Genomic DNA, 115343 nt, shown 5'->3' on the forward strand with positions numbered 1-115343 from the left:
GCCCCTGGTCGACATGCTCAACGAGGCCTGCGGGCATGTCAGCCGGCGCCTCGGGTTCAGGGGCGAGTGGCCGGTAGTCGCGTCCGCTCTCGCCCGCAAGAGCGCGTGAGGGGGAAGTGATGCGGCACGCGTGGGTGATGAAGCTCAAGCCCGGCAACGAGGCGATCTACAAGCAGAAGCATGACCAGATCTGGCCCGAGATGCTGGCGTTGATGAAGCGCAATGGCACACGCAACTTCTCGATCTATCGCTACGGGCTGCTTCTTTTCGCCTACCAGGAGGTCGACCATATGGTCGTGCCTGGCACGCCAATCGACCCGATTGTCTGGAAATGGTGGGAGATGATGGCGCCCTACATGGAAACCAACCCGGACTACTCGCCCGTGCAGGAGCCGCTCGAAGAGATGTTCCACGCCGATTGACTGCTGTTCTGACCAGAGAGTTTTTATGTCCCTCCCCTTGCTTCATGGCGTCGTTCCAATCCTCGTCACACCGTTCCATGAGGACGGCAGGATAGATGAGGAAAGCCTCGCCAACTTGATTGAGTTCAACATCACCGCTGGCGTCCATGGGCTGGGCGTGGCGCTGGGCAGTGAGATCTTCAAGTTCAACGAAGCCGAGCGCGAGCAGGTGACACACTGCGTCATAAAGGCGACACGCGGGCGCGTGCCGATCGTCATCAATTCGGGCGCGGCGGGCACCGACCTCGCCGTCTACTACTCGAAGGCGGCCGAAGCAGCGGGGGCCGACGCACTGATGGTGATCCCGCCCTCGTTCATGCCAGCAAGCCCCGACGAAATCTTCGACTACTACGTCGCCATCGACAAGGCTGTAGGCATCCCGATCATTCTTCAGGATGTGCCGCAGGGGCCGGTGCCACCTGGGCTGGCGTTGCGCATCGCGGACGCTTGCCGAAACGTCTCCTACATCAAAGTCGAGACGGTGCCGGTCACTGGCAAGGTTGCGGCGATGTCGGCCACGGCCGGCAACAAGCTCACGATCTTTGGCGGCGCCGGGGGTAGCTATTTTATTGAGGAGATGCGGCGCGGAGCACTGGGCACAATGCCGTTCTGCAGCCAGCCGGCCGACTTTGTGGCGGTGTGGAACGCATTCCGAGCAGGCGACGAGACGCAGGCCCGCGAACGGTTCGATGGCACGATCATGGCGATCAACCGGCTGGGCAACCAGGGTGGCGACATTTTCTACTTCATGCACAAGCAACTGCTGGTGAGGCGTGGCGTGATCCGCACCGCAGTGGTGCGCGGTCCGACCACGGCGATTGACGCGGTTACGGCGCGAGAGATCGATGACCTGCTGGCGCAGGTCGTCCCGAAGGCGATTCCCTTTACCAAGCTGACCTGAAGCTGATGGATCCATTTGAGCAGAGGCCGGTCGGCCGCACCCGGGTCATGCTGCCGCGACTCGGCTTCGGCGGGGCCCTGGGCAACCACTTCACGGTCGTGAGTAATGTAGATGCGGAAGCAACAATGGATGCCGCATGGGCCGGCGGCGTCCGCTGACACGTCACCGTGATACGGCCGAGGGCTCAGCGAGCGCCGCATGGGCAACTATTTGCTGAACCAACCGCGGGCGGAGGTTCGGCTCTCTACCAAGGTCGGCCGCATCTTCACCTCACCGGCCGATCCGGAAGCCTTTGCCAGAACGGACCGAAGCTGGCCCGAGGGGCTCCAATCGAGCACCATTACGACTATTCTTACGATGGAGTGATGCGGTCCTACGAAGACAGCCTGCAGGCGGCTGGCGATGAACCGCATCGACATACTCCGTAGCAGACCGCCCATGTGCGGGGCATCGAGGCGGTGTGCAAGCGACATGGCGTGCCGCTTGCTGCTGCCGCGCTGCAGTTCCCCGCTCCACCATCCGATGGTCGCTTCGGTGATCCCGGGTGCATTTCATCCCGCGCATCCGCTGTCCTGCAAGGCATGCGACATGAACTTCGCGGAGCGCTATGGCGCGATCGCCAGCGGTTTCATCGAAGTCCACCACACGGTGCCGGTTTCAAAGCTTGTAGCCGGGTATGTCATCGACCCCCGGACCGACCTGATCCCCCTGTGTTCCAACTGCCATTCAGTGGCACACCGGCAGGATCCTCCGATTTCCGCTGCTGACATCCGCAGACTGCTCCAGCCTCAAGGTTGAGTTCGGACCGCCATCAAACCAGCCGACCTTGCAGATCGCGTCCGCTTCGCGACCGGGCTCTAGTGAACGGAGCCACGTCAGTGGCTGCAAGGCCAGGAAATCCAGGGTTCGGGCGGGCCCGGAAAGCGCAGGAAACTGGCGGAGAGGAGCGATTCGAACCCCGACCCGTGAGCTATATTGTCCCGGACGAGTTCTCCGAGCGCGCATGCTTCGTCCCCCTAGTGGCGTTCTTCTGCCAAACCGCGTCTATCGCCCGGATATCGTAGGGCAGTGTCACGTGATCCACGAATTTCTTGAGCACCGGGATATGCACCGCGTCCGTGTAGCGTGCCTGCTGCCCGCCCCGCTTCTTCGGGCTGTGGCCGGTAATGCTGTCGATGATAGCCTCGTTTACGTTCAGATTGACGAGCATCGTGCGCACCCGATGGCGGAACGGGTGATAGACGCCATCGCTTTCGCTGCCGTCCTTGCGGACAACTTCCATTCCGACCTTGTCCATCATGCGCGCGACGCGCTTGCCGATCGCGTCACCAAACACATCGTTGGCCGCACTCCTGGTTAGTTCGGCGAAGAGCATTTCATCCAGATTTCGTCCCGTAACCATTTCATCAACGAAGCCGAGTTCCAGCAGGTCTCGATGCAGTGGGACATACCTCCGCGACCATGGAGTTTTGAGGTCGATGTCCGCTGCGTGAAGATCGAACACCCAGATCCCTTCGATCTGGCGCACGTGACGGACCCTGAGCTGGCTGAACTCCTCGCGTCGCATGCCGTGGAGTCCGGCAATGATTGGAGTCCAGTAAAGCCCGTCGCGGACGATCACCGTTCCAGCCTCGTTGTAGAAGTACTCTGACCTGCGCACGGTATAGACGGGATGCCGAAACAGTTTTGCGATCTGATCATCAGGCCAACCGGGACGCTCCTCGTTGACCTCCAAGCCGGTCACTGCCGCCCCTGTAGGAAGCATGAACCCGTTCCAGAACGGCTTATCGGGCTCCGGCATCTTCTCGTGCTTTATGGCCCATTCGAAGAATGGCGCGATGACGCATAGATGCTTATTGACGGTCGTGTTCTGAAGTCGGACGTAGTTTTTGTTGCGGCTCTCGGCCTCGGCAATCACCTGGAGGATAGGCTTCGTGCGCTCGCTGGCTGAACGCCAATAGTGCTTCGGAAGCCTAATCAAGGTTTCCTGAAAGCGGCTTACGTCGCTTCGACGATAGCCGGTCAAAGCACGATCGCCGACCACCTCGCACCAAATGCGAATGCTGGACTGGGCGTCCTGCAGGGCGCTTTTTGCAAGCTCCCTGGTGGCCATGCGCCGCTGCAGCGATTCAATGATCACCTCCGAGAACAGCGGCCCGGAAATCTCCGCTGGCGCCGCAGAAGAGGCGCGGGTATCGGCCATTTCTGGAGGCGGCACCGTGGGCGGCATTGCAGCCGGCCCTACCGCAGATGCGATGTGAGCGGGTCCGACCACGGTCAGCTCTAGCTGGCTTATCAGTCGTGAGAGGTGGACGCGCCAGCGTTCAACCGGCAACCCGCGAAGGCCGCGGCCAAGGTCATGACGGTCGGCCAGTTCTATTGCGGCGCCCAGGTAGTAGCTGGAAAGTGCCAAGGTGATTTCGCGGCCGGCGCGGTGCATGTCCGGCGCGTCGCTGGGCGGTTCAATCCCGGCCTCGACGAAGCGGTGCCCGATAAAGGAGACGTCATGCAGGCTTGCACCGGCCCCATGCGCGGCAAGCGCCATTTCGGCCATTTCGGCAAGGTGAAGCGCGTTGTCACGCGGGGTGCCCAGGGTGCGGCCATGAGCGAGGACGAAGCGGGCATCATGCCGCTCGTCGCCTTCGCGCCACGCATTAATTGTGGCCGCAACAACACGGGAAAGGTCGGCACTGTTCAGGTTCATGTCACGCACCGCACTCTCAAAGAACGCGTCAACAGCAACCGCGACCTGACGGGCGCCACGCTCGGCCGAATCCCTGCTGACGATTCCAAGGGTCGCACAGATTTCGGTTCGCGCAAGTCGGGCACGCAGGGCCCCGGGGACCTTGCGGCGAAACACGGAGGCACGGCCCTTGAGCCGCAAGTATGATCCAACGCCCATCGTGGACGCTCCAGCAATGCCGGCGTGCCGTCAGCGAAGCGGCAGAACCTTCCCCAGCGGTTCCGCACCGCTCCGGAATGACAGGAGTGACGCCGGTGGCCAATCCGGTGGCCAAATCGGTGGTAAAGCCCACGATCTGGCCGGTTAGGCTGGCTCTAACCTGCTGGAAAGATTGATGTTTTGCTGAGAGTTTGGCTGGGGAACCTGGATTCGAACCAAGATTGACGGAGTCGAGAGTCCGCTGTTCTACCGTTGAACTATTCCCCAAGCGCGCTGGCGCAAGGAAAGACGAGCGGCGCGGGGGCCGCGGGCGTCGTTTCGGGGTGCCTTGTAGCGGCAATGCGGGCGGGGATCAACTGGTTTTCCCCAAGATCGGCACCCGTGGCGAAAAGACGTAAAAACGTCGCAGTTTTGAAGGGGTTAGCGGGTCGAGGCGGTGGCCCGAAGGGCCGCCCTGCCCGCCCCTGGCCGTGTCCGCCCTGTGGGGAAAGCGTTTCCCCGCAAGGCGGACCGGACCGGGAGGTTCGGGATCAGGCGTCGAAGAAACCGGCGTCTTCTTCGCGCAGGTACTTTTTGGCGCCTTCAGGATCGATATCGAGGCCGAGGCCCGGAGCGGGCAGCAGCTCGACATGGCTGTCCTTGACGATCGGGCCATCGGGCAGGCCGATGACGATGTCATGCCACCACGGATCGGAGGCGGACGGATATTCGAAGGCGATGTAGTTGGCCGGCAGGGTGGCGCAGACGTTGATCAGCGCGCCGAGGCCGAGCAGGCCGTTGGCGGTGCCGTGCGGCGCCATCATGATGGAGTGCATGTAGGCGTGCTCGGCCACCCACTTGAGCTCGGCAATGCCGCCGATATCGGCGGGATCGGGACCGACGACGCGGATGGCCTGGGTCTCGATCAGTTCCTTGAAGTTGTGGCGCAGGTAGATCTGCTCGCCGGTATGGATGGGCGTGGTGGTGGAGGTGGTGAGCTCGCGATAGGCCTGCGGGTTGACCCACGGCACATAGTCGCCGGTCAGCATGTCCTCGAGCCACATCAGGTTGTGCTCTTGGACGTTGTTGGCAAAGCGGATGGCGTCGTTGAGGAACCAGCCAGGGCCGCAGTCGAGGGCAAGGCCGACCTTGTCGCCGAGCACTTCCTTCATGGCGACGACGCATTCGAGCATCTGGCCCATGGCATAGGTGCTGATCTGGCCCTGGTCCATGGCGCCGTGATATCCGGGCGGCTGGCTGGTGCCGTAGTGGAAATCGGGGATCGAGCGCTTCTGGTTGGAGTGGAAGCCGATGCCCTGCTTGACCATGAAGAAGTTTTCGGGCCGCTCCATCATCCACTTGACGTCGGCGGCGTAGTCCTCGGGCTTGTCGCCGGTGCGATGCTGGCGGATGGAACCGTTATAGACCCGCACCTTGTCGCGCACCTTGCCGCCGAGCAGCTTGTAGCTGGGGACGTTGAGGGCCTTGCCGGCGATGTCCCAGAGAGCATGCTCGATGACCGAGACGGCGGCGCCATGCGGCTTGAACGAGCCGCGCTGGCGGATCTTGAGCATGCAGCGCTCGACATCGGTGGGGTCCTCGCCGATGAGCGCATCGCGGAAATGCATGACCCACGGCTTGATGTAGGGCTTGGTGTATTCCACCTCGCCCAGACCATACAGACCCTCGTCGGTGACGATGCGGACAATCGGGTGCTTGCCGATAACGGCACAGCGCACGTCAGTGATTTTCATAAATCGTTCCCTCAAACCCGTTCAATGATGAACAGGTTACTCCCATATCTGGAATTCTTGAAACCGGTGTGCGCGCGCGTCAACGCGGGCGCCGGCATTTCGACATCAGACTTCCGTCGCCCTCGCTGGCTGCGCTCCCCCCGGGTCCGGTGGAGCGCTGCCCGCAGGCGATCAGCTCCAGGTGCGGTCCCAGGAGTCGCTCGTTGTCCCACTGGTCGGTGGGCAGCCAGATGCCTTTGACGCCATCCTGCAGGTGCTGGCTGATGACCTCGTCGACGACGTCGTCGATACCGAGGCCGGGCTTGTCCGGCACTTCGATGAAGCCGTCCTTGACCAGCGGCTTGGGCAGGCCGGTGACGATGTCGTCCCACCACGGCACTTCGACGCTGTGATATTCAAGCGCCATGAAGTTCTCGGTGGCGACCGCGACATGCGCGGCGGCCATGGCGGCGATGGGGCTTTCGGCCATGTGGATGGCCATGGCGACGCCATGCTGCTGGGCGGCATCACCGATCTTCTTGGTTTCGAGAATGCCGCCGGAGGTGAGGAGATCGGGGTGGATGACCGAGATGCCGGCCTTGAACAGCGGCTCGAAGTCTTCCTTGAGATAGATGTCCTCGCCGGTGCAGATCGGCACCGAGGTGGCTTCCTGCAGGCGACGATAGCCTTCGGTGTGCTGCCAGGGAATCACGTCCTCGAGCCAGGCCGGGGTGTACTGTTCGATGCGCTGCGCCAGCCGGATGCCGTCCTGCATGGAGATGTGACCGAGGTGGTCGATGGCCAGCGGGATCTCCGGGCCGATCTCGGCACGCACCTCGGCGATGTACTGCTCGAGCAGGTCGAGGCCCTTGTCGGAAAAATGCAGCCCGGTGAACGGATGCATGACGTTCTGGGCGTCGTAGACCAGGTTGCGCGCCTTGCGCTCCTCGAGCGTTCTGGCCTTCATGCCGCCGGCATGGTGGCGGAAGGCGTCGAGCACGCCGGAGGGGCCGACGACCGCGCCTGGCACATCGGCGATTTCCATCAGGCCAAGGTCCATCTTGAGGAAGGTGAAGCCCAGGTCCATGCGCTGCTTGAGGCGCTTGCCCATCTCGGTACCGCTCGGCCGGTCGGCATCGGTGTCGCAGTAGACGCGCACCTTGTCGCGGAACTTGCCGCCGAGCATCTGGTAGATCGGCACGCCGTAGGCCTTGCCGGCCAGGTCCCAGAGCGCGATCTCGATGGCCGAGACGCCGCCGCCCTGACGGCCGTGGCCGCCGAACTGCTTGATGCGCCGGAACAGCCGGTCGACATCGCAGGGGTTCTCGCCGAGCAGGCGGCTCTTGAGCATCAGTGCATAGGTGGCGCTGGCGCCATCGCGCACTTCGCCGAGGCCGACAATGCCCTGGTTGGTGTAGATCTTGAGCAGCGCCGAGGTGAACGGCGCGCCGACGATCTCGGCGACACGAATGTCGGTAATACGCAGATCGCTGGGCCGCGAACTGGTGCGAATGTTGTCCTCGATCGCTTCGGTGGCGCTGGCAGTCATGGTCGGTGGTCCTCCCGTTTTCCTCTTGCGGCATTTGTTATAGCTGAAATCGCGGCGTCTATTATCCCAAATATGAACTTCACGTGTGTCTCATATGGTGCTAAACGTGAGGTGGGGAGACTGACTGATGCTGAAGGACGACAGCGTCCGCAACGGCGTGCCGGTGCTGGAACGCACGATCGCAATGCTCGATCTGTTCGAACGCGAGCCGGATGGCGCGACCATCCGCAAGCTGACGCGCGAACTCGACCTGCCCCGGTCGACGGTCTACCGAATCCTCAACACCCTGCTGGCGCACCGGCTGGTCCGGCGCAACGCGGAGGGCGTGTTCTCGCTGGGACCGCGACTGACGGCGCTCGCGGCGCAGGTCAAGAGCACCGACACCAGCTACGATCTCGTCGAGATCGCAACACCGGTAGCGCAGCAGCTGCGCGACGAGCTGGGCGAACCGACCAAGCTCTCGGTGCGTGATGGCGACAAGGCCAGGGTGATCGTGGCCATCCTGGGCAAGCATGAATACAGCCCTGCCCCGTCGGTCGGCACCAGCTACCCGCTGCATGCCGGCGCGGCCAGCAAGATGATCATGGCGCATATGTCGGCCGAAGATCTCGAGCAGCACCTGGCCGGGCCGATGACGCAGTACACCACCAAGACCATTGTCGATCCCGACAAGCTGCGCGCCGACCTCGCCCGGATCCGCAAGCAGGGCTTCGCTGTCGAGATGGGCGAACACAGCGCAACGGTGCATGCGGTGGCGGCACCGGTCTACGATCCGGGCGGCCGTTTTCTCGGCGCACTGAGCATTCCATTCCTGGCCGACAAGGACGCCACTCTACGCGAGCGCCTGCGGCTGGGCGTCATACGTGCGGCGGCGACAATTACCGCCAGAATACCCAGGGGGGACAGTTGAGCACACAGACTAGCACTAAAGGATCGGGCAGCAGAGATCTGGACATGGCCGGCAAGGTTGCGCTGGTGACCGGCGGCGGTTCGGGGATCGGCGCTGCTGCGGCGCGGCTGCTGGCAGCACGCGGCGCCAGGGTCGGGCTGATCGATATCGTCGAAGCCGGGATGACGGCCGTCTGCGCGGAGATTGCGGCGGCAGGCGGCGAGGCGTTCTCCATCGTGGCCGATGTCAGCGACGAGGCGCAGATGCGCGCCGCATTCGAGCGGATTGCGACAGAGACGGAGCGGCTCGACACGCTGGTGCTGGCGGCGGGGATCAACGGCGTCTGGGCGCCGATCGACGACATCACGCCGGCCGAGTGGGACCGGACCATGAATAGCAACCTGCGCGGGACCTACCTGGCTCTGCACCTCGGCGTGCCGATGCTGAGGGCGGCCGGCGGCGGGGCGATCACCATCATCGCGTCGGTCAACGGGCAGCGGACGTTCAGCACCACCGGGGCCTCGTGCTACTCGGCGAGCAAGGCGGCGCAACTGGCGCTGGCGACGCAGCTGGCACTGGAACTGGCCAAGTCCCACATCCGGGTGAACACTATCTGCCCGGGCTCGACAGTGACCGGGATCGGCATCAACACGTTCCGCCGCAATACCGAGGAGACGCGCATTCCGGTGCAGTTCCCCGAGGGGGACGTGCCGATCACCGGCGGCAAGCCGGCCAGCGCCAGCGACATCGCCGACGGCATCGCGTTCCTCAGTTCGCCCGAGGCGCGCCACATCACCGGCGCGGTGCTCAACATCGACGGAGGGCAGAGCCTGATCCGCTAGCGCGCCAGTGGACGGGGCGCCGGGCCGTGGCCCAACGCCCCGTTGCAGATCAATCGATCACGTTGGCTTCCAGATAGTCCCGGTTCATCTCGACGCCAAGGCCGGGGGCACGCGGAAGCTTGAGACTGCCATTTGAATTATCGAGGGGGGTTTTGATGAAGTCGTTGTACTTGGACAGGTCCCACTCGGACGTCTCGAGGCGATAGAAGTTGGGCACAGTCATCATCACCTGGGCGCCGGCGACGACGTTGATCGGACCGGCCGCATCATGAGGCGAGATCGGCACATAGTAGGCCTCGGCCAGGGTGGCGATCTTCTTGAGCTCGCTGATGCCGCCCGTCCAGGTGACGTCGGGCATGATGTAGTCGGCCAGCTTGTTCTCGAGGATCGGCACGAAGTCCCATCTGGTGTGGGCCCGCTCGCCAATGGAAATGGCGGCGCTGACCTTGTCGCGCACCTGCTTGAGGGCGTTCAGGCTTTCGGGCGGCACAGGCTCCTCGAACCAGTCGATCTTGCCGGCCTCTTCCAGCGACCGGCAGAGCCGGATGGCGGTGGGGACATCGAAACGGCCGTGGGCATCGATCAGGACGTCGACGTCGGGGCCGGCGGTCTCGCGGATCAGTGCGGTGAGTTCGGCCGCCTCCCGTTCATCCTTGCGCGTCATGGATCCGTCGAGGTAGCCGTCTCGCTGTTCACGGGCCCCCTGCCCCTGGTACGGGAACGGATCGAACTTGAGCGCCGTGTGACCGGAATCGACGATGGCGCGGATCTCGGCGACGACACCTTCCCTGGTGGTGAACTTGCGCTGGTCGGGATGGGTGTAGAGAGAGATCTCGTCGCGGACGGGACCGCCCAGAAGCTCGTAGATCGGCTTGTCGAGGACCTTGCCCATGATGTCCCAGAGGGCGATGTCGATGGCGCTGACGCACTCGACCGCGGCACCCCGACTGCCCATATAGGTGAAGCTGCGGAACAGCTTGTGCCAGAGGCGCTCGATGTGGCTCGGATCCTCGCCTTCCAGCACCTCGCCAATCCGCCTGAGGATGGCGCAGAGCGCGCGATTGGCGAGCTTGGTGGTGGTGGTGATCTCGCCCCAGCCGCTGACGCCCTCGTCCGTCGTCACCTCGACGAACAGGAATTCTCCCCAATAGGACGCGCTGGACTTGACCAGCCACGGCGTTACGCCCGTGATCTTCATAGTGTCGTTGCCTTTCAATTCCGCACGTCCAGGATGGCGGCGGTTCGTGTGAGCAGTCGTCGCCGGCCGGGCCTAGCCGGCACGGGCCGTCGCATTGGCCCGCATCTGTTCGAGAATGTGCCGACCCGAGCCCTCGACATGTCGCGCAATCGTGGCTGCGGCCTTGTCGGCCTCCTGGGCCTTGACCAGGCCGATCAGTTCCCGGTGCTCGCGCAGCACCGCGGCGCGGCGCGCCAGAGTAAAGCCGAAGCGGCCGCTGACGGCGCGCAGGATCTCGCGATGCTTCCACCAGAGATCGGCGGCATGCTTGTTGTAGTGGCGCCGGTACATGACGGTATGGAAGGCCGTGTCGAGTTCGCCGTGCCGCACGGCATCGGCAAAGTTGTTTTCCTCGATCTGCTTCTGGATGCTGTCGAGTTCGGCGATATCGTCGGCGGTCGCCATGTTGACGAACCACCTGGTCAGCGCCGGTTCGATCAGCACGGCGATTTCGTAGATGTCGCGCACAAATTCGTCGTCGATGGGCCTGACGCGGGCGCCCTTGCTGGGGGCGATGATCACCAGCCCCTCGCCCCGCAATTGCTGAAGCGCTTCACGCACCGGGTTGGTGGAGGTGCCGTGCTGGCTGGCGAGATCGGCGACCACCAGCCGCTCGTTGGCGGCGAGGCGACCGGAGACGATGTCGCGGCGAATCAACTCGTAGACGGAGGATCGCTCCCGACTGCTGTCGAACAGGTCGATGCCGGGGGCCGGGGAGCCTTTGAGACTACGGTTTTTCACAACAAGGCCCTTTTCGAGACTACGCCTAAAGACTGGCTTCCGTGTGCGAACTTTGTCAAACAATGTACTATTGGCATCAATTGACACGCAATCCCCGGTCTGAAACGGTGGTGTGCATCAGGGACAGAACACTTCTTTGGCTGTAGCCCTGCAGCCGGACGCATATGCCCGAGGTGCCCGAGCATCCCGGTAAGAATGATCTTGGAGGAGGAATCCATGAAGAGTTTTCAACTCGGTCGCTCCGTTTCGCGCGGAGCGCTCGCAGCAGCCTTGGCTGTATCGATGGTCTCGACTTCGGCGATCGGCCAGAGCGTCGATCTGAGCCAGTGGTCGCCCGAATATGTGAAGGCCATTGCTGGTACCGAAGAGTTTGACACGGCGGGCAAGTGCGCTTCCGTCGTTCCCCTCGATTACAAGGGCAAGCTCAGCTACTGGTGGACGGGGCCGAACGAAGCCTCGCCGGACATCGAGCGCAAGATCAACGATGACTTCTGGGCAGCGTGGAAAGCCACCTACCCGAACATCGAGACCGACGCCCAGAACATCGACTACAACCAGCTGCTCGACAAGCTGCGCACCGCCCTTCTGGGCAATGCCGGCCCGATGGTGCTGCGTCTGCAGATCCTGGGTGGCGTCGAATTCGCGTCCAAGGGTTACCTGCAGCCGCTCAAGCCCGAAGACATCGGCTATTCGACCGCCGACTTCTGGCCGGGCGCGATGAAGTCCGTGACCTGGGAAGGCGTGACGTACGGCGTGCCGACCAACAACGAGACGATGGCCTTCATCTGGAACGCCGACATCTTCAAGCGCGCCGGGCTCGATCCCGAGAATCCGCCGGCAACGTGGGATGACGTCGTCACCTACTCCAAGCAGATCCATGACAAGCTGGGTATTGCCGGCTACGGCATGGTTGCCCGCCAGAACGCCGGCAACACACCGTTCCGCTTCATGCCGCAGATGTGGGCATACGGTGGCGGCGCGCTGGACGAAGCCGCCGACTCGCCGACCTACAAGGAAGTCTGGATCAACAATGATGGTGCCAAGGCTGCCCTGCAGGCTTCGTACGACATGTATGTGCGTGACAAGTCCGTGCCGGCCTCGGCGCTGACCAACACGCAGAACGAGAACCAGTCACCGTTCATCGCCGGCCAGCTGGCCATGGTGATCGCCCACCCGTCCGAGTACGCAAAGATGACCGACCTCGCCTCCAAGGCGACCGGTGCGGACAAGGAAGTGGCCGACAAGGTGGTCGAGAACATGCGTTACGGCCTGATCCCCAAGGGTGAGCGTCGTGCCGTGGTGTTCGGTGGTTCGAACATGCACTTCATCAAGGACGAGTACGTTGAAGGCGACTTCGACGAGATGGCTGCCAAGGCGTTTGCCTGCTTCTGGAACAGCCCGGAATGGTCAACCAAGCTGGCCTGGACCGGTTCCAACCCCGGCAACCTGGCAGGCTTCAAGACCAAGTGGATGAAGGAACGTCTGGACACCATCCGGTTCCTCGACGTCACCACCTCCATGCTGCCGAACGGCATTCCGTTCCCGGTGGTGCCGGAAGCAACTGAAATCATGAACATCATTGTTCCTGACATGCTGCAGAACGCCCTGACCGAGAAGATGACCGTCGATGAAGCGGTCAACGACGCCGCTGCAAAGGTCGAAGCCCTGATGGCAGGCGAAGGCGGCCTCTAGCCCCCTCTCCCACCCAACGGACCGGCGGCATGCGTGCCGCCGGTCTGCCAAGCCCGTAAATTCAGAAGGACGACACCGGTGACGATCGTGACTGGACAGGCCGCTGTGGCACGCGCCGCCCCGCCCGTGAAACGGCCCAACATATTCCGCCGTATGATCAATCACCGGAATGACTATCTGTACGTCCTGCCGGCGCTGATCGTCATGATGATCGTCATCGCCTACCCGATCTACTACACGATCGAGTTGAGCTTTTTCAAAACGCCGCCGAACCTGCAGATGCGGGACAAGGTCTGGACCGGTCTCGACAACTACGTGACCGTGCTCACCAGCCCGTCGTTCCACCAGGTGTCGATCAATACGGCGATCTGGACGTTCTTTTCGACGCTGTTTGCCTTCCTGCTGGGACTGGGCGCTGCCCTGTCGCTGCACCGCGAATTCCTCGGCCGCGGCGTGCTGCGCGCCGTCCTCCTCATTCCCTACGTGGTGAGCGCGGTTGCCGCCTCCTATGTGTGGAAGTGGCTCTACCATTCCGATTTCGGCGTGATCGGCGCCATCGCGGTCCAGCTCGGACTGTCGGACGAACCGATCAACTTCCTCGACAACGTGCACACCGTGCTGCCGTCGCTGATCGTGGTGAATATCTGGAAGGAATTCTCCTTCGCCATGATCATGCTGATGGCCGGTCTGCAGACCGTGCCGGAACAGTTGCTGCGGGCCGCGCAGGTCGACGGCGCAAGCGCCTGGCAGCGCTTCTGGCATGTGACCTTCCCACACCTCAAAGGTGTGTCGATGGTGACGCTGCTGCTGCTGCTGGTTGCCAACTTCAACGGCTTCATCATTCCGTTCGTGATGACGGGCGGCGGACCTGCCGGCGCCTCCGACATCTGGATCACCCAGATCTACACCACGGCCTTCGGCAAGACACGCTACGGCACGGCTGCGGCCTACGCGGTGATCCTGTTCATCGTCATGATGACGCTGGGTTACTTCTACGTGAAAGCGCTGACGCGCGGCGACGAAAACCGGGCGGGACACTGATCATGACCGACGCAACCATAAACCAGACCAGCGCGGCCAAGGCCGGACTGCCCAGCCGCACCGCGCACAAGAAGCCAATTGACTGGTGGCGCTGGGCCGGCCGGCTGACGCTGGTGCTGCTGCTGATCTTCACCGTGCTGCCGATGGCCTGGATGGTGCTGACCTCGGTCAAGAGCCAGTTCGCCGCCATGCAGTATCCGCCACAGTGGTGGCCAACCGAGCCGACGCTGCAGAATTACTGGAAACTGATCGACCCCAGCGGTTCGACCGGCCAGGAGTTCCTGCTTTACTTCTGGAACAGCCTTTACGTGTCGACGATCACCACGGTGCTCGGCGTCGCGGTGGCGGTGCCGGCGGCCTATGCCTTCTCGCGCTTCCGTTTTCCGGGCCGGACGTTCCTGTTCTTCTCGGTGCTGGTGCGCAACATGTTCCCGGCGGTGGTGTTCCTGATGCCGCTGTTCCTGCTGATGCGCTGGATGGGCCTGGTCAACACGCACGGCTCGCTGATCCTGACCTATTTGACGTTCGGGCTGCCGCTCTCGATCTGGCTGCTCAAGGGGTTCTTCGACAATATCCCGATCCAGCTCGAGCAGGCGGCGCGCATTGATGGCGCCACGCGCTTCCAGGCGTTCCTGCTGATCGTCATGCCGCTATCGACGCCGGGCATCATCGCGACCTCGATCTTCTCGTTCATCGGGGCTTGGAACGAGTATGTGTACGCCTACACGTTCCTCTCCAAGCAGGAGTCGATGACCTTGCCGGTGGGTATCCAGCGTTTCTTCACCGAATTTGCGACCGATTGGCCCGGCCTGATGTCGGCAACGTTCCTGATGAGCGTGCCGGTGGTTGTGCTGTTCCTGGTCCTGCAGAAGTATTTCGTTCGTGCCCTCACCGAAGGCGCCGTCAAGCATTAGTTCCGCGTCGCAAGGCGTCCGCGGTGGGTTTCAAGGGGAAGTATGAATGGCTCAGGTAGTCCTCCACGACGTGGTCAAGACCTATGGCAATGTGTTTGCCGTAAACCACGTCTCGCTGACCGTCGAGGACGGAGAGTTCGTCGCGCTGGTCGGACCTTCGGGGTGCGGCAAGACGACAACGCTCAATCTCGTGGCGGGGCTGATCCCGATGACGGGCGGCGACATCGTCATCGGTGATCGCAACGTTACCGATCTCGATCCGAAGGACCGGGACATCGCCATGGTGTTCCAGAACTACGCGCTCTATCCGCAGAAGTCGGTGTACAAGAACCTCGCCTTCCCGCTGCAGATGCGCAAGCTGTCCAAGGAAGAGATCGACTCCAAGGTGATGGCGGCGGCCAAGGTCCTCGACATCGTGCCGCTACTCGAACGCAAGCCGCGCGAACTGTCGGGTGGCCAGCAGCAGCGCGTGGCGCTGGGCCGGGCGCTGGTGCGCGACCCGCGCGTCTTCCTGATGGACGAGCCGCTGTCGAACCTCGACGCCAAGCTGCGCGTGCAGATGCGGACCGAGATCAAGCGCTTCCACCAGGACCTGAATGCCACGATCATCTACGTGACGCATGACCAGCTCGAAGCCGTGACCATGGCCGACAAGATGGCGGTCATGAACGGCGGCTTCCTGCAGCAATACGATACGCCGGCCAACGTCTTCGCCAATCCGGTGAACACGTTCGTGGCGAGCTTCATCGGCAGCCCGGCGATGAGTCTGGTGCCGCTCGAAACCTCGACGCGGGGCACCGACGTGGTGCTGACCAGCGCCGAAGGCTGGGAACTGCCGCTGTCGCCGATGAATGCCAGCAAGGCACGGAAGGCGACCAGCAACAAGGTCATCCTCGGCGCGCGTCACTCGACGGTGAAGCTGCACGCGGCAGCATCTCGGGGGGCCGTTCCGGCGCGGGTCTATACGGTCGAGCCGACCGGCGACATCACGTTTGTGCAGTTGTTCATTGGCGGAGCCGTAGTCAATGTCAGTGTCGAGCCGAGCGTGAATGTACGGCCGGACACGACGGTCTATGTCGAGTTCGACCAGGAGCGCATGCATCTGTTCGATGCCGAAACCACCAACGCGCTGAAGGCCGACTGAGACCCAAGCACTTTCTGAAGGCGCCCTACTCCAGGACCCACCCCAACGCCCACCCAGCAGCAGCCGACCGGCTGCGCGAAGACCTGCGGAATACTCAGCCATGAAGATCAAGGACATCAAGGTTATCGTTGCCTCGCCGGGGCGCAACTTCGTCACCGTCAAGGTGATCACCGACGAGGGCCTCTATGGCATCGGCGACGGCACGGTGAACGGCCGCGAACTGTCGGTCGCCAGCTATCTGAGCGACCACGTGATCCCGACGCTGATCGGCAAGGACCCGATGCGGATCGAGGACATCTGGCAGTATCTCTACAAGGGCGCCTACTGGCGCCGCGGGCCGATCACCATGGCCGCGATCGGGGCCATCGACATGGCGCTGTGGGACATCAAGGCCAAGGCGGCGAACATGCCGCTCTACCAGCTGCTGGGCGGCCGCAGCCGCGACAAGGTGATGGTCTACAAACATGTCGGCGGGCTCGACATCAACGAGGTCGTCGAAGGCGTGGTGCGCCTGCGCGAACAGGGGCTGGATGCGATCCGGGCACAGGTCTCGATCCCCGGCCTGCCGCCGATCTACGGCACGGGTCCCTCCACTGACCAGTCGGCTGGCGGCATGATCCAGCCGATGCCCAACGAAGAAGTGTGGGCGACGCACAAATACCTGCCGCTGGTGCCCAAGCTCTTCGAGAAGGTGCGCGACGCGGTGGGCTGGGACGTGCATCTGCTGCATGACGTGCACCACCGGCTGACCCCGATCGAGGCGGCACGGCTGGGCAAGGACCTGGAACCCTACCGGCTGTTCTGGCTGGAAGACGCGATCCCGGCCGAGCTGCAGGAAGGCTTCCGCATCATCCGGCAGCACACCACGCAGCCGCTGGCCGTGGGCGAGATCTTCAACTCGATCTTTGACACCACGACGCTGATCACCGAACAGCTGATCGATTTCATCCGTGTGACCTCGGTGCACGCGGGCGGCGTCACCGGGCTCAAGAAGATCTTCGACTTCGCCTCGATCTATCACGTGCGGTCGGCCTGCCACGGGCCGATGGACGTGTCGCCTATCGCCATGGGCTGCAATATCCATGTCGACGTGGCGATCAACAATTTCGGCATCCAGGAATTCTCCGGCTATACCGAGGCCACACACGATATGTTCCCCTGTGCCTGGACCTATGACCGTGGTTACCTGCAGCCCGGTGAAGTCCCGGGCCACGGCGTCGACATCGACGAGAAGGCCGCCGAGAAATATCCCTATGCCCCCGCCTACCTGCCGGTTGCCCGGCTCGAGGACGGTACGCTGACAAGCTGGTAAGAGCGTGAAAATGAAGATCAGAGACATCAAGAGCTACCCGACCTGGGTCGGCCACCGGAACCAGCTCATCGTCAAGGTCGAGACCGAAGAGGGCGTCTACGGCTGGGGCGAGAGCGGGCTGTCGGGCCGGGAGAAGGCCGTGGTCGGCGCCATCGAGCACTATCGCGAGTGGCTGATCGGCAAGGACGCCTTCAATATCGGCGCGCTCTGGCAGGAAATGTACCGCAGCCAGTATTTCGAAGGCGGCCGGGTGCTGCAGGCAGCGATCTCGGCCATCGACATCGCGCTGCACGATATCAAGGGCAAGGAGCTGGGCGTGCCCGTCTACGACCTCCTGGGCGGCAAGCAGCGCGATCGCATCCCGACGTTCGCCTCGACCTCGGCAGCGCCGGGCGAGGAGATGCTGGCGCAGGCGCAGCAGCTGATGGAACGCGGCTGGGACACCATCCGGTTCTTTCCGGCCCACGACAAGGACGGCATTTTCGAGCCGCGCCAGTCCATTGCCGACACCGCCAAATGGATGGTGAAGGCGCGCGAACTGCTGGGTGACCGGGCGGTCCTCGGAATCGACTACCATCACCGGCTGAGCGTCGCCGAGACGGCAAGCTTCTGCCAGAAGATGCCGTCGGGGACGCTGGATTTCCTCGAGGAGCCGATCCGTGACGAGACGCCGGAGGCCTATGAGTCGCTGCGCACACTGACCAATGTGCCGTTCGCCATCGGCGAGGAGTTCGCCAGCAAGTGGCAGTTCCTGCCCTACATCGAGCGCGGCATTCATCAGTTCAACCGCATCGACGTGTGCAATGTCGGCGGCATCACCGAGTCGATGAAAGTCGCCGGCTGGAGCGAGGCGCATTATGTCGACATGATGCCGCACAATCCGCTCGGTCCCATCTGCACCGCAGCAACGATCCACGTCTCGGCCGCGGTTGCCAACTTTGCCTGGCTGGAAACCCGCGCGTCGCCGGCCGAAAACTACATGGGAGCCGGCGAGTCGCCGCTGTTCCCGGTGCAGCCGCGACTTGAGGGGGCCACCTACCCCGTCTCGAATGCGCCCGGCCTCGGCATCGAGGTCGATGAGGCGGAAATCAAGAAACAACGCTTCAAGTTCTGGGAAGCCCCGCACTGGAAGCGCAAGGACGGTTCGGTCACCAACTGGTAGACCACAAGCTAGATTTTCAGGAGGACTACCAATGCAGACGGTTCACACCCCAATCCCCGCATTCAAGCGGCCGAGCAAGGACACCATCAACGCCCTCAAGGACATCGGCACAGCGACAGTCGCCGGCTCGCTTGGCCATGCCGGCTTCAGCAATCCGCATATGCTCGGCCCGGTGACGCAGAACCCCGGCAAGTCGATCGTGGGTATTGCACAGACGCTGCAGTTCCTGCCGCAGCGTCCGGACCTGTTCAGCGAGGGCGAGTATTCCGATCCGGAGACGCAACTGCACCGCCACGTTCTCTATGAGATCGAAGAAGGTGACGTTGTGGTGGTCGATGCCCGCGGCGACATGAGCTCGGGCGTCTTCGGCGACATGATGTCGACCTATTTCAAGGGCCGCGGCGGCGCCGGCATCGTCATCGACGGCTGCATGCGCGACCGGCCGAATGTCGAAAAGCTCGGCGTCGCCACCTGGCTGCGCGGCTGGACGCCGAACTACCATGTGCAGGTGTCGATCTTCCCGAACGCGGTGAACGTGCCGATCTCGTGCGGCGGGGTCACCGTGATCCCCGGCGACATCATCATGGCCGACGACGATGGCGTCGTGGTGCTGCCGCAGTCGATGGCCGAGAAGGTCATCGAGGACTCCAAGAAGCATGCCGAGTGGGAAGTGTTCAGCCGCGAGAAGCTGATGGCCGGCGCCGATCTGCGCCGCTACTACCCGCTGCACCCGGACGCCGAGGACGAGTACCAGGCTTGGCGCAAGGCAAACGGCATGCCGCCCAGCCCGAGCCGCTAAAGACAACCGGGGCCGACAGGTCCCGGAGTTCCGAATTGAGTACGGCGCGGTCCCGGAAGGGGCCGCGCCGTTGCTTTTTGACTCGTGACTGCCCGGGGCAAGCCATGGCCAGTGGCAAGGTTCAGTCCTGCGGCAGGGCCTTGGACTTCTTGCGCGGAGCGTCGCCGGTCGGCGCCGCGGCGTTGGGCCGGTTCTTGTATTTCGGCTTGCCCTTGTCCTTGGTGCTCGGCTTTTTGGGCTTGCGCGGCTTGTCGCCGGCGGCCGGCTGGGTGCCGAGGTCATCGCCACGGTCGGAGCGCACCTTGTAGTGTGGCTCACGCTCGGACGCAGTGGCGGGGGCGGGGTCGAGCGAAGGCTGCCACTTCTTGCCCGGTGCATCGGCACGCGGGGCATCCGTCGGACGCTTGGCTTCCCACTTCTTCCTGGGCCTTTCAGCGGATGCGCCATCGGTCTGCGGCGCAGGCTGCCACGGCTTTTTCGGCTTGTCGGCGTACTGGGCATCGAGTTCGGCGGCAGATGGCCACTTCTTCTTGCCGGGCCGCGGCGCATCCGGCCTTTCGTACGGGGCACCGCTGCGCGGCCGCGAGAACGGCTTGCCGGATCGGGTCAGCTTCTCGTCGACGCGGGAAATGCGCGCGCCCTTTTCCAGCGCGCCGGGCTGGCTGACACGTTCGGCAAAGGCGGCGGCCTTGTCGGCGGCGATCTCGAACTTGGTCTCGGTGTCGAAAATCTTGATCGAGCCGATGTCGCGTTTGACGACGTCGCCGGCCTTGCAGATCAGCGGCAGCAGCCATTTCGGATCGGCACGCTGCTGGCGGCCGAGCGACAGGGTGAACCAGACGCCATCGCTGAGGTCGGGGGCGCGCATGCCCTCGTCGGCGAAGCGCTTGTCGCGGCGGGCCGGACGGGAGTCGTCCTGCTGCGGGATGGACATTTCCGAGGTCTCCTCGGGCGATGGCCGGGCCGCAAGCTGCTGACGCAGATAGGCCACGGCCAGACGCTCGGGCGAGACGCTCTGCAGCAGTTCGGCGACCAGCGGCGCCTCGATCTCGTCGGGCTCGGGGGTGGTCTGGGCCAGCTCGATGATCTGGGCGCGCTGCTTGGCCTCGATCTCGGTCATGGTTGGGGCGCCGCGCGTGGTGGCCTTGAGATTGGCAAGGCTGAGGACGCGGTTGGCGGCATTGCGCCTGAAGATCGGCGCGACGATGACGCAGATGCCCTTGCGCCCGGCCCGACCGGTGCGGCCCGAACGGTGCAGCAGGGTATCGGGATTGCTCGGCATATCGGCGTGGATGACGAGGTCGAGGTTGGGCAGATCGATGCCCCGCGCAGCAACGTCGGTGGCGACGCAGACGCGGGCCCGGCCATCGCGCATGGCCTGCAGGGCGTTGGTCCGCTCCGACTGGGTCAGTTCGCCCGACAGCGCCACGACCGCGAAGCCCCGGTTGGCAAGGCGCGCCGACAGGTGTTTGACCGCGTCGCGGGTGTGGCAGAAGACGATGGTATTGGCCGCATCGTAATAGAGCAGTGCGTTGATGACGGCGTGCTCGCGCTCGTCCTTCTGCACCAGCATGAGCTGATAATCGATATCGGCATGGCGTTCGCCGGCCGAGGTGGCGGTGACGCGCACGGCGTCGCGCTGGAAGGTCTTGGCCAGCTTGGCAATCGCGGGCGGCACGGTGGCCGAGAACATCAGGGTACGGCGCTCATCGGGCGCAGCGGCAAGGATGAACTCGAGATCCTCGCGGAAGCCGAGATCGAGCATCTCGTCTGCTTCGTCCAGCACCACGGCCCTCAGGCCCGAGAGATCGAGGGCGTTGCGGGTGATGTGGTCGCGCAGACGACCGGGAGTGCCGACCACGATATGGGCGCCGCGCTCGAGCGCCCGGCGCTCGGTGCGCTGGTCCATGCCGCCGACGCAGGCCGCAGTGACCACCCCCGCATCGGCATAGAGCCAGTCGAGCTCGCGGCGAACCTGCATGGCCAGTTCGCGGGTCGGGGCAATGACAAGGCCCAGCGGCAGGCCTGCCGGACCGAACTTTTCGGCATCGGCGAGCAGGTTCGAGGAGATGGCCATGCCGAAGGCGACGGTCTTGCCCGAGCCGGTCTGCGCCGAGACCAGGAGGTCGCCGTCGGTGTGCTCGGGCTCCAGCATGAGCATCTGCACGGGGGTCAGATTGTCATAGCCCTTGGCCGTGAGGGCCGAGGCCAGCGCCGGATGCAGGGAGGCCAGCAGCGGATTCGGTGCGGCTTCGGGGGCGGCGTCGGCGGACTGGTCTGGCGTCTGGTCGGTCATTTGGGGGCTTTCATCAATGCCGAAAGCGGCGCGTCCCGGAGGCGCGGCGCACGAGCTTTGGCAAGTAGCGTGGCAAGCAAGGAATGGGGCTCAAAAGCACCCTGTTGCGCGCGGGTGTAGAGGAGAAGTGCCCGAAGGTAAAGGTGGGGATGAGTCTGGGCACATAGCGAGGTGGCGATCTCGACGTGCCGCGGGCTCCCCTGCCCGCCTCCCGCGCGGGAGGATATGAGGCGACGGCAGGGACACCGCCGCCTCCAGTCTGCCGCCGGACGAAAGCCGTCGGGTCGTCAGAACGGGGTGGGACGATTGCCCACCCCGACGATCGATCAGTCGATCTTGAAGGACCAGAAGAAGGTCTCGCCCGAGGAGTCGTCGATGCCGTCATTGTCGGTGATGGCGTAGGCGGTGCCGTCGGCAGCGATGGCGAGGCTTTCGATCTTGTCGACGACGTAGCCGTTGTTAGCGGCGAGGTCGGGGACGAGGTCGCGCACTTCCTGCTTGGTCACGACCTGCAGTTCGGTGCCGATCTCGGCGCCGACCAGTTCGGCGACCGGGACGCGATAGACCTTCTTGAGCCTGGCCTTGCCGGCGATCTGGTTGTCACGCTCGACGATGTAGACGAAATCGCCGTGCGCAGTGATTTCCGAGAGACCGACCCAGGCGCCCTTGTCAGCAGCCTCGAGCGGGTAGTGCACGGCGCTCCAGGTCTTGTCCTTGGTGTTGTAGCCGAGGAGCTTGACGAGGCCCCTGGGGTCGTCCTTCCACTCGCGCTGGATGGCCACCCAGAGGGTGTCGCCGACCATGGTGACGCCTTCCGCGCCGAAACGGATTTCGCTGGGCAGCAAGGCCTCGGGGAAGGCCACTTCCGCAACGATCTTGCCATTACCATCGACATGGTAGAGGGCATGCGGGATCAGGCGGTCGCTGCGGCCTTCGGACGCCAGCCAGAAGCCACCCTTGCCGTCGAGGGTGATGCCCTCGAGGTCGAGCTTCTGGGCAGTGTCGCCGCCGCGGGTGACAACGGTGCGCTTGACGATGCGGGCCGGTTTGGCGGTGGCGTCGATCTGGTAGATCGAGGGCTGGTTGCCAAGGAAGCTGTCGCTGACGGCATAGAGCATGCCGGGGGTTTCAGCATCGGCAACGGCGCCGGAGATGGCGGCCCAGCCGATCGGGTGTCCGTCGGCATCGTCGCCGGAGACGAGCTGCGGATAGGCCGTTTCGCCTTCGCCGCGCTGGTAGATCATGACGTGCGAACCGCCGAGGCCGTCTTCGCGCAGATCGACTTCATTGGCGGTGGCCAGCAGATTGCGCGACGGAATGGCGACCACGCCTTCGGGCGAAATGCCGGACGGCAGCGACTGCAGGTATTCCGGATCGGCCCCGGTGTCCTTGTAGACGGCGATCAGCGAGGAGCGCTCTTCGGCGATGAAAAACAGCTTGTCGTCGCCGTAGGTGGCAGCTTCCACGCCCTCGGGCTCGACGCCCTTCTTGTTGCGCAGGTCGGGATAGTGACCCATGCGGACCGCTTCCATCTCGAGGCTCGGACCGCTTTCGTAGAGTTCGGTGCCGTCCTTGCTGAAGATGGTGAAGCCGCGTGCGCCGCCATTCCAGTCGCCTTCGTTGGCAACGAACAGGCGGTCATTGTCGAGCCACTTGAGGCCATCGGGCTCGCGCGGGACGTCCTTGATGGTGCCGGTGAAGTTGAAGGCACCATCCTTTTTGGTGTCGACGCCTTCCAGGGTCACCGAGCCGGCGGAGAAATGATGGATCACCGTGCCGGTCTTGCCGTCGACGATGACGATCTCGTTGTTTTCCTGCATGGTGAAGGCGACTTCGTCGAGCTCGTTGATGCCGACGAATTCGGGCTCGGGATCATCACCGCCGACAGCGGCGAGGCCGGTGACGTCAACCTTCCTGAGGCTGGCAGCATCGAGCTTGCCATCGGCAATGCCGAGCAGCACGAGGTAACCGGCGGGAGCCTGCGGCAGGCCGCCGTCACCCAGGTCCTCGTCGCGCTCGTTCTCGATGGCGATGGCGAGCAGCGTCCCGGCCTTGTTGCGGGCGATGGAGTCGGGCTGGCCGCCCAGGTCAATGGTCTGCTCGATGGCCTTGCTGGCCAGATCGATGACGACGAGCTGGCCGCCGACGTCGACATAGTCCTTGCTGGTGTTGAGCGCCGCGTAGACCTTGTCGCTGACGATGATCACCGAAGTGGGTTCACCCTCGAGCGCGACGTAGCCGCCGGCCTTAGGGGCGGCAGGATCGGTGATGTCGACAAAGCCGATGCCGCCACCGGGGCTGTCGGAATAGACGAGCGTCATGCCGTCGTCGGAGGCGGCGATGATTTCGGAGGAGGACGACCCTTCTGCGCGGTTGAGCTCGACGGGGAAACTCGCGATGCGGTTGAAGACCGGCGCAGCGAGCGCGGTTGTGGCAGTCGCCATCATGAGGCCTGCCGCGAGGACAGCCAGTACACCCTGACGCTTCATCATATTCTCCCAATTCCCAAATGCAGTGATGCGCACCGCTTAGAAGAGGGAGAAAAAGGTCAGGTGACGGTTGGGTGACGAGTTTGTGACAGCGCCCGGTTTTGCAGCGTCAGGCGTAAGTCGCGCCGCTGGCCGGATTCTTGGGCGGGACGTCCTTGAGCTTGTCGAGCAGGAAGGCGTGCGTTGCCGCATTGGCGACCAGCAGGCAACCGGTGCGCTCGTAGAATTCGGGGCCGCGGCCCCACCAGTCGGTGACGATGCCGCCGGCTTCCTGCACCATGAGGATGGCCGAGGCGGTGTCGGTGAAGCCGGTTTCCTCGTAGTAGCCGGTGAGGCGGCCCATGGCGACATAGGCGCAGGAGTTGGCGGCGCTGCCGACGATGCGGACGGCGCCGATGGGGGCGCGGATGGCGTCGAGCCGTTCATAGGATCCCGGATAGAGCGAGAGGTTCGGCGTGGGCAGGCCGGTGCCGACGCACATGGTGGCGATTTCGGTCTGCTGGCTGACGCGCAGCCGTTCGCCGTTCATGAAGGCGCCCTGCCCCTTGATGACGGTGAACATCTCGTCGGCGGGCGGATTATAGAGAATGCCGAGCACCGTCTCGTTGCCGCGCCGCAACGCGATGGAGATGGTGTAGTGCATGCCGTTGAGGAAATTGGTGGTCCCGTCGATCGGGTCGACCAGCCAGCGGAAGTCGCTGTCGGCATTGTCCACGGGAGCGAACTCCTCGCCGGTGAAGCTCCAGCCGGGATAGCGCTCGAAGAGGTGCTTGCGGATCAGCAGCTCGCTCTCCTTGTCGGCGTCGGAGACGAAATCGGCCGGGCCCTTGATGCCGATCTCGATGTCGCGGAACTTTTCGAAGTAGCGCAGGGTCAGCGCACCGGCATCGCGGGCGAGCTGTTCGATGTCGGCGAGGATAGCCTCGTAGTTCAGGTCGGTCACAAACGCGACTCCAGTGCTGCGGCGAGCCCCTCGGGATCGTCGGTGGTGACCTGATCGACCTTTAGGGCAAGCAGGCGTTCGACGGCAGCAGTCGAGGCCTCGTCAACCGTGTTGATCGTCCAGGCGTCGATGCGCTTGCCGGCGGCGTGGAAGGCCGCAACGATGTCAAAGCCATCGTCGGCAAACCAGAGAATGATTTCCCAGTAGAGGTAGATGAACTCCGAGTCAGGCGAGGCCGCGAGAGCGTCCTCGACGAACGCGGCATGCGTGCCATCGAGGCGGGCGATGTTCACTCGTTCCTCGTCGCTGGGATCGTAGCCGCCACGCATGGCGGGCACGGCGCGGCGCAGCAGATCGACGGCTTCGGCGTCTCCTGAGGAGACGATGACATTGGCGGCGACCGGGGTCACGGCGCGGGCGAAGTTCGCGATCGTTTGCGCGTCGAGGGCGGCGGCATCTTCCTTGTAGTCGAGCTGCAGCAGCGCATCGGGATGCACTGTGCCGCTGGCCATGAGGGCGCAGAGGTCCTCGAGCAGCATGACCTTGTCGGGGATCGGAGCACCGTCGTTGCCACGCAAATGGAGCTGCCGGATGTCGGCATCGCGCGCTGCGACGACGGCGCCGGTGCCGGTGGTCTCGCGATCGAGCGTCATATTGTGCAGCACGGCAAAGCCGCGGTCGGCGGTGACAACGAGATCGACTTCGGTCGAGGCGCCCATGGCCATGGCTTCGAGAATGCGCTGGCCGGTGAAGACCGGGTCGGCGGCGCGACGGCGGCCACGGTGCCACTTGAACCAGGTGGTGTGGCCGTCGCGAGTGATGGAGACGGGGTTTTGCATCAGGTGCGGAAGATCACGGAGTTGTCGCGATAGGCGGATATGGCGCGAGGCTTGAGGTCGACCGACTGGTCGGCAGCGAAGGCCTTGGCGTCGCTGGTCATCGACTTGATACGGGTGCCGTCGGGCAGGTCGATATCGACGAGGCCGTGGGTGCCGTAGTCGGTGACGCGATGGACGACGCCCTGCTTGCCAGGAACAAGGTCGAGGGCTTCGGGGCGCATGGCGAGCGTGGCCGGTCCGTCGGGCACGGCCAGTGGTACCGAAAAGCTCGAATGGCTGAAGATGCCGTTGGCGACGGTGCCGTCGAGGAGGTTCATGGTGCCGATGAAGCCGGCGACGAAGGGCGTTGCCGGCTCGCGATAGACGATGTCGGGGCGCGCGACCTGCTCAACACGGCCGTCGCGCATGACGACGATGCGGTCGGCGAGGGCCAGGGCCTCGTCCTGACCGTGCGTGACGAAGAGCGTGGTGATCTTGAGGCGCTGCTGGATGTCGCGGACTTCCTCGCGCAGGCGTTCGCGCAGATGCTGGTCGAGGCTGGCGAAGGGCTCGTCGAGCAGCAGGATCTTGGGCTCGAGCACGAGCGAGCGGGCAAGCGCGACGCGCTGCTGCTGGCCGCCGGAGAGCTGGCCGGTCATGCGGGTGCCGTAGCCCTTGAGGCCAACCAGTTCGAGCACGTTCTCCACACGATCCTTGATCTCGGCGGCGGGCAGCTTGCGGATCTTGAGGCCGAAGGCGAGGTTCTTGAAGACGTTCATGTGGGTCCAGAGCGCGTGGCTCTGGAACACCATGCCGGTTGGCCGCTTCTCGGGCGGCAGGCGCGAGATGTCTTCGCCGTCGATCAGCATCTGGCCCGAGGACGGCCGCTCGAAGCCGCCGATCATGCGCAGCAGCGTCGACTTGCCGGAGCCGGACGGGCCGAGCAGGCAGACGAGCTCGCCGTTGGCGACGGTGAGCGAGAAGGTGTCGACGGCCACCACGCGGGTATTGCCGCCAAAGACCTTGGAGACATCCTTGATTTCGAGTTCGGCCATGCGTCAGGCACCAAAGCCGCGTGCGAAGGAACCGGAGCTGATCACGCGGCGGGCGAACAGCAGGGCAATAAAGCTCGGGACCCAGAGGATCACCGACAGCACGGCGCCATACTGGATCACCGGCTGGTTGTTGATGAACGAGATCATCAGCACCGGCAGCGTGCGGATCTGCGGCGCGCCGATGAGCCAGGCGCCTTCGGTTTCATAGAAGGTACCGACAAACGAGAGCAGGATGGCGGCCGCGATGGTCGGTCCGGCCTGCGGCAGGGTGATGGACCAGAAGACGCGGAGCGGGCTGGCGCCGACGTCGCGTGCCGCTTCCTCCATGCGGCGGTCGACCGACTGGAAGGCGGCGACGGGGATCCAGATCATGAAGAGCAGCGTGCCCACGAGCTGGATGAGCACGACACCCCAGAAGGTGCCGATCAGGTTGAGCTGCAGGAAGATGCCGGCGATGGCGACGAGCAGGCCGAACTTGGGAAAGGCGTGGCCGAAGAGGAACGAGAAGAAGAGGACGTTGCGGCCGGGGAAATCGAGCCGGGCGAAAGCGTAGGCCGCCGGCAGGCAGATGAGCGCCGACAGGAAGGTGACGATGCTGGCCAGCGACAGGCTCATGGTGATCGAGGTCCAGACGTCGGCGCGCGCCAGGGCCGAGGCCCAGTACCGCAGGCCGAACTCCTGCGGGATCACCGAGGGATAGCGCCAGACATTGGTGAAGGCCCAGGTGCCGACGACGAGCAGCGGGAAAACGATGGCGACAGAGAGAATGGCGGCGAAGGCGATACCGGCCCAATCCGTGCGGCGGTCATTGAGTGCTCTGGCCATGTCAGGGCGTCCGGTTCTTGGCAACGGAGCGCACGTAGAAGAGGCCAAAGACCAGACAGAAGGCGAAGGTGATGACGGCCTGGGTGATGGCGTTGGTCGGATCGTTGAGGTCGCGGAAGGTGCGTTGCATGAAGGGGCCCATCATTTCCGGCGCGGCGGGGCCGAGCACGTAGGGCAGCGTGAAAGCGGAGAAGAGGCCGAGCACGGTGAAGCTGATGGCCACGAGGATGGAGTTTGAGATGCGCGGCAGGATGATCGACCAGAAGACGCGCAGGCGTCCTGCACCGACATCGCGCGCTGCCTCGATGGAATGGTTAGTCACGGCGCCCATGCCCGAGAGCAGGATCAGCACGGTGAGCGGAATGTTGTCCCAGACCAGGCCGATCACCGGTCCCCAGGGCGTCAGGTAGGGCGAGCGGATCTTGGGCAGGTTGACGGCATTTAGCAGCAGGTCGACGGTGCCGTTCGGACCGAGCACGCGGATGAAGGCGTAGCTCAGGATGATCGAAGGCACGAACATCGGGAAGATGGCAAGGCCCTGCACATAGGCAGCCCAGCGGCTGTTGGCAAAGCGCAGGTAGAGCGCAATGGGTACGCAGATGACCAGCAGGAGAACCGCGCAGACCGCCGTGGTCCAGAGGGTCACCATCAGGTTGTTGATGCTGTACTGGTCGGAAAAGAAGAAGTCGTAGGTCTCGAACGACAGCCGCGAGACGCCGGTTTCGTCAGGCAGCCAGATGGTCCGGACAATGGCCGAAATGATCGGCCAGATCACCATCCAGCAGACCAGCAGCACCGGAACGGCAACCAGCAGGAGGCCCATGAGCCCCCTGCTTTTCTTGCCGCCGACGACATCGTTCGCCGGCACGGATGTCACGCGTTGCGGTCCACGTTGGGCGCCACGTTGCGATACCAGCCGTCATTGATGGCCTTTTCCCAGGCGCCGCCCGGGAAGGTCGGGATCGAGGTCGGAACGACGTCCTTGTACTTCTCGAAGAGTTCCTTGGAGATGTACTCCCAGGACACGCCCGGGAAGCCGCCGAGTTCGGTCAGCACGGCCGACTGGATTTCCTCGGTGAGGAGGAAGTCGGCGAGCTTGAGAGCGGCGTCCTTGTTAGCGCCGTTGGCCAGCACCACGGAACGGGAGAAGCCGCCCGGCAGAGCCAGATCCTGCAGCTGCACGAGGCCGGTGGTCTCAGGCAGCACGCCGGTCGAGATCGCCTGCAGGGCCTGATCGGACCAGGCGGGGATCATGGTGACGGCCGACTGGGCCAGCAACTGCACGGACGGCGTGTTGCCGCCGGTATAGGCGCCGCCGTCAAAGAGCGACGGAGCGAGATCCTGAAGCATGGCCCAGGCCGGCTCGAGAGCCGCAGCAGCGGCCTCGTCGGTGTAGTTGTCGACGGTGAACTTGCTCGGGTCCTTGCCGTTCACTTCCAGGATGGCGCGACGCACGAAGTTGCCACCCGAACCGCCCTTGTCGGGACGGTTGTAGATGAACTGGCCGGGGTTCGCCTTGATCCAGGCAACGAGGTCGGCCCAGGTCTTGGGGGCATCGGCCGGCGACAGTTTGGCCGTGTCGTAGGCCAGCAGCACCTGGCTGCCGCGATAGGGCAATGAATACTCGGTATCGATGGCCAGCGGATTGACCTTGGAATAGTTGGAAAGACCCGCTTCCTTCATGTTGACGTAGAGGCCGGCCTCGATGGCGCCGGCGGGCAGACGCGGATCGGCAGACTCGAAATAGTCGGCCTGCGGATCGGTGTTGGTCTGCATGGCGGCGACGGCGCGTTCGGCAATCGCGGTCTGGCCAGACGCGTCACCGGCGTCGACGAGGTTGATGGTCACGCCAGGATTGGCGGCCTCGAACTTCGGCTTCACGATGTTGGTCCAGAAGTCGAGGATGTTGGTGTCGGACGAGGTGTACCAGTCGATCCGGCCTTCCTCGGCAAACGACATACCGGGCAGCAGCACCATACCGGCGGCAGCGCCACCGACGGACAGCATAAATGCACGACGTTTCATTGTTGTCTCCCATGTTCGCCTGCGGGTCATCCGCGGCGGGTCAATCTGACGCCGACCTGGCACCAGACTATTCCGCGTGCAGCCGGGCGCAAGTGAAAAATGGAACGAAAATTCCATTGTGACACCTGTTCGACTGAACGTTCTGCCAAGTCTGCGCGGCTTTAACCGCAGTTTGGTGACAGGTAGATGACAGCCCGGAGACATTCACAGTGACGGCGGCACAAGACGCTATTGCGACAGGAAATGCCGGCCGACTTCGGCAAACAGTTCAAGGTCGGCGAGCGAGTCCGAGAGCAGCGTCTTGGGCCTTTCGCCGGTGGTGACGGAATGATGGAAGGCGCCGAGCTCGACACGGAACGCATCCTCGTACCAGGGGCCGATGATCTCGGTGCCGGTGGAATGATCGCCGGAGGTGGTGATCTCGAGGCGAGTCGGCAGATTGCGGATATAGGGGGTGTCGTAGTTCATCCTGAAGTGCTGGTTGAGGGTGAGCACCTCGATACCGGCGTCGAACCGGGCGACGTCGTGAATGACGGCCTCATAGAGTGCAGTGAAGCTGCCATAGTCGAACATGACGAAGACGTTCTCGCCGCGATGCTGGCGGGCGGCAGCCACCTTGAGCGGCGCACCGAAGAGTTCACGCATGGCCGAGAAGCTGTGCGAGGAGAGGCCGGTGAGCACTTGGTAGGCGCGCAGCTGATCGGAGCGGGCCTCGCTGCCCATGACCGACTTGAGCAGGCGCTGGGTCTCCGCCCTGCCCTCGGCGATGATATCGGCGGGGACATCGTCGGGACGGAAGATATTGCGCGTCTGGTCGACGAAGAACTGGCTCTCGCGGATGAGATCGCGAATGCGCACGTGGCGAATGTCGTCGCGTGGCGGCAGACGCTTCTTGAGTTCGAGAAAGGCCGGTGAAAAGCGCCGCATGTAGCCGACGAAGACGATCCTGTCGTTGGACTTGTTGAGGTCGAGCAGTGGCACGAGCTCAGCTGCAGTCAGGGCCGCCGGCTTTTCGATGAACACGTGCTTTCTGGCGCGGATGGCTTTTTCAAGCAGCGGCGCGTGCAGGTGATCGGGCGTCAGGATGAAGACCGCATCGAGCTCCGGATCGGCGATGAGTGCGTCAGCAGAGATGTGCACGGTGGCGACGCCATAGCGCTGCGCGACGTGGGCAACGAGGCCCGGCGAAACGTCGGTGATGGCGGCAATCTCGAAGCGCGGATCATCGGCCAGCAGCGGCAGGTGCATGAGCTGGGCGACTTCGCCGAGGCCGATGAGGCCAACCTTGATCTTTTGCATCAGGAGAGTGCCTGCACGTAGTTGAAATTGCGGGTGGCGAGCTGCAGCGGCGTTTCGGCGGCGTTTTCGGCGATGTCCTGCTCGACGACGACGGGACCGGTGAAGTTGCGTTCTTCGAGAAAACGCATGATGGCCTGGATATCGACGGCACCATCGGGCAAGGGCGCCATGACGCCCTGGCCGTAGGAGGCTTCGACCGACAGCTGTTTGTCGAGGACGCGCTGGCGCACGCCGGCGTCGACGTTCTTGAGATGCATGTAGGCGATGCGGTCCCAGACCTTTTTCATGTAGCTCAGCGGGTCCTGGTTCCAGAAGGCGTGATGGCCGGTGTCGAAGCAGAGATCGATCTCGGTCTCGGCGAGCAGCCGGTCGATCTGCGCTTCAAGCTCGACCGCGGTGCCGACATGCGGGTGGAAGCTGGCCTTGAGACCGAATTCGCCCTCGATCACCGCCTGCGCTTCGCGCACGGTGGCGACGAGCCCCTGCCAGCCAGCTTCGTCCAGCACGCCTTCCTGTCCGGGCGGATACCAGTTGGATTCATCCATGATGACGATATGGCCGGCGCCAAGCTCCTGCATCAGCGGCGCCAGTTCGCGCAGCGTCTGCATCAGCACAGGGGCCGAGCCGCGATCGCCAAAGGTGTGGACGTGGGTGGCGCCGATCAGCGTCAGGTCGCGCCGGGCCAGTTCATCGCGCAGCACGGCCTTGTCCTTGGGCAGGAAGCCGAAGGGCCCGAGTTCGGTGCCGCGATAGCCCGAGGCGGCCACCTCATCGAGATATTGCTGCCAGGTGAAGGCATTGCCGGTGGGATAGTTGATGCCCCAGGAACAGGGTGCGTTGCCGATCAGCATGATCATCCTTGGATGTAGACGGGATTTGAAATGGCGCGCCGGATGGGCTGGTCGGCGATGCGGGTGTCCTGCAGATAGGCGTCGATGCGGCGCGGATCGTGGGCGGCCAGCATCTCGTCGATCAGCCGCTCCCGACTGGCCCGGGCGACGATCTCGGCGCGAACGAATGTCTCGGCACCGTCCAGCATGGCGAGTTCGAGCAGGCAATCGTCGGAGTGGATGGGCTGCTCGGTGAGAGTGCCCCTGGCGTCGATCCAGACGAGCGTGTCGCCCTTGGCGCCGCGCACCTCAGCGAGACAGGTCTCGGGGTGGGTGACGGTGCCGCCCATGGGCACGTTATTGACCTTGATGGCGATGTGTGGACCGGTCGGGCTTTCGGTCATGTAGCCGCGGCCGACCTGCATGGCGGCGAGGATCGCCCTCTCGGAGAGTTCCTCGAGCCAGAAGACGGTTGTGGGGCGGCCCAGTACCAGCGGACCCTCGGGCTGCAGTTGCGCGGGCTGATGATAGTCGCTGCCGCCGATGGCGGGGAGCCGCATGCCGGAGGCGAGACGGGCCTGCCAGCGCTCGAGTGTCACCCAGTTCCAGTGCAGCCAGGGCTCGTGGAACACTTCCATGCAGTCGGCGTCAGGCCACTCGTGCTCCCACGGGATGGGTGGCTTGTCGTGGTTGATCGAGAGCAGTCCACCGCGGCGATGCACCTCGTCGGCGAGGATGTGGGCGTCCGACGGCCGCGTCATGCGGAAGTCGATCCAGTCGTCGACGCCGTAGATATTGGCGTGGCCGGTGGCGGTGGTCATCTCCATGCCGCGCATGAACACCAGGTCGGGCGTCGACTGTGGATGGAAGTAGCGGCGCTGGCTGATGGTGTTGTGGTCGGTGATGGCGAGGAAATCGAGCCCGGCCTGGCGCGCCGCAGCGTGCAGTGTCTCCGGCGAGCCGGCAGCATCGGAATGGTAGGTGTGGCAGTGCAGGTCGCCCTTGTACCACCCTGCCCCGACGCGCACCGGCTCGGTACGGACGGGCTGCGGCGTGGTGCCCCTCAGGGCGTCGTCCAGATCGATGCTGAGGGTGACCTCGGCGCCGCCGGGCGGCAGCTTGTAGAGCCCGAGAATGATGTTCCAGGCGCCGGCCGGCATAGGGCCGTGGATGTAGCCCGGGGTAGCGTCGTCGGTGGCGACGAAGAAGCGATCGCGAAAGCCGCCTGACCAGCCGCGGAAGCCGGCCTGCGACGGGAAATCGCCCATGCCGGGATCGAACATGCCGAGGTCGATGATGCAATCTGCGGCCTTGGGATAGGCGAGGACGACATCGATGCGGGTGGTGCCGACGGGGACCTCGACCGGCACGTAGAAATAGGGGCTCTCCGCCTGGTCCGCGGGGGTCACCTGCAAAGTGATGGTCTGGCTCAAGTGGCGTCCCCCCTCCCAACCTCCCCCACAAGGGGGGAGGTGCAGGTCGAGTTTGAGACACGATTGTGCCAATGCCACCGGCAGACACCCTCCCCCTCTGTGGGAGAGGTTGGGAAGCGGGCGGGGAGCCACGCCACTCCTGACAATATCGCGATCATTCCTTGACGCCTCCAACGGTCAAACCGCGCAGCAAGAAGCGCTGCATGATCGGATAGAAGACCAGAAGCGGGATCAGCGCCACCACAATGCCCGCCATCATGACGTTGGGAGCGATGTAGTCATTGGTGGATGTCGAGCCCTCGCTCAGGATCACGGACTTGAGGGCGATCTGCAGCGTCGCGAGGTTGGTGTCGTTGATGTAGAGCAGCGGCTCGATGAACATGTTGTAGCGATAGACGATCTGGAAAGCGGCCACGGTGACGATGCCGGGCAGCGCCAGCGGCACATAGACATAGCGAAGGATCTCGAAGGTGGTGGCGCCATCGAGCTGGGCCGACTCGACCAGCGGCTTCGGCACCTGCTCGAAATAGCCCTTCATGAGCAGGATGGAGAAGGCGCTGACCGTGCCCGAGAGAAAGAGCGAGAAGATGGTGTTAAGCAGGTGCAACTGCTTGAAGACCACAAAGAGCGGCACAAGGATGACGTGCGAGGGAATGGTCAGGGTGACCACGATGATGCTGGCGATCAGCCGCCGTCCGGGCAGGTTTTCCTGCGCCAGCACATAGCCGCCGAAACCGGCGAGGAGCACGTGCAGCGTGGTGCCGACGGCGGTCACCAGCATGGTGTTGTAGAACGGCAGCAGGAAATTCAGCCGGTTGAAGAGGGTCTGGTAGCCCTCCAGCGAGAACGGTTCCGGCCAGAGCTGGATGCCCGGCTGCAGGCTGGCATATTTGGTGGTGAAGGAGGTGGCGACGACGCTCCAGAGCGGCACCAGCATGGTACCGGCCAGCAGGACCAGCACGATCCAGGAGGCAATGCGGATGGCGGGGCTGCGCAGCATGCTCACATCCTCGTAGCGTTGGGCAGGGCGATGCGGGTGATCGCGGCAACGATCAGGCAGAGCGCCAGCAGCACGACGCCAGCGGCGCTGGCCATGCCCAGATCGAACTGCAGCAGGCCGCGCTGATAGGAATAGATGGCCAGTGTGGTGATCTGGTCGGCCGTCCTCCCGTTCAGCATCAGGAAAGCGGAGTCGAAAGTGTGCAGCGACCCCTGCAGGATGATGATGAAGACGACCGCGATCATCGGGCGGAGATGCGGGATGACGATGTACCAGATCTTTTGCGGCCCATTGGCGCCATCGATGGCGGCGGCGTCCACCGTGTCCGGGTTCAGCGACAGCAGCGCCGAATAATAGATGAGGGCGTGAAAACCCATGTCGCGCCAGACGGTCTGGCCGACGAGCAGCGGCCGGGCCCAGTCGGGATGGGCAAAAAAGAGGATCGGCTGATCAATGATGCCCAGGCCGATCAGCACCGAATTGACCAGACCGATGGGCGAGAGGGTGTTCCCCCAGATGCCGATGATGATCACCCAGGACAGCAGGTAGGGCGTGTAGATCACCGTCTGGAAGGTACGCCGCATCCACATGGGGGTGATTTCGGCCAGCGCGATGGCGGGGATCAGCGGCATGAATGTGCCGAAGAGGGTAATGCCGGTGGCCAGCACAACTGTGTTGATGGTGGCGCGCCAGACATCGGGGCTGGAGAAGATCTTGCGGTAGTTCTCCAGGCCGATGAAGCCGACCGGACCCAGGAGGCCAGCCTTCTGGGTAGAGATATAGATGCCCTGCGCCATAGGGTAGAACAGGAAAACCGCGAAGTAGAGCAGCACCGGCGAGATCAGCAGGTAGAGCGCCCAGTGCCGACGCAAGTTGCGCCGGGTTTCGGCCCAGCGGCTGCGACGCAAGAGGGGTGGGGCCGCCGGCCCTGATGCAGGAGTATCGATCGCCATCATCAGCCTCGGAAAAGGAGGCCCGCGGGACGATGCCCCGCGGACCCAGGGAGGATCAGATCAATCGATGAGACCGGCAGCGCGGAGCTCTTCGTCCATCTTGGCGACGGCTTCGGCGCCGGTGATTTCACCGAGCATGGCCGGGTAGGCGTATTTCTGCACGATGGTCTGCGCGTCGGACCAGCCGGCAGGCATGTATTCGATGCTGGCATTGGCGAGGACGATATCCTGGGCTTCCTTGACGCCGGGCAGCATGCCGAACGGGTTCTGCCAGGTGGTGGAGGCGACGCGCGGAGCGCCGTGATCCATGCCATGCGCCTTGCCCTGGTCGGTGAGCGCGTAGCTGCCATCGGCATTGACGGTGTAGTCGACATCCTTGATGCCCAGCGTGCCCATCAGGTAGCCCGGCTCGGAGTGCCAGAACTCGAGGAACTTGATGGCGTTGTCGACGTGCTGGGCGTTGGCCGGCACGAACCACAGCGAGGCCGCGCCGCGCCGCAGGATGACCTTGCCGTCCGGACCGGGAACGCCGTTGACGCCCTTGGCCTCGAACGTCGACTCGGGATGGTCGGTGGCCATGATATTGTTGAACAGACCCACCCAGGCGTCCCAGTAGGTGACGGTGGCGACGCGGTCGGTCATGAACAGGCTGCGGAAATCGCCCGAGCCGTTGGTGGGGAAGGACGGATCAACCAGCCCTTCCTTGGACATGCTGGCGAACCAGTCATAGATTTCGGCAGCAGCCGGCGTGGCGTAGGGAACGGTCCGCTTGCCGTCGGCCATGACGTAGCCGTACTTGACGCCAGCAGCGGACATGAAGCCCTGGATGTCATAGAGGCCGGCGGTGGAGATGCCGTAGGCACCCTTCACTTCCTTGGCCTTGCGCCAATAGGCTTCCCAATCGGCCAGCGTGACCGGGTCGGCCATGCCGAATTCCTCCAGCCAGTCCTGGCGGACCGTTGGCAGCGTGCCGCCCTCGAACTTGTTGGGAACGGCCCACTTGTGACCATCCATGTCGAACAGCGCCCACTCGGCAGCCGGAATGACGGCCGTGTCAGAGAGGACCGGTGACGCCGCAACGCGATCGGTCAGGTCGGTGATGGCGCCCTGCTCGACAAACGTGGCGAGCATGCCGGAGTCGCCATAGACGAGATCGTACTGTTCGCCGCTGGCGAGCGAAGTGAACAGCACATTGTTGTAGTCGGACTCGGGCTTGACCATCTCGATATCCATGCCGAGGTGTGCTTCGAGTTCCTTGACGAACAGTTCGTGCTCGGCCGCGTCCTTGCCGCCGGCAACAGCCGAGAGGATACGCAGATCGGCTGAAAACGCCGTCGAGGACGACAGTGCGATGGTGATGGCCGCAAGGCCCGTGGCGATACCCAGTTTCATTGTAAGGCGCCTTCCCTTCTAGAGCTCGGATGCGGGCCGTGCCGGCCTCTGCATATTCCGAGCCATACCTCCCTGACGTGACAGAAGCATGAACACGCTTTCATTTCATGCTCGCACGATCGACACCAACGCCTCCTCGGCCGTTGCGTCGACGTGACGACAATAGTCACAAAACCGCAATAGAAGTAGCGAAAAATGCAAACTGTGGATATTCTGCCGGATATCGAGTGTCCGCCTTGCATCAGCATATCCTTGCACACGCTTGCAAAAATGAGAAGATTTTGACTGAACCGATGAAAGCTCCGGCGCGCCGCGCAACAGCCGAAATGGTGGCCAGCGCCGCCGAAGTCTCGCGGGTGATGGTGAGCCGGGCGTTCAACCCGCACGCCTCGATCAAGCCGGAAAAACGCGACCGGATACTGAAGGTGGCGCAGGAGCTGAACTATACACCTGACATGGCAGCCCGCTCGATGGTCACCGGCCGTTCGCACCTGGTGGCACTTATCGTGCCGGACGTGTCGGCCCCCTGGGAGGCGCAGGAGATCGACGCCATGACCAGCCTGCTGCAGCAGCATGGGTTCGCCACGCTGCTGTTCCGGACGCGCGGCGACCTGCAACTCGACGAAGCCATGCTCACCTACATGAAGGGGTTCAACCCGGACTCGGTGATCGCCTATGCCGAGAACGTGCGGCCGCAGGTGCTGTCACAGGTCCTGGAACGGGCGGTGCCGATCTATGTCGGCTATCCGTTCGATGGCGCGCCTGACGAGAGCGGGGGCAGCGATGCGCCGCTCTCGGACCGGCTCGACGTGCTGCAGCGCGACGGGGTCGAGCAGGCACTGGCGCTGATGCAGGGCTATGGCGCACGGCGGATCGCCTTTCTTGGCGGCGTGGCCGGCTCGCTGGCGGCGCGGGCCCGTCAGGCCATGGTGTGCGCGATTGCCGCCGAGCGTGGGCTCGAGCCTCCCGTGATTGTTGCCGGCGACTATTCCTACGACACCGCCTATCGGGCGACCATCGACCTGTTCCGGATTGGCGACGGCGCGGACGCGGTCTTTGCGGTCAACGACGTCAGCGCCTTTGGCGCCATGGATGCGCTGCGCCATGACCTGGGGATGAGCGTGCCGGGCGACGTGATGGTCTGCGGCTTCGACGATGTGAACCAGGCGCACTGGAGGAGTTACAACCTGACGACGGTGCGGTTTGACCTGCAGGACCGGACGCGGGCGCTGATGCGACTGATCCTGCGCCGCCTGAAGTCGCCACATTCGCCGTCGATGACCGAAACCATTTCGACCAGCCTCGTCGTGCGCGGCACGGTGGGGTGAAGGACGCCACCATGCCGCAGCGCCACATCCATCTCGTCTTTAAGACACATCTCGACATCGGCTTTACCGACCATGCCGCCAAGGTGCGGGCGCAGTATCACGAGCGCTTCATTCCGCAGGCCATCGAGACCGGGGAGCACTTCTTTGCCGAGGACTCCAATCGGCCGCGTTTCATCTGGACGACCGGCGCCTGGCTGATCTGGGATCACCTCAGTTCGCAACCGGCTGATCGCGTCGCAAAGCTGGAGCGGGCGATCGAGCGCGGACTGATCCGCTGGCACGCCCTGCCCTTCACCACGCATTCCGAGCTGATGAGCCCGGACCTGTTCCGCGCCGGTCTCAGCTATTCGGCCGAACTGGACAGGCGCTTCGGCAAGGCAACGACCGCTGCCAAGATGACGGACGTGCCCGGACACACACTGGGGATCGTGCCGCTGCTGGCCGAGGCCGGCGTGAAATTTCTGCATCTGGGCGTGAACACCGCGTCGCCGCCACCGGATGTGCCCGACATCTTCCGCTGGCAGGCGCCGGACGGCAGCCAAGTGGTGGTGATGTACCAGAAGAGCTATGGCGCGACGCACTTTCCAGACGGGTTCGAGGCGGGGCTGTCGTTCGCCCATACCAATGACAATATGGGCCCGCAGAGCGTGCCGCAGACGGCCGAGGTCTATCGCGACATGGCCCGCCACTATCCAGGCGCCGAGGTGGCGGCCTCGACGCTCGATGCCTATGGCGACCTGCTCTGGGCGCGGCGGGACGAATTCCCCGTTGTCGATATCGAACTGGGCGACAGCTGGATCCACGGCGCGGCAACCGATCCGCACAAGATGCAGCGCTTCCTGGCATTGCAGCGCCTCTACGACGCGTTCGCGGCCGAAGGGCTGACGCCGGAGCGGCGCGCTTTCGGGCGTGGCCTGAGCATGGTGGCCGAGCACACCTGGGGCGTCGATATCAAATCCTACCTGCGGGACACCACGGCATGGGACCGCGCGGACTTCGAAAAGCTGCGCGCCAGCGATTATCGCTTTGCCTATGCCGAGCAGTCGTGGGCCGAGCAGCGCGGTTATCTCGACAGCGCTCTTGCCGAACTCACTGCAGAGGACCGGCAGCGGGCCGAGACCGTCGAGGCTCCTGTCGAGGCTGCGGGCTGGCGCGTCGAGCGCGGCGCCTATGGCGACGTAACCTCGATCACCGCGCCGGGTGGCGCGACAATCGTCGGCCTGGATGGCAGCCTGCTGGGCTATCGCTACGAGAGTTACGACCAGAGCGACGTCGATGCGCATATGGACAGCTATCTGACGCACCGGGAGGAATGGGCGATCCTCGATCATGCCAAGCCCGGGCTGGAGAACGCGACGACGGCGACATCGGCGCGCCACGCCCCTGCCCTTGATGGCGCTATGGACGCCAGGGCGCATGCCACGCTCGGGGCGCCGGCGCGGGTCGACTATGCGTTTCGGGCGCTGGACGCGGAGCGGTTGGAGATTTCGGTGCGGCTGACCGGCAAGCCCGCCAACCGCATGCCGGAGGCGAGTTTTGTGACGTTCACGCCCGCAGATGCGGGGACGTGGATGTTCGAGAAGATGGGGCTATGGCAGCCGGCGGATCGCGTTGCGGCATCCGGCGGCGGACAGTTGCAGGCGGTGTCCCGGGTGCGCGGCGACGGCTTCGAGATCACACCGCTCGATACGCCACTGGTGGCCCCGGCGGGGTCGCCGTTCTTTCCGTTCGAGAAACTGCCACCGGACTTCTCGGCCGGCATCCGCTTCAACCTCCACAACAACAAGTGGGGGACGAATTTCCCGATGTGGTGGGAGGGTGATTTTACTGCGCGGTTCGTGGTGAAGTTGGGGTAGGCGCGCCCGCCTCGTGGTTCGACAGAGCTCACAGGCTCAGCCCCGTCTTCCGAACTAGACCTCATCCTGAGCTTGTCGAAGGACGAGGTCGTGGCTCCTCGTTGTCCCCGAACGCCGTCATCCTCGGGCTTGCCCCGAGGATCCATGCAAACTCAGGCGCAAGGTAAGGAACAGGTCCTCGGGTCAAGCCCGAGTATGACGGTGCGGGGGGTAGAAGAGGGCTAAGCCATGGGACGCCGACTTATGCGGGCTGCAGGTCGGGTTTGACTTCCTCGAGCTCGATCAGCGTGCCGTCGAAATCCTTGGGATGGAGGAACAGTACCGGCAGGCCGTGGGCGCCGGTTTTGGGGCGGCCGTCGCCGAGGATGCGGGCGCCGCCGGCAGTGAGCGTTTCCGCGGCGCTGGCGATGTCGGGCACCTCATAGCAGATGTGGTGCATGCCGCCGGATGGATGCTCGGCGAGGAATTTTGCCACCGGCGAGTTTTCGCCGAGCGGCGTCATCAGCTCGATCTTGGTGTTTGCCAGCTGGACGAAAACGACCGTGACGCCATGCTCGGGGAGGTCGCGGGGGTGATGCACCTCGGCGCCCAGCAGGTCACGATACTTTGCCGCTGCGGCCTTGAGGTCGGGGACGACGATGGCGAGGTGGTTGAGACGGCCGATCATGGGGCAAGCTCCGCGGCCCTGGGAAGACCCCCTCCCCAACCCTCCCCACGGAGGGGGCGGGTGTCTGCCGGTGAATGCGGCGCCATGGTGCCCCACACGCTGGAAACACCTCCCCCCTTGTGGGGGAGGATGGGAGGGGGGAGTTGCAACATCATCTGTTCCCTATCCTGCCCTCGATCTGGCCGAGCACCGAGAAAGCGGCTTCCAGCACATTGGTGCCGGGACCGAAGATTTCGGCCACACCGGCCTCGCGCAGGAAAGCATAATCCTGCTCGGGAATGACACCGCCGACGATGATCGTGGTGTCGCCGAGGCCCTTGGCGCGCAGTTCGGCGATGAGTTCGGGGACCAGCGTCTTGTGGCCGGCGGCGAGCGAGGAGACGCCGACCGCGTCGACGCCGAGCACCTCGACATGGTGCGCGACTTCGGCGGCGGTCTCGAACAGATCGCCCATGTGGACATCAAAGCCGAGATCGGCGAAAGCCGAAGCGATGACCTTGGCGCCGCGATCGTGGCCATCCTGACCCATCTTGGCGATGAAGAGCGAGGGCGGGCGCCCCTGCCCTGCCTTGAACGCCTCGATACGGTCAGTCAGAGCCGTGAATTGCGGGTCACCGGCATAACCTTCGGCATAGACGCCGGAGATGACCCGGGTGATGGCCTGGTGACGGCCATAAACATCTTCCAGCGCCTGGCTGATTTCGCCAAGGGTGGCGCGGGCGCGGGCTGCCTCGATGGCGGCAGCGAGGAGATTGCCTTCATCCTTGGCGGCGTATTCGCGCAGCGCCGCGAGCATGGACCGGCACAACTCCTCGTTGCGGGTGCGGCGCACGTCGCCGAGGCGCTCGACCTGCTCGGCGCGGACCTTGGCGTTGTCGATGTCGCGCACCTCGACGGGAGCCTCGTTGTCGAGCCTATAGCGATTGACGCCGACGACGACGTCCTCGCCGCGATCGACGCGGGCCTGGCGGATGGCGGCGGCCTTCTCGATCTCGAGCTTGGGCACGCCTGACTGTACGGCGCGGGTCATGCCGCCCATGGCCTCGACTTCGGCGATCAGTTCGGAGGCCTTTGCCACCAGATCGGCGGTGAGAGACTCGATGTAGTAGGAGCCGCCGAGCGGATCGACGACATCGGTGACGCGGCTCTCGTGCTGCAGGATGAGTTGCGTGTTGCGGGCGATGTGCGAGGAAAATTCCGTCGGCAGCGCAATGGCTTCGTCGAAAGAGTTGGTATGGAGACTCTGCGTGCCGCCGAGCACGGCGGCGAGCGCCTCGATGGTGGTGCGGACGATGTTGTTGTGCGGATCCTGCTCGGTGAGCGAGACGCCCGAGGTCTGGCAATGGGTGCGCAGCATTTTTGACCGCGGGTCTTTAGCGCCCAGATCGGTCATCAGCCTGGACCACAGGGTACGTGCGGCGCGCAGCTTGGCGACTTCCAGAAAGAAGTTCATGCCGATGCCGAAAAAGAAGCTGAGGCGGCCGGCGAAGGCGTCGATATCGAGGCCGCGGGCCTGGGCGGCGCGGACATAGTCGATGCCGTCGGCAAGGGTGTAGGCCAGTTCCTGCACCGCCGTCGCACCGGCCTCGTGCATGTGGTAGCCGGAAATGGAAATCGAGTTCCATTTCGGCATGTGCTCGGCGGTGTGGGCGATGATGTCGCCGACGATGCGCATGCTCGGCTCGGGCGGGTAGATATAGGTATTGCGGACCATGAACTCCTTGAGGATGTCGTTCTGGATGGTCCCCTCGAGTTTCGCCTGCGGCACGCCCTGCTCCTCGGCCGCGACGATGAACATGGCGAGCACCGGCAACACGGCGCCGTTCATGGTCATGGAGACCGACATCTGGTCGAGCGGAATGCCATCGAAGAGGATCTTCATGTCTTCGACAGTGTCGATGGCGACGCCGGCCTTGCCGACATCGCCGGTGACGCGCGGATGGTCGCTGTCATAGCCGCGATGGGTGGCGAGATCGAAGGCGACCGAGAGCCCCTTCTGGCCCTTCTCCAGCGCCTGCCGGTAAAAGGCGTTGAACTCACGCGCCGTGGAGAAGCCGGCATATTGCCGGATGGTCCACGGGCGGTTGGCATACATGGTGGCGCGCACGCCGCGGGTGTAGGGCTCGACGCCGGGGATGCCGGGATCGGACGGCGCCTCGAAATAGACCGGGGCGACGGGCAAGGTGCCGTAATCGCGATCGAGGGCGTTCAGGGGGGTATCGCGGAGTTCCTTCTTGGCGATGGTTTGCCAGTCTCTGGTCCTGTCAGACATCTGTGTCCCCCCATGCCTTCTCCCCTTGCGGGAGAAGGTGCCCGAAGGGCGGATGAGGGGTGTCTTGCAGGCACCGCAGACCCCTCATCCGGCGCTGCGCGCCACCTTCTCCCGCAAGGGGAGAAGTCAGGCCCGGGGATCGAGCATGCATCGCAGCAGGTCGCTCAGCCCTTCTTCCCTCACCCTTGAGGGGCGGGACGTCCGTCGTCAGAAACATCGAGCTCATATCGCCTCGAACTCCAGGATCACCTCGTCCACCGCCAGGACCGCGCCGGGTTTGACGCGGATGGATTTGACGCGGGCGCGTTTTTCGGACCTGAGGAGGTTTTCCATCTTCATGGCCTCGACGATGGCCAGCGGCTGGCCGTCCTCGACAATGTCGCCCTCGGCGACGTCGATGCGCACCACCTGCCCCGGCATCGGGCAGAGCAGGAAGCGGCTCATGTCGGGCGGGATCTTGACCGGCATCAGCGGCATCAGGTCGGCCGCGCCGGGCAGCAGGACGCGGGCGGTGATGTCGGCGCCGCGATAGCGCATGCGCCAGCCCGAGGTGAGCCGATCCATGCGCACATGGTGCAGTTCGCCATCGACGCGGGCGGAGGCCAGGCTGAAGCCGGGGCGCCAGCCGCTTTCGACGAGGAATTTCTTGCCGCCCGGCATGGTCAGCCAGTACTCGATGCCGTCGGCGCGGACAGCGAAGTCCCAGCGCTGATCGCCGATCAGCACGGCGCGCGAATTGCTGGCATTGTGCATGTTGAGGGTCGAGCCATCGGCAAAGCCGCGCGACTCCAGCGCATAGGCCGAGCAGCAGGCGAGCGCCGCGAGATGCGTCAGCAGGTCATCGGACAGCGTGGCGCCGGTGAACCCCTCCGCGAATTCCTCGGCAATGTAGCCGGTGGTGAGCCGCCCTTCCCTGAAGCGCTCCTGCGCCATGACGGTCGACAGAAACGGGATGTTGTGGCCGACACCCTCGACCTCGAACTGGTCCAGCGCCACAGCCATGGCGTCGATGGCATCGGAACGCGTCGGCGCCCAGGTGCAGAGTTTGGCGATCATCGGATCGTAGAAGGTGGAGATTTCGCCGCCTTCGTAGACGCCGGTATCATTGCGGACGACGAGGTCGGCCGTCTGCTTTTCGTCGGGCGGGTTGTAGCGCGTCAGGCGGCCGGTGGACGGCAGGAAGTTGCGGTACGGGTCTTCGGCGTAGAGCCGGCTCTCGATGGCCCAGCCGTCGATCGTCACGTCGTCCTGGGTGAGCGGCAGCTTTTCGCCCGAGGCGGCGCGCAGCATCAGTTCGACGAGATCGAGGCCGGTGATCAGTTCGGTCACCGGATGCTCGACCTGCAGGCGGGTGTTCATCTCGAGGAAATAGAAGTTGCGATCCTTGTCGACGATGAACTCGACCGTGCCGGCGGAGGTGTAGCCGACCGCCTTGGCCAGCGCGACCGACTGCTCGCCCATGGCCCTGCGCGTCGCGGCATCGAGAAACGGCGACGGCGCCTCCTCGATGACCTTCTGGTTGCGGCGCTGGATCGAGCACTCGCGCTCGTTGAGCCAGAGCACGTTGCCGTGCTGGTCGCCGATCAGCTGGATTTCGATATGGCGCGGTTCGGTGACGAATTTTTCGATGAAGATACGGTCGTCGCCGAAGGACGAGGCGGCCTCGGACTTCGAGCGCTCGAAGCCTTCCCTGGCCTCGGCGTCGTTCCAGGCAATGCGCATGCCCTTGCCGCCGCCGCCGGCGCTGGCCTTGATCATCACCGGATAGCCGACGGACTGCGAAATCGTCACCGCCTCGGCGGCATCGGCGATCAGCCCCATATGGCCGGGGACGGTGGAGACGCCGGCTTCGGCCGCCAGCTTCTTGGAGGTGATCTTGTCGCCCATCGCCTCGATAGCCTTGAACGGCGGGCCGACGAAGATGATGCCATGCTTTTCAAGCGCCGCCGGAAATGCGGCATTCTCGGAGAGGAAGCCGTAGCCCGGGTGCACCGCTTCGGCGCCGGTCTGCAGGCAGGCCGCAACGATCTTGTCGATCGACAGGTAACTGTCGCGCGCCGCCGAGCCACCGATATGCACGGCCTCGTCGGCCATTTTCACATGCAGTGCATTGGCGTCGGCGTCGGAATAGACGGCGATGGTCCGGATGCCCATGCGCCTCGCCGTCTTGATGACCCGACAGGCGATTTCACCACGATTGGCAATGAGGAGGGAGGAGAACATTCAGCTGTTCTTTCTTACGGTGGCGAGTGCATCACGTTGACCGTTGGCCCGGTAGGGCCATTGGTCGGTAGCGGCTGGCGCCTCAAGTCCCGATAGGCCCCGATAGATAGAAACCGACCGATCCTTGCAGGGTGACCTTAACCGCCGATGGACGTGCTGGGGCGACTTCACACCTGACTGCCAAAAGGGACCACCAGAATGACAAACCGCCTTCGCCGCACGCTCATCCTTTCGGCCAGCACATTGGCGCTGCTTACCGGACCGCTGATGCTTCCCGACCTGCCCATTCTTTCGGCAGCGGCCGCGATCGCCGGCAACGGAAACGGCAATGGAGGGGGCAGCGGCAATGGCGGAGGTGGCGGGAATAGCGGTGGTGGTGGAGATCACGGCAATAGCGGCGACCACGGGAATGGCAACGGCAACGGCGGCGGGGGCAGTGACAATGGAAACAGCCGATCTTCGCGCAACGGCACCGCGTCCGCCTCGGGCTCCGATGAGAGCGGAAAAAACCAGTCGCGGGGAATAAAGAGCGCCACAGAAGCGGTGGCCAGCCTCGAAGGCGAGACGCCGCGGGAACGCACGCGCAACCTCAAGGCCGAACTGGACGGGCTCAACTCGCTCAGGCGCAACATCAACGGCATGATGAACAGCTCCGACCCGCGCATGGACGGCATTCGCGAGTTCATCATCGCCAGCGTCGCGCTGGAAAAGGCGGAAGCCGAAGCCAAGGCGGCCGACAAGGCCTACCTCGATGCTGTAGTCGCCTATCGCAAAATGCTCGACGATCTCGGGCTGAAGGAGGTGAGGCTTCCCGACTTGCAAAGGCAGATCGCCGACTTCGAAATCCCTGCAGATGATCCTGAGACCGAGGTGAAGGAGGACGAGGTCGAAGAGGCCAAGCTTGACGCGCTCAAAGACGCGCTCGAAGCGATTGAGGCCAGCGGCCTCTGGACCGCGCTGTTCGAGGCCTATCAACTCAAGAATACAGAAGCGGGGGAACTGGCAGAAGCCCAGGCGGACGTCAGTCCCGAGGTCTTTGACGAGGCCCTGCTGATGGCGGCCAACAGAAACCGCCGGTCCGAGACCTACCTCACGGACGACATCCGCAAATGGGCCGGCAACATTGTCGACAACCTCGTCGACGACTACGCCGACCAGCGGAACTAGCGGTTCCCGAGTCCCCACGCTGCGGTCACGGAGGTAGGCTGCGGCGCGGGATGGACCAGCGACCAAGTCGTCTGCACCCTGCACGACTGGGACGCCCCAGCGCCTCGTCGCCTTGACGAGGCGACGGGCGACCTCGACGCGATTGGCGATGAGGGAGATCATCAATCGTGGCCCTCTTCGGGATTGGCGCGCTGGTCCCCCCCCTGCAACAAACGCCAGGGGCGAACTTCCGCAGCGGTGGGGTTGGCGCGTAGCTTCCTTGCCAGTCCGGAGCGCCTGGCTCCCCCCTCCCCATCCCTCCCAGCAAGGGGGAGGGTGTCTGCCGGTGGTCGTGGCATGATCCCCCTCATAGCGGAATATTGTCGTGCTTTTTCATCGGCATCGACTGCTTCTTGTTCTTGAGCGCCTCGAAGGCCCGGGCGACGCGGCGGCGGGTTTCGCGGGGGAGGATGACGTCGTCGATGAAGCCGCGTTCGGCGGCGACGAAGGGGTTGGCGAAGCGAGCCTCGTATTCGGCGGTGCGGGCGGCGATCTTGTCCTTGTCGCCCAGTTCGGAGCGGTAGAGGATTTCGGTGGCGCCCTTGGCGCCCATGACGGCGATCTCGGCGGTGGGCCAGGCATAATTGACGTCGGCGCGGATGTGCTTTGAGGCCATCACGTCATAGGCGCCGCCATAGGCCTTGCGGGTGATGACGGTGACCTTGGGGACGGTCGCCTCGGCATAGGCAAAGAGCAGCTTGGCGCCGTGCTTGATGATGCCGCCATATTCCTGCGCCACGCCGGGCAGGAAGCCGGGGACGTCGACCAGCGTCAGGATGGGGATGTTGAAGCAATCGCAGAAGCGGATGAAGCGCGCCGCCTTCTTGGACGAGTTGATGTCGAGACAGCCGGCAAGCACCAGCGGCTGGTTGGCGACGACGCCAACAGTCGAGCCGTTGAGGCGGATGAAGCCGGTGAGGATGTTGCCGGCATGGTCCTTCTGGATTTCGAGGAAATCGGCCTCATCGGCGATCTTGTGGATCACCTCGCGCATGTCATAGGGCTTGGCGGCGCTGTCGGGGATGATGGTATCGAGGCTGAGTTCGGCGCGGTCGATCTGGTCGTTGGTGGCGACCATCGGCGCCTTCTCGTTGGCGTTGAGCGGCAGGAAATCGACGAGGCGCCGGACCTCGAGCAGGGTCTCGATGTCGTTGTCGAAGGCCGCATCGGCAACCGAGGAGATCTTCGTGTGGGTCGAGGCGCCGCCGAGCTCTTCCTGGGTGACGATCTCGTTGGTGACGGTTTTCACCACATCGGGACCAGTCACGAACATGTAGCTGGTGTCTTTGACCATGTAGATGAAGTCGGTCATGGCCGGTGAATAGACCGCGCCACCGGCGCAGGGGCCCATGATCACCGAAATCTGCGGCACGGCGCCGGAGGCCAGCACGTTGCGCAGGAAGACGTCGGCATAGCCGCCAAGGGCTGCGACACCTTCCTGGATGCGGGCGCCGCCGGAATCGTTGAGACCGATGATGGGGGCGCCGTTCTGCACCGCCAGTTCCATGACCTTGCAGATCTTCTTGGCGTGGGTTTCGGACAGCGAGCCGCCAAAGACGGTAAAGTCCTGCGAGAACACATAGATCAGCCGGCCATTGATGGTGCCCCAGCCGGTGACCACGCCATCGCCGGGGATGATGGTCTTCTGCATGCCGAAATCCACCGCGCGGTGGGTGACGAACATGTCGTATTCTTCAAAGCTGCCGGGGTCGAGCAGCACATCGAGGCGTTCGCGGGCGATGAGCTTGCCCTTGGCATGCTGGGTATCGATGCGCTTTTGGCCACCGCCCAACCGGGCTTCCTCGCGCCGCCCGTCCAGCGCTTCGATGATGTTCTGCATGAAGTCTCCTGCCCCGTCGCCTCACCGTCGTGCTGGAGCCTAACCCGTTCTCTTCAAGGGTGCGAGACAGGAAAAGGCAAAGATGTTACAAAACACACTCGATGCAATGTGATGTTGTGAAGTTGTGAAATGGCGGCACGCAAGGTCTTTGCCGGAGCCAAGCTTCGAGCCGTCCGGGCGCAGCATCAGCTGACCCAGGCCGAGTTGGCTATCCGGCTCGATATCTCAACCAGTTACGTCAATCAGCTGGAAAGCAACCAGAGGCCGCTGACGGCCTCAGTGATGCTGGCGCTGGCCGATGGCTTCGGCCTCGACCTCTCGGAATTGATGACCGATTCCTCCGATCGCCTGCTGGCCGATCTGCGCGAGGCGCTGGCTGATCCGCTGTTTGGCGAGGCCGTGCCGAACCTGCAGGAGCTCAAGACCATGAGCGTGAATGCGCCCGACACGGCGCGCGCCCTGCTCCGGCTCTACGAAGCCTATCGCAAGACCACCGAGCGACTGGCGGGGGTGGACGCGGTGCTGACGCGCGATCCGTCGAGCGGCATCAAGACGGCCTATGAGGAAGTGCGCGACTTCTTCCATTATGCCGACAACTATGTTGATCCGCTCGACCGGGCCGCCGAGGACCTGGCGGCCGAGATCGGCGAATTCGGCCCGAACCGGCTGGCTCGCCTGATCGACTATTGCCGCGACACGCACGATCTCAAGGTCAGCCTGACGGTGCCGTCGCAGCCCGACCTGATCCGCAGTTTCGACCGGGCGACGCGCACGCTCACCATCAACCTGCGGCTGGAGCCGGCGACGCAGTTCTTCCAGATCGCCAATCATCTGGCGCAAATCGAGCAGACCACGCTGATCTCGAGGATCGTGGAACAGGCCAATTTCATTGCCGCCGAGGCGCGCGAGATCGCCCGGATGGGACTTGCCAACTACTTCGCCGGGGCGCTGCAGATGCCCTACGGACGGTTTCTGAAGGCGGCCGAGGCGGTGCGCTACGACATCGAGGAACTGGGACACGCCTTTGGCGCCAGCCTCGAGCAGGTGGCGCACCGGCTCTCGACCATGCAGCGACCGCGGGAGCGGGGCGTGCCGTTCTTTTTCGCGCGGGTCGACGCGGCCGGCACCATTACCAAGCGCCACTCGGCGACATCGCTGCAATTTGCCCGGTTCGGCGGGGCCTGTCCGCTGTGGAACGTGCACCGGGCATTCGAGGCGCGCGGCGAGATGATCCGGCAACTGGCCGAGACGCCCGATGGCAATCGCTATCTCTGCCTCGCCTGGGGGACGGAAAAGCGGATGGGCGGCTATCACGGGACGACGCGGCGCTATGCCTATGCATTGGGATGCGAAGTCAGCCACGCCGGCAAGCTGGTCTATGCCGACGGGCTCGATCTAGGGCGGGCGCCGTTCGATCCGATCGGCATTTCGTGCCGCATCTGCGAGCGGCGCAACTGCCCGCAGCGTGCCGTGCCGCCAATTGCGGCGGAGATCGCCGTGCGGCCGGAACGCCGGTCGATCGTGCCCTACGAGATTGTCTAGCGCCCACAAGGGCAGCCAAAGCGTCGCACCGGGCAGCGTCGGCCGCATTAGTGCTTTCGTCTGCTGCGAACTTCAGTAGGATTTGCTCAGACGACCAATGAGGAGACACAAGGCTTGGCCAAACGAAAGCGCCCCCTAGCGGAGAGAGTGCGCAATGCCGTGTGGCCCAGGATGGGTTTGCGCCGCTATGTGACCTATCTCAAGAACAAGGTGCTGCGCCTGTCGGCCGGGCCACACGCGATTGCCGCCGGCTTCGCCTCGGGTGCGGCGGTCTCGATCTTCCCGTTTATCGGGCTGCATTTCGTGCTGGGGTTCGTGCTCGCCTTCGTGGTGCGTGGCAACATGCTGGCGGCGGCGCTGGGGACGGCCGTGGGCAATCCGCTGACCTTTCCGATCATCTTTTCGGCCACCTATTCGCTGGGCAACGTGCTGTTCGGGTTTTTCGGATCGTCGCAGGCGCCGGCCGAACTGGCGGATGCGCAGGCCGCCGAAATCCTCGATTCCGGCTTCAGCCTGAATACGCTCGACACCCTGCTGCCGGCGATCAAGACCATGTCGGTCGGCGCGATCCCCCTGAGCCTGCTCACATTCGGCATCTTCTATGTGCTGGTTCGCGGCGTGGTGATGCGGTTCCGGATCGCGCGGCAGAACCGGCGGGCCCGGCGCGGCGAGACGGAACTGGCGGAATAGCGATGCCGGGGCACTCCGGATCAGCGGAAATTCTTGCCAGCGCTGCGGCCCGCGCGTAAACCGGCGCCGTGAAAAGCGCGCTCAACATTGGCGAAATCCCTCCCCTGCTCATCGAGCAGGCCGTGCGTGCGGCCTTTGCCGAAGATTTCGGGCTGGCCGGCGACCTGACCAGTCAGGCGACCCTGCCCAGGGATGCTTCGGCCACCGCGACGCTCGCGACGCGCGAACCGGGGGTACTGGCCGGATTGCCACTGGTGGCCTGCGCCTTCCGGCTGATCGGCGACGGCGTGACGTTCGAGGCCAGCCACCGGGATGGCGACCGGGTCGAGGCCGGCGAGATCGTCGGCCGGGTCTGGGGCAATGCACGGCAGGTGATGTCGGCGGAGCGGACAGCGCTCAACTTCCTCAATCATCTCTCGGGAATTGCCACGCTGACCCGGCGCTTCGTCGATGCCATCGAGGGCACGTCGGCGCGGATCTGCGATACGCGCAAGACAACGCCGGGACTGCGGGCGTTCCAGAAATATGCGGTTCGCTGCGGCGGCGGCTCCAACCACCGCTTCGCCCTCGACGACGCCATCCTGATCAAGGACAATCATATTGCCGTGGCAGGCAGTGCCGCTGCCGCCTACAAGGCGGCGCGGGCGTTTGCCGGACATCTGGTGGCCATCGAGATTGAAGTGCAGACGCTTGCCGAACTCGACGAGGTGCTGGAGGCCGGTGCGCGCATCGTGCTGCTGGACAACATGGACAATGACATGTTGCGCCAGGCGGTGAACCTCAATGCGGGGCGAGCGCGGCTCGAGGCCTCCGGCGGCGTGAAATTGGACCGGGTGCGCTCGATTGCCGAAACAGGCGTCGACTATATCTCGACCAGCCAGATTACCATGGCGGCACCGCCGCTCGACCTCGGACTGGACGTCACCATCACATGATCATCGAGACGATGCTGGCGGCAGCCATTGCGGCCTCCGAGGTTATTCTCGAGGTCTACGGCCGGCCGTTCGAAGCCAACAGCAAGGCGGACGGATCGCCGGTGACGGAAGCCGATGCCAGGGCCGAGGCCGTCATCCTCGATTATCTCAGGCCGCTTGGCCTCCCCGTGCTGGCCGAGGAAAGCGTCTCCGCCGGCGATATCCCGGTGCTTGGAGACCGGTTTTTCATCGTCGATCCGCTGGACGGAACCAAGGAATTCGTCAAGCGGAACGGCGAATTCACCGTCAACATCGCGCTGGTCGAGCAGCGGGCGCCGAAACTGGGTGTGGTGCTCGCGCCCGTAACTGGCGACGTCTTCTGGACCGCAGCCGAGGGCGCGATGGCCGGCAGGCTGGTGGGTGGCCAGATCATTGACCGCCGCCGCATCGACACGGTGTCGGCGACGCCGTTGCGGATTGTCGCCAGCCGGTCGCACAAGCATGCCGCGCTGACCGAACTCTGCCACACGATGAACGTGACCGAGGATGTGTCGGTCGGCTCGTCGCTCAAGTTCTGCCTGGTGGCGGACGGCAAGGCGCAGCTCTACCCGCGCTTCACCCCGACATCGGAGTGGGACACCGCGGCCGGACAGGCCGTGCTGGAGGCGGCGGGGGGCGCCGTTCTGAACATGGACGGCACGGCGCTCGACTGTGGCCACGTCGAAAACAGCTTCCTGAATGCTTACTTTGTTGCAGCCGCAAGCCGTTCACTTGCCGTTCAGGCTGCCGAGATCATGCGTAGACTTGTCGCCTGACCCTTCGGGGCATGCGATTTCTGCATAGCAGCCTAACGTTTTATTTGCAGCCCGATCTGTTGCGATCTGCTTTCGGTGCATATATACGGCCGGCATATCCTAGTCCGACATATGTCCGCACGATAGGTTGCAATGAACGTTCGCACGATCTGCCTGGCCATTCTCTATGACGGGGAAGCCACCGGATATGAAATCCGCAAGCTCTCGGTGGAGGGAGAATACTCCTATTTCATCGACGCGAGCTTCGGCTCGATCTATCCGGCGCTGGCCAAGCTCGAGGTAGACGGACTCGTCACCAGCCGGGTCGAGCAGCAGGACGGCAAGCCGGCCAAGAAGATCTACGTGATCACCCAGGCGGGCCGGGCCTATTTCATCAATTCGATGTTCGAGAAGCTGGGCGAGGACGAGTTCCGCAGCGAATTCCTGCTGTTCCTGCGCTTTGCCTCGGAATTGCCGGCGTCGCTCGTCGAGCAGCGCCTCAACGAGCGGCTGGAACAGGTCTGCACCATTCTCGACGACTTCGATCGGCTCCGCAAAGAGCACACCCACCCGGGCGACACCTGGGTGATCAATTACGGACGCACCTGCATGCAGGCGGCGCACGATTTCATCCAGGCCCACAAGGGCGAACTGATCGCGCTGGCGCGTCCCGACACGGACACCGCCGCAGCGGCTGAATAGAGGGTTTTCTGAATGCGAGCGATTTATTCCTACGGCGTTGCCGGGCTGATCGTGATTGGTATCGGCGCCTGGCTATCGACCGGGACGCTGGTGATCGGCGGCAACGGCCCGGGCAATGGTGAAAAGCCGATCATCTCGCTGATCGACAAGGATGCCGAAACGGCCGAGGTGCATCATGGCGATGGCCCCGATCCGCACCTGACGATCGCCGAACGCGTCGCCGAGACTTCGGGCGCAAGCGCTCCGGCACAATCGGTCCGCACTGTGACCTACACGGTGCAGCCCATGTCCATCGAAGTGCCGCTGCGCGGCCGCACCGAGGCCAAGACATTGGTGTCGGTGGTGCCGCAGACGTCGGGCACTGTGCAGAAGGTGCTGGTCACCAAAGGCCAGACTGTTGCCGAGGGCGACGTGCTCTGCCAGCTCGATCCCGGTGATCGGCAGGCAGCAGTGGCGCAGGCCGAAGCGGCGCTGGCCACCGCCCAGAGCGCTCTCGATTCCAACGCCGCGCTCCGCCAGAAGGGTCTCGCGCCCGCCAATAGCGGATTGCAGCTGGAAGCAGCGCTCAAGCAGGCCCAGGCAGCACTCGACAATGCGACGACCGAACTCGGCCGCACCGAAGTGAAAGCCACCATTTCCGGCGTCGTTCAGGCGCCGCTGGCCAATGTCGGCAGCATGGCAGGCCCGTCGGCTCCCTGCGCCACCATCGTTCAGCTCGATCCGATGCTGTTCAAGACGCAGGTGCCGGAAGCCCGCATCAATTACGCCAAGGTCGGGTTGACCGCGACGGTCAAGACCGTCACCGGCGCCTCGGTCGAGGGCAAGGTGAGCTATGTCTCGTCGGTCGCCGACGATGCGACCCGCTCGTTCCCTGCCGAGATCGAAATTCCCAATGCCGACGGCAAGGTGCTTGACGGCCTGACCGCCGAGGCGGTGGTCAATGTCGGTACCGCCCCGGCGCATCTGCTGCCGCAGTCGGTGCTGACGCTCGATGAAAACGGCGGCCTGGGCGTGCGGGCCGTCGAAAACAGCAAGGTGGCGTTCTACCCGATCACCATTCTGCAGGACACGCGTGACGGCGTCTGGGTGACCGGACTGCCGGCCACGGTGGACGTGATTACCGTTGGCCAGGACTTTGTCACGGCCGGCCAGACCGTGAATGCAACGAATGTGTCGGCGACTGATGTCGCCACGGAAGCCATGGCTGAGGGCGCCCAATCATGATGGATTTTCTCGAACGCATCCTGCGCATGCCGCGGGTTGTTCTGACGGTTATGGTGCTGCTGCTGGTGGCAGGCTTCGGGGCGTATACGACGCTGCCCAAGGAGAGCTTCCCGGCAATCGACATCCCGTATTTCTATGTGTCGACCAGCCAGACCGGCGTGGCACCGGGCGACGCGGAGCGCCTGCTCGCCAAGCCGATCGAGGACCGCATCAAAGACATCGAGGGGCTGGAGAACTATACCTCCACCTCGACCACCGGCCATGTCTCGGTATTTCTCGAATTCAACGTGAATGCCGACAAGGACAAGGCACTGTCCGATATTCGCGCCAAGCTGGACGGCGTCTCGAGCGAACTGCCCGACGACGCCACCGAGCCGACGGTGACGGAAATCTCATTCTCGAACATGCCGACGATCTCGGTGGCGGTCTATGGCGATGTGCCCGAGCGCACCCTGGTGCAGCGCGCCAAGGACCTGCAGGACGAACTCGAGAGCATTCCGACCGTGCAGAGCGTGACGCTGTCGGGCTCGCGCGACGAACTGCTGGCTGTCACCATCGATAACAACCGGCTCGACGCCTATAACCTGACGGCGAGCCAGCTCTTCGACGCACTCGCCAAGAACAACATGGTGGTTGCCGGCGGTACGCTGGACACCGGCAACGGCTCGTTCAACGTCGAAGTGCCGGGCCTGATCACCACTGCCAAGGACGTCTACGACCTGCCGCTGAAGACCGACGGCGACACGGTGGTGACGTTCGGCGACGTGGCCACCATTACCCGCACCTTCAAGGACGCGACCGAATACGCGCACGTCAATGGCAAGCCGGCGATCACGCTGGGCGTGATCAAGAAGCTGGGCACCAATGTCATCGACATCTCCGATGACGTGCGGGCCCGGACGACTGCCTTCACGGCCGACTGGCCAAGCGGCATCGGCCACAGCTTCCTGATCGACCAGGCGGACTCGACCAAGGACCTGTTCCGGTCGCTGGAAGCAGCGGTGCTGACCGCCGTGGCGCTGGTGATGATCACCTGTGTGGCGACGCTGGGTGTGCGCCCTGCCCTGATGATCGGCACCTCGATCCCGATCTCGTTCATGATCGCGTTCCTCGTGGTGCAGATGCTGGGCATGACCATCAACATGATGATCATGTTCGGCCTGGTGCTGGCGGTGGGTGTGCTCGTCGACGACCCGATCGTGGTCGTGGAATATGCCGAACGAAAGCTGCAGGAAGGCGTGCCCAAGAAGGACGCCTTCATCATGGCGGCGCGCAAGATGTTCATACCGGTGGTTTCGGCCACCTTCACGACGCTGGGCGCCTTCGTGCCACTGCTGTTCTGGCCGGGCATCATCGGCAAGTTCATGAGCTACCTGCCGATCATCGTGATCGTGGTGATGATCGCGTCACTGCTGTCGGCGCTGGTGTTCATGCCGATCATCGGCGCAATCATCGCCTCGACCCATGTCGACCCCAAGGCCAAGGAAGCTGCGGACATTGTCATGTATCCGGACAAGTTCGAAGTGAACAAGGTCAAGGGCTTCACCGGCGGCTATGTGCGCATCCTGCAGACGCTGATCCGGCACCCGATCCTCACCCTGACGGTGGGCTTCGGTCTCGTCATCGGTATCTTCGTCGCCTATGGCATGAACCCGACCGGGGCCGAGGCCTTCCCAGCTTCGGAAGCCGAGTTCGGTACCGTGAACGTGGTGGCGCGCGGCAACTACTCGCCCAACGAGATCCGCGACTTCCTGGTCGAGGTGGAAAAAGAGATCCTGCAGGTGCAAGGCATCCAGGACGTCATCATGACATTTGGCGGCGGCAGCAGCGGGCTCAGCGGCAATGGCGGTCCGCCGGACACCATCGGCCAGTTCCAGCTGCAGCTGCTGCCGTGGAACGACCGCGTCAAGGCCGAGGAAATCTTCCAGAACATCCGTGAGCGGGTGAAGGACATTTCCGGCCTTCAGGTGCAGATTGCTGCCCAGGAGAACGGCCCGCCGGCCGGCAAGGCGATCAACCTGCGCGTCGAGTCGACTGTCTATGCAGAGCTGCTGCCGGCCGTCACCAAGCTGCGTGACTACGTCGAGAACGAGCTTGGCCAGACCATCGACGTCGAGGACGGCCGTCCGTCCCCGGGCATCGACTGGCAGGTAACGATCGATCGCGTCGAAGCGGCCAAGTACGGCATCGGCGTGCGCGAGCTCAGCCCCTATGTGCAGCTGGTGACCTCGGGCGTGAAGCTCGGGACCTATCGGCCCGACGATGCGACGGACGAACTCGAAATCCGGGTTCGCCTGCCGATCGAGGAGCGCACCTTCGATACGCTGGACTCCTTGCGGATCGTGACCTCGCAGGGCCTGATCCCGGTGTCGAACTTCCTCGAGCGCAAGGCTGTGCCCAAGGTCGCCAACATCACCCGTCACAACGGCGTCTATGCGATGTCAGTGGCGGCCAACCTGCAGCCCGACGTGGCGGCCGACGAGAAGATCAAGACCCTGCAGGCCTGGGAAGCGACGCAGACCTGGCCGTCTTCGGTCAAGATCGTCTATGGCGGCGCCGAAGAGCAGATCGACGACACCAACGCGTTCATCGTTTCGGCGTTCGGCGCAGCGATGTTCCTGATCTTCCTGATCCTGCTGCTGGAGTACAACAGCTTCTATCAGGTGGTGGTGACGCTCACGACGGTGATCATGTCGCTGGCGGGTGTGCTGCTGGGCATGATGGTCACGGGGATGAGCTTCTCGGCGATCATGACGGGTCTCGGCATCGTGGCACTGGCCGGCATCGTGGTGAAAAACGGCATCGTTCTGATCGATACCTACAACCACTATCGCCGTGACGATCATGTCGAGCCGATCAAGGCGATGCTGATCACGGCCAGCCAGCGTGTGCGGCCCGTGCTGCTCACCGCGACGGTGACGGCGCTCGGTGTCATCCCGATGGCGCTCAACATCGAGTTCGACTTCATCCGCCGCGAGGTCGTGGTCGGGGGTATCGCCGGGTCATGGTTCGTCCACCTGTCGGCGGCGCTGGTCTCGGGCCTCTTCGTGTCCACCGCCCTGACGCTGGTGATGGTGCCGGTGATGCTGACTGCTCCGCATGTGATCGGCGCTTCGGCGATGCGGATCTGGGCCTCGATCGCCGGCTTTTTCGGCAAGCTTCTGGGCCGCAAGACTGCGGTTACTCCGGAGGGAGCCAGGATCGAGATCCCGGCAGATGCCGACTCCGCCGCCAAGTATATCGGCGCGGATGGTTCGGGACTGGTCGAGACCGAGCAGGATGGCGTGACCGTGGTGTCACGGCAGGCGGCCGAATAGGCCCTGCTCCCGACCAAATGCAAAGGCCCGCAGCGATGCGGGCCTTTTTATCGCTTTCCGAACGCTGGCGGCATCGCCTATTTTAGCTGAAATAGCTAGTTGAGGTCACTCATGGCCGATTTCACTGCGACTGACGCAAAGAACAAGTTCGGGCAAATCCTGGAATTGGCCCAAGCAGAACCGGTTCACATCACGAAAAATGGCTGTGACGTGGCGGTTCTGATGTCGCAGGAACACCATGCCGACCCTTTGGCACGGGCCGGTGCACCTAGCGTCAGACCGCTTGTCGAACAGCTTCTGGAACGCAGCATTCAGCGTCGCAAGTCACTCTATGAAGCACTGGCAAAGTAGCCCAGGGTGAATGCCTATCTGACCATCGAAGATGGTCTTGCATATCCATGCCAGGCTGATCGAGGCTTTTGGAGGTGCCGAAGGCGTTCGCGACCTTGGACTGGTTGAGTCAGCTCTGCTGCGGCCGCAGACGGGCTACTATGCTACCATTGTCGAGGAGGCTGCCGCACTGTGGGAGAGCCTCGCCATGAACCACGGGTTCGTCGATGGCAACAAACGAGTAGCCTATGCTTGCGCCGAAATCTTCCTTGCCCTCAATGGCCTCGAAATTGACGCGACCAATGATGAACTGGAGCAGTTCATCTACGAGCACCTGGAGGCAAAGACTTTCGTAAAAGAGGTGCTGCAGGATTGGTTAGGCCGGCACACCGTGCCGCTGGAGCCCTAGCACCAGCGGTGCCCCCTGCTCTACTCCGCTGCCGGCAGGCCGCGCTTGACGAAGCCGTCGGGATCGTTGGCGGTCTGGAGCAGCTTCTCCTCGGCCTCGGTGGCCTCGCGCTGGCGGTTCCACATCTGGGCGTAGAGCCCCTCCTGAGCCAGGAGATCCTGATGGTTGCCGCGTTCGGCAATCACCCCTTCGCGCAGCACCAGAATCTCGTCGGCTTTGACCACAGTGGAGAGGCGGTGCGCGATGACGACAGTGGTGCGGTTGGCCGAGACCACGTCGAGCGCTGACTGGATGTCACGCTCGGTCTTGGTATCGAGGGCCGAGGTGGCCTCATCGAGGATGAGGATGGAGGGCTGCTTGAGGATGGTGCGGGCGATGGCCACGCGCTGTTTCTCGCCGCCAGAGAGCTTGAGGCCGCGCTCGCCCACAGGTGTATCGTAGCCCTTGGGCAGCGTGTCGATGAAGGGGCCGACCTGAGCCATGGCGGCCGCTTCGCGGACCTCGTCGATGGTCGCGCCGGGGCGGCCATATTCGATATTGTAGCCGATGGTGTCGTTGAACAGCACGGTATCCTGCGGGACCATGCCGATCGAGGAGCGCAGGCTTTCCTGGGTGACGTCGCGCAGATCCTGGCCATCAATGGTGATGGCACCACCGGTGACGTCGTAAAAGCGATAGAGCAGCCGCGAGATGGTGGATTTGCCGGCGCCCGTGGGCCCGACAATGGCGACGGTCTTGCCGGCGGGCACTTCGAAGCTGACGCCCTTGAGAATGGCACGGTCGGGATCGTAGCTGAACGTGACGTTCTCGAAGCGGATCACCGGACCGGTGACGGCGAGCGGCCTGGCGCCCGGCTTGTCGACGATCTCGGGGTCCTGGTCGAGCAGCTTGAACATCTCCTCGATATCGGTGAGGCCCTGGCGCAGTTCCCGGTAGACGAAGCCGATGAAGTTGAGCGGACGGTAGATCTGCATCAGGAAGGTGTTGAGCAGCACGAAATCGCCCAGCGTCAGCGTCCTGGCCAGAACGCCGTTGATCGCCATGACGCCGATGACCAGGAAGCCGCCGTAGAAGATGACCGCCTGGCCGAAGTTGAGCACGCCCAGCGAGGTCCAGATGCGGATGGCGGAGCGCTCGTACCCGGCCATGGAGGCGTCGTAGCGGTCCGCCTCCATCTTCTCGTTGGCGAAGTACTTGACCGTCTCGTAGTTGAGCAGACTGTCGATAGCCTTGCCGTTGGCATCGGTGTCGGAATGGTTCATGTCGCGGCGAATGCCGATACGCCAGTTCGACGCCTTGATGGTGAAGAACAGGTAGCCCCAGATCGTGGCGATCAGCACGCCCAGATAGCTGATGCCGAACATCCAGACGAAGATCACCGCCGTGATGGCGAACTCGACGATCGTGGGCGCGATGTTGAGCATGGTGAAACGCACAATGGTTTCAATGCCCTTGGTGCCGCGCTCGATGACACGGCTGAGGCCGCCGGTGCGGCGCGCCAGATGGAAGCGCAGCGACAGGCGGTGCATGTGGTGGAAGGTGCGCAGCGCCAGCTTGCGCACAGCATTCTGGCCGACGCTGGCAAACAGCACATCGCGCAACTGCTGAAACCCGGCATCGATGACGTTGCCCAGCACATAGGCGATGACCAGCACGATCGGCACGGCGAGGCCGAGGATCAGCGTGCTGTCAGGCGCGGTGCCGTCGAGGCTGTCGATAATGCCCTTATAGGCAAAGGGAATGAGCGTCGTGGCAACCTTGGAGAGCAGCAGGGCGCCGATGGCGAGGACGACGCGCAGCCGCAGGTCTGGCCGGTCGTCGGGCCACATATAGCCCCACAGATTGCGCACCGTCTGCAATAGGTTGCTATCGTCGGCATCGACTGTGGGCTGCTTGCCAGCCGTATCTGAAGACATATCAGGCCGTTTCTATGGTCCTGTAGGGCACCGAAATGTCGGAGATCAGTCCCTGAAACAGGCCGTTGGTGGCAGCGCCGAGCGACCGGAGACGGTCCTCGCGCAGTTTGTAGCAATTGCGCGTGCCGCGGGCCTCGCGCACGACGAGATCGGCGTCGAGCAGAACCTTGATGTGCTGACTGACGGTCGACTGGGCCAGCGGCAGACACTGGGTAACGTCGGTACAGCAGCAGCTGTTGGCCTGCTTTTCGGCAAGAATGCGCAAGATGCTCAGCCGCACGGGGTGCCCCAGTGCGCGCATGACATTTGCCAGATCCTCGTCTTGCATGGCGTTTTCGTTCATCGTTGAACAGCGATAGAAGAACTTGGGAAGGGGCGCAAGCTGCCTTGTCGACTAGTTCCCGCTATCGGCGGGCTGCAGCGGCGGCAGATCGAAGACCTGACCGGGGAAAATCCGGCCCGGCCGGGTTATCACCGCCCGGTTGGCGTCAAAAATCCGCTGGTACTGGCTGCCATCGCCATAGACGCGCCGGGCAATGGCCCACAGCGTCTCGCCCCGGCGAATGATGGCCTTGCCGGACTTGAAGCGCAGCATGGCGGGATCGGCGGTGGGGACGCCGTGGAGGGTCGGCACGTCCGCGTCGGGCTCAGGTTCCGATTCAACGGCGGCGGCCAAGTCCACGGCTGCGCTTGCGGAACCGCTGGCGCCGGTCTGCGCCGCGCCAGCGCCGCTGATGTCGATCTCGACCGCCGGCGGCGGGACATCGATAACGAAGTTGACCGCCGCGCTGGCCGACTTTGTCCCTTGCTGCGGCTGGTAGAGGTCGATGCGGATGCGTTGCCGCGGCAGGGTGAGGACGCCCTCCGCCTCGATCAGCCAGCGTCCGCCTTCCACCTTCGCCGAGGCGATGAACCTGTCCTGGACGAAGAGCTCGACCGTGGCGCCTTCGGGCCCTGCCCCGGCAAAGAAGTTGGCGCCGCCATCGATCTCGATGGCATCGATGCTCGGCGGCTGGTCCGGCACCGGCGTCATGGGCGTGGTGGAATCGGGCGTCGGGTCTTCCGGTACCGCTTCGGCGAGGCGCATGTCGGGCGCGACGGGCGCGGCGGGCGCGGCGGCAGGTTGCGGCGATGTCTCGGGAGCCTCGGCCGGATGCGGTGACGGTGTCTCCATATCTGGCGCCGGAGTCGTCAGTTCCGGGCCAGCCGGCGGGGCCTCAGCGGTGGTCTTGGGCTCCGGCGCAGCGACCACAGGCACAGCTGCTGAAGCCGGCACCTCTTGAGGCGTGGGGTCGGCAATCCCGGACGTTCCGGCGGCCGGCGTCTTCATGCGCCGCTGCTCCGACGTTGGCGCGCTCTGGGCGGCAGTTGGCGCGACCGGAGTGGGCTCGACGGTCTCGGGAGCCCTGGTCTCGGGCTTCGCGTCCTGGGGCCTGGCGACCTCGGGGTTGGCGACTGGTTCCTGGACGACAGCCGGGCCCGGCGACCGACCAGCGGGTGCCGGATCCGCCTCGGCGACGACAATCGCCGGAGTGTCCGGCGCTGTTGGCGGCTGCGGCTCAGACTGAACTTGAGGCTTGGTCTGAGATGCGGGCTCGGTCTGAGGCGCAGGCTGAGGCTGAGGCTGAGGCTGAGGCTGAGGCTGAGGCTGAGGCTGAGGAAGCGCTACCGCTTCGGCATCCGCTGTCACCATCGGCGGCGCATCGCCGACAGCTGGAGTTGCAACAGGCTGAGCGACGGGAGCCGCCGGCGACACATCAGCGTCCTGGTCGGGTTCTGGAGACAGTGCAGGTGCAGGCTCGACCGGCGGCGCGGGCCCGGTGGAGGGTGTTGATGGCCCGGCCTCCGGGGCGGTCGACGAGGTGATGACGGGGCTCGATGTCCTGTCTTCGGGGATGACCACCGTAAAGCTGTGCGGCGAGCGGGCGTTGGAGCCGGTGATGCCGACCGTGATCTCGACCGTCCCGACCGCCAGTGGCCGGTCGGGCACGACCACCCAGTCGCCGCTGGCTTCGGCCATGGCCTTGCCGACGAGATTGCCGTTGGCAAACACTTCGACCTCGATGCCGGGCTGCGCCGTGCCCGCGACAATGACATGGCCATCAGGCTCGACGCGCACCAGGTTGGGGTCAGGGTCGGCGGGGTTTGTCTCCGCCGGGACGGCGGGAGCCAGCGGCGCGGCAGGCTCGGGCAGCTCCGGCTCGGCCGGCGGCAGCAGGCCGATTTCGACGATGTCCTGGCGCAGACAGGCCAGCAGACCATCGGGATTGTCGGCGCAGCGCAGGAAGGCGGGACCGGCGACAACCAGGCAGGCGACGACCAGCGTGCCGGCCGCCGCCGCAAAGGTCATCCAGAGCGTCCTGTTGGACGATGCCAAAGCCGTTCTCCCGGTAGAGAGGCAGGAGCGGCGTGCGGATCAGGCGGCCGAGGCTCCTGCCTCAGTCTTCATCAGCTTATAGGTAATGGATTCATAAAGTGCCTCGAATGAGGCATCAATGATGTTGGGCGAGACGCCGATAGTGTACCAGCGCTCGCCGGTGTTATCGCGGCTTTCGACCAGTACACGGGTGACCGCGCCCGTGCCGCCGTCCAGAATACGGACCTTGAAGTCGACCAGTTCGAGGTCACCGATGCGATCGGAATATTTGCCGAGGTCCTTGCGCATGGCGGTATCGAGAGCGTTGACCGGGCCGTTGCCCTCGGCCACCGACATCAGGCGCTCGCCGTCGACGACGATCTTGACCACGGCCTCGGTGACGGTGATCTCCTTGCCCTGCGCGTTGTGGCGGCGCTCGACGCTGGCGCGATAGCTTTCGACGTCGAAGAATTTCGGCGAGGTGCCGAGCACGCGGCGCGCCAGGATGGCGAAGCTGGCATCGGCGCCATCGTAGGAATAGCCGCGTGCCTCGCGTTCCTTAACGGTCTTGAGCAGCTTTTCCAGGCGCGGATCGTCCTTGGCGAGATCGATGCCATGGCGCTTGAGGGCGGTCAGCAGGTTGGACTTGCCGGCCTGCTGGCTGACCATGATGGAGCGCTCGTTGCCGACGCTCTCGGGCGGAACATGTTCGTAGCTCGAGAAGTCCTTGGCAAGCGCCGAGGCATGGATGCCGGCCTTGGTGGCGAAGGCTGAGGCCCCGACATAGGGCGCCTGCCGGGCCGGGGCGCGGTTGAGGATTTCGTCGAAGGCCCGCGACACCTGGGTCAGATGGGTCAGTTTTTCGGCGCTGATACCGGTTTCGAAGCGGTCGGCGAAGGCGGGCTTGAGCAGCAGGGTCGGGATCAGGGTGACGAGATTGGCATTGCCGCAGCGCTCGCCGATGCCGTTCAGCGTGCCCTGCACCTGCCGCACGCCCGCCAGGATCGCGGCCAGCGAGTTGGCCACGGCCTGGCCGGTATCGTCATGGGCATGGATGCCGATCCTGTCGCCGGGAGCGACCTTGAGCACCGCACCCACGATCTCCTCGACCTCGGACGGCATGGTACCGCCATTGGTGTCGCAGAGTACGACCCAGCGCGCTCCGGCGGCGAGCGCCGTGCTCACGCATTTGAGCGCATAGTCGGGGTCTTCCTTGAAGCCATCGAAGAAGTGCTCGCAGTCGATCAATGCCTCCTTGCCGGAAGCGACAGCGGCGGCAACGGTTTCGCGCAGGCTCTTGAGATTTTCGTCGAGCGAGATGCCGAGCGCGACCTTGACCTGTTTGGGCGAGGTCTTGGCGACGAAGCAGGCAGCGCTGGCGCTTGAATTGAGGACGGACTGCACGCCCGGATCGTTGCCGACCGAACGGCCGGAGCGCTTGGTCATGCCGAAGGCGGTGAAGGTCGCCGCTTGGGTGCGCTTTTCGGCAAAGAACTGGTCGTCGATGACATTGGCGCCCGGAAAGCCGCCCTCGATATAGTCGACGCCAATCTCCTCGAGCAGGGCAACAATCGAGATCTTGTCCTCGAGCGAGAACTCGACCCCGGCGGTCTGTGCGCCGTCGCGAAGTGTGGTGTCGAACAGGTAGAGGCGTTCCTTGGGCATAACTCTTACTCGGTGGGTGGCCAGACGGCCGTGTCATGATCGGGATGCTGGTGGTTGGAGGCCGCGATGGCGGCCGCCGACGTCGGGTGGCGGTCCTCGATCGAGGGCACGTCGGGCAGCGCGCCAAGGTCATTGGCCCAGCTCATGCGGCTGTCGGTGCCGTGCTGGTCGATCGGTGGAAAGGCCTCCGGGTCATCGAGCGAGCCGATGGAGATGCTGATCCAGCCACCACCAATGTGCACGAACGAGAGCGGGGTACCGCAATCGCGGCAGAAGCCGCGCTCGACGAGGTCGGAGGAGCGGAAATAGGCGATCTCGCCCCGCGTCACCTCGAATGTCTCCTTGGGGCCTCCCACCAGCGGCGCGTAGAAGGCGCCGAACGCCTTCTGGCACATGCGGCAGTGGCAGATGTGGGCGCCCTCGGGCTTCCTGGTGAAGCGATAGCGAACGGCGCCGCACTGGCAGCCTCCCGACCAGTTCATATGAACTCTCCCCTGGCAAAGCGGTCGGCGGCCATGATCAGGTGGTGCAGCAGGCCGGGCTCGCTGAGCACGTGGCCCTGCCCCTCCACCAGGATGAACTCGGCCTCCGGCCAGGCCTTGTGCAGGTCCCATGCCGTCTGCACCGGACAGGCCATGTCATAGCGCCCCTGCACGATGACCGCGGGAATATCGCGCAGCTTGTGCGCGTCGCGGATCAGTTGCCCCTCCTCCATCCAGCCTTCGTGGACGAAGTAATGGTTCTCGATGCGGGCGAAGGCCAGCGCGTATTCCGGATCGTAGAAGGCGTTGCTCACCGATGACTCGGGCAGCAGGGTGATGGTTTCGCCCTCCCAGCGCGCCCATTCGCGGGCGGCGTTGAGGCGGATGTCGCGGTCGGGATCGACCAGACGCTTGCGGTAGGCCGCCATCAGGTCGCCGCGCTCGGCCTCGGGAATGGGGGCGACGAAGCGTTCCCATTTGTCGGGAAAGAGCAGCGAGGCGCCGTGCTGATAGTACCAGAGCAGTTCGGCACGCCGCAGCGTGAAGATGCCGCGCAGCACCAGTTCGCTGACACGCTCGGGATGGGTCTGGGCGTAGGCCAGGGCGAGGGTCGAGCCCCAGGAGCCGCCGAACACCAGCCACTCGTCGACGCCGACCATCTCGCGCAGCTTTTCGATGTCGCCGACGAGGTCCCAGGTGGTGTTGTGCTCGAGCGAGGCAAACGGCTTGGACTTGCCGCAGCCGCGCTGGTCGAACAGCAGCGCATCGTAGCGCGCCGGGTCGAAGACGCGCCGCTGGCTCGGCGACATGCCGCCGCCGGGACCGCCATGCAGGTAGACCGCCGGCTTGGCGCCGGGCGTGCCGATCCGCTCCCAGTAGATCTGGTGGCCATCGCCGACATCCAGCCAGCCCGAAGCATAGGGCTCGATCTCGGGATAGAAGGTGCGCAGGTCGGTCACTTCGATGCTCCTCCGGGCGGCCACGCATCGGTGTCATGGTCGGGATGCTGGTGGCTGGTGAGAGTGCGCATGAACTCCACCCAGTCGGGCGGGTATTCGGTGCGGACCGGCAGTGAGGTCAGGCCATCAAAGAACGGCAGCTTGTCCGCCATGTTGACCTGCATGACCGGCGCCACACGTGTCGGATCATCGAAGGCGCCGATGGCGATCTCGATTTGCTGCTCGGGCGGCCGATGGATTTCCTCGTAGGTCAGCGGCGTACCGCAATTGCCGCAGAAGCCGCGCCTGATCTTGTCCGAACTCTCGAAATATTTCGGCGCGCCGCGGGTCCAGACCACATCGAAGCTGGACACCAGCGGGCCGAAAAAGCTGCCGAAGGCCTTCTGGCACATGCGACAGTGGCAGATGGTGGCGCGACCGACACGACCGATGCGAAAACGCACCGCACCGCACTGGCAACCGCCGGTCAGATCCTCGGGCGCCGCGGTCTCATTCGGGGGCATGGCACACCGCCTCGATATTGTTGCCGTCGGGGTCGAGCACGTAGGCGCCGAAATAGTGCGGATGGTACTGGGCGCGCAGCCCCGGCGCGCCATTGTCGCGGGCCCCCATCGACAACGCGACCGAATAGAACGCCTCGACCTGGGCCCGGCTGGCCGCTGTGAAGGCGACGTGCGTCTCGCCCCGCGCATCAGCGCCGTTGGAAATCCAGAACGTCGGGTGCTCCTTGCCAAAGCCGGCAACCCGATCGCGACCGAAGCTCATGTCGGCCAGCACATCGATCCCCAGCGTCGCCAGCGCCTCGCGATAGAGCGCAAAGGACCGATCGAAATCGGAAACCTTCAGGCCGACGTGATCGAGAATGGCACTCATGACGCGCGCTCCTGCAGGGCGTGCCAGATGGCATCGGCGACAGAAATGGCTTCGAAATCAACCTGGTTGTTCCAGAAGCGAAGGACGCGCAGCCCTTCAGCACGGAACCACGTATCGCGCGCCCGATCGCGCACGGATGCGGCATGCTGCGAACCGTCAAGCTCGACGATCAATCGCCGAGAGAAACATGCAAAATCCGCGATGTAGGGACCGATTGGGACCTGGCGGCGAAACTTGAAAGCGGCGAAGCGGCGGTCCCGCAATATGGCCCAAAGCTTCTGTTCCTGCGGAGTCTGCGTCCGGCGAAGACGACGTGCCGCGCCACGATTGAACGGCCGCAACCTCCGATGGTGCCCGCCTCCCTTCTCCCCTTGCGGGAGAAGGTGGCGCGCAGCGCCGGATGAGGGGTCTGCGGTGCTCTCGTTGCGCGCTGCAAAAGGAACTTCCGAGAGCGTTGGGGCATACCCCTCATCCGCCCTTCGGGCACCTTCTCCCGCAAGGGGAGAAGGGGACAGCGGCAGGTCTGGTTGGCTGGCGGTCACCGCTTGACCTCCCATTTGGTCACGCGCTCTCCGACCTCGTTCTTGGAGTCCATCAGCTGGATACCCTGAGCGAGGAGGTCGGCGCGGATCTCGTCGGCCCTGGCGAAGTCCTTGGCCTGGAAGGCGGCGAGACGGTCGGCGATGGCCGTCTCGATGACGGCGGTGTCGATGTCGGTGGTCTCGGCCTGCAGCAGGCTGTCGAGGGTGAAACCGAAAAACAGCAGCGTGGCGGCCAGGCATTCGACGGCGGTCTCGGTGCCGCGTGCCGCCTTGCGGGCGATGACGTCGAGAGCGACCGAGGCACGATGGAAGTTCAGGTCGTCCGAGAGGGCATCGATCACCGAAGCATCCGGCGGCGTGGTCTCGGCATGGCGAGCGGCGGCGGCGATCGTCTGCCAGTCACGCAGCTTCTTTTCCGCCTCCTCGAGCCGCGCCACCGAGAAATCGATCGGCTCGCGATAGTGGGTCATCAGCATGGCGAGGCGCAGTACCTCGCCCGGCCATTTGCGGCCGCCGAATTTTTCTGTCGCCAGCAGCTCGTTGATGGTGATGAAGTTGCCAACCGACTTTGACATCTTCTGGCCTTCGACCTGCAGAAAGCCATTGTGCATCCAGACGTTGGCCATGGCATGGGTGCCATGGGCGCAGCGAGACTGTGCGATTTCGTTCTCGTGGTGCGGGAAGATCAGGTCGAGGCCGCCGCCGTGGATGTCAAAGACCTGGCCGAGATAGCGTTCGCTCATGGCCGAGCACTCGATGTGCCAGCCCGGACGGCCCCTGCCCCAGGGACTGTCCCAGCCCGGCTCGTCCGGAGACGATTGCTTCCAGAGCACGAAATCGGCGGGGCTGCGCTTGTGCGCATCGACGGCAATGCGGGCGCCGGCCAGGTTGTCGTCGAGGTTGCGGCCCGAGAGCTGGCCGTAGTCGGGCATCGAGCCGACGTCGAACAGCACCTCGCCACCCGCCTCATAGGCGTTGCCGCGCTGGATCAGCGCAGCGATCAGTTGCTGCATCTCGGCGATATTCTCGGTGGCCCGCGGCTGCACCGTCGGCTCGAGGCAGCCCAGCGCCGTGACATCGGCCATATATTGCAGGGCCGTCTTCTCGGTGACTTCGCGGATCGCCTCGTTGAGCGGCAGTTTGGGGAAATCGCGGACGGCGCGGGCGTTGATCTTGTCGTCGACGTCGGTGATGTTGCGCACATAGGTGACGTGGCCGGCGCCGTAGACGTGGCGCAGCAGCCGGAAAAGCAGGTCAAAGACGATGGCCGGGCGGGCATTGCCGATATGGGCATAGTCATAGACTGTCGGCCCGCACACATAGAGGCGGACGTTGTCTGCATCGATGGGCTCGAAAACGGCCTTTTCACGCGTCAGCGTGTTGTAGAGCCGCAGTTTGACGTCCATGACAGTTCCCCAAGCCAGACAGATTGACGCTGGCAGCGGGCTCTTCGGGTGACAAACTGGAGATGAAGAAAACCGCGCCGCCGACCGAAGTTAGCGGATAATGATGCAACCGATAATGCAGATCGCGCGGTGCGCCGTGGTTTTCATGGTCGCAATCTGACTGCAACGGCCCGTGAAATCAAGCGCTATCGGGAGTCCGGGCAAAGCGGTGCATGCACCGGCCGCGGGCCAAGGGGGCGCGGACCGGGAGGGTCAGAGGACCTGGCCGGAGGGCGACCCGGTGGGATCGCCCCTCGGCAAAGGCTGGAGATTACTTGCCGCGGAAGGTCTGGTGGCACTCGCCGCAGGTCGCGCCGATCGTCTTGAGGGCCGCACCATAAGCCGCGGTGTCACCGGCAAGAGCTGCGGTCTTCATGTCGTTGGCGCCAGCCAGTGCCTTGGCGAAGATGGCGTCGAAGGCCTCCTTGTTTTCCCAGATGGCCGGCAGCGCCTTGGAGTCACCGAGGATCGACCCTTCAGGGTACATGGCCGGGAAATTGGCGAAGTTCTTGATGAGCGTATCGGCCGCCGCGACCGCCTCGTCCCCGCTCAGGCTGCCAGCGCCGCGCATCAGGCCGCCATTTTCCTTCATGGCATCCTGGCGCATTTCAACGAGCTGTTCGGGGGTCATCGTGGCGAGCGCCGGATCGACCATTGCATCCTGGGCAACTGCGCCGGCGACAAGGCTGGCGATCATGGCACCGGCGGCGAAGACGCCGGCAAATTTCGAAAGGGACATCGGGGGAGCTCCATTTGGGGACGGCCTGTCAGTCTCGCAGCTTTGCAAGATATTTCATGATCTTGCCAGTGACGCTGCTGCAATTGGGAGCCTAATGCCGATTGCAGGCGTTGGCATCGGTGCACAGGATCACGAACGTCCTTCTGATGCTCACAGGTTGGTGATGCGACGCTATCACACATGCTCAAGGCGGTCTTAACGCAGTCGCACTATGTGCTAAAGGTCAAGGTAACGGGCCGCACCGTCTCGCTTTGGGCGCATTGAAACGCCAGGACAGCGGCAGCTAGAGAATGCACATGTCATCAGCCTCGAACATCGCCTTGCGCTTTGCCCTTCTCCTCCTGACCGGAATGGCGATGCTGATGCTCGATGTCGCGACGGCGTTTGCCCAATCGTCCAGCTGCAATCAGCTGTCCGCCACGCTGCAGACGCTTGAGCGCAATCGCGCCTACCAGACGTCGCTGGATGGCGCCGGCGCCGCCCGCAGCCTGCAAAGGCAGGTGCAGCGCAATGAAAGTGCCTATATCCGCGGCGGCTGCAATGACGACGCCAAGGCCGGACGTCGGCTGAGCCAGCAGTGCCGGGCACTGGCCCGGGAGATCACGACTGGTCGCGAGGAAGTGGCCAACATGTCGCGCACGCTGGAAACCGGCAATGCCATCGCCCAGCAGCGCGAAGCCATCCTGCAGGAAATGGCGCGCTTCAATTGCGGTAACGGCTCACGTGCGCGGGTGATCGACCGGAACGGCCAGCTCATTTCCGGCGGCCGCAGCCGCGGCAACCTGTTCGAGCAGCTGTTTGACGCGCTTGGCGACAGGTTTGATGGCGATGGCGGGCTGCGCGGCGGCGAGTTCGAGCCGTTCGGCGGCTACCATACGGTGCGGACGCTCTGCGTGCGCAAGTCCGACGGCTTCTACTGGCCGATCAGCTACTCGACCCTCACCGACTATGTGCAGAACGACCTCGAGGCCTGCCGGTCGCAGTGCCCGACGCTTGATGTCGACCTCTACTATTACGACAATCCCGGGCAGGAGGTTGAGCAGATGGTCAACGTCTATGGCGAGCCCTACACGGCGCTGCCCAATGCCTTCCGCTTCCGCACCGAGATCGACAAGACCGCCACCTGCAAGCAGACCAATACCTTCGGTTCGGTGACGCTGATTGCGACCGCGGACGGATCATCGCGCGCCATGATCAACTATAACGGCCTCGATTTTCCACTGCCGGTGCGCGATCCGCGTGGCCAGCAAGCGCAGATCACCACCGTGGCGCTCGACACATCGATGTTCGTTCAAGTGCCGTTGCCGCGCCGCCGGCCGGCCGCACCAGGGGAAACACCCAAGCCGGTGCCGGTGGCACCGATCGCCAGTGCTCAGTCGGAACGCATCGTACAGTTCGGCGACAAGCGCGTCAGGGTAGTCGGTCCAGACACGCCTTACGCCCCAACAGCGGCAACAGGGACTTGAGTTCGGGCCCCTGCTCGCGTCCGGTCAGCGCCAGACGGAGCGGGTGAAACAGCGCCTTGCCCTTGCGGCCGGTCTTTTCCTTGAGGACCCCTGTCCACAGCGCCCAGGTGCCGGCGTCCCACGGCTCGAGGGGCAGCATGTCCTTGGCCTGCGTCAGGAACTCCCGGTCCTCGTCGGCGATCACGGCTTCGACCGGTCCGTGCACCAGAACTGCCAGATCCTTGATATCGCTGAACTTTGAAAGGTTCTCGCGCAGCGCCAGCCAGAGCGGCTCGCTGTCGAGCTGCAGGGCCTGAAGACGCGGGCGGGCCGTTTCATAGTTCATGGCGTGAAGGATGCGGGCATTCAGGGTATCGAGCTCGGCCGGGTCAAAGCGCGCCGGGCCGTGCGAGATCATCGACAGGTCGAGGGCCTGACCGACTGCGGCGAGGTCTGGGTAAGGCTCGACGGCGAGGCTGGTGCCGGTGAGCACCGCCGCCAGGGCCACCGCGAGCGGCTCGTAGCCGGCGGCGCGCAGGTCGGCCAGCGATAACGACCCGAGGCGCTTGGACAGGCCCTCGCCATCGGCGCCGGTCAGCAGGTTGTGGTGGGCGAAGAACGGCACCTTGCCGCCGAGCGCCTCGATGATCTCGATCTGGGTGCCGGTATTGGAGACGTGATCCTCGCCGCGGATGATGTGGGTGATGCCCAGGTCGATGTCATCGACCACCGACGGCAGGGTATAGAGATAGGACCCGTCCTCGCGGATCAGCACCGGGTCGGACATCGAGGCGGTGTTGACCGTCTGTGGCCCCTTGATCATGTCGTCGAAGTGGACCGGCTTGCCGTCCAGCCTGAAACGCCAGTGCGGCCGTCGGCCCTCGGCCTCGAAGGCGGCCTTCTGCGCCTCGGTCAGATTGAGCGCGGAGCGGTCGTAGATTGGCGGCTTGCCCATGGCGCGGGCGCGGGCGCGACGGCGACCGAGTTCATCTTCGGTCTCGTAGGCGGGATAGAGCCTGCCGGCGGCAGTCAGCCTGTCGCGGGCCGCGTCATAGAGTGCGGTGCGCTCGGACTGCCGGACCTTTGCCGAAGGCGTCACGCCGAGCCAGGCCAGGTCCTCCTCGATGCCCTGGGCAAAAGCCTCGGTGGAGCGGGCCGTGTCGGTGTCGTCGAGCCGCAGGATGTAATCCCCCGAGCGGGCCGCGGCAAAGATCCAGTTCAGCAGCAGCGGGCGGGCGTTGCCGAGGTGCAGGTAGCCGGTCGGCGACGGCGCGTAGCGGACGACAGTGCCGGTCATGCGCCGGTCTCGTCGCGATAGCCGTTGGTAATGGGGTACTTGCGTCCGAGGCCGAACGCCTTGACCGAGATCTTGACGCCCGGCGCCGATTGCCGCCGCTTGTATTCGGCAATGTAGAGTAGCTTCTCGATGCGCTTGACCAGCGCACGGTCGAAGCGCCCCTGCCCCTTGGCGACGATGGCCTCGACCGAGAGTTCGTTCTCGACCAGACCTTCGAGAATCTCGTCGAGGATCGGGTAAGGCGGCAGCGAGTCCTGGTCGGTCTGGTCGGGCCGCAGTTCGGCGCTGGGCGCCTTGTCGATAATGGCCTGCGGGATCACCATGCCACCCGGCCCGTAGCAGTCGCCGGGCATGTTGGCATTGCGCCAGGCCGCCAGCTCATAGACCCGCATCTTGAGCAGGTCCTTGATCGGGTTGAAGCCGCCGTTCATGTCGCCATAGATGGTGGCGTAGCCGACGGCCATTTCCGACTTGTTGCCGGTGGTCAGCAGCAGCGAGCCGAGCTTGTTGGAGACGGCCATCAGATAGACGCCGCGCATGCGCGACTGGATATTTTCCTCGGTGAGGTCGAGCGGCCGATTGCCGAAGACCGGCTGCAGTTCCTGCAGGGCCGCATCCACCGGTCCGCCGATCGGCACGATGTCATAGCGGACGCCGAGGTAGTCGGCACAGCCCTTGGCATCGACGAGGCTGGCCTCGGACGTGTAGCGGTAAGGCAGCATGATGCAGTGCACATGCTCGGGCCCCAGCGCATCCACCGCCATGGCGGCGACCACGGCACTGTCGATGCCGCCCGAAAGGCCGAGGACCACGTCCTTGAAGCCGTTCTTGCGGCAATAGTCGCGCAAGCCGAGGACACAGGCGCGCCACGGCGTCTCGTTGACCGAAGTCAGGTCGGTGACATGCGGATCGGTACAGCGCCAGCCGTTGTCGGTCAGCGCCCAGTTCGAGATGATGAGTTCGCTTTCCCAGCTCTTGCCCTGGATAACGAGGCGCCCGCCCGGCTCGACGGCAAAGCTGGCGCCGTCATAGACCAGTTCATCCTGCCCGCCGACCTGGTTGAGATAGAGCATGGGGACGTTGTCTTCATGCACGCGCGCCTTCACCAGCTTCTTGCGGATGGCGTCCTTGTTGCGCCAGTAGGGCGAGCCGTTCGGGCACAGCAGGATGCGCGCCCCCTGATCGACCAGATGCGCGCAGACATTGGGGTGCCAGATGTCCTCGCAGATCGGGACTCCGACCGAGACGCCCTTGATGGTCATCGGCTCGGCCAGCGGCCCGGCGGTGAAATAGCGCTTTTCAAAGAACACGTCGTCGTTGGGCAGTTCGCGCTTGTAGCGGACGGCAACGACCTCGCCATTCTTGGCCAGGAGGACGGCGTTATAGAGCTTGTCGCCGTCACGCCAGACGCTGGGCAGTAGTACGCTGACCGCTGTCCCCGCCGTGGCTGCGGCAAGCTCGTGCGCGGCAGCCATGGCGTCGGCGACAAATTGCGGCTTTTCGAGCAGGTCCTCGGGGAAATAGCCGGTCAGGAACAGTTCGGAGAACAGCAGGATGTCGGCGCCCGCACCGACGGCATCGGTCAGGGCCTGCCGGGCAAGCGCCAGATTGGCCTTGAGCGCGCCAACCGTGGGGTTGAGCTGCGCCAGCGCGATGCGAAGTCTGTCGGTCACTGAGGGGCTCTTGCTGGGTAAAACCGCGGCAAGACTTAGCCTCTCACCCTGGTGAGAGCAAGGCGCTCCCTGCCGCTAGAACTTGTAGCTGACCTCACCGAGCAGGCCGTAGCGGAAGGTCGAGAACTGCTGGGTCTTGGTGATGTAGTTGACCTGGCTGGATGGCGTGCCGCCATCGCGGCTTTCAAAGGTGAAGTCAGCTTCACCCGTGAGGTACCAGGCGCGGGCACCGACGCCGAGCGTCCAGTTCTTGTCCGGGTGAACACGAGCCATGACCTCTGCCGACGCACCGTAGAGCCAGCCACCCAGCGTGCCGGACGAGCCGGCGACGAAGGCGCCAGCGTAGGTCGGATGGACGAATGCACCGTAGCTACCGTTCACCATCGCATAAGGGATGAAGGCAGCTTCTGCCGTGATGTCGAAGACTTCCCCGAAATTGGCCTTGCTCGAAAGCCCCATGCGCAGCATGTGGTACTCGATCTTGTTCGGCTCGCTGTTGCCGCCGCCGCTGGACGTCGTGAAGTTCTCGCGCCCCATATCCGGGGAGTCGTTCCAGTATTGGTAGCCGACAAAGCCGCCGCTGCTGAGCGTTTCGTTGCCCAAAGCGCGCCAGCCGATATCGGCGCCGTAGTAGCGCACCTCGCCGGACTCGAGATGGCCGCTGCCCGAGGGCGTGGTGTAGTTGTTGCTGATCACCGCCGAATAGCCGGCAATGCCCTTGCCGTACCAGCCGGTCGCCACTTCCTCGACGCGCAGCACGCCTTCGACCACGTGGGTGGTGTCGGTGGAAGAATAATCCTGGTTGGTGACCCGCATGTTGTGCTGGCCCATCGAGTACCAGTAGCGGGCGCCCAGTTCGACAGCGATCGGGCTGTCTTCCTCGAGGGCCCAGCTATCGGGGTAGCTGTCGCGCAGGTCCCCGCCCCAGTCGGCGGCGAGTGCCGGCGTCGAAAGGCCAATTGCCGCCAGGACGGCAGCCAGTGAAACGGAACGCAACATCATGACCTCGAAACTCGGATACGCGAGATCATTTAGGCCTTGTTAGGGTTAATATTGGCTAAATTGCCAGGCTCTCGCAGAAAGAAAGCCGTTACTCAGCGGCCCGGATCTCCCGCGCCGGACGCTGCGAGCGGATCTCCTCGGCAACGAGGAAGGCCAGTTCCAGCGCCTGCGACGCATTGAGCCGCGGGTCGCAATAGGTGTGGTAGCGATCCTGCAGGCCGGCCTCGGTAATCGCCGCCACGCCGCCACCGGTGCATTCGGTGACGTCGTCGCCGGTCATTTCGATGTGGATGCCGCCAGCATAGGTGCCCATCGCCCGGTGCACGGCAAAGAACGACTGCACTTCGGACATGATGAGATCGAACGGACGCGTCTTGTAGCCCGAAGAGGCCTTGACGGTGTTGCCATGCATCGGATCGGAGCACCAGACGACCGTCGCACCGGCCTTCTGCACGGTCTCGATGAGCCGCGGCAGGTGGTCATTGACCTTTTCGGCGCCGAAGCGGCCGATCAGCGTGATCCGGCCCGGCTCGTTGTCTGGATTGAGCCGGTCGAGCAGCTTGAGCAGGTCGTCGCTGGCCAGGCTTGGCCCGCATTTGATGCCGATGGGATTACGGATGCCGGAGAAGTACTCGACATGAGCCGCATCGGGCTGCCGGGTGCGATCGCCGATCCAGAGCATATGGCCGGAGGTCGCGTAGTAGTCGCCGGAGATGAAGTCGCGGCGGGTCAGCGCCTCCTCATAGCCCAGCAGCAGCGCTTCGTGGCTGGTATAGAAGCGGGTTTCGCGCATGGCCGGGGTATTTTCCGGCGTCAGGCCGAGGGCGCGCATGAAGTCGATGGCGTCATCGATCTTGGTCGCCAGTTCCTCGAAGCGAGGATAGGCCTTGGAGTCCTTCATGAACCCCATGGTCCACTCGTGGACGCGGGTCAGGTCGGCATAGCCGCCGGAAGCGAAGGCACGGAGCAGGTTGAGGGTGGCTGCAGACTGGCGGTAGGCCAGCAGCAGGCGCTCCGGATCGGGCACGCGCGAGGCCTCGCTGAAGGCGATATCGTTGATGATGTCGCCCCGATAGCTCGGCAGTGTGACGCCACCGATGGTCTCGGTGTCGGAGGAGCGCGGCTTGGCGAACTGGCCGGCAATGCGGCCGACCTTGACCACTGGCTTGCTGGCGCCGTGGGTCAGGACCACGGCCATCTGCAGGAAGACGCGGAAGAAGTCCCGGATGTGGTCGGCGCCATGCTCGGCGAAGCTTTCGGCGCAGTCGCCACCCTGCAGCAGAAAGGCATTGCCGTTGGCAACTTCGGCCAGATGGGTCTTGAGCTCGCGCGCCTCGCCGGCAAACACCAGCGGCGGGAAGGAGGCGAGCTGGGCCTCGACCGACGACAATCTCACGGTGTCCGGATAGGCCGGGACCTGAGAAATCGGCTTGTCTCTCCAGCTTTTCGGGGTCCAGTCGCTCATGTCACGCGCTCCATCCATAGGAGCGGCGGTCTACCAACCCAACGCGGCAATGCCAAGCCTCAATTGGTTGCAGGGTAACCCGGCCGTCCTCAGGTCTGCTTGGTGCCGTTCCGATAGACGTAGCTCGGAGCCTTGAAGGTCACCAGCTCTTCGGCCGCCGTAGGATGCATGGCGATGGCGCGGTCGAAGTCCGCCTTGCTGGCCTTCATGCCGATGGCGATGGCCGCGAGTTGGACCATTTCGGCGGCGCCGTGGCCAAGCACATGCAGGCCGAGCACCCTGCCCCCGTTGGCCTCGGTGATGAGCTTGAAGATGACGCGCTCGGTGCGTGTCGACAGGGTGTTGATCATCGGCCGGAAGCGGGCAAGGTAGACATCGATATCATCATGGGTCGCCGCTTCCGCCTCGGTCAGGCCGATGGTGGCGAGTTCGGGCTCGGCAAAGACGGCCGTGCCGATCAGCGAATGATCGACCACCGTCGGCGTGTCGTTGAACACCGTCGCCGCAAAGGCAGCGCCCTCGCGAATGGCGACCGGCGTCAACGCGGCCCGCCCCGTGACGTCGCCCACGGCATAGATGGAGGGGACCGTGCTGCGGGAGTACTGATCCACCTCGATAGCGCCCTGGGCCTTCAGCTTGACGCCGATTTCGGCCAGGCCGATGCCGTGCGAGTTGGCGCGGCGGCCGGTGGCGAACATGACGGCGCCATAGGGCGCCTCGACCTCGTCGCTGAAGGTGGCCACCACATCGTCGCCCGCTTTGCGCAGGGAGGCGATGGTGGTCTGATAGATGATCTTGATGCCGCGCTCGGTCAGTCCGGCCTCGAGGCCATGCCGCATGTCCTCGTCGAAGCCGCGAAGCAGGCATTCGCCGCGATAGACGATGGTTGTGTGCACGCCCAGACCGGCAAAGATGGTGGCGAACTCGACCGCGATGTAGCCGCCGCCTTCAATCAGGATGGAATGGGGCAGTTTTTCGAGGTGGAATGCCTCGTTGGAGGTGATGCCCAGTTCGCGGCCCGGAATGTCGGGGATATGGGGATGCCCGCCGGTGGCGACCAGGATGTACTTGGCCGACAGTTCCCGCCCTAGCTTGACCAGCTTGACGCTGTTCGGCCCGGTGACGACGGCGCGGTCGCGGATGAGTTCGACACCCGGCCCCTCGAGGGCCGCGACATAGGCGCTCTCGAGCCGGTCGATCTCCTTGTCCTTGTTGGCCAGCAGTGTCGGCCAGTCGAAACTGGCGTCCACCGTCCAGCCAAAGGTCGAGGCAATGTCGAACATGTCGGAGAAGCGGGAGGCATAGACGAAGAGCTTCTTGGGCACGCAACCGCGGATCACGCAGGTGCCGCCGACGCGATATTCCTCGATGATCGCAACCTTGGCGCCATAGGTCGCCGCCATGCGCGCCGCCCGCACGCCGCCGGATCCTGCTCCAATGACCACCAGATCGTATGCGTCGGACACGTCGAAGACTCCTCGTTTGACGGAGAGGTTCTAGCACCAAACAAAAGACCCCGCACAAGGGCGGGGTCTCAAAGAAGTCGCGCGCGGCAGATCAGACGTCGAAACCGGCAGCCTTCAGCTCGGCGCGCACCTTGGCGTAGAACTCGCGCTGCAGATTGGAGTTGAAGACGCCGACGACCGTCTGGATGCGGTCGTTGATTGTGGCATTGGCCGTCGCCAGCTTCTGGCCGATATCGCTCTTGTAGAAATCGACGATGACCCGCAATTCATCCGGGGAGAAGGTCAGCGCGTAGACTCGCGCGAACTGGTCGAGCAGGTCGCCCTTCTTGTCGCGGTAGCTATCCAGCGTCTTGGTGATCGCAGAGTCGGTCTGCTCCACCAGTTCCGGGTTCTGCGCGATGATGGTCTTCATCGTTTCGACCGCCGTGGAGATCAGCATCCCCTCGTAGACATTCCCCTTGTCGGTGAGGTCGATGTACTCGCGGGCCAGGGTCAGATGCTCGGGAGCGATCTCCTGGGCGGCAGCCGGCATGGCCGATGCACCCATGGTCACGGCAAGGATCGCGACGATCAGCAGCGACAGGCGCTTGCGCAAAAACTTCATAACAGTCTTGTCCATGTTTGGAATTCCACCCCGTTCTTGCCCCAAAACCGCCGGGCCGTCACGCGTCAATTGTGCTGACGCCGTCAGGTCCGGCTACGTAGGCGCGCTTGCACATCCCGAGGAACAGTCCGTGCTGCACGACACCTGGAATATCCAGGAGCGCCCGTGACAGGGCTTCTGGCGAAAGAATGCGGCCAAATAAAGCATCCAGAATGTAGTGCCCGCCATCGGTGACGTAGACATCCCCGTTCGGCCGGCGCCGCAGCTCAAGCCCGCCGGCTGCCTGCTGTTCGACCATCACGGCCTCGATCACCGCCCGCGTGGCGCCCAGCCCGAACGGGTTGACCTCGATGGGAAGCGGAAAACGGCCAAGGGCCTCCACGACTTTGGACGCATCGGCAATGACCACCATGCGATCGGAGGCGGCTGCGACGATCTTTTCGCGCAGCAGAGCGCCACCTGCGCCCTTGATCAAGGCCAGTCCGGGGCCGATCTCGTCGGCGCCATCCACCGTCAGATCGAGACGGGGCGTCGCTTCCAGGTCGGTCAGGGGAATCTTGAGGCCGCTGGCCTGGGCCGCAGTGACTTCCGAAGTGGGTACGCACAGCACATCCAGGCCATCGGCAACGCGGGCGCCCAGCAGGTCGACAAAGTGCCGTGCCGTGGATCCGGTGCCGAGGCCGAGCCGCATGCCGGGGCGGACCTCCTCGAGGGCCCGTGCGGCGGCGATTCGCTTCAGGTCTTCGCTCACTGTGTCCTCCCAGGTCGCCCTGCCCTGCTAGAGAGCCGAAAACGGCTTGTCAACGCCGCTTTTCACGCATTGGTGATCGCCAAAATGTCGCGGCACGGCAACATTTTGGCGGCAAGTGTCGATGCTGTGGTCAAATTGCGGCGATCCGACTTTTTCTGTGCAGCCAAACCAGTTAAGCAGCAAGTATCGTTTTGCCTTGGCGGTACAGGGCAGAGATTACACTGTTAGAGGCGCCGTTCGACACATGAAAAAGTTGAAAACTATCGTCGCCGCATTGCTTGCGGCACTGCTCACCGTTTCGGTGGCCCTGCCCGCTTCGGCGGCGCGTGTCTACAATCGCGATACCAATACCTGGGAAGAGGCATCGGCCGTCAAGCCGGGCCGCAAGGGCAGCTCGATCCGCAAGGAACTCGTGTCCTACCAGACCAAGTACAAGCCGGGCACCATCGTTGTCGAAACCAGCGAACGCCGGCTGTATCTGGTGCTCGATGACGGCAAGGCCATGAAGTACGGCATCGGCGTGGGTCGCGACGGTTTCCGCTGGGCCGGCCAGCACCGGATCACCCGTACGGCCGAATGGCCGGGCTGGACGCCGCCCGCAGCGATGCGCAAGCGCGTCCCCGATCTGCCGGCCTATATGCCCGGTGGCCCGAACAACCCGCTCGGCGCCCGCGCCCTCTATATCGGGTCGACGCTCTATCGCATTCATGGAACGTCGGAACCGTGGACCATTGGCCAGGCCGTGTCCTCCGGTTGCATCCGCCTCACCAATGAAGACGTCACCGACCTCTACGAGCGCGTCAAGGTCGGCGCCCTGGTCGTCGTGAACCATTAGGTTCAGGCAAGCCGCACATCCCAGAGGCCGGTCCGCGTGACCGGCCTTTTTGTTTGTGCATTCCCCGGATAGTATCCCGGCAATGACCACTCTGCTCACCCAGCCCAATCTCGAGCCGACCGGCAAGCTGATCGACCGCTACGGGCGCGCGATCACCTATCTGCGTGTGTCGGTGACCGATCGCTGCGACTTCCGCTGCACCTACTGCATGTCCGAGCACATGATGTTCCTGCCCAAAAAGGACGTCCTGAGCTTCGAGGAGATCGAGATCATCGTCTCCGCCTTCGTACGCCGCGGCGTCCGCAAGGTCAGGCTGACCGGCGGCGAGCCGCTGGTGCGGCGCGACATCATGGAACTGGTCGAGACCATTGGCGGCCATATCGGCGGCGGGCTGGACGAGTTGACCATGACCACCAATGGCAGCCAGCTGCGGCGCCATGCGGCGGGGCTGGCGACGTCCGGCATCAGGCGGCTCAACGTGTCGCTGGATACGCTGGACGAGAGGAAGTTCGCCGACATTACCCGGCGCGGCCGGATCGGCGACGTGCTCGACGGGCTCGACGCGGCCGACGAGGCGGGACTGCAGGTCAAGATCAACATGGTGGCGATGCGCGGCGTCAACGATGCCGAGATCCCCGCCATGCTGGAATGGGCGCATGGTCGCGGCTACGGGTTGACGCTGATCGAGGGCATGCCGCTGGGTGAAGTCGGCATCGACCGGGTCGACAGCTACCTGCCGCTGCGCGAACTGCGCGAAACGCTGGCGCAACGCTATACGCTGGAGCGAGCCGACCACCGGACCGGCGGACCGGCGCGATATGATTTCGTCAAGGAAACCAACGGCCTGCTCGGCTTTATTACGCCGATGAGTCACAATTTCTGTGAAAGCTGCAACCGCGTGCGGCTGACGGCTACTGGCCAGCTCTACATGTGCCTGGGCCAGGAGGACATGGTCAACCTGCGCCTCGCCCTGCGCGAGGGTGGCGCCGAGGCGCTGGATGCGGCGCTCGATCAGGCCATGCTGCTCAAACCCAAGGGGCACGATTTCGTGCTCGAGCGCGGGGCTCCGGCGATGACCGTCAGCCGCCACATGAGCGTCACCGGCGGCTAGGCGCAGCCGCTGCGATCAACTGATCGGCCAGACCACCAGCAGCATGGGCACGCCGATCAGCAGCACCAGAATAGAGAGTGGCAGGCCGAGCCGCCAGTAGTCGCCGAAGCGATAGCCGCCCGGACCCATGACCAGAGTGTTGCACTGGTGGCCGATCGGGGTGAGGAAGTCGCAGCCGGCGCCGATGGCGACGGCCATCAGGAAGGCTTCCGGGCGCAGGCCGAGGTCGCTGGCGAAGGTCGCGGCAATCGGCGCCATAACCAGCACGGTGGCAGCGTTGTTGAGGAACGGCGTCACCGCCATTGCCGCAAGCATGATCAGCCCGAGCGCCGCAAAGGGCGGCAGGCCCATGGCAATATCGGAGAGGAAGCTGGCAATGAGGTCTGTTGCCCCCGTGGTGCGCAGGGAATCCGACACCGGGATCAGGCAGGCGAGCATCAGCAGGATGGGGCCGTCGAGTTTGCTGTAGATATCGCGCAAGGGCAGTGTGCCGGTGATGATCATGATCACTGCGGCGGCAAAGAAGGCGACCGAGACCGGCAGCAGGCCAAAGGCCGTCACGGCCATGGCGGCGAGCAGGATGAGCAGCGGCTGCAGGCGGTGCCGGACCGAGCCCAGCTGCAGGTTGCGCTCGGCCAGCGGCAGCAGGTCCAGTATCCTCAGTTGCTCGCCGATCTCCTTGCGGCTGCCCTGCACCATGATCACGTCGCCGGCTTCAAAGCGGATCAGGCTGAGACGCTCGGAAAAGCGCTTGCCCCGCCGGCTGACGGCAATCAGGTTGAGGCCGGTGCGCTCAAGCAGCGCGAACTCCCGCGCCGTGGAATTCACCAGATCGGAATTGGGGCCGATGATGACCTCGATGGACATCTCGTCGCCGGCGCGCTTGCGCACCCGGTCGCCCAGTTGCAGACCGCCACGTTCGACCAGCGCATCGAGGCCCTCCGGGCGCCCCTCCAGCATCAGCTTGTCGCCGGCCCGCAGGGTTGCATCGGGCAGCGGACTGCGCTTCTTGCCGTCGGCCGAGACGATCGAGGTCACCATGGCGTAGCCGTCGGCGAGCTTTTGCAGCTGGCCCACCGTCTTGTCGACGACATCGGATTCCGCATCGACCGTGGCTTCGGTCGTATAGTTCTTGATCTCCATGACCTCGTCGATCGACAGGCCTTCGCGCTTGCGGATCGGCAGCAGCCAGTAAAAGAGCGACAGGAAGACGACGCCCGCCAGGGCCAGCACGATGCCGACCGGCATGAAGTCGAACATCTGGAAGCTCTGGCCGGTCAGGTCCTGCCGCACCCGGGAGACGATGATGTTGGGCGAGGTGCCGATCTGGGTCATCAGGCCGCCCAGCAGGGCCGCAAATGACATCGGCATCAGGAACATGGACGGCGAGACATTGGAGCGGCGCGCCATCTGGAAGGCAATCGGGATCATGATGGCGAGGGCGCCGATATTCTTGACGAAGGCCGACAGCGCCGCGACCACCACGACAAGCATGAGCAACTGGATACGCGCCGAAGAAACGTTCGGCGCGACGCGCTGCAGGATCACCTCCATCACGCCCGAGCGCGACACAGCCGCACTGACGACCAGGGCGCTGGCGACGATGATGACAATGTCGTCCGAGAACCCTGAGAAGGCTGCGTCGGCCGGTACGATGCCGACCAGCACCGCCACGAGCAGGCCGAGGGCGGCGACGATGTCGTAGCGGACGCGCCCCCAGATGAATGCGGCCATCAGCAGCGCAATTACCGCAAACGCCAGGATCTGCTCTGTCGCCATCGACTCAATACTCCGTGGTCAGCGACAACGCATAGCGGCTGATCGGGTCGCGTGGGCAGTCTAAAATTCTGGTGGGGGCACCCTAGCATCATCGTTTCGGGAAGCGGAATGGCGGGCCGCGGTTTGGCCAGAGCGGAGCGCCGCGAGCTGGGGAAACTTGACATGCGTCCGCCGCTGCCTATGTTTCGGCCATCGCAACCCGACAGGCAGGTACCCGATGGATTTCCAGTCGACCGATCTCTCCGTTCTGATCGCTCAACTGGAATCTGCCCATGCCCACGCCTGTCACTCTTGCCTCGGTCGCCTACGCGACGCCTGACGGCACAAGCCTTTTTTCTCATCTCGACCTGACGTTCGGCGCGCGCCGTACCGGACTTGTCGGCCGCAACGGCACCGGCAAGACGACACTGCTGCGACTGATTGCCGGCGAACTGCAGCCCGCGAGCGGCAGCATCTCGCGCCCCGATCGGCTGGGTGTGCTGCGCCAGATCGTCCGTTCCGAGGACGGCACGGTCCTTGATGCACTCGGCGCTGCCGAGGCCCAGGCGCTGCTCGACCGGATCGAAGCCGGATCGGCATCGGCAGACGAATTCGCCGATGCCGACTGGACGCTCCCTGGCCGCGTCGCCACGGCACTGGCTGCTGTCGGGCTCGATATCGCGCCCGAGCGGCCGATGGCGACGCTCAGCGGGGGCCAGCGCACCCGGGTGCATCTGGCAGCGCTGCTGCTGGCCGAGCCGGAGATGATCCTGCTCGATGAGCCGACCAACAATCTCGATGCCGATGGACGCGCCGCAGTAGCCGACATGCTGCAAAACTGGCGCGGCGCAGCGATCGTGGTCAGCCACGACCGGGCGCTGCTGCGCCAGGTGGATGCCATCGTCGAACTCACAACACTCGGTGCCAGAACCTATGGCGGCAACTGGGACGCCTATGCCGAGCGGAAGGCGGTGGAACTGGCGGCCAGCGAGCAGAAGCTGGAGACGGCCGAACGCTCGCTCAAGGAGACAGGGCGCAAGCTGCAGCTGCTGCAGGAGCGACAAGAAAAGCGCAATGCCGCCGGCAAGAAGGCGGCGGCGCGCGGCGGCGTGCCGAAGATTCTGCTGGGCGGCATGAAAGAGAATGCGCAACGGACGACGGCAGGACAGTCCAACCTTGCGAGCAGACTGCGGGCTCAGGCCGAGGCCGATGCAGCTGCGGCGCGGGCCGAGATCGAAGTGCTGACGCCGCTCAGCGTCGTCCTGACATCAACCGGGCTGCCGGCGGGGCGGACGGTGCTGGAAGCCACGGGCCTTGGCGGCGGCCACGACGGCAGCGAGATCATCACCGGGCTGGACCTCAAGATCGTCGGCCCGGAGCGCGTCGCCGTGACCGGCCCCAACGGCTCGGGCAAGACCACGCTGCTGCGGCTGCTTACCGGCCTGCTGCCCTTGGGCAGCGGCACGGTGCGTCTGACCGAGAGAGTCGCCATGCTCGACCAGCAGGTGAGCCTGCTCGACCCAAGCCTTTCCATCCGCGACAATTTTCGACTCATCAATCCAGCGGCAACGGAGAACGATTGCCGCGCCGCACTGGCGCGGATGATGTTTCGCGCCGATGCCGCTTTGCAGGTTGTGGGCAGCCTCAGCGGCGGGGAGATGCTGCGCGCGGCGCTGGCCGCCACGATCGGCTCGGATACCCCGCCGGAACTGCTGATCCTCGACGAGCCCACCAACCACCTCGACATCCACGCCATTGCGGCGGTCGAAGCAGGTCTGCGGGGCTATGACGGGGCGCTGCTGGTGGTCAGCCATGACCGCGACTTCCTCGAGGCCATCGGGGTGACGCGGGAGGTGGCGCTCTAGGGGGTGAGGTACTTGCCAAAGAAGTCGAGCACGGCCTCACGCATTTTGGGCGTTTCCTGATGGCCGACACCCGGCTCGCGAACCAGGCTCAGCGTGTCGTAACCGGCGTAGGACTGGGCCATTTCGTGCCAGGCCATCTCGAAGGCCGGGATCGGCGTCAGCGCGTCCGCATCGCCGATGCAGACCAGTTGCGGGCGCGGGCTGACCAGCGCACCTATGGCCCCGGCGTCGGCCTCATCGAGGAGACCCGGGACAACCATATAGATGCCGTGGCCATCATGGGCTCCCAGCTTGATCATGGTGCGCATGTCGGCAAAGCAGCAGAGATGCGCCACGGCGCGGATGCGCTCGTCAACCGCTGCCAGCCAGTAGCTGAGCGTGCACCCCATCGACATGCCGAAGGCGCCGACGCGGCTGTGATCGACGTCGTCTCGCGAGATCAGATAGGATAGCGCGGCCTGCTGGTCGGCCAGCATTTCGCAGATCAGCGCCTTGTCGTACCAGAGCAGGGCCTTGGCCACCGAGCTTTCGCTGGCGGTGGCGCGTTTGCCGAACACCGGCATATCAATGCAGAGCGTCACATAGCCCGCAGCGGCAAACACCGGTCCGAGCGGCGGATCCAGCAGGTACTCCCTGCCCTGCAGCAATTCGTCGGCGCCCATGGCGTAATTGCCGCCGTGCGAGTGGGCATACAGGATGGCCGGGAACTTGCCGGGCCGGTCCGGCTTGGTCAGCAGGCCGCGCACATGGGTGCCATCGATCAGCAGATCGAGGGTTTCGAGCACATAGCCGTCCCGCTTTTCCTCGCTGATCGTATAGAGGCCAACGCCTCGCTGCCGCAGTCCGAACAGGTCATGCAGTCGGTCGCGCCCTATTGGCATGTCATTTCTCGTCGTCCGGGACGAGCGCGAATTCCAGCGGCAGGGCGGTCGTGTACTTGATCTGGCCCATGGCGAAGGACGAACTCACATCCGTCAGATTGATCCGTGAAATCAGCTTCTTGTAGAACGAGTCGTAGGCCGCGATATCGGGCACCACAACGCGCAGCAGGTAGTCGACGTCGCCGCTCATGCGGTAGAACTCGACCACCTCGGTGAAATCGTCGACGACACTGGCAAACTTGCGCATCCAGATGTCGTTGTGCTCGTTGGTCTTGACCGAGACGAAGACGGTGACGCCGACATTGATCTTGACCGGGTCGAGCACGGCAACGCGCCCGCGGATGACGCCATCTTCCTCCATCTTCTGGATGCGCCGCCAGCACGGCGTGGTGGACAGGCCGACCTTGCGGCCGATTTCGGCAACAGGCGTCGTGGCGTCCTTCTGCAGGAGCGCCAGAATCTTGCGGTCAATCTTGTCCAAAGCGATAACAGCCCCCGAAATCAGTTTGCGAGAATGTGAATTAAATCGTCTTTCTGCGCAATCAGTCCGCCATATCGACGATCTCAACGCAAAGTTCTTGCGCCTGTCAACTCCCTGAAGCCGTCCCACAGCATTTCGAGCACGCCCTTGCCGGGGTCGCCCGATGGCCCATCGTCCCGCCAGGTTCGCGGATCAACGAACCGCCCCTGCCAAAGGCCTATCCCGGCCCGTCTGGCCGCCGCCTCCTCGGCACCATAGCCGTCCGTGGCCAGTGCCAGACCTTCACGCACCATGCGGGCGCCGAGGTCGCTGCCGGCGACGGCGCAGCGCGCCAGCGTACGGTCATAGCGGTCGCTGCCTTCGGGCTGGCACTCCACCGGACCGGCGCGCACCAGTTCGGCCAGCCTGTCGGCGGCGGCGCGACCACAGCGCCATTCGGCGCCCGCCGCGTCCCAGCAGATCTGGTCGCGTTCGGGCGCATCGAGGCCGAGGAGGCGGATGCGGTCGCCGCCGACCCGCAGACTGTCCCCGTCCGACGCGGTGGCAATGCCGGTAAAGCGCGGCGGCAGGGGATCGAGACGGGCGGCGATCCAGGCGACGACGGCAAGCAGCACAATGACGCCGAGGAGCGAGGCGAGGTAGCGCAAGGGCGACCGCAAGGCGTGTCCGCGCCTGGTCCAGCGCGGCATGCCGGAGATACGTGTGAATTGCCGTCGTCTGGATGCCATCCGGTTACTCTCCCTTAACCACGTCCCCCTAGCATCACTGGAGCTAGCGTAGCGAAGGCGACGGGTCTTCGCATCAGCTGTTCAGTAACGAGTACCCGGCGAAAATGCCCTCAACGCCCGCCACAGACGGCGACGTGCGCGCACAGATGGGACGTGAGTTGCGCCGCAACTCGCGCCACGCGGTATTCGAGGCGCGCCAGAGGCTCACTTCCACCACCGGTACGCGGGCCAGCTTCGACTACGAGCTGCTGCACGAATATGCCGATTCCCGGCTGTCCGGGGCCCTCGCCCTCCCGGCGCTGCTGCTGATCCTGGCGCTGTTTGCCAGCCTGTTTGTCGGCCCCCTGCCCGCCATTGCCTGGGTCAGCGCTGTCATTCTCACCAATCTTTCGGTGGTGTGGCTGTGCAAACGCTTCAAGCGTGCCGACAAGTCACGTTTCACCGTCGACCAGTGGACGCGCAGTTTCATTGCGGCCGAGACCAGCTATGGCATCGCCTGGTCCGCCCTGGCGCTGTTCACGCTGGTGACGGACGACCCAAGCCTCTCGGTGGTGATGTTCTCGATCGTGCTGGTGGGTGTGGCGGCCAATTCCACCTCGAGCCGCACCGTGCCGGGCGCGACGCTGGTCTCCACCCTCCCCGCCGCAGCGACGGTCTCGATCAACCTGATCGTCCAGGGTGGCCTGCTCAACTGGTCGCTGGCGGCAGTGACGATCGGCGGCGAGATCTTCTTTGTTTATCTCGCCCGCCAGTTGCACAGTTCCGAACTCGAAACGGTGGCACACCAGGCCGAGAAAGACGCGCTGATCATGGAGCTCGAGGAGGCGCGACATATGTCGGACGAGGCGCGCCGCCACGCCGAGCAGGCCAATATCGCCAAGAGCCAGTTCCTCGCCACCATGAGCCACGAACTACGCACGCCGCTCAATGCCATTATCGGCTTTTCCGAGGTGCTGCACTCCGAACTGCTGGGGCCGCATCAGGTGCCGCAGTACAAGGAATATGCCGGCGACATCCACCGCTCCGGCCAGCACCTGCTCAACCTGATCAACGAACTGCTCGACCTCAGCCGCATCGAGGCCGGCAAGTACGAGCTCAATGAGGAAGTGGTGTCGCTGATCGACATTGCCGAGGACTGCAAGCGGATGCTCGACATCCGTGCCAAGTCCAAGGGCATCGAGGTCAACTTCACTTACGACGAAAAATTGCCCAAGCTCTGGGGCGACGAGCGGGCCATTCGCCAGGTGGTGCTCAACCTGCTTTCGAACGCCATCAAGTTCACGCCGCAGTCGGGCAAGATCAACCTGTCAGTCTCGCGCAGCGCCGACGGTGGCCAGCTGGTGGCGGTGCGCGACAATGGCCCCGGCATCCCCGAAGACGAGATCGCCACCGTGCTCTCCTCGTTCGGCCAGGGCTCCCTGGCGCAGAAGTCTGCCGAACAGGGCGCCGGGCTCGGCCTGCCCATCGTGCAGAAGATCATGGAGCTGCATCAGGGTCGCTTCGACCTCTTCTCCAAGCTCCGCTTCGGCACTGAAGTGATCGCCAGTTTCCCGCGGGCCCGCGTCATGGACGCCCTCGCCCCGGTGTTCGAAAAGCGCGACCGGCTGGAAATCTACTCCAACAAGTAAGCTGGTGTCCTGTTAGTGCGCCTTGCCGCTGACGGCGGCGCTCTCGAAGGTCGCCATGTTGTTGTGCAGGTGCAGGGCGGTCTTGACCAGCACCGCGGCAAGGGCAGCGCCGGAACCTTCGCCCAGACGCATGTCGAGGTTGAGCAAGGCCGGGCGGCCCATGGCCTCGAGGGCGCGGACATGGGCGTGCTCGGCCGAGACGTGGCCGAAAATGCAGTGGTCGATGCTGGCCGGATTGACCGCATGGGCAATGGCGGCGGCCGAACTGGCGACAAAGCCATCGACAATCACCGGGATCTTCTGCGCCCGGGTGGCGATGATGGCGCCAAGCATGGCGGCGATCTCGCGGCCACCGAGGCGGGCGAGGATGGCCAGTGGATCGCCGAGCGCGTCCTTGTGCAGCGCCAGCGCCCGGTCGACCGCGTCGGCCTTGCGGGCGAGCCCGGCATCGTCGACGCCGGTGCCGCGGCCGACCCAGTCGGCGCCGCTGCCGCCATAGAGCGCGGCATAGATTGCGGCGGCGATGGTGGTATTGCCGATCCCCATCTCGCCGATGGCGAGGAGGTCGGGCTTGCCGGCAATGGCTTCCATGCCATAGGCGATGGTGGCCGCGCACATGCGGTCGTCCATGGCGGGGGCCTGCGTGATGTCGCCGGTCGGCAGTTCGAGCGCCAGCTCGAAGACTCGCAGGTTGAGCTCATGCAGGGCGCAGATCTGGCTGATCGCGGCGCCGCCATCGGTGAAGTTCTGCACCATCTGGGCAGTCACTTCGCGCGGAAAGGCCGAGACGCCCTGATCGGTGACACCGTGATTGCCGGCAAAGATGGCGATCATCGGGTTGTCGAGCGTCGGCTTGGCCTTGCCCTGCCAGCGCGCCAGAAATTCCACCAGCCGCTCGAGTTCACCCAGGGAGCCGGGGGGCTTGGTCAGCGTGGCATCGCGCGCGCGCACCGCTGCAACCGCCGTCTCGTCGCCACCGGGAACGATCCTGAGCAGATCGAGAATATCGGCGTAGGGCGAGGTCATGTTGGCTCCGAGGTTGCATTGGGCGGGCGGCTGATCGACAACGGCCTTCTCTCCCGAATCCGAGTGCAATGCAATTGACCCAGGACGACCCGCAGCGGCCTGCCCCTCCACCGCCCCGCCAGGACAATCACGGCCCGGTGGAGTTCGGCGCCCGGCTGATCGACGACCTCGTCATGGCGCTGCGCTTCTTCTCGCGCCTGCCGGTGGGCGACCGTCCGCATGAATTGCCCAACCTGTCGCGGATCGCGCTGGCGCTGCCGTTCGCCAGCGTGGTCATCGGCTTCCTGCCGGTGCTGGTCCTGATGGGCGGTGTATGGCTTGGCCTGCCGCCATTGTTCGCCGCGACGCTGGCCGTGGTGCTGGCGGTGCTGCTCACCGGCGCCATGACCGAAGACGCCCTTGCCGATTCGATGGACGGGCTGTTTGGCGGGCAGAGCCGGGAGCGCCGGCTCGAAATCATGAAGGACAGCCGCCACGGCACCTATGGCGTGGCCGCCATTGTGCTGCTGCTGGTGGCGCGGGTCACGGCCATCGGCGCGATCGCTGCCATCCATCCGCTGGTCGCCGGCGGCATCTGGATGGCCGCCATGGTGCTGTCGCGCTCGTTCTCGCTGTGGCTGACGGTTGAACTGCCGCCGGCCCGCGCCGACGGCGCCTCGGCGGCAGCGGGGCGGGTCGGCAAGCGCGGCTTCGGCATCGGCATGGGGATGGCGGTGCTGATCGGCTTTGCCTTCGGCGCGCCGGCGACGAGCTTCCTTGCCATCATCCTTGCCGTGGCGCTGGCCGGGGCTGTCGCCTTCGGCTGGACACAGCTCTGCAACCGGCTGGTCGGCGGGCAGACCGGCGATCTGATCGGCGCGCTGCAGGCGCTGCTCGAGATTGCGGTGCTGGCGGTGCTGGTGGCGTTCGCGTGAGCGGACTTGAAATGCCGCATTCCGATCCCCTTATCTGGTAGCATGCGCCCAGGAGGATCCAGCGGAATGATGTTTGTCGGCTTTGCCTTGCTGATCTCGGTCGGCATCGCGCTGCTCATCAGTGCGGATGCCGGCAGCGCTATCGGGCTGACACAGAACCAGACCGGGCAGCTGGCGCCGCTGGTCATCATTCTCGTCATGCTCGCCAGCGCCTTTGCGACGCGGCGGGTCAAGCTCTCGCAGATGTTCACCCATGTGATCCTCTGGATCGGCATTTTTGGCGTGGCGCTGGTGGGCTACAGCTATCGCGACGACCTGCAGAACGTTGCGGCGCGCGTGTTCGGCGAATTGGTGCCGGGTCAGGCGCAGGTCGATGTCGAGCGCGGCACGGCGACCTTCCGGGCGGGCCGCGACGGCCACTACCAGATCAGCACGCTGATCAATGGCAGCCCCATCACCACCACGTTCGACACCGGCGCCAGCGCCGTGGTGCTGACCGACCGCGATGCACGCGCCGCCGGCATCGATGTCGACAACCTGCGCTACGATACGCCGGTGGCCACGGCCAACGGCACCGGGCGCGCGGCGCAGGTCCGGCTCGACCGCATCGAAGTGGGCGGCATTTCGCGCGACGGCATCCGCGCCTTCGTCGCGGCACCGGGCGCGCTCGACCAGAGCCTGCTCGGCATGAGCTTCCTGCGCACGCTGACGCGCTATTCGGTGAGCGGCAACTCGCTCGAACTGACGGACTGACTCGGCCACGCGGCTGGGGCATAGTCCGGGCGACGTGTCCCCGAACGGAGCCTTTCATGCCCGCGCCTTTGCCCCGCCCCTATGATCACGACCTGCTGCGCCAGTCGTTTGCCGTCGCCCGGCAATCACGCGAACGCGGCGACCATCCGTTCGGTGCGGTGCTGGCCGACAAGGACGGCAAGGTGCTGCGCGAACAGGGCAACGGGTTTTCGTCCGAAGGCAATGACCGCACCGCCCATGCCGAACGGCTGCTGGCCAGCTGGGCCGCGAAGCACCTGAGCCTCGAGGACCTGGCCGGCTGCACCCTCTACAGTTCGGCCGAACCCTGCGCCATGTGCTCGGGCGCCATCTACTGGGCCGGCATCGGTCGCGTCGTTTTCGGCCAGACCGAGCGCGACCTCAAGGCACAGACTGGCGCGCACGAGGAGAACCCGACGCTCGACCTGCCCTGCCATATCGTGTTCGAGGCCGGTCAGCGGTCGACCGAGATCGTCGGGCCATTGCTGGCCGAGGAAGCAGCCCAATTGCAGGCTGACTTCTGGAACAGCAAGGTTTAGGCGGCGAGTTCCTGCTCGCTGATCGCCTGCCAGGCCTGGGCGATGACCTCGGGCCCGGCGCCGCGCCTGCAGGCCTCGACGCTGAGGATCTGGCGGAAGCTGCGCGCGCCGCGCCGGCCATTGGCCAGTCCGAGCATGTGGCGGGTGATCTGGTTGAGCCGTACGCCTGCGGCCAGCTGGTGCTCGGCATAGTCGGCCATGGCATCCATCACCGTCTTCAGATCGAACGCCTTGGGCGCCTCGCCGAAGATCACCTCATCGACCTGCGCCAGCAGCACCGGGTCATGGTAGGCGGCGCGCCCCAGCATCACCCCGTCCATGTGGTCGAGATGACTGACTGCATCCGCCAGCGTCTCGATGCCGCCATTGATATAGGTGGGCACGTCCAGCCGCGCTGCCAGCCGATGCACGCGCGGATAGTCGAGCGGCGGGATAGTGCGATTTTCCTTTGGTGACAGGCCCTTGAGCCAGGCTTTTCGCGCATGGACATAAAGCGCCGCGACGCCGGCACCAACCATCGCGTCGGCGAAGCGGTCGAGACTTTCCTCGGTGTCCTGGTCGTCGATGCCGATACGGCACTTGACCGTCACCGGCACGTCGCTGGCGTCGCGCATGACGCGCACGCACTCGGCCACAAGCTCGGGCTCCGCCATCAGGCAAGCCCCGAAACGACCCGACTGCACGCGGTCGGAGGGGCAGCCGACATTGAGATTGATCTCGGCGTAGCCATAGGCCGCGCCAACCTTGACCGCCTCGGCCAGTTCCCTCGGATCGGAGCCGCCCAGCTGCAACGCCACGGGCTGCTCGAAGGCATCAAAGCCTAGCAACTGGTCACGCCGGCCATGCGCAATGGCGGCACTGGTCACCATCTCGGTAAACAGCAGCGCCCTCCCCGTCAGGTGCCGATGCAGCATGCGGCAATGCCTGTCGGTCCAGTCCATCATCGGCGCCACCGAAAAGCGGCGGGCGGTGACAACATCCGACGTTTCGGGCATCCTGCTGTTTTCTATAATTTTTCTTGTCATCTCAAAATCAACTATCGTCGCTCATTATCGCACGTGGCGGAACGTTTCCATGCTACGGATCCTACAATGTAGGACCGCAGAAGGCGCTGTAGTACCGAATGGGCACGATCAATGAGCGTAGGCGCAAAGATGGCACCACGAGTTTCACCGCTCAGATCATCATCAAGCAGGGTGGACGAACAGTTCACAGTGAAGCGCAGACCTTTGTGCGCCGACAGGCGGCCGCAGTTTGGATGAAGGCACGCGAGCGCGTGCTACGGTCGGCTGGCGGGCTGGAGCCATCTCGGCCCGTCGCGACGCTTGCCGAGGCGATCGATCGATACATCACGACGACTTCCAAGGCCATAGGGCGAACGAAGGCCCAGGTCCTCCAGTCGATCAAGTCTCACGACATCGCGGACATGGACTGCGCAAAGATCACCAGCAGCGACATTGTGGCTTTTGCCACCGAGCTGTCTGCCGGCAGGGCACCACAGACGGTCGGAAACTACCTGAGCCACCTCGGGGCAGTGTTTGCCATTGCACGCCCTGCCTGGGGCTACCAGCTCAATGAGCAGGCCATGCGCGACGCGATGAAGGTAGCCAAGCGGCTAGGGATCACCAGCAAGAGCCGGGAGCGCGACCGCAGACCCACGCTGGATGAGTTGGACCGCCTGATGACGCACTTTTCCGAAGTCTATCGGCGGCGCCCCCAGTCCGTGCCAATGCATGTGATAATGGCGTTCGCACTCTTCTCCACCAGGCGCCAAGAGGAGATCACTCGCATTGCGTACGAAGATCTAGACGATGCCGGTAGCAGGATCCTAGTCCGTGACATGAAGAACCCCGGCGAGAAAGTAGGCAACAATGTCTGGTGCGACCTCCCCTCCCCCGCCCTCGACATCATCCGCGCCCAAACGCAGTCGGAGGGTTCGATCTTCCCCTACACGACCGACGCCATCAGCGCGGCGTTCACCCGGGCCTGCAAGTTACTGGGTATAGTCGACCTGCACTTCCATGATCTGAGGCATGAGGGCATTTCGCGCTTATTCGAGATCGGGACGTCCATTCCCCATGCTGCAGCCGTTTCTGGGCACCGTTCGTGGACCAGCCTCAAGCGCTACACGCATATCCGGCAGAGCGGAGACAAGTATGCCGGTTGGAAGTGGTTGGCGTCAGTGACACCCGCTTAAACGCTACAGCCCGATGGTGCCCAGGAGAGGCAAGCGAGGCACCAAGTTGATGCCCCAAGGGAAACAAAATCCAGATTACTTATCAACAGCCTGGGGCCAGTCGCCTCCGAGGCAGAGCTTGAGGCGGTGAAATTTGAACACCCAAGCTCGCCCGCAGAGTAGCAAGCAGAACAGCCCGACACCAACGAGCTTGTATCTCAGGCGGTCCAATCCACCAGCTTAGTAGACCGGGTGATAGTGGTCTTTGACACACCCGTCAGCCTGGCCGCCTGTCTAGGTGCCAACATTAGTCGCTCTCCATGGAGCACCCAAGGCTACACCAGGCGTCGCGTGTCCTACCACGTCGAGAGTTACGTTGCCGTCGCGTTCAACGGAAAACACGCGTCTGCAGCGCTGTCATTGACCGTACTTTGCATCGCGTGTGACGATCCCTCCGAGGCGTCAATTGAGGATGTGGGACTATGTTTCGTCAGCGCAAGCGAGAGTTCCTACCATGGTATCGAAAGCCTGGGTATCGCGGCAAGATGACCGAGGAGCAGAAGCGACAGCTCGATGACATTCGGGGCCGTGAGCCGCACCCAGCTGTCAGGTATGAGCAACTGCCGGAGGAAGCGCAAAGGTATATCAACGAGCTTGAATTGGCGGCCTATGATACGAAGCAACAGGCGTTGGCGGGCGGCACGGTTCTTTTGAGTGCGATTGGCGCACTTCTCATCGACGCCAATTTCTTCCACCTTGTCGACCTGACGAACTCGTGGAGCGCGATTGTTGCTGTTCCGCTACTCGCTCTCCCATGGTTATTCTACGTCTGGCAGTGGCGTCGAAATGCGGACGAGTTCATGCCCCCGCACGGTCCTGCTGATTGGGAAAACCCCACCGACGAAAAGCTTCGCGAGGCATGGGAGCTCGACTACATCGTCAAGCGATAGGCGCTGAACCGAGCGCATAGGCCTTTGTCGGCCATAGATGCTTTGCGTTAGGATATCAATTGAGGCTTTCGCTTGGCACCGGCGTCCGTGTGCGCGTGGCTCCTGAAATCTGAACGCCAGATGACGGCTGAAGCTGGCGTTCACCCTAGCGGAGGTATTCGGAGCGCGTCGCGGGACTGTTCACGTGTCCGGAGGACCAATAGCCCGCGTGATCGACCTGTCCGGTACGGGACAGCCTCGAGGATATGGGCCGCTCGCTGAAACGAGCGATGCGGCCGGGCCCAGCAGGTGATGATCAGGACGCGGGCGCCGCCGGAGATCTTGTAGGTGGCGGCAAACACTAGACAGCCACAGGCGCCGCTGTACGGTGCAGTGTGCGCGCCGGGGGAACGCTGATGAGGAAGATTGCTGCGGTAGCACTGATGACGTTGTGGTACGTGACGCCTTCGGCCGCCCAGTTCTTCTTCGGCGAAGATCTCAAGAAGATGTGCGCCGAGCGGACTGAAACGTCGATTGCCTATATGGTCGGAGCATTGGATGCGGCGTTCTTCTACCAGAGGCTCAACGGCGTTAAGAACCGCATCTGCATGCCTGCGGGCGTGAAGACCGACCAGGTTCTCGACGTGAGCTGCAAGTACCTCGACGATAATCCCGAACACCGCCACTGGATCGCTGCAGACCTTGTCGCCGAATCTGCCGCGCAGGCATGGCCTTGCAAATGAGCCGCCCAGCCACTGGACAGCCGCCGGCGCCGCGATAGGCTGCCCAAATGAGACTGGGGCTTAACAATGGTCAATCGATGGTGGCAGGATCGACCCGAGGAACGCTTCTGGCTGGAAGTGACGCGGCGCCCCGATATCGGTGTCGATCTCCGCGCGCCGCTGACTGACGACAACGAAAAGGACAACTGGCGGTACACGCTCTTTCTCGACGCCAAGGTCGGCGACGTTGTGCTGCACTACCAGTCCGACAAGCACATCATCAGCAGCTGGTCGCGTGTCGCAGGCAGCGTTCGGAGCCGCCGCATTATGCGTCACGCCCGCGGCACATCTGCACGGGCCCGAAGAGCAGTTCCGGTCGAAGTGGATGGCTACTTCGTGCCGCTACAAGACCACACCGAGTTCGACAACCCTCTGACGCTCGACCAAATCCGCGCGAGCACTGAATTGGTCGCGAGAGTTCGTGATGCCGTTACGGCCACCACGAAGGGTGCCGTCTACTTTCCGTTCGAGTTGGCGAACCGACCCACCCGTGCGTTGCAGGGGTACGCGTTCAAACTGCCTGCCTCCTTCGTTGACGCTTTTCCGCAACTTCACCCCGCATTGCAGCCCGCGGGCCAGACAATCGCCCCCACCAGCAACCCGCGATTTCTCAGAGCTCGCACTGCAGCCTTGCGGTCCAAGCGACTTCCCCCTCCGCCGGTTCGCCCAACGAAGGTGAGCTTGGAGACAGTGACCGTCTTGAGCTTTGTACGAGACCCGTCCGTAAGAGCTTGGGTGTTGCAAGAGTCCAACGGCCGTTGTGAGTGCTGCGGGAACGACGCGCCATTCACCGGCACTGATGGTTATCCCTTCCTGGAGGTTCACCACGTCAGGCCTCTTGGCGAAGGCGGTCCCGACCAAGTGGACAATGCCGCTGCTATCTGCCCAAACTGTCACCGCCAACTTCACCACGGCGAAGGCCGAGAAGAGCTCCGCCTTCAATTGCTTCATCGAGTTGAGAGGCTGGTCGATCACTCGGCTGTTGCCGTTGAGGGGATCGCATCCTTGGCCGACTTCGATCTCATCGACTGAACATTGCCAGGCATCACGCGGCCGTAGCGCACACAGGCCTAGAGGCATCCGGATGAGGATGTCGCGAGACTCCATCGGGGTGGCGTTCCTGACGCGTGTCTTGTCCTTGCCGCCGACCGTGCCCATCATGCACTGCCCGTGACCTGAGCCCCAAGTTCCCTCCGGCTTTGAGGAGAGTCCTTGGTTGATGTTTTGGCCCTATGCGGCCTGCTTTTCCAGTGCCAGTTGCGTGGCGAACTCGTTGGGCGTGAGATTGCCCAGCGAGGAGTGTGGTCGCTGGGTGTTATAGTCCTCCTTCCATGCGCTGATCCGGTCCCGAGCCTCAGCCAGTGACGAGAACAGCGTCTCGTTGAGACATTCATCGCGGAAGCTGCCGTTGAAGCTCTCGATGAGGCCGTTCTGCATGGGCTTGCCGGGAGCGATGTAGTGCCAGTCGATCTGGCGGTCCTGGGTCCAGCGCAGGATCGCCATGCTGGTGAACTCGGTGCCGTTGTCGCTGACCACCGTCAGGGGCCGACCGCGGCGAGCAATGATGGTATCGAGCTCGCGCACCACACGCCTACCCGAGAGCGCGGTATCGGCGACCAGAGCCAGGCACTCGCGCGTATGATCGTCGACGACGGCCAGCACCCGGAAGCGGCGACCATCGGTGAAGGCATCGGAGACGAAGTCGAGGCTCCAGCGCTGGTTCGGCTGGTCCGGCACGATCATCGGGCGCCTCGTGCCCAAGGCCCGTTTGCGACCGCCGCGCTTGCGCACCTGCAGTCTCTCCTCGCCATAGAGCCGCCTGAGCTTCTTGATGTTCATGTCGATGCCCTGCCGCTGCAGCATCACGTGGATGCGGCGGTAGCCGAACCGCCGGCGTTGTGACGCGACTGCCTTCATCGCCTCACGCAGTTCCCGATCGTCCGGCCGCAGGCTGCGATACCTGACACTCGATCGGTCAACTTCGAGAGCTTCACACGCCCGCCGCTGGCTCACGCCATGCACCAGGCAGGCATGGGCCACCGCATCCCGCTTCGCGTCGGGCGTCACCATTTTTTTGCAGCGACATCCTTGAGGATGGCGTTGTCCAGCATTGCCTCGGCCAGAAGCTTCTTGAGCCGAGTGTTCTCGTCCTCGAGTGCCCTCAGCCGACGGGCATCGGACACTTCCAGGCCACCATACTTGGCCTTCCACTTGTAGAAGGTGGCACTGCTGATCCCATGCTTGCGGCACAGGTCGGCCGTCCCCAGCCCGGCCTCCTGTTCCTTCAAGATCGCAATGATCTGCTCTTCGTTGAACCTGCTGCGCTTCATCCGTCCGCCCCCTAATGCGGCGGACTCTACCAAAATCTGGAGGAGATCCAGGGGCTCAGGTCAAGCGTCCAAACAATACCCGCGCTTGTAGCCTCTGAGGCTCGCCGCGAGACATAGCCGGTACCAGCTCCCACGTCAGCGACTGTCGCCGGGGCAGTCTGTTTAATCACAGCGATCAAATCGGGTATGACGAGGGTATTGCGAACCTCGTCAGTCTGACAGCCAATTTCCCACAAGGAAGGATTGCGAACAAAATCTGAAATTACTTCCCCCAGAGCAAGAAAACAACTCTATGAGTTTGCCGGTCATCAATACTTTCCGCAAGGTAATCCCTTGCGAATGGACCTTCTATCTAGTTTCGAAATGGTCCCCCAACAAAGTCGGAAATGGCCGGCACACTGCGCGGGCCATTGCGGAACAATAGCTCCAGGCGGAAGCGTTGAGGGGCGCTCACGCGAGACCAACTACAGGTCTCGTAGGACTGCGAGTTACCCCCGGTAGGGCCTCTCCGCTAGAAAAAATGCCGCGCCGCTATCCGTCTTGGGGTGGCGATGATTTGGCCGACGCGATGTGGGGCCATTTATGGCGCTCATGCAGAAGGGCTTAAGAATCGGAGAAGGGACTTCGCGTTCGCCACAACTCGCGGTCGGGACGACACAGAAACGATGAGCTTTTTTCGCTTCAGGCAATCCCCTGGCTGCGTAGTATTCTGCTTCTCCAACGTTCAGCAACGAAGCGGCGGTGGCAATTTGGTAACCTTCCGACCGGGCTTCCTCCAATCGCCTCTGGAGCTGCCTCGATAGCGTATACCCTCACGAGACACAGTGGACGAGACACAGTGAGCGTCTCAATAGGGTTTACTTTCGATTTTCGAGACACTACCGTGTCATGGTCTAGAGCCAAAAAACACATTCGGAGATCGCGATGGGGCAGCTTTTCGGGTACGCCCGGGTTTCAACCACGGATCAGGACCTCTCGATCCAGGAGGCGAGCCTTCGCCATGCCGGATGTACCATCATCCGGTCGGAGAAAAAGTCGGGCAACACAACGGATGGACGCACTGAATTGCAGACCCTCATAGAGTTTGCGCGTCAGGGTGACACCATCGTTGTTACCCGAATTGACCGGCTCGCGCGCTCCATTGCCGATCTTGCGCTCCTTGTCCGTACCCTAGAGTCTCGGGGTATTGCCCTAAGAGCCACCGAGCAGCCCATCGACACCGGCACAGCTGCGGGTCGTGCCTTTCTGCAGATGCTCGGGGTCTTTGCCGAGTTTGAGACTGCGATGCGCAAAGAGCGTCAACTGGAGGGCATCGCGAAGGCAAAGCAGGCGGGCGTATACAAGGGCCGAAGGGCTTCCATTAACGTGGCGAGGGTTAGCGAACTGCGGAACGAGGGCGTGGGCCCGAGTGAGATCGCTAGGCGGATGGGGATTGGCCGTGCCTCAGTCTATCGCGTTCTTTCGTCCGGCGCGGCCAGCTCGCCCGTCCCCTAGTCGAACGCGCGCCCACCCATCAGGATCGAACTGATAGGCGGCGAGCGCATCCTCAATGGCGGCTTCGACATTCGAGAGAGGGCCGGCAGGAGGCATCAACCGTCAGCCTGGAGCCTTGGCAGCAGCCGCGGCGTTGGCGCGATCCTTGGCCCTCTGGACGCGATCAGCGAGGCCATCGGTGACCGACACCTCCACATTGTCCTTGAAGGCCTGGACGCCGACATGACGGCCGATCAGTTCGAGCCGCTTGATCCGGTCGGACTGCTTCACTTTGCGGACAGTGCCTATGCGCATGCCGTTGACTTCAAGCTCTTCTGTCTCAAGCGCGACGACTAGTCCTGTCCGCCAGACCAACGGCCATTCAGCGACCGGCAGAAGTTCACCGTGATCGCCATAGATGTCGGCGATATCGGCTTCAGCCTCCTGGCGTAGACGCCGGAGTACCCACGCTGCGTCAGTTGCTGTTTGCTCGGAGCGCTCAGCGACTGCAACGTCGATTGCTGCTGTTATGTCAGGATTGGTCAACAAGAAGGACCCTTGGACGCGCGCGGTGTGACGCGTATAGCCGGCGCGAACTGCCGCTTGTGTCGCGTTCAGGTCGATGAGGTATTCGTCGACAAATCGGCCTTGCTTTTTTGTAAGGGACATTGTGGTCCATCCTTCATCACTTTGAGGTCGCGTCGAGACTAAGAGCAGATGGTTTGTTTGGCCGACTCAGGGGGGGTCGGGAGATGCGGGGGGTCATTCCAGAAGGACGAGAGAGGTTTTGTCAGAGTAACGTTCGCTACAGGTCAAAACAGCTCCCGCACCTCCCGTACCTCCCGCTGCTGGAAGGCGCCGGCAGAACCACAGCTCACCCGAAGCGGGGGCGCACGGGTGAGCCAGCGCCTTTTCGTTTGTGTGAGCGCCTCACACGTGCCCAAGGTCAGACCTAACGGAGAATGAATTTTGACCAACATCCTGACTGGCCGCGTGCTCGCGAATGGCCGCTGGAGCACCTGCGGCTTGGTCGCAGGGCCAAATAGAGGCGCCGCTGTCGGTGGCGTGGGCTCGGCCATAGCTCGCACAGAAAAGCCGATCCTGCGCGTACAGGTCTCCGGCGCTGGACCCGCGCTAGCAGGTAACCGCATCGGCACACATCACCATCGAAGGCTCGAAAGATTTTGCGCTTTCATAGGTCCTCGGCAACCGGCAAAAGCAATTTCTGAATCACTTATGTCAATGCTGCCGAGTGACAGCGCCAATTGACCGCTGTCCTTGGATACATTCTCGCGCTGTCTATACCGATTTCGGGAGCCACAGCAGCACGACTTCAGAATACAGGCGAAATCCGGGGAAAGGGCATCGGCATAAGCCTTCTAATTATGGTTCTCGGGCTCTTGTATTCGGCCTCAGCGCTCGTTTCGTTGTTCTATCTGTCTTGGGCCCGGCTGGATTGGACACACTGGGTGACGTTTGTCCTAGCCGGCGTCACCGTGGCAGGCTGGCTTGGCAGGGCCGACAGTCGAAGCACCGTCTGGACGACCTTTGTTCTGAGTGTGCTGATAAGTTCAGGCATCGTCGTCTGGTTCTTTGGCACGCCGATGGTATGACCTCCCACAACGGGTTTGCCCCGCCATGAGAGGCCCTTTCGCGTCAAGCCAATGGGAGCGAAGCTTTCGGCCCACCGCCTAAATCGCGGCATACCTGCGGCCGGCCGTGTACCACCCCCGACTCTCAGCGACGAGGCCGACCAGTAGCCTTCCCAGGCCAAGAACGTCTCTGCCGTAAACCATCTCTTCCATCTCATCATGGAGACACTGGGCGCTTTCCTCGAAGTCGTGGTGCGCTTCGAGCCGGTAGTTCGCCCTCAGCGCTTTCCGATCAACTATGAGGATTGCGCCACGACCCTCGTCGATCTCTTCCCGCGGAAGAACTGCCCAATATGCGGCAACCTCCGGTGAGCGAGAGAAACTCACTGACGGGCAACCGGACCGCGAGTACAAAAGACAATTGCTTTTCAGCACGGCTAGCGGTGACCGCGTGCCATGGAAGATGAAGTCACTTCGACCTCCGGCTTTGTGAGCAGCCAATGCCAGAGCCTTAGCTTCCCGTGAACGGTAGTATTGCTCAAGCATGGGCCACCCCCTTGCAGTCAGCCGCCACGCCCACGCCTCGCGACCGAGGCTTTGCTGCCAAGTAGCTCTTCATCTCAAAGGTCACGTTCGGCTCCCCTTCGATCAGCGTCCACGGAACTCCGGCGTGCATTGCGGCAGCGATGAACACCCCGTTTGAGACATGACCGACCCCCAGAGCTGCGCCATCAGGGAAAGTGCATACTGCCTTTTCCGCGAGGTGCTTTAGCCCATAGCTGCACTTCGTGAAGGGTTGACGCCTTTCCACTACCGCGTTCTGCACGTACGCAAGCGCCTGCAGAAACTCGGGCGCCGAACTGTGGCCCAGCAGACGCGACCGCTCCCTTTCGAAATTGGCCCTCTGCCTTTTGAGGTCCATGTCGGTGCCTCTCGCGAACTGGTAGCGGCCTTCCAGGCCCATGCCCGAATAGGTCAGGTCAGGATGCTCTTTGGCCAGGCTCCGAACCACGACCAACGCCACAGAAATAAAGAAGCTAGCGGCGCTGACTTCATGGCCGTTTTTTCCCAGGCAGGACACGAACGCGGCGCCACTAGCCACCGATGAGTGAGAGATTTCAGTGCGCGCTGCTTGGTGAAGTTCCTCAGAATTGGAAAATCCGAGCCCCTGCGCAACGCCAAGGCGTCGCACCTCGGTGGGGACATCGGGCAGGAGTGTCGCCACCTCAGCATTTAGGGCGATGAGGTTCGAGGCAGTGGTCTTCAAGGTCAAGGTGAACAAGTGCGTAAACTTTCAGTTTGAGCGCGCGATCTTGGATCGGCGGTCAGGGGTAAGGGGATAGCTCGGCTAGGCGGAAGAAAGGCTGCGGGAAACGATCGGTTTGGCAGTGGAGGCAACGGCTCCCCATCCCTGCTGATTTCCCGAGATGATGGTTACGAGGTGTCATCCACCCTCCACAGCGAGGTATGGTTTCGATCCCCATCCTTGACGATCACCTTGCCTTCAATGATGCGGTTTCTGTGCTTCCGCAAAAAAGAAGCGAACCGCGAGACGTTGAGAGCGTCGCGCTCGATGAAGTCGGCCAGCGCCTCCGGGAGGCCACCGTCCTGGCTGTTGTAACCGTAACTTCCAAGTCCTTGCCTTAGGCGGACTGCGATCTCTGAGACTGTCCAAGGGCCGGCAGGCAGTGCGCGAAGGATTGCGCTCGTGCGTTCCCTTTCAGGATCGTCGTCTCGGACCCGGGCCGAATTTGAGAGCGGGTCTTCCATACCGATCCAGATGAGAGTCGATCGGACAAGGTTGGACCATGCCTCAAACGAGCCCAGGGCCGGGCGCACTGCCGGCGCTCTTGAGACGATGAACGCCCGCATTATCGTCAATGCTGCAGTCACGAGGTCAACTCGATTACGTTGTGCGATCTCGACGGGGTCGCTAGCGAAGATCCGTTCCTCTGGCCGCTCCGTCCGCGCATCAAGATTGATCAGAACCACGCGACGCGTGAGATCCCCCACGAAGCGCAGGCTATTGCCGGTCGCGCACATGGTGACGCTGGTCGGCAGGTCAAGGTTTCGGCTTTCGCCCAGCACTCGGGATTTCACCGTGACCTGAGTGAGGACCTGGCAGAGGAATTCCGAACGCATGGGGTGGTCGATGTTATCGAGCGAAAGGAAACCGTCGCCTGCCATGAGTGCGGCATCGATCTGCTTCTTGAGTTCTGCCTCTTCACGTGACGCAGACATCACTGCTGCAGGTCGGCCCGTGGCGAGGATGGCGGCGATGTCGACGAGTTTGGACTTTCCAGTACCGGGCGTTGGCGCGCTGATCCCAAATAAGGGAGCAGTGGCAAGGGATGGCCGGACAAGAGCCGTCAGGATCATGGCAACCGTTCCTGACACATCGGCATCGGACACGAAGGGGAAGTCGCCAACCAAGGCGGTGAGCTTCCTCAGCGCACCCAATGCATCATCACGGGTTGGCTCATCTGCGATCGCCGGCCAGTGGCTCGATGAGGCGAATAGAATGCCCGTCGATCGGTCAAAACCTGGGATGCTCAGGACCGAACCATCGGGCCGCAGTGTTGGAGCAGAAACCACGGCCCTCAACTGGGGAAAGGGCCAATCTCCCTGACGGGCGATGATCGTCTCTGCCACGACTGGCGGGCAGGAGATTTGCTTCTGTCTTCCATCCAGCATGTGTTTGATAAACTGAGCGTGCCGAGTGAGCATCTCGACAAGGCCTGCTTTGCCCAGCGGTACAAGGACAACTGATCCCTCCCGCCGCCGAACCCCACCGTCAAGAGACGGCTGAGCGAGCGACACTGGCGTCACAAGTGACGTTCCACGTGCATAGATTGGAGCGCTAGTCGAAAGCAGGACTGCACATGCTTCATCGACAACAAGGTGGAGTTCGCTGTCCACATAGGTGACAAGCTGCCTCCTCCCCATAGAGTTTGCTGCCCCTGAAATGACCTCGCGACGATCCCCATAACCTTGCGCGAGCGATGGGGATGATGCCATTGCAGCAGGAGGCATCGCCGGAAGGCGGCTTGTCCCTGAGGCTGCGGTTGAGTGCCTTCCGACGGGGGCGGGATCGGAAAGTGTGTCGGAAGTCACCTCCTCCATCCAAGCCTCAATGTCGCCTATCGTCCAGCCGTCCTCGATCATGTCGGCGCAATCCCAACCCTTCGGCGGCTTGACGCCGGCACGCCAATCGCTCGGAAGGTAGGGCCTACCAAATTGTTGGCCCGCCATGATCAAACCATTTCCGAGGTCGAGCGGCGGGGGGACGAAAGTTTTTCGTTTACCCATGCGTCAAGCGCTGCCTCGGTGTAGTAGGCGCGCCCACCGAAGAGGCGATACTCAGGACCGCCACCAACGGTGGCTAACTTGGCCAAAGTATTCCTGCTAAACCGCAGACCCTTGGACAGCAGGTAGCCAGCGGCGCTTGAGCGGGGTAGGAAACTTTCGGGCTTCAATTTGGAACCTCATCCGTTTTGTGTGGGATGGGTTTGCACTCCGAACGGTTTGTTTCACCACCGAGCGTAGATGAGCGTAATCTAGAGACTGCGAAATCAACCTCTCCGGCGCCAGCTGGCCTTGGTTTCAGCGAGCACTAGCGGCTTCCCGGCCAGAAGCATTATTGTGAGAGGAGGTAGGTCTGGTTTTCCCGATGGTCCCGAGCAAGAACTTCCCCTCCATCTCGAGATGGACAGTGATGTGGAGCGGCGTGCCCGGTCTGATCGCATGGTTGAAATAGCCTTGCGCCACTTCTGGCAGGTCCGAAACCGTCGATGGATCGAAAGTACCTGAAGGATCTTGCGCCCGCCCTGCAACAGCAGCCATGGCACGTTCAGTTTCCTCGCCGACCTGACGGAGGAAGGACCAATATGCAGCAGTCACGGCGCCGAGCACTATCAACAAGATAACGACAAGCACAATCTTCCACATGGTGTGATCCCACTACACCAAAACCTGCCTTTAAAGCCACCTGACCCTTCGCCGCAGCCCAGCCGCGCTGCATCTACTCCGAGCCGCATTCGGCACAACCGGGAACCATGACCCCTGTCTGGGACCTTTGTCCAAAGCTCGGCACACAGCTGGCAGAAATGGTGGGGCATTTGTCCTTTCGGTCACTGGGGGTACGACAGTAATGTCGGACCATGACCGAGACAGCACCAATCCAGACAGATATGCGCGGACGCCGCATCGTGATGGTTGCCTATCCCGATGCCCACATTCTCGACCTTGTGGGTCCGCTCGAAATCCTGAGCGGCACCAAGTTCTTCCTGCCCGAGGGCCCGCAGCCCTACGAAGTGAGAATCGTCGCCCGATCCTCCGGTCCGGTGCGCACCTCCAGCGGGCTGATGGTCGCGGCCCATGCGTCTTTTGCCGATGCGCACCAGGAAAACTCGGAGATCGACACGCTAATCGTGTGCGGCGGACATGGCACGACCGCAGCGCTCGAAGATGCAGTGTTGATGGCGTATGTGCGCGCAGCGGCCGGCACGGCGCGTCGCGTGGTTTCGATCTGCACCGGGGCGCTGATCCTGGCCGAGGCGGGCCTCCTCAAGGGGCGCCGGGCAACGACGCATTGGTGGTGGTGTCCAATCCTCGAGCGGCGCTACCCGGACGTCAGTGTCGACCGCGATGCGATTTTCGTACGCGACGGGAACGTTTGGACATCCGCTGGGGTGACGGCGGGCATGGACCTCGCCCTGTCCCTCGTGGAGATGGACTGGGGTCACGAGATGGCTCTCAATGTCGCGCGCTACAACGTGATGTACATGATGCGTCCCGGCGGCCAGTCGCAGTTCAGCGCGCATCTTGTGGCCCAGAAGGCTCAGGACCCGGCCATCAATGCGGCGCTCGGCCTTATCCTTTCCAGCCTCGGCGAGACGCTGACCGTCACGGCGCTCGCGGCGCGGGCAATGATGTCGGAGCGCACCTTCGCGCGCCGGTTCAAGGATGAGACGGGCATGACGCCGGCGGCCTATGTCGAGGCGGCGCGTGTGCAGGCGGCGCGGGTTGCGCTGGAGACGAGCGATAAGGGTGTCGAACAGATCGCAGCGACCGTTGGCTTTCAGAATGCCGAGCGCATGCGCCGCGCTTTCAACCGCCTTCTGGGGGTGTCGGCAACGGACTATCGCGACCGCTTCCGTAAGGCAGAGCGTGGTTTCGCGGCGGAGGCATGGACATGAGAACGGTTCTTGTAGCCGGCGCAACCGGCTATCTCGGCCGGCATGTCGTATCGGAATACGCCATGAGAGGCTGGCGCGTCCGCGCGCTGGTCCGCGACCTGGGCAAGGCGCATAAGGCCGGCCTCGCCGGGTGCGAGCTAATCAAAGCCGAGGCGACTCAGCCAGCGACCTTAAATGGACATTTCGAACGCGTGGACATTGTCGTCTCCTGTCTCGGCCTCACCCGACAGCGCGATGGGCTGAGCTATCGCGATGTCGATTTCCAGGCCAATCTGAACCTCCTGGAAGAAGCGCTGACAGCGGGCGTGCCGCGCTTTGGCTATGTGCATGTTCTGGGCGCGGAACACATGCTGGACGTGCCACTGGTGGCCGCAAAGCAGGCCTTCGCCGACAGGCTCGCGGCCGCGCCCATCTCCTCATGCGTCATCGCGCCGAGCGGCTATTTCTCGGACATCGAGGACTTCCTGAAGATGGCGCGGAGCGGCCGGGTCTGGCTGTTCGGGTCCGGTACACTGAAGCTCAACCCGATTCATGGCGCCGATCTCGCGCATGCTCTCGCCGAAGCGCTCGAGGCAGGCGTGGATCGCCTCGATATAGGGGGGCCGGATGTGTTCACCCATATCGAACTGGCGCAACTCGCTTTCCGCGTGCTGGGCAAACCACACAGGATCACTCGCCTCCCCGATGCGCTACGGCTGACTGCGTTGCGGATCCTTGCGGTAGCCGCGCCGAGCCATATCAGCGGGCCCGCCCGCTTTTTCTTAACGGCAATGGGCATGGACATGGTCGGCCCCTGTAACGGCACCCACCACCTTGCCGATCACTTCGCCGAAATTCGGCAACAAACCTTTAGTGCATCCTGAACAGCTTTGACGAAAGGAGAACGGCCCCATGTCCAATCAAAATCTCGGCGGGATTGCCGCCCTTGTCTGCGGCGCGACTTATCTGACGGGTTTCGCGCTTCTCGCAATCTTTCTGGCCCCGATGGGCTATGGCACGACGCAGATCGACCCGCAGGCCGTGACGGCGTTCATCGATGCCAACCCCCTCGTCATGCTCGCGTTCAACACCACGATCTACGTCATCAACGCCTTTGCCCTCGCCGTACTGGTGATGGCGCTGCGGGAGAGGCTGACCGCGCGATCGTCGCGCTTCGCCGAGCTGACTATGGCGTTCGGTCTGATCTGGGCCGCGCTGGTGCTCGGGGCCGGCATGCTGGGCAACGTCGCTGCCGAACAGGCGGCATACCTGTTCGCGGCCGATCCGGTGGCTGCAGCCGAGCGCTGGTATCTTTTGCACTCGGTCGAACTTGGACTGGGCGGCGGAAATGAGATTGCCGGTGGCGCCTGGATCCTCGTTGTCAGCCTGTCCGCCGCCACTGCCGGCGCTCTGCCCCGCTTGACGGCCTGGCTTGGTGTCATCGTAGGCGCGAGCGGGCTGCTTACGGTTATCCCGGCCATGGGAGACGCCGCCGGCGCCGTCTTCGGTCTCGGCGCGATCGTCTGGTTCTTCGCGGTCGGCTGGGCGCTGCTTGCGGCGCGAGGCAAACCCAGGCCCGAACTGAAGGTCCGGACGGCATGACCGGCTTGCGCGACGCGCTGCAGCGGCTTGTCGTTGACGCGCAGACAAAGAGCAAGGCGAACGCCGTGCTTCTGCGCGTCCAGTCTGCAGATGACCGGATCGACTTCGCCGGAAGCGCCGGCGCGGCGGTGCCGGACACACGGTATCCGATCGCCAGCATCTCCAAGATGTTCACCGCAGCGATGATCCGGCAGTTGATGGACGAGGAGCGAATTGCACACGATCAGTCGGTCCAGAGCCTTCTGCCCAGTCTTGATCTTTCGGCTCTGCATGTGGTGAAGGGCGTCGCACATGGCCCGCGACTGACCGTCCGCCATCTGCTGTTCCAGACCTCCGGCCTCGCCGACTATTACGAAGGAGGCGTGGCCGAGGATCTGGTACGGAACAGGGACTACGCTTACCACCTGCAAGAGGTCCTCGCATGGGCCAGGGCGAGAACCCCGCAAGCCGCGCCCGACAGCGGCAAGGCACATTACGCCGATACCAACTTCCAGCTTCTCGGCGCCATCATCGAGGCGGTCACGGGCCAGTCCTATGGGAAGGCCTTGCAGGAAAGGATCTGCGCACCCCTGGGCTTGACGAAGACGGCTTTGTTCGACCCGGCCCGAGACGGCGGCGGGCAAACGCTCCCGGTCTTTCACAAGGACATGCAGCTCGACACTCCTCTCCTCTTGTCAAGCATGGGTCCGGACGGGGGCATAGTGTCGGACACCAAAGACATGATGGTCTTTCTGCGCGCATTTCTTGCGGGACGCCTGTTCCGGCTCGACAGCATGCCATTCCTTCAAGACTGGAAACCGCTGTTTTTCTCCATGGAATATGGAGGCGGCTTGATGCGGTTCAAGCTGCCCGGCTGGATGACACTCTGGCGATCTTCACCGGAATTGATCGGACATTCAGGGGCCAGTGCCACCTTTGCCTATTACGCCCCCGAGGCGGACATCTTCCTCATCGGGACCTTCAACCAGACCGACGCGCCGAAACGCCCGTTTAGCTTCATGCTGGAGGTTCTGAAGACGATCAAAGCCAGGGGAGATGCCATATGAGAACGGTTGTGAAAAGGGGACTTGGTTCGCTCGCGTTCGTGATCGGACTGATCCTCGCCCTGTTTGTCGGAACCCGCGGGGACTATCCTGTCGCTGCGTTGGTTACCGAGGACCCCGCCCCGCCTTCGCAGGAGGTGGCCGGTATCACGCTGCACATGCAGATCGTGGACGGTCCACCCGGTGCGCAAACCATCGTCGTGCTGCATGGTGGCGCGGGCGGTGATTTTCGCTCCCTGCTGGCGCTTTCCGACTTGTCCGATACGCATCGCGTCGTCTTTTACGACCAGCGCGGTGCGGGTCTCTCCGAGCGCGTGCCGCCCGAGCAATTGGCGCTCGATGGCTATCTGGAGGAACTGAACGGCGTCATCGATCTGACGTCCCCAGACCAGCCCGTCGCGCTGATCGGCCATTCATGGGGGGCGATGCTGGCCTCGGCCTATCTTGGTGCACACCCGGAGCGCGTGAACCGGGCCGTCCTGATCGAACCGGGCTATCTGGACGCTGAGGGAAAAGCGGGTTGGCTGGCCACGAGCCAGAAGTATACCTCGGGCCTCTCCTATTCGGTTCACTCGGTATTGAACGGCTTTCGCGCCGTCCATGTCAGCGGGCCGGATGCCCATGCCAGCGATGACTTTCTGATCGGGCACATGGTCGGGGCTTTCGCGAACCATCCCGAGAACCCCTACCATTGCGGCGAAGGTTACACTGCACCGAGCTGGCGGTTCGGTGCCCTCGCCAGTTCGATTTGGCGCGCGATGTCGGACGCCGACATTACCCGCATCGCCAAAGGGTCGGCGTTCAAGGGCCCCATCCTGTTTTTGGCCGGCGCCTGCAACGACTGGACCGGCGCCGCTCTTCAGGAACGCCACGCTGCCCTGTTCGCGGACTCAGACCTCGCAGTTATCCCCGAGGCGGGTCATGATGTCGTCTGGGACAACCCGAAAGCCACTGTTTCTACCATTCGGGAGTTTCTCATCAGCGCCAGGTTGAAACCCCAACCAATGTTCTACTAGTGACGTTTTGGCGCTCACACGTCGTACCATTCATCCGTTCAGGGGCCCGTAGGAATAGAGAGCAACACATGCAGACCGATTTCGCCCGAAAGTCTGATCGTGAGCCGCCGGAGTTTTCTCGTGTGGCCTCACCTGCTGTGGGGCCACTGGTCGTCAAGCTTCGGTGTGCTCCGCCAGTTCCAATGCGTCTTCGACTCCCAGATACGGGCTGTGTTCTCACCCCGAGACAACTATCCAAGGTGCTGCGATAGCAGCGGCGAGCTGGGGGCGGCAGGCCAAGGCGAGGTAGTCACAGCTGGATCCGCCTTCCCTCCAGAGAGGAGGCATAGGCTACGTCGACAGCATCCTGAACACGGGCGCCGACACGAAAATCGGGTTGCGGCGACCGTCCCGCCAGCAGGCAGTCCACAGAATAGCGCATCCCGGAGCTGGAGTTCATACCAGCTGAAGACATCATTCCATTCGAGGCCACCAAGAGGCCGCTCGGGCACATCCAGACTTCTGAAGGATTCTTTTCCTCGTGCCAAGCGACCCAACCACGGCCCAGTTAAAGCCGAGCGGCAGAGACGAACGCCTCTAGCTTCTGCCTGTTGGCGGGATCGTGCGTAAAGAGTGGAAGCGTCGGTCTCTCGGCAGCCGCCCGTTGCAGCAGGGCGTAGGTGCTTAACGTCGCATTGCGGTCCTCGACGATCCCGGGGATGGTGCCCAGTCGGACCTGCTGGTCATCGAATGCACTGTCGCCGGCGAGAATGATGCGGCGGTCGCCCAAATCTATGACAACACTCTGGTGCCCACCTGTATGGCCGGGCGTCGCAACCACATAGACATCCATGCTTTGCGTCAGCGGCATGACGGTACCGAAAACGGGGTGGGCCAAGGATCGCTGGGTGCGCTGGACGCGGCCATCTGTGGGCAGCTTGTCGAGCAAGCGGCCCGATCGGGCGGCCGGCACAAGTTCCTCGGGCGAGACGAGCAGGCGCGTCGATGCCGGCAGCGCATCGAGGTTGCCGACGTGATCGGAATGGGTATGGGTCAGGACGCAAAGGTCAATCCCGGAAAGATCGTGCCCGGTGCGCGCGATCACTGCCGGCAGGTCATTGCCCGCAGCGGCGGTGCCATCGATGATCTTGGGGTAGATCCGCCCCATGCCTCGGGCCGCGCCGCCAAAGTATTCCGGTGTGCCAAACGCTGCGCTCTCGCCGGTGTCGACCAGAATGCGGCGTTCGGGATGCTCGATGAGCCAGGCGGTGCAGTCGAGCCAGCCTGTAATGCGGCGGTCCGACATCATTACCGGGAAACGGAAATCGTCTTCGACATCGGCCAGATCGCCGGGCAGTGCGCGATGCCGCTCACGAATCCGCACCAGTCCGACCGGCATATGCCAGAGAGTGATTCCGTTTCCCATCGCGTAAGCCTTGGGAACGGGCAGAGGAGGCAGAGCGGGACGTGGCGACCATTTCGAGACGGGCCGACCGGCAAATGCCGAGATCATGCCAGCGACGTGAAAAAGGCGAGTGGGCAGTGTGAGAGAGTTTGACACCGTGACACTTTCGCTTATCTAAACAGTGTTTAGATTACAGGAGTGGCAGCTTTGTCGCAAGAAGCCAAAAGTCGTCCCTACCATCACGGCGACCTCCGCCGTGCCCTTCTTGATGCCGCGCAGTCGCGACTGGGGAGCGCCGGATTGGAAGCGGTGAGCATCCGCGCCTGTGCCCGCGACACTGGCGTGTCGGGGGGCGCGGCAATACATCATTTTGGTTCACTCAAGGGCTTGCTCAGCGCGCTTGCGGCACGCGGCTTCGAGCAGTTGATCGAGCGACTGGACGCCGAGCTGAAGGCGCGGGGTGGCGCATCGGAGTCATCGGTGCTGGTCGGCGCGTATGTGGCTTTCGCCGTCTCCGCGCCGCGACTGTTCGATCTGATGTGGAGGGATGATGTGCTGGACGCCGAGGACGCGCCGCTGCACACTGCCCGGCGCCAGGCCCTCGTCCGATTGCAGGCGCATTCGGAACCTGACAGTCAGGGGTCGCGCATCGCGGCGATCCGGAATTGGTCGCTCGCCCATGGCCTTGCGACGTTGCTGTTGCACGGCAGGATCGAGAAGGCCCTTGGCAGCGTCGAGCACGGACCCGCAACCAAAGACGACTTTGTTGCGCTTGCCTATACCGAGCAGTTCCTGAAGCCATTGTCGCGATAGGTGACGGCGGAGTGGCGTCGCGGCCGGTTTTGGCCCGAACCGGACGTTCGCATCCTCTGACAAATCTAAATCGGCAGTGCCGGCGACCGCAAATGAGCCATCTGACCATCGACGCGCGAAGAACAGGGCGACCGGTAAACCAAGGCGGTCAGCTCGGGCATGGCATAGCTTGGCGCTTTGAAGGTGAACTGCCAGGCCGCCCTGCTTGGCGGCTGCCGCTAGACCTTGTCTCCGGGTGAGTTCGGGACGGTTCCGAACGCAGAAATCCCGATGAAGAACAAGAACTCAACTGCCGCAACCACGAGCAGCGTGATCAGCCCCGCCACAAAGATGGCTTGCCCGCGAGGGACGATATCCCAGACACTGAGCCAGAGAACCACGCCCACGAGTGGCGTCAGTGCGATAACCCAATTGATGATCGGGGTGATCACTGGAACTCTGACGGTCCGACCGGCGAGGTGGTCCCGGCGGTTTCCTACCCAAGCGAGTACCGCACCGAGCAGGAACCAGGTACCCAGTAGAGCACTGCAAACCGCCCAAACGATTTCCGGTGACATCTGCGCCAGAACCAAAGGAATGGGTAGCAGGGCAAAGAAGACGACCAGAAAACCGTCGAGGATGAGAAACCAGAGCACTCGGAACTCGGCAGGAGACCACTTGTCCTGACCGCGGGCCCTGAAGGCACCAGCCATGCCCGAGAACGCGGCGAGGGTCACGCCGACGTTGGCAAGAGTGTCGAGTATCTGTTCGTTCACGAGAGTTTCGTTGTCCCGGTCTGCTGCCAGTGTACGATCGGCCAGTCGGGTTAAGTATTGGTTTTCCAATTCGGGTGCCCTACTGCAAACCAAATTTGTCCAGACCGCTCCGGCTTAGTGGCAGCATCGGTCAAAGACATGGCGACTACGGTCAAGACGGGTTCAGTTTTCTGGCTACTCTGGACCCTGCAACCAGTGAGCCAAAGGAGGCCCCCGTGTCACCCATCCCACTCTTTCTTATGTCGATTGGTGTCCTCGCCTATGCCCTCGTTGGAGGTGTCTTTCTCGCGTTTTCCGACTTCATCATGCGCTCCTTGTCGCGTACTCGCAGTGTCGGCGGCATAGAGGCAATGCAGGTCATCAACCGCGAAGTCTTTCGCTGGGTCTTCATGACGCTGTTCTTGGGCATGGCAGCCGGGTCGTTTCTCATCGGCGGCTATGCGGCGATTGCGCTTGAAGGACCAGCAGCCGCCATGTTTGTCGCCGCCGGTGCCGTCTACGTCATCGGCTGTTTCGGTGTGACCGTCGTATTCAATGTACCAATGAACAATGCGCTCGCAAGAATGGAATTGTCGTCCGAGGAAACGGGCCGCTACTGGACCGATACCTACCTCCCGCGCTGGACCTTTTGGAATACCGTGCGGACGTTTGCTTGCGTTGCTTCGGCTGCCCTGTTGATGTCTGGGCTACTCTGGGTCGCCCGGACACCGGCGACCTGATTGCAGGAGCGGCCGTCGGCCACAAACCCTGACCTGGACATCGATGGTCTTGGGCGCAACGTCCGTGTGACCGCGAAGAATTGCATGTTCTGGATTGGGCAACAAACAACGTTGTCGAGGTTGATGCCAGCTGGGCAATTGCCCCTCGGAGTCGCCAACCACGGCGTGCAGCATTGAACGACAGGAGCCAGCCATGACCCTCTCCGCGCTCAGCGCTCTGGCCTTCGCACTAACCTGTGCAGGCGTCGTTGTGTTTCAGGTTGCGCTGATTGCCGGCGCGCCTTGGGGACGGCTGACGCAGGGAGGTGGTACCGAGGGGGCGCTGCCTGTTCGGGGGCGGGTTGCCGCTGGCATCTCGGGATTGCTCATCGCCGCCATGGCGCTGGCCATCGTGTCCGCGGCGGGCATGTGGCCGAGTTGGCCGACCTGGACGGGTTGGGCAGCGGTGGCGCTGCAGGCCGTGTCCACCATCCTCAACTGGATCACTCCTTCGGCTGCAGAGCGGCGGCTGTGGGGGCCGACGACCACGCTCATGCTGGTGCTGGCAGGCGCGGCAGTGCTGACCGCCTAGAAGCAATACAGCTCTGCACCATGGGTGGCAGCGCGGTTGCGTCTGTGAGGCGGGTCTCTGGCCTCAGGCAGCGGCAACGCGACCCTGCATCGCATTGAAACCCCGGTGTACCCGGCCGCCCATGATGGTCAGCCACAGGCAGGTGGCGATTTCGGCGAGGGCGGCGGGCATCACGGCCAGCGGCGAGATGGTCGGCTCGAGTTCGGGGGCGAGGAAGACCACGAAGAGGTCCGTCCAGTAGCCGACGAGCGCCAGCATCATGACGATGCCGAGCAGCTTCGGCATGAAGCCCGAGCGGTAAAACAGCAGGCCGATGGTGAAGCACCAGGCGCCGAAGAAGATGCCGTTCGCGGTGTAGCCGTAGGCATGCAGGTTGAGCAGCAACTGGACGAGGTCCTGCACTTGTTCGGGCGCGAAGGAGGGGAGGGCTCCATTCACCAGCAGCAGCACGCCGAAGTGATAGACGACGTTGGCGCCCATCCACGGCAGACGCAGCAGGTTGAGGAAGAGGGCTAGCAGGGCAAGGTTCCTGTCGACCGGCTTGAGCAGGACCCAGAAGGCCAGGCCGAGAAACGCGTCAAGCAGCAGCACGAAGAGGTCGGCGGTGCCGGCGAGGGCGTAGGTCGTCTGGTCGGCGGCGATTTTGGCCATGGTCGCAGCGGCATCGCCGGGGACGACCATGCCAGTGCGGACGGAGAACTCGGCGAAGCCGGCGAGGAAGGCCACGCCAAGATAGGCGAGACCGGCGGAGCGGGCCCAGTTGAAGCGGGTCGTGGCTGTTTCGGAGCGGTTCATCGGACTGGATTCCTGGACGTGCGGGAGCGCGGCGCGGTCGCGGCCGGCGCGGGTTACTGTGGTGGTGAGTGAGCTAGGCGGCGGCGAGGACAGCGGCCGGCATGTCGACGTCGATGATGACGGCGCCGACCTTGTGGCGCCCGGCCACGCGGCGGTAGGCATCGACGATGTTCGCCAGCGGCTCGATGCTGTCGATCACAGGGCGCACTACGCCGCGGGCTGCGAGGTCGACGAGGATTTCGAGGTCGGCTGCGGCGTCGCCGTTGACGCCGATGACGATCCTGCGGCCCTGCCGATCGGAACGCATCGAGCCCAGGATTTCGGGCACGCCGAACTCGAGCGGCACGAACTGGCCGCCCGGAGCAAGGACGCGCGCGGCCTTCCGAAAGGTCGACACACCCGCGGTATCGAGGATAACATCATAGGTCTCGCCGCCGCGGGTGAAATCGACCCGCTTGTAGTCGATGACGTGGTCGGCCCCGAGCGACTTCACGAACGCGACGTTGTCGGTGCTCGTCAGCCCGGTGACCTCGGCGCCAAGGTGCCTGGCGATCTGCACGGCGAAGACGCCGACGCCGCCCGATGCGCCGGTGACCAAGACTTTCTGGCCGGGCCGGATCTTCGCAAAGTCGCGGAGAAAGACCAGCGCCGACAGGCCGCCAAAGGGCAATGCCGCCGCTTCGTCGTAACCCAGTGCGGCGGGCTTGACGACGATGGTCTTGTCCTCGGCGACAGCGATATACTCGGCGTGTGCGCCGGCCCCGACGACGCCAAACACCTCGTCGCCCAGCCGGAAGCGCGTGACCGAAGCGCCGATCGCCACGACGCGACCGGAAAAGCTCTCACCCTGGATGGGGTTGCGGGGCCTGAAGAAGCCGAAGATCATCCGGGCGGCAATCTGTAGAACGCCGCCGGCGTTCATTTCGACCATCCGCCAGGCTCCGGTCGAAACCGAGGTGGCATAGACCTTCACGAGGACTTCATTGTCCTTGATCTCCG

102 protein-coding genes, 1 tRNA gene and 2 pseudogenes (2 of these 105 running past the window's edge) are annotated in these 115343 nt (G+C 63.7%); 46 read left to right on the plus strand and 59 right to left on the minus strand.

The features are described from left to right. From AC0L4C_RS17360 to AC0L4C_RS17375, 4 genes are all read left to right on the plus strand, one after another. Window positions 1-109, plus strand: the final stretch of a protein-coding gene (locus AC0L4C_RS17360; protein WP_473400972.1) for an IclR family transcriptional regulator. 674 nt of this gene lie to the left of the window's left edge; only the last 109 of its 783 coding nucleotides appear in the window; its start codon lies beyond the left edge, outside the window; its stop codon occupies window positions 107-109. Window positions 110-119: 10 nt separating this feature from the next. Further along, on the plus strand, window positions 120-422 hold the full coding sequence (locus AC0L4C_RS17365; RefSeq protein ID WP_473400973.1) for an L-rhamnose mutarotase: 303 nt from the start codon (window positions 120-122) through the stop codon (window positions 420-422). A gap of 25 nt (window positions 423-447) precedes the next feature. Then, window positions 448-1362, plus strand: coding sequence for a dihydrodipicolinate synthase family protein (locus AC0L4C_RS17370; protein WP_473400974.1), 915 nt, complete (start codon window positions 448-450; stop codon window positions 1360-1362). A 483-nt stretch (window positions 1363-1845) separates the two neighbouring features. Beyond that, window positions 1846-2160 (plus strand): HNH endonuclease, encoded by a 315-nt coding sequence (locus AC0L4C_RS17375; RefSeq protein WP_473400975.1) that lies wholly within the window; start codon window positions 1846-1848, stop codon window positions 2158-2160. A 172-nt stretch (window positions 2161-2332) separates the two neighbouring features. On the opposite strand, the gene AC0L4C_RS17380 is transcribed toward AC0L4C_RS17375, so the two are convergent. The 5 genes and pseudogenes from AC0L4C_RS17380 to AC0L4C_RS17400 all read right to left on the minus strand — a co-directional run bounded on the left by AC0L4C_RS17380 (window position 2333) and on the right by AC0L4C_RS17400 (window position 7525). Next, the gene (locus tag AC0L4C_RS17380; protein WP_473403587.1) at window positions 2333-4066 is read right to left on the minus strand and encodes a site-specific integrase; all 1734 of its coding nucleotides are present in this window, start codon (window positions 4064-4066) and stop codon (window positions 2333-2335) included. A 21-nt stretch (window positions 4067-4087) separates the two neighbouring features. Further along, window positions 4088-4264, minus strand: a pseudogene (locus AC0L4C_RS17385) (DUF6538 domain-containing protein); the annotation flags it as partial. Window positions 4265-4456: 192 nt separating this feature from the next. Beyond that, window positions 4457-4531, minus strand: a tRNA-Glu gene (locus AC0L4C_RS17390). 263 nt (window positions 4532-4794) lie between these two features. Beyond that, window positions 4795-5997, minus strand: coding sequence for a mandelate racemase/muconate lactonizing enzyme family protein (locus tag AC0L4C_RS17395; RefSeq protein WP_473400976.1), 1203 nt, complete (start codon window positions 5995-5997; stop codon window positions 4795-4797). Window positions 5998-6168: 171 nt separating this feature from the next. Then, a pseudogene (locus AC0L4C_RS17400) lies at window positions 6169-7525 on the minus strand (mandelate racemase/muconate lactonizing enzyme family protein). A gap of 127 nt (window positions 7526-7652) precedes the next feature. On the opposite strand from AC0L4C_RS17400, the gene AC0L4C_RS17405 reads away from it, so the two are divergent. Then, window positions 7653-8435 carry an IclR family transcriptional regulator gene (locus AC0L4C_RS17405; protein ID WP_473400977.1) on the plus strand — a complete coding sequence of 261 codons (783 nt, stop codon included), beginning with the start codon at window positions 7653-7655 and terminating at the stop codon, window positions 8433-8435. 38 nt (window positions 8436-8473) lie between these two features. Then, the gene (locus tag AC0L4C_RS17410; protein WP_473403550.1) at window positions 8474-9256 is read left to right on the plus strand and encodes an SDR family oxidoreductase; all 783 of its coding nucleotides are present in this window, start codon (window positions 8474-8476) and stop codon (window positions 9254-9256) included. A gap of 49 nt (window positions 9257-9305) precedes the next feature. On the opposite strand, the gene AC0L4C_RS17415 is transcribed toward AC0L4C_RS17410, so the two are convergent. Then, entirely contained in the window at window positions 9306-10454 is a 1149-nt protein-coding gene (locus AC0L4C_RS17415; RefSeq protein WP_473400978.1) for a mandelate racemase/muconate lactonizing enzyme family protein, read from the minus strand. 72 nt (window positions 10455-10526) lie between these two features. Continuing rightward, window positions 10527-11234 carry a GntR family transcriptional regulator gene (locus AC0L4C_RS17420; protein WP_473400979.1) on the minus strand — a complete coding sequence of 236 codons (708 nt, stop codon included), beginning with the start codon at window positions 11232-11234 and terminating at the stop codon, window positions 10527-10529. A 216-nt stretch (window positions 11235-11450) separates the two neighbouring features. Here AC0L4C_RS17420 and AC0L4C_RS17425 point away from each other — a divergent pair, with 216 nt between their 5' ends. The 7 genes from AC0L4C_RS17425 (at window position 11451) to AC0L4C_RS17455 (ending at window position 19298) form a co-directional block, all read left to right on the plus strand. After that, entirely contained in the window at window positions 11451-12926 is a 1476-nt protein-coding gene (locus AC0L4C_RS17425; protein ID WP_473400980.1) for an extracellular solute-binding protein, read from the plus strand. Window positions 12927-13004: 78 nt separating this feature from the next. Then, the gene (locus tag AC0L4C_RS17430) at window positions 13005-13967 is read left to right on the plus strand and encodes a carbohydrate ABC transporter permease (RefSeq protein WP_473400981.1); all 963 of its coding nucleotides are present in this window, start codon (window positions 13005-13007) and stop codon (window positions 13965-13967) included. A gap of 2 nt (window positions 13968-13969) precedes the next feature. After that, a complete protein-coding gene (locus tag AC0L4C_RS17435) occupies window positions 13970-14881 on the plus strand; it encodes a carbohydrate ABC transporter permease (RefSeq protein WP_473400982.1) in 912 nt (303 codons plus the stop codon). Between the two features lie 46 nt (window positions 14882-14927). After that, window positions 14928-16025, plus strand: coding sequence for an ABC transporter ATP-binding protein (locus AC0L4C_RS17440; protein ID WP_473400983.1), 1098 nt, complete (start codon window positions 14928-14930; stop codon window positions 16023-16025). A gap of 100 nt (window positions 16026-16125) precedes the next feature. Beyond that, entirely contained in the window at window positions 16126-17337 is a 1212-nt protein-coding gene (gene manD, locus AC0L4C_RS17445) for a D-mannonate dehydratase ManD (protein ID WP_473400984.1), read from the plus strand. Window positions 17338-17347: 10 nt separating this feature from the next. Next, the gene (locus AC0L4C_RS17450; RefSeq protein ID WP_473400985.1) at window positions 17348-18499 is read left to right on the plus strand and encodes a mandelate racemase/muconate lactonizing enzyme family protein; all 1152 of its coding nucleotides are present in this window, start codon (window positions 17348-17350) and stop codon (window positions 18497-18499) included. Between the two features lie 31 nt (window positions 18500-18530). Next, window positions 18531-19298: a ribonuclease activity regulator RraA gene (locus tag AC0L4C_RS17455; protein ID WP_473400986.1), complete on the plus strand. Its 768-nt coding sequence runs from the start codon at window positions 18531-18533 to the stop codon at window positions 19296-19298. Window positions 19299-19419: 121 nt separating this feature from the next. On the opposite strand, the gene AC0L4C_RS17460 is transcribed toward AC0L4C_RS17455, so the two are convergent. The 14 genes from AC0L4C_RS17460 to AC0L4C_RS17525 all read right to left on the minus strand — a co-directional run bounded on the left by AC0L4C_RS17460 (window position 19420) and on the right by AC0L4C_RS17525 (window position 36656). After that, window positions 19420-21594 (minus strand): DEAD/DEAH box helicase, encoded by a 2175-nt coding sequence (locus AC0L4C_RS17460; RefSeq protein WP_473400987.1) that lies wholly within the window; start codon window positions 21592-21594, stop codon window positions 19420-19422. Window positions 21595-21920: 326 nt separating this feature from the next. Then, complete coding sequence (locus tag AC0L4C_RS17465) at window positions 21921-24083, minus strand: esterase-like activity of phytase family protein (protein ID WP_473403551.1); 2163 nt, start codon at window positions 24081-24083, stop codon at window positions 21921-21923. 109 nt (window positions 24084-24192) lie between these two features. Then, window positions 24193-25026, minus strand: a complete 834-nt coding sequence (locus AC0L4C_RS17470) for an inositol monophosphatase family protein (protein ID WP_473400988.1) — start codon at window positions 25024-25026, stop codon at window positions 24193-24195. Continuing rightward, window positions 25023-25865 carry a glycerophosphodiester phosphodiesterase gene (locus AC0L4C_RS17475; RefSeq protein ID WP_473400989.1) on the minus strand — a complete coding sequence of 281 codons (843 nt, stop codon included), beginning with the start codon at window positions 25863-25865 and terminating at the stop codon, window positions 25023-25025. The genes AC0L4C_RS17470 and AC0L4C_RS17475 overlap by 4 nt, the downstream gene beginning before the upstream one ends. Beyond that, complete coding sequence (locus AC0L4C_RS17480) at window positions 25865-26899, minus strand: ABC transporter ATP-binding protein (protein ID WP_473400990.1); 1035 nt, start codon at window positions 26897-26899, stop codon at window positions 25865-25867. The genes AC0L4C_RS17475 and AC0L4C_RS17480 overlap by 1 nt, the downstream gene beginning before the upstream one ends. A gap of 3 nt (window positions 26900-26902) precedes the next feature. Continuing rightward, a complete protein-coding gene (locus tag AC0L4C_RS17485; protein WP_473400991.1) occupies window positions 26903-27724 on the minus strand; it encodes an ABC transporter permease in 822 nt (273 codons plus the stop codon). A 1-nt stretch (window position 27725) separates the two neighbouring features. Further along, window positions 27726-28547 carry an ABC transporter permease gene (locus AC0L4C_RS17490; RefSeq protein WP_473400992.1) on the minus strand — a complete coding sequence of 274 codons (822 nt, stop codon included), beginning with the start codon at window positions 28545-28547 and terminating at the stop codon, window positions 27726-27728. A 50-nt stretch (window positions 28548-28597) separates the two neighbouring features. Continuing rightward, the gene (locus tag AC0L4C_RS17495) at window positions 28598-29749 is read right to left on the minus strand and encodes an extracellular solute-binding protein (RefSeq protein ID WP_473400993.1); all 1152 of its coding nucleotides are present in this window, start codon (window positions 29747-29749) and stop codon (window positions 28598-28600) included. 228 nt (window positions 29750-29977) lie between these two features. After that, window positions 29978-31048 (minus strand): Gfo/Idh/MocA family protein, encoded by a 1071-nt coding sequence (locus AC0L4C_RS17500; protein WP_473400994.1) that lies wholly within the window; start codon window positions 31046-31048, stop codon window positions 29978-29980. Further along, the gene (locus AC0L4C_RS17505) at window positions 31048-31899 is read right to left on the minus strand and encodes a sugar phosphate isomerase/epimerase family protein (protein WP_473400995.1); all 852 of its coding nucleotides are present in this window, start codon (window positions 31897-31899) and stop codon (window positions 31048-31050) included. The genes AC0L4C_RS17500 and AC0L4C_RS17505 overlap by 1 nt, the downstream gene beginning before the upstream one ends. A 2-nt stretch (window positions 31900-31901) precedes the next feature. Then, window positions 31902-33311 (minus strand): CehA/McbA family metallohydrolase, encoded by a 1410-nt coding sequence (locus tag AC0L4C_RS17510; protein ID WP_473400996.1) that lies wholly within the window; start codon window positions 33309-33311, stop codon window positions 31902-31904. A 154-nt stretch (window positions 33312-33465) separates the two neighbouring features. Next, window positions 33466-34311, minus strand: a complete 846-nt coding sequence (locus AC0L4C_RS17515) for a carbohydrate ABC transporter permease (RefSeq protein ID WP_473400997.1) — start codon at window positions 34309-34311, stop codon at window positions 33466-33468. A 2-nt stretch (window positions 34312-34313) separates the two neighbouring features. Further along, window positions 34314-35183: an ABC transporter permease subunit gene (locus AC0L4C_RS17520; protein WP_473400998.1), complete on the minus strand. Its 870-nt coding sequence runs from the start codon at window positions 35181-35183 to the stop codon at window positions 34314-34316. 141 nt (window positions 35184-35324) lie between these two features. Next, window positions 35325-36656, minus strand: coding sequence for an ABC transporter substrate-binding protein (locus AC0L4C_RS17525; RefSeq protein WP_473400999.1), 1332 nt, complete (start codon window positions 36654-36656; stop codon window positions 35325-35327). A 281-nt stretch (window positions 36657-36937) separates the two neighbouring features. Between AC0L4C_RS17525 and AC0L4C_RS17530 the strand changes: the two genes are divergently transcribed. Together AC0L4C_RS17530 and AC0L4C_RS17535 are read left to right on the plus strand one after the other, a co-directional pair. Further along, window positions 36938-37984: a LacI family DNA-binding transcriptional regulator gene (locus AC0L4C_RS17530; RefSeq protein ID WP_473401000.1), complete on the plus strand. Its 1047-nt coding sequence runs from the start codon at window positions 36938-36940 to the stop codon at window positions 37982-37984. Between the two features lie 11 nt (window positions 37985-37995). Beyond that, on the plus strand, window positions 37996-39840 hold the full coding sequence (locus AC0L4C_RS17535) for a DUF5054 domain-containing protein (RefSeq protein ID WP_473401001.1): 1845 nt from the start codon (window positions 37996-37998) through the stop codon (window positions 39838-39840). Window positions 39841-40081: 241 nt separating this feature from the next. Here the strand turns inward: AC0L4C_RS17535 and mce are convergent, their stop codons facing one another. The 3 genes from mce to AC0L4C_RS17550 form a co-directional block, all read right to left on the minus strand. Continuing rightward, window positions 40082-40507, minus strand: coding sequence for a methylmalonyl-CoA epimerase (gene mce, locus AC0L4C_RS17540; RefSeq protein ID WP_473401002.1), 426 nt, complete (start codon window positions 40505-40507; stop codon window positions 40082-40084). A gap of 151 nt (window positions 40508-40658) precedes the next feature. After that, window positions 40659-42779 (minus strand): methylmalonyl-CoA mutase, encoded by a 2121-nt coding sequence (gene scpA / locus AC0L4C_RS17545; RefSeq protein WP_473401003.1) that lies wholly within the window; start codon window positions 42777-42779, stop codon window positions 40659-40661. A gap of 222 nt (window positions 42780-43001) precedes the next feature. Continuing rightward, window positions 43002-45002 carry an acetyl-CoA carboxylase biotin carboxylase subunit gene (locus AC0L4C_RS17550; RefSeq protein WP_473401004.1) on the minus strand — a complete coding sequence of 667 codons (2001 nt, stop codon included), beginning with the start codon at window positions 45000-45002 and terminating at the stop codon, window positions 43002-43004. Between the two features lie 198 nt (window positions 45003-45200). Here AC0L4C_RS17550 and AC0L4C_RS17555 point away from each other — a divergent pair, with 198 nt between their 5' ends. Continuing rightward, window positions 45201-46169 (plus strand): hypothetical protein, encoded by a 969-nt coding sequence (locus tag AC0L4C_RS17555; RefSeq protein WP_473401005.1) that lies wholly within the window; start codon window positions 45201-45203, stop codon window positions 46167-46169. Window positions 46170-46515: 346 nt separating this feature from the next. Here AC0L4C_RS17555 and AC0L4C_RS17560 read toward each other — a convergent pair whose 3' ends face one another. Continuing rightward, a complete protein-coding gene (locus AC0L4C_RS17560) occupies window positions 46516-48048 on the minus strand; it encodes an acyl-CoA carboxylase subunit beta (protein WP_473401006.1) in 1533 nt (510 codons plus the stop codon). A 129-nt stretch (window positions 48049-48177) separates the two neighbouring features. On the opposite strand from AC0L4C_RS17560, the gene AC0L4C_RS17565 reads away from it, so the two are divergent. The 9 genes from AC0L4C_RS17565 (at window position 48178) to AC0L4C_RS17605 (ending at window position 57970) form a co-directional block, all read left to right on the plus strand. After that, window positions 48178-49590: a helix-turn-helix domain-containing protein gene (locus AC0L4C_RS17565; RefSeq protein ID WP_473401007.1), complete on the plus strand. Its 1413-nt coding sequence runs from the start codon at window positions 48178-48180 to the stop codon at window positions 49588-49590. A 171-nt stretch (window positions 49591-49761) separates the two neighbouring features. Then, on the plus strand, window positions 49762-50280 hold the full coding sequence (locus AC0L4C_RS17570; RefSeq protein ID WP_473401008.1) for a DUF2062 domain-containing protein: 519 nt from the start codon (window positions 49762-49764) through the stop codon (window positions 50278-50280). A gap of 68 nt (window positions 50281-50348) precedes the next feature. Beyond that, the gene (gene nadC, locus AC0L4C_RS17575) at window positions 50349-51215 is read left to right on the plus strand and encodes a carboxylating nicotinate-nucleotide diphosphorylase (RefSeq protein ID WP_473401009.1); all 867 of its coding nucleotides are present in this window, start codon (window positions 50349-50351) and stop codon (window positions 51213-51215) included. Further along, window positions 51212-52009, plus strand: coding sequence for a 3'(2'),5'-bisphosphate nucleotidase CysQ (cysQ, locus tag AC0L4C_RS17580; protein ID WP_473401010.1), 798 nt, complete (start codon window positions 51212-51214; stop codon window positions 52007-52009). Before nadC ends, cysQ begins: the two co-directional genes overlap by 4 nt. A 132-nt stretch (window positions 52010-52141) precedes the next feature. Next, on the plus strand, window positions 52142-52690 hold the full coding sequence (locus AC0L4C_RS17585; RefSeq protein WP_473401011.1) for a helix-turn-helix transcriptional regulator: 549 nt from the start codon (window positions 52142-52144) through the stop codon (window positions 52688-52690). A 12-nt stretch (window positions 52691-52702) separates the two neighbouring features. Continuing rightward, window positions 52703-53914, plus strand: a complete 1212-nt coding sequence (locus tag AC0L4C_RS17590) for an efflux RND transporter periplasmic adaptor subunit (RefSeq protein WP_473401013.1) — start codon at window positions 52703-52705, stop codon at window positions 53912-53914. After that, complete coding sequence (locus AC0L4C_RS17595) at window positions 53911-57231, plus strand: efflux RND transporter permease subunit (RefSeq protein WP_473401014.1); 3321 nt, start codon at window positions 53911-53913, stop codon at window positions 57229-57231. The genes AC0L4C_RS17590 and AC0L4C_RS17595 overlap by 4 nt, the downstream gene beginning before the upstream one ends. Window positions 57232-57342: 111 nt before the next feature. After that, entirely contained in the window at window positions 57343-57582 is a 240-nt protein-coding gene (locus AC0L4C_RS17600) for a type II toxin-antitoxin system prevent-host-death family antitoxin (protein ID WP_473401016.1), read from the plus strand. Window positions 57583-57613: 31 nt separating this feature from the next. Further along, window positions 57614-57970: a type II toxin-antitoxin system death-on-curing family toxin gene (locus AC0L4C_RS17605; protein WP_473401017.1), complete on the plus strand. Its 357-nt coding sequence runs from the start codon at window positions 57614-57616 to the stop codon at window positions 57968-57970. 20 nt (window positions 57971-57990) lie between these two features. On the opposite strand, the gene AC0L4C_RS17610 is transcribed toward AC0L4C_RS17605, so the two are convergent. From AC0L4C_RS17610 to AC0L4C_RS17660, 11 genes are all read right to left on the minus strand, one after another. Further along, window positions 57991-59886 carry an ABCB family ABC transporter ATP-binding protein/permease gene (locus AC0L4C_RS17610; protein WP_473401018.1) on the minus strand — a complete coding sequence of 632 codons (1896 nt, stop codon included), beginning with the start codon at window positions 59884-59886 and terminating at the stop codon, window positions 57991-57993. Between the two features lies 1 nt (window position 59887). Next, entirely contained in the window at window positions 59888-60214 is a 327-nt protein-coding gene (locus AC0L4C_RS17615; RefSeq protein WP_473401019.1) for an ArsR/SmtB family transcription factor, read from the minus strand. A gap of 66 nt (window positions 60215-60280) precedes the next feature. After that, window positions 60281-62263 (minus strand): LysM peptidoglycan-binding domain-containing protein, encoded by a 1983-nt coding sequence (locus AC0L4C_RS17620; RefSeq protein WP_473401020.1) that lies wholly within the window; start codon window positions 62261-62263, stop codon window positions 60281-60283. A gap of 39 nt (window positions 62264-62302) precedes the next feature. Then, on the minus strand, window positions 62303-63907 hold the full coding sequence (gene cimA, locus AC0L4C_RS17625; protein ID WP_473401021.1) for a citramalate synthase: 1605 nt from the start codon (window positions 63905-63907) through the stop codon (window positions 62303-62305). Between the two features lie 5 nt (window positions 63908-63912). After that, the gene (locus tag AC0L4C_RS17630) at window positions 63913-64389 is read right to left on the minus strand and encodes a GFA family protein (protein ID WP_473401022.1); all 477 of its coding nucleotides are present in this window, start codon (window positions 64387-64389) and stop codon (window positions 63913-63915) included. After that, window positions 64386-65348, minus strand: coding sequence for a prolyl aminopeptidase (pip, locus tag AC0L4C_RS17635; protein WP_473401023.1), 963 nt, complete (start codon window positions 65346-65348; stop codon window positions 64386-64388). The genes AC0L4C_RS17630 and pip overlap by 4 nt, the downstream gene beginning before the upstream one ends. Beyond that, window positions 65345-65851 carry a GFA family protein gene (locus AC0L4C_RS17640; RefSeq protein WP_473401024.1) on the minus strand — a complete coding sequence of 169 codons (507 nt, stop codon included), beginning with the start codon at window positions 65849-65851 and terminating at the stop codon, window positions 65345-65347. The genes pip and AC0L4C_RS17640 overlap by 4 nt, the downstream gene beginning before the upstream one ends. Continuing rightward, window positions 65838-66212, minus strand: coding sequence for a VOC family protein (locus AC0L4C_RS17645; RefSeq protein WP_473403552.1), 375 nt, complete (start codon window positions 66210-66212; stop codon window positions 65838-65840). Before AC0L4C_RS17645 ends, AC0L4C_RS17640 begins: the two co-directional genes overlap by 14 nt. A 5-nt stretch (window positions 66213-66217) precedes the next feature. Further along, a complete protein-coding gene (locus tag AC0L4C_RS17650; RefSeq protein WP_473401025.1) occupies window positions 66218-66778 on the minus strand; it encodes an endonuclease domain-containing protein in 561 nt (186 codons plus the stop codon). Further along, window positions 66760-68169, minus strand: a complete 1410-nt coding sequence (gene cysS, locus AC0L4C_RS17655) for a cysteine--tRNA ligase (protein ID WP_473401026.1) — start codon at window positions 68167-68169, stop codon at window positions 66760-66762. Before cysS ends, AC0L4C_RS17650 begins: the two co-directional genes overlap by 19 nt. Window positions 68170-68479: 310 nt before the next feature. Further along, window positions 68480-68947 (minus strand): c-type cytochrome, encoded by a 468-nt coding sequence (locus AC0L4C_RS17660; protein WP_473401027.1) that lies wholly within the window; start codon window positions 68945-68947, stop codon window positions 68480-68482. Window positions 68948-69243: 296 nt separating this feature from the next. Here AC0L4C_RS17660 and AC0L4C_RS17665 point away from each other — a divergent pair, with 296 nt between their 5' ends. After that, window positions 69244-70413, plus strand: a complete 1170-nt coding sequence (locus tag AC0L4C_RS17665; protein ID WP_473401028.1) for a DUF2865 domain-containing protein — start codon at window positions 69244-69246, stop codon at window positions 70411-70413. Here AC0L4C_RS17665 and gltX read toward each other — a convergent pair. The 7 genes from gltX to rpiA form a co-directional block, all read right to left on the minus strand. After that, the gene (gene gltX, locus AC0L4C_RS17670) at window positions 70358-71689 is read right to left on the minus strand and encodes a glutamate--tRNA ligase (protein WP_473401029.1); all 1332 of its coding nucleotides are present in this window, start codon (window positions 71687-71689) and stop codon (window positions 70358-70360) included. The genes AC0L4C_RS17665 and gltX overlap by 56 nt on opposite strands. Next, entirely contained in the window at window positions 71686-73362 is a 1677-nt protein-coding gene (locus AC0L4C_RS17675) for an NAD+ synthase (RefSeq protein WP_473401030.1), read from the minus strand. The genes gltX and AC0L4C_RS17675 overlap by 4 nt, the downstream gene beginning before the upstream one ends. 75 nt (window positions 73363-73437) lie before the next feature. Further along, window positions 73438-74364, minus strand: a complete 927-nt coding sequence (locus AC0L4C_RS17680) for a hypothetical protein (RefSeq protein ID WP_473401031.1) — start codon at window positions 74362-74364, stop codon at window positions 73438-73440. An 88-nt stretch (window positions 74365-74452) separates the two neighbouring features. Continuing rightward, complete coding sequence (locus AC0L4C_RS17685; protein WP_473401032.1) at window positions 74453-75829, minus strand: class II 3-deoxy-7-phosphoheptulonate synthase; 1377 nt, start codon at window positions 75827-75829, stop codon at window positions 74453-74455. Window positions 75830-75918: 89 nt separating this feature from the next. Further along, a complete protein-coding gene (gene gorA, locus AC0L4C_RS17690; RefSeq protein WP_473401033.1) occupies window positions 75919-77295 on the minus strand; it encodes a glutathione-disulfide reductase in 1377 nt (458 codons plus the stop codon). Between the two features lie 91 nt (window positions 77296-77386). Further along, a complete protein-coding gene (locus tag AC0L4C_RS17695; RefSeq protein WP_473401034.1) occupies window positions 77387-77914 on the minus strand; it encodes a DUF2059 domain-containing protein in 528 nt (175 codons plus the stop codon). Between the two features lie 43 nt (window positions 77915-77957). Further along, entirely contained in the window at window positions 77958-78650 is a 693-nt protein-coding gene (gene rpiA / locus AC0L4C_RS17700; RefSeq protein ID WP_473401035.1) for a ribose-5-phosphate isomerase RpiA, read from the minus strand. Window positions 78651-78894: 244 nt separating this feature from the next. Here rpiA and AC0L4C_RS17705 point away from each other — a divergent pair, with 244 nt between their 5' ends. Together AC0L4C_RS17705 and moaA are read left to right on the plus strand one after the other, a co-directional pair. Then, window positions 78895-79485: a L,D-transpeptidase gene (locus AC0L4C_RS17705; protein WP_473401036.1), complete on the plus strand. Its 591-nt coding sequence runs from the start codon at window positions 78895-78897 to the stop codon at window positions 79483-79485. A gap of 82 nt (window positions 79486-79567) precedes the next feature. Then, window positions 79568-80596, plus strand: a complete 1029-nt coding sequence (gene moaA / locus AC0L4C_RS17710; protein ID WP_473401037.1) for a GTP 3',8-cyclase MoaA — start codon at window positions 79568-79570, stop codon at window positions 80594-80596. 15 nt (window positions 80597-80611) lie between these two features. On the opposite strand, the gene AC0L4C_RS17715 is transcribed toward moaA, so the two are convergent. Further along, window positions 80612-82375: an SLC13 family permease gene (locus AC0L4C_RS17715; protein ID WP_473401038.1), complete on the minus strand. Its 1764-nt coding sequence runs from the start codon at window positions 82373-82375 to the stop codon at window positions 80612-80614. A gap of 272 nt (window positions 82376-82647) precedes the next feature. Between AC0L4C_RS17715 and AC0L4C_RS17720 the strand changes: the two genes are divergently transcribed. After that, window positions 82648-84219: an ABC-F family ATP-binding cassette domain-containing protein gene (locus tag AC0L4C_RS17720; protein ID WP_473401039.1), complete on the plus strand. Its 1572-nt coding sequence runs from the start codon at window positions 82648-82650 to the stop codon at window positions 84217-84219. On the opposite strand, the gene AC0L4C_RS17725 is transcribed toward AC0L4C_RS17720, so the two are convergent. From AC0L4C_RS17725 to AC0L4C_RS17735, 3 genes are all read right to left on the minus strand, one after another. Then, window positions 84216-85100, minus strand: a complete 885-nt coding sequence (locus AC0L4C_RS17725; RefSeq protein WP_473401040.1) for an alpha/beta hydrolase family protein — start codon at window positions 85098-85100, stop codon at window positions 84216-84218. The genes AC0L4C_RS17720 and AC0L4C_RS17725 overlap by 4 nt on opposite strands. A gap of 1 nt (window position 85101) precedes the next feature. Next, entirely contained in the window at window positions 85102-85581 is a 480-nt protein-coding gene (locus tag AC0L4C_RS17730; protein ID WP_473401041.1) for an Lrp/AsnC family transcriptional regulator, read from the minus strand. An 83-nt stretch (window positions 85582-85664) separates the two neighbouring features. After that, a complete protein-coding gene (locus tag AC0L4C_RS17735) occupies window positions 85665-86309 on the minus strand; it encodes a thermonuclease family protein (RefSeq protein ID WP_473401042.1) in 645 nt (214 codons plus the stop codon). Window positions 86310-86413: 104 nt separating this feature from the next. On the opposite strand from AC0L4C_RS17735, the gene AC0L4C_RS17740 reads away from it, so the two are divergent. Next, window positions 86414-87937 (plus strand): sensor histidine kinase, encoded by a 1524-nt coding sequence (locus AC0L4C_RS17740; protein ID WP_473401043.1) that lies wholly within the window; start codon window positions 86414-86416, stop codon window positions 87935-87937. Between the two features lie 12 nt (window positions 87938-87949). Here the strand turns inward: AC0L4C_RS17740 and cobT are convergent, their stop codons facing one another. Beyond that, window positions 87950-88963, minus strand: coding sequence for a nicotinate-nucleotide--dimethylbenzimidazole phosphoribosyltransferase (gene cobT / locus AC0L4C_RS17745; RefSeq protein ID WP_473401044.1), 1014 nt, complete (start codon window positions 88961-88963; stop codon window positions 87950-87952). A gap of 68 nt (window positions 88964-89031) precedes the next feature. Here cobT and AC0L4C_RS17750 point away from each other — a divergent pair, with 68 nt between their 5' ends. The 3 genes from AC0L4C_RS17750 (at window position 89032) to AC0L4C_RS17760 (ending at window position 91187) form a co-directional block, all read left to right on the plus strand. After that, a complete protein-coding gene (locus AC0L4C_RS17750; protein ID WP_473401045.1) occupies window positions 89032-89877 on the plus strand; it encodes an adenosylcobinamide-GDP ribazoletransferase in 846 nt (281 codons plus the stop codon). Window positions 89878-89943: 66 nt separating this feature from the next. After that, complete coding sequence (locus AC0L4C_RS17755) at window positions 89944-90630, plus strand: retropepsin-like aspartic protease family protein (RefSeq protein WP_473401047.1); 687 nt, start codon at window positions 89944-89946, stop codon at window positions 90628-90630. A 56-nt stretch (window positions 90631-90686) separates the two neighbouring features. After that, on the plus strand, window positions 90687-91187 hold the full coding sequence (locus AC0L4C_RS17760) for a nucleoside deaminase (protein ID WP_473401048.1): 501 nt from the start codon (window positions 90687-90689) through the stop codon (window positions 91185-91187). Here AC0L4C_RS17760 and dusA read toward each other — a convergent pair. Further along, window positions 91184-92182 (minus strand): tRNA dihydrouridine(20/20a) synthase DusA, encoded by a 999-nt coding sequence (dusA, locus tag AC0L4C_RS17765; protein ID WP_473401049.1) that lies wholly within the window; start codon window positions 92180-92182, stop codon window positions 91184-91186. The genes AC0L4C_RS17760 and dusA overlap by 4 nt on opposite strands. 128 nt (window positions 92183-92310) lie before the next feature. On the opposite strand from dusA, the gene AC0L4C_RS17770 reads away from it, so the two are divergent. The 4 genes from AC0L4C_RS17770 to AC0L4C_RS17785 all read left to right on the plus strand — a co-directional run bounded on the left by AC0L4C_RS17770 (window position 92311) and on the right by AC0L4C_RS17785 (window position 96106). Continuing rightward, entirely contained in the window at window positions 92311-93384 is a 1074-nt protein-coding gene (locus AC0L4C_RS17770; protein ID WP_473401050.1) for a tyrosine-type recombinase/integrase, read from the plus strand. Window positions 93385-93845: 461 nt separating this feature from the next. Next, a complete protein-coding gene (locus AC0L4C_RS17775) occupies window positions 93846-94313 on the plus strand; it encodes a hypothetical protein (protein ID WP_473401051.1) in 468 nt (155 codons plus the stop codon). Between the two features lie 395 nt (window positions 94314-94708). After that, window positions 94709-95035 (plus strand): Rap1a/Tai family immunity protein, encoded by a 327-nt coding sequence (locus tag AC0L4C_RS17780; RefSeq protein ID WP_473401052.1) that lies wholly within the window; start codon window positions 94709-94711, stop codon window positions 95033-95035. A gap of 66 nt (window positions 95036-95101) precedes the next feature. Then, window positions 95102-96106, plus strand: coding sequence for an HNH endonuclease (locus tag AC0L4C_RS17785; RefSeq protein ID WP_473401053.1), 1005 nt, complete (start codon window positions 95102-95104; stop codon window positions 96104-96106). A 198-nt stretch (window positions 96107-96304) separates the two neighbouring features. Here the strand turns inward: AC0L4C_RS17785 and AC0L4C_RS17790 are convergent. Next, window positions 96305-97404 (minus strand): IS3 family transposase gene (locus AC0L4C_RS17790; RefSeq protein WP_473401054.1). Its coding sequence is split into 2 segments (ribosomal slippage): window positions 96305-97152 and window positions 97152-97404, totalling 1101 coding nucleotides; the frame shifts between segments, so codons are not numbered across the junction. Between the two features lie 924 nt (window positions 97405-98328). On the opposite strand from AC0L4C_RS17790, the gene AC0L4C_RS17795 reads away from it, so the two are divergent. Continuing rightward, window positions 98329-98898, plus strand: a complete 570-nt coding sequence (locus AC0L4C_RS17795) for a recombinase family protein (RefSeq protein ID WP_473401055.1) — start codon at window positions 98329-98331, stop codon at window positions 98896-98898. A gap of 102 nt (window positions 98899-99000) precedes the next feature. Here AC0L4C_RS17795 and AC0L4C_RS17800 read toward each other — a convergent pair whose 3' ends face one another. The 5 genes from AC0L4C_RS17800 to AC0L4C_RS17820 form a co-directional block, all read right to left on the minus strand. Continuing rightward, entirely contained in the window at window positions 99001-99546 is a 546-nt protein-coding gene (locus AC0L4C_RS17800; RefSeq protein ID WP_473401056.1) for a terminase small subunit, read from the minus strand. Window positions 99547-100568: 1022 nt separating this feature from the next. Further along, window positions 100569-100856: a hypothetical protein gene (locus AC0L4C_RS17805; protein ID WP_473401057.1), complete on the minus strand. Its 288-nt coding sequence runs from the start codon at window positions 100854-100856 to the stop codon at window positions 100569-100571. A 151-nt stretch (window positions 100857-101007) separates the two neighbouring features. Further along, on the minus strand, window positions 101008-101751 hold the full coding sequence (locus AC0L4C_RS17810) for a hypothetical protein (protein ID WP_473401058.1): 744 nt from the start codon (window positions 101749-101751) through the stop codon (window positions 101008-101010). 152 nt (window positions 101752-101903) lie between these two features. Beyond that, the gene (locus tag AC0L4C_RS17815; RefSeq protein WP_473401060.1) at window positions 101904-103778 is read right to left on the minus strand and encodes a hypothetical protein; all 1875 of its coding nucleotides are present in this window, start codon (window positions 103776-103778) and stop codon (window positions 101904-101906) included. Between the two features lie 294 nt (window positions 103779-104072). Continuing rightward, the gene (locus tag AC0L4C_RS17820; protein ID WP_473401061.1) at window positions 104073-104417 is read right to left on the minus strand and encodes a hypothetical protein; all 345 of its coding nucleotides are present in this window, start codon (window positions 104415-104417) and stop codon (window positions 104073-104075) included. A gap of 212 nt (window positions 104418-104629) precedes the next feature. On the opposite strand from AC0L4C_RS17820, the gene AC0L4C_RS17825 reads away from it, so the two are divergent. The 5 genes from AC0L4C_RS17825 to AC0L4C_RS17845 are packed head-to-tail and all read left to right on the plus strand — an operon-like array spanning window position 104630 to window position 109307. Further along, entirely contained in the window at window positions 104630-105667 is a 1038-nt protein-coding gene (locus AC0L4C_RS17825; RefSeq protein WP_473401062.1) for a GlxA family transcriptional regulator, read from the plus strand. Continuing rightward, window positions 105664-106530, plus strand: a complete 867-nt coding sequence (locus AC0L4C_RS17830; RefSeq protein WP_473401063.1) for an SDR family oxidoreductase — start codon at window positions 105664-105666, stop codon at window positions 106528-106530. Before AC0L4C_RS17825 ends, AC0L4C_RS17830 begins: the two co-directional genes overlap by 4 nt. Window positions 106531-106558: 28 nt before the next feature. Next, window positions 106559-107248 (plus strand): DUF4386 family protein, encoded by a 690-nt coding sequence (locus tag AC0L4C_RS17835; RefSeq protein ID WP_473401064.1) that lies wholly within the window; start codon window positions 106559-106561, stop codon window positions 107246-107248. After that, entirely contained in the window at window positions 107245-108294 is a 1050-nt protein-coding gene (locus AC0L4C_RS17840; protein ID WP_473401065.1) for a serine hydrolase domain-containing protein, read from the plus strand. Before AC0L4C_RS17835 ends, AC0L4C_RS17840 begins: the two co-directional genes overlap by 4 nt. Further along, window positions 108291-109307, plus strand: a complete 1017-nt coding sequence (locus AC0L4C_RS17845; RefSeq protein WP_473401066.1) for an alpha/beta fold hydrolase — start codon at window positions 108291-108293, stop codon at window positions 109305-109307. Before AC0L4C_RS17840 ends, AC0L4C_RS17845 begins: the two co-directional genes overlap by 4 nt. A 547-nt stretch (window positions 109308-109854) precedes the next feature. Here the strand turns inward: AC0L4C_RS17845 and AC0L4C_RS17850 are convergent. Then, window positions 109855-110799, minus strand: a complete 945-nt coding sequence (locus AC0L4C_RS17850) for an MBL fold metallo-hydrolase (RefSeq protein ID WP_473401067.1) — start codon at window positions 110797-110799, stop codon at window positions 109855-109857. A 99-nt stretch (window positions 110800-110898) separates the two neighbouring features. Here AC0L4C_RS17850 and AC0L4C_RS17855 point away from each other — a divergent pair, with 99 nt between their 5' ends. Further along, window positions 110899-111504: a TetR/AcrR family transcriptional regulator gene (locus AC0L4C_RS17855; protein ID WP_473401068.1), complete on the plus strand. Its 606-nt coding sequence runs from the start codon at window positions 110899-110901 to the stop codon at window positions 111502-111504. Between the two features lie 218 nt (window positions 111505-111722). On the opposite strand, the gene AC0L4C_RS17860 is transcribed toward AC0L4C_RS17855, so the two are convergent. After that, entirely contained in the window at window positions 111723-112328 is a 606-nt protein-coding gene (locus AC0L4C_RS17860; RefSeq protein ID WP_473401069.1) for a hypothetical protein, read from the minus strand. Window positions 112329-112474: 146 nt separating this feature from the next. Here AC0L4C_RS17860 and AC0L4C_RS17865 point away from each other — a divergent pair, with 146 nt between their 5' ends. Then, entirely contained in the window at window positions 112475-112978 is a 504-nt protein-coding gene (locus AC0L4C_RS17865) for an anthrone oxygenase family protein (protein WP_473401070.1), read from the plus strand. 193 nt (window positions 112979-113171) lie between these two features. Continuing rightward, the gene (locus AC0L4C_RS17870; RefSeq protein ID WP_473401071.1) at window positions 113172-113549 is read left to right on the plus strand and encodes a hypothetical protein; all 378 of its coding nucleotides are present in this window, start codon (window positions 113172-113174) and stop codon (window positions 113547-113549) included. A 63-nt stretch (window positions 113550-113612) separates the two neighbouring features. Here AC0L4C_RS17870 and AC0L4C_RS17875 read toward each other — a convergent pair whose 3' ends face one another. Together AC0L4C_RS17875 and AC0L4C_RS17880 are read right to left on the minus strand one after the other, a co-directional pair. Then, window positions 113613-114344 carry a DUF4386 domain-containing protein gene (locus AC0L4C_RS17875; protein ID WP_473401072.1) on the minus strand — a complete coding sequence of 244 codons (732 nt, stop codon included), beginning with the start codon at window positions 114342-114344 and terminating at the stop codon, window positions 113613-113615. Window positions 114345-114417: 73 nt separating this feature from the next. Next, a protein-coding gene (locus tag AC0L4C_RS17880) for an NAD(P)-dependent alcohol dehydrogenase (protein ID WP_473401073.1) crosses the window boundary here: on the minus strand, window positions 114418-115343 show its 3' portion. It continues 70 nt past the right edge of the window; the window shows 926 of its 996 coding nt (coding positions 71-996); its start codon lies beyond the right edge, outside the window; its stop codon occupies window positions 114418-114420.

It is taken from the genome of Devosia sp. J20-27, assembly GCF_055808595.1.

Coding starts and splice junctions, on each gene's coding strand:
- AC0L4C_RS17365 (WP_473400973.1), top strand. CDS start 120: ATGCGGCACGCGTGGGTGATGAAGCTCAAGCCCGGCAACGAGGCGATC.
- AC0L4C_RS17370 (WP_473400974.1), top strand. CDS start 448: ATGTCCCTCCCCTTGCTTCATGGCGTCGTTCCAATCCTCGTCACACCG.
- AC0L4C_RS17380 (WP_473403587.1), bottom strand. CDS start 4,066: ATGAACCTGAACAGTGCCGACCTTTCCCGTGTTGTTGCGGCCACAATT.
- AC0L4C_RS17395 (WP_473400976.1), bottom strand. CDS start 5,997: ATGAAAATCACTGACGTGCGCTGTGCCGTTATCGGCAAGCACCCGATT.
- AC0L4C_RS17405 (WP_473400977.1), top strand. CDS start 7,653: ATGCTGAAGGACGACAGCGTCCGCAACGGCGTGCCGGTGCTGGAACGC.
- AC0L4C_RS17415 (WP_473400978.1), bottom strand. CDS start 10,454: ATGAAGATCACGGGCGTAACGCCGTGGCTGGTCAAGTCCAGCGCGTCC.
- AC0L4C_RS17425 (WP_473400980.1), top strand. CDS start 11,451: ATGAAGAGTTTTCAACTCGGTCGCTCCGTTTCGCGCGGAGCGCTCGCA.
- AC0L4C_RS17435 (WP_473400982.1), top strand. CDS start 13,970: ATGACCGACGCAACCATAAACCAGACCAGCGCGGCCAAGGCCGGACTG.
- AC0L4C_RS17440 (WP_473400983.1), top strand. CDS start 14,928: ATGGCTCAGGTAGTCCTCCACGACGTGGTCAAGACCTATGGCAATGTG.
- manD (WP_473400984.1), top strand. CDS start 16,126: ATGAAGATCAAGGACATCAAGGTTATCGTTGCCTCGCCGGGGCGCAAC.
- AC0L4C_RS17450 (WP_473400985.1), top strand. CDS start 17,348: ATGAAGATCAGAGACATCAAGAGCTACCCGACCTGGGTCGGCCACCGG.
- AC0L4C_RS17455 (WP_473400986.1), top strand. CDS start 18,531: ATGCAGACGGTTCACACCCCAATCCCCGCATTCAAGCGGCCGAGCAAG.
- AC0L4C_RS17460 (WP_473400987.1), bottom strand. CDS start 21,594: ATGACCGACCAGACGCCAGACCAGTCCGCCGACGCCGCCCCCGAAGCC.
- AC0L4C_RS17465 (WP_473403551.1), bottom strand. CDS start 24,083: ATGAAGCGTCAGGGTGTACTGGCTGTCCTCGCGGCAGGCCTCATGATG.
- AC0L4C_RS17475 (WP_473400989.1), bottom strand. CDS start 25,865: ATGCAAAACCCCGTCTCCATCACTCGCGACGGCCACACCACCTGGTTC.
- AC0L4C_RS17480 (WP_473400990.1), bottom strand. CDS start 26,899: ATGGCCGAACTCGAAATCAAGGATGTCTCCAAGGTCTTTGGCGGCAAT.
- AC0L4C_RS17485 (WP_473400991.1), bottom strand. CDS start 27,724: ATGGCCAGAGCACTCAATGACCGCCGCACGGATTGGGCCGGTATCGCC.
- AC0L4C_RS17490 (WP_473400992.1), bottom strand. CDS start 28,547: ATGGGCCTCCTGCTGGTTGCCGTTCCGGTGCTGCTGGTCTGCTGGATG.
- AC0L4C_RS17495 (WP_473400993.1), bottom strand. CDS start 29,749: ATGAAACGTCGTGCATTTATGCTGTCCGTCGGTGGCGCTGCCGCCGGT.
- AC0L4C_RS17500 (WP_473400994.1), bottom strand. CDS start 31,048: ATGCAAAAGATCAAGGTTGGCCTCATCGGCCTCGGCGAAGTCGCCCAG.
- AC0L4C_RS17505 (WP_473400995.1), bottom strand. CDS start 31,899: ATGCTGATCGGCAACGCACCCTGTTCCTGGGGCATCAACTATCCCACC.
- AC0L4C_RS17515 (WP_473400997.1), bottom strand. CDS start 34,311: ATGCTGCGCAGCCCCGCCATCCGCATTGCCTCCTGGATCGTGCTGGTC.
- AC0L4C_RS17525 (WP_473400999.1), bottom strand. CDS start 36,656: ATGAAACTGGGTATCGCCACGGGCCTTGCGGCCATCACCATCGCACTG.
- AC0L4C_RS17535 (WP_473401001.1), top strand. CDS start 37,996: ATGCCGCAGCGCCACATCCATCTCGTCTTTAAGACACATCTCGACATC.
- mce (WP_473401002.1), bottom strand. CDS start 40,507: ATGATCGGCCGTCTCAACCACCTCGCCATCGTCGTCCCCGACCTCAAG.
- scpA (WP_473401003.1), bottom strand. CDS start 42,779: ATGTCTGACAGGACCAGAGACTGGCAAACCATCGCCAAGAAGGAACTC.
- AC0L4C_RS17550 (WP_473401004.1), bottom strand. CDS start 45,002: ATGTTCTCCTCCCTCCTCATTGCCAATCGTGGTGAAATCGCCTGTCGG.
- AC0L4C_RS17555 (WP_473401005.1), top strand. CDS start 45,201: ATGACAAACCGCCTTCGCCGCACGCTCATCCTTTCGGCCAGCACATTG.
- AC0L4C_RS17560 (WP_473401006.1), bottom strand. CDS start 48,048: ATGCAGAACATCATCGAAGCGCTGGACGGGCGGCGCGAGGAAGCCCGG.
- AC0L4C_RS17565 (WP_473401007.1), top strand. CDS start 48,178: ATGGCGGCACGCAAGGTCTTTGCCGGAGCCAAGCTTCGAGCCGTCCGG.
- AC0L4C_RS17570 (WP_473401008.1), top strand. CDS start 49,762: ATGGGTTTGCGCCGCTATGTGACCTATCTCAAGAACAAGGTGCTGCGC.
- cysQ (WP_473401010.1), top strand. CDS start 51,212: ATGATCATCGAGACGATGCTGGCGGCAGCCATTGCGGCCTCCGAGGTT.
- AC0L4C_RS17585 (WP_473401011.1), top strand. CDS start 52,142: ATGAACGTTCGCACGATCTGCCTGGCCATTCTCTATGACGGGGAAGCC.
- AC0L4C_RS17590 (WP_473401013.1), top strand. CDS start 52,703: ATGCGAGCGATTTATTCCTACGGCGTTGCCGGGCTGATCGTGATTGGT.
- AC0L4C_RS17595 (WP_473401014.1), top strand. CDS start 53,911: ATGATGGATTTTCTCGAACGCATCCTGCGCATGCCGCGGGTTGTTCTG.
- AC0L4C_RS17600 (WP_473401016.1), top strand. CDS start 57,343: ATGGCCGATTTCACTGCGACTGACGCAAAGAACAAGTTCGGGCAAATC.
- AC0L4C_RS17605 (WP_473401017.1), top strand. CDS start 57,614: ATGGTCTTGCATATCCATGCCAGGCTGATCGAGGCTTTTGGAGGTGCC.
- AC0L4C_RS17610 (WP_473401018.1), bottom strand. CDS start 59,886: ATGTCTTCAGATACGGCTGGCAAGCAGCCCACAGTCGATGCCGACGAT.
- AC0L4C_RS17615 (WP_473401019.1), bottom strand. CDS start 60,214: ATGCAAGACGAGGATCTGGCAAATGTCATGCGCGCACTGGGGCACCCC.
- cimA (WP_473401021.1), bottom strand. CDS start 63,907: ATGCCCAAGGAACGCCTCTACCTGTTCGACACCACACTTCGCGACGGC.
- AC0L4C_RS17630 (WP_473401022.1), bottom strand. CDS start 64,389: ATGAACTGGTCGGGAGGCTGCCAGTGCGGCGCCGTTCGCTATCGCTTC.
- AC0L4C_RS17640 (WP_473401024.1), bottom strand. CDS start 65,851: ATGCCCCCGAATGAGACCGCGGCGCCCGAGGATCTGACCGGCGGTTGC.
- AC0L4C_RS17650 (WP_473401025.1), bottom strand. CDS start 66,778: ATGGGAGGTCAAGCGGTGACCGCCAGCCAACCAGACCTGCCGCTGTCC.
- cysS (WP_473401026.1), bottom strand. CDS start 68,169: ATGGACGTCAAACTGCGGCTCTACAACACGCTGACGCGTGAAAAGGCC.
- AC0L4C_RS17660 (WP_473401027.1), bottom strand. CDS start 68,947: ATGTCCCTTTCGAAATTTGCCGGCGTCTTCGCCGCCGGTGCCATGATC.
- AC0L4C_RS17665 (WP_473401028.1), top strand. CDS start 69,244: ATGTCATCAGCCTCGAACATCGCCTTGCGCTTTGCCCTTCTCCTCCTG.
- gltX (WP_473401029.1), bottom strand. CDS start 71,689: ATGACCGGCACTGTCGTCCGCTACGCGCCGTCGCCGACCGGCTACCTG.
- AC0L4C_RS17680 (WP_473401031.1), bottom strand. CDS start 74,364: ATGATGTTGCGTTCCGTTTCACTGGCTGCCGTCCTGGCGGCAATTGGC.
- AC0L4C_RS17685 (WP_473401032.1), bottom strand. CDS start 75,829: ATGAGCGACTGGACCCCGAAAAGCTGGAGAGACAAGCCGATTTCTCAG.
- AC0L4C_RS17695 (WP_473401034.1), bottom strand. CDS start 77,914: ATGGACAAGACTGTTATGAAGTTTTTGCGCAAGCGCCTGTCGCTGCTG.
- AC0L4C_RS17705 (WP_473401036.1), top strand. CDS start 78,895: ATGAAAAAGTTGAAAACTATCGTCGCCGCATTGCTTGCGGCACTGCTC.
- moaA (WP_473401037.1), top strand. CDS start 79,568: ATGACCACTCTGCTCACCCAGCCCAATCTCGAGCCGACCGGCAAGCTG.
- AC0L4C_RS17715 (WP_473401038.1), bottom strand. CDS start 82,375: ATGGCGACAGAGCAGATCCTGGCGTTTGCGGTAATTGCGCTGCTGATG.
- AC0L4C_RS17720 (WP_473401039.1), top strand. CDS start 82,648: ATGCCCACGCCTGTCACTCTTGCCTCGGTCGCCTACGCGACGCCTGAC.
- AC0L4C_RS17725 (WP_473401040.1), bottom strand. CDS start 85,100: ATGCCAATAGGGCGCGACCGACTGCATGACCTGTTCGGACTGCGGCAG.
- AC0L4C_RS17735 (WP_473401042.1), bottom strand. CDS start 86,309: ATGGCATCCAGACGACGGCAATTCACACGTATCTCCGGCATGCCGCGC.
- AC0L4C_RS17740 (WP_473401043.1), top strand. CDS start 86,414: ATGCCCTCAACGCCCGCCACAGACGGCGACGTGCGCGCACAGATGGGA.
- cobT (WP_473401044.1), bottom strand. CDS start 88,963: ATGACCTCGCCCTACGCCGATATTCTCGATCTGCTCAGGATCGTTCCC.
- AC0L4C_RS17750 (WP_473401045.1), top strand. CDS start 89,032: ATGCAATTGACCCAGGACGACCCGCAGCGGCCTGCCCCTCCACCGCCC.
- AC0L4C_RS17755 (WP_473401047.1), top strand. CDS start 89,944: ATGATGTTTGTCGGCTTTGCCTTGCTGATCTCGGTCGGCATCGCGCTG.
- AC0L4C_RS17760 (WP_473401048.1), top strand. CDS start 90,687: ATGCCCGCGCCTTTGCCCCGCCCCTATGATCACGACCTGCTGCGCCAG.
- dusA (WP_473401049.1), bottom strand. CDS start 92,182: ATGCCCGAAACGTCGGATGTTGTCACCGCCCGCCGCTTTTCGGTGGCG.
- AC0L4C_RS17770 (WP_473401050.1), top strand. CDS start 92,311: ATGGGCACGATCAATGAGCGTAGGCGCAAAGATGGCACCACGAGTTTC.
- AC0L4C_RS17775 (WP_473401051.1), top strand. CDS start 93,846: ATGTTTCGTCAGCGCAAGCGAGAGTTCCTACCATGGTATCGAAAGCCT.
- AC0L4C_RS17780 (WP_473401052.1), top strand. CDS start 94,709: ATGAGGAAGATTGCTGCGGTAGCACTGATGACGTTGTGGTACGTGACG.
- AC0L4C_RS17785 (WP_473401053.1), top strand. CDS start 95,102: ATGGTCAATCGATGGTGGCAGGATCGACCCGAGGAACGCTTCTGGCTG.
- AC0L4C_RS17795 (WP_473401055.1), top strand. CDS start 98,329: ATGGGGCAGCTTTTCGGGTACGCCCGGGTTTCAACCACGGATCAGGAC.
- AC0L4C_RS17800 (WP_473401056.1), bottom strand. CDS start 99,546: ATGTCCCTTACAAAAAAGCAAGGCCGATTTGTCGACGAATACCTCATC.
- AC0L4C_RS17815 (WP_473401060.1), bottom strand. CDS start 103,778: ATGGGTAAACGAAAAACTTTCGTCCCCCCGCCGCTCGACCTCGGAAAT.
- AC0L4C_RS17820 (WP_473401061.1), bottom strand. CDS start 104,417: ATGTGGAAGATTGTGCTTGTCGTTATCTTGTTGATAGTGCTCGGCGCC.
- AC0L4C_RS17825 (WP_473401062.1), top strand. CDS start 104,630: ATGACCGAGACAGCACCAATCCAGACAGATATGCGCGGACGCCGCATC.
- AC0L4C_RS17830 (WP_473401063.1), top strand. CDS start 105,664: ATGAGAACGGTTCTTGTAGCCGGCGCAACCGGCTATCTCGGCCGGCAT.
- AC0L4C_RS17835 (WP_473401064.1), top strand. CDS start 106,559: ATGTCCAATCAAAATCTCGGCGGGATTGCCGCCCTTGTCTGCGGCGCG.
- AC0L4C_RS17840 (WP_473401065.1), top strand. CDS start 107,245: ATGACCGGCTTGCGCGACGCGCTGCAGCGGCTTGTCGTTGACGCGCAG.
- AC0L4C_RS17845 (WP_473401066.1), top strand. CDS start 108,291: ATGAGAACGGTTGTGAAAAGGGGACTTGGTTCGCTCGCGTTCGTGATC.
- AC0L4C_RS17850 (WP_473401067.1), bottom strand. CDS start 110,799: ATGATCTCGGCATTTGCCGGTCGGCCCGTCTCGAAATGGTCGCCACGT.
- AC0L4C_RS17870 (WP_473401071.1), top strand. CDS start 113,172: ATGACCCTCTCCGCGCTCAGCGCTCTGGCCTTCGCACTAACCTGTGCA.
- AC0L4C_RS17875 (WP_473401072.1), bottom strand. CDS start 114,344: ATGAACCGCTCCGAAACAGCCACGACCCGCTTCAACTGGGCCCGCTCC.